This is a genomic window from Burkholderia sp. Bp8994 (genome assembly GCF_003853805.1).
Classification (GTDB): Bacteria; Pseudomonadota; Gammaproteobacteria; order Burkholderiales; family Burkholderiaceae; genus Burkholderia.
Genome location: NZ_QTQH01000024.1, coordinates 1 through 108,939 on the forward strand (window position 1 = coordinate 1; position 108,939 = coordinate 108,939).

General features: G+C 67.2%; 105 protein-coding genes, 2 tRNA genes and 1 pseudogene. 62 read left to right on the top strand and 46 right to left on the bottom strand.

Translation table 11 applies throughout. The annotated features are described in order from the left end of the window. Both DIE04_RS24440 and DIE04_RS24445 read right to left on the bottom strand, forming a co-directional pair. A pseudogene (locus DIE04_RS24440) lies at window positions 1-851 on the bottom strand (DNA translocase FtsK); the annotation flags it as partial. Between the two features lie 180 nt (window positions 852-1,031). Then, a complete protein-coding gene (locus tag DIE04_RS24445; RefSeq protein WP_124487195.1) occupies window positions 1,032-1,577 on the bottom strand; it encodes an META domain-containing protein in 546 nt (181 codons plus the stop codon). Window positions 1,578-1,814: 237 nt separating this feature from the next. Here DIE04_RS24445 and purT point away from each other — a divergent pair, with 237 nt between their 5' ends. The 4 genes from purT (at window position 1,815) to DIE04_RS24470 (ending at window position 5,691) form a co-directional block, all read left to right on the top strand. After that, window positions 1,815-3,029: a formate-dependent phosphoribosylglycinamide formyltransferase gene (gene purT, locus DIE04_RS24450; protein WP_044844728.1), complete on the top strand. Its 1,215-nt coding sequence runs from the start codon at window positions 1,815-1,817 to the stop codon at window positions 3,027-3,029. Window positions 3,030-3,047: 18 nt separating this feature from the next. Then, window positions 3,048-3,242, top strand: coding sequence for a DUF6726 family protein (locus tag DIE04_RS24455; RefSeq protein ID WP_044844727.1), 195 nt, complete (start codon window positions 3,048-3,050; stop codon window positions 3,240-3,242). Window positions 3,243-3,324: 82 nt separating this feature from the next. After that, window positions 3,325-3,708 carry an MliC family protein gene (locus DIE04_RS24460; RefSeq protein ID WP_124522465.1) on the top strand — a complete coding sequence of 128 codons (384 nt, stop codon included), beginning with the start codon at window positions 3,325-3,327 and terminating at the stop codon, window positions 3,706-3,708. Between the two features lie 432 nt (window positions 3,709-4,140). Then, on the top strand, window positions 4,141-5,691 hold the full coding sequence (locus DIE04_RS24470) for a DEAD/DEAH box helicase (protein WP_124487198.1): 1,551 nt from the start codon (window positions 4,141-4,143) through the stop codon (window positions 5,689-5,691). Window positions 5,692-5,973: 282 nt separating this feature from the next. Here the strand turns inward: DIE04_RS24470 and gluQRS are convergent, their stop codons facing one another. Both gluQRS and DIE04_RS24480 read right to left on the bottom strand, forming a co-directional pair. After that, window positions 5,974-6,867 (bottom strand): tRNA glutamyl-Q(34) synthetase GluQRS, encoded by an 894-nt coding sequence (gluQRS, locus tag DIE04_RS24475; protein ID WP_124487199.1) that lies wholly within the window; start codon window positions 6,865-6,867, stop codon window positions 5,974-5,976. A gap of 22 nt (window positions 6,868-6,889) precedes the next feature. Beyond that, window positions 6,890-7,744, bottom strand: a complete 855-nt coding sequence (locus DIE04_RS24480) for a sulfurtransferase (RefSeq protein ID WP_044844723.1) — start codon at window positions 7,742-7,744, stop codon at window positions 6,890-6,892. Window positions 7,745-7,966: 222 nt separating this feature from the next. Between DIE04_RS24480 and dnaE the strand changes: the two genes are divergently transcribed. The 3 genes from dnaE to DIE04_RS24495 all read left to right on the top strand — a co-directional run bounded on the left by dnaE (window position 7,967) and on the right by DIE04_RS24495 (window position 14,448). After that, on the top strand, window positions 7,967-11,497 hold the full coding sequence (gene dnaE / locus DIE04_RS24485) for a DNA polymerase III subunit alpha (protein WP_124487200.1): 3,531 nt from the start codon (window positions 7,967-7,969) through the stop codon (window positions 11,495-11,497). Window positions 11,498-11,820: 323 nt separating this feature from the next. Next, window positions 11,821-12,924, top strand: coding sequence for a glycosyltransferase family 9 protein (locus DIE04_RS24490; RefSeq protein WP_124522467.1), 1,104 nt, complete (start codon window positions 11,821-11,823; stop codon window positions 12,922-12,924). A gap of 345 nt (window positions 12,925-13,269) precedes the next feature. Next, complete coding sequence (locus tag DIE04_RS24495; protein WP_124522469.1) at window positions 13,270-14,448, top strand: glycosyltransferase family 9 protein; 1,179 nt, start codon at window positions 13,270-13,272, stop codon at window positions 14,446-14,448. 188 nt (window positions 14,449-14,636) lie between these two features. Here DIE04_RS24495 and DIE04_RS24500 read toward each other — a convergent pair whose 3' ends face one another. The 3 genes from DIE04_RS24500 to DIE04_RS24510 all read right to left on the bottom strand — a co-directional run bounded on the left by DIE04_RS24500 (window position 14,637) and on the right by DIE04_RS24510 (window position 17,793). Then, the gene (locus tag DIE04_RS24500; RefSeq protein ID WP_124487203.1) at window positions 14,637-15,917 is read right to left on the bottom strand and encodes an O-antigen ligase; all 1,281 of its coding nucleotides are present in this window, start codon (window positions 15,915-15,917) and stop codon (window positions 14,637-14,639) included. 134 nt (window positions 15,918-16,051) lie between these two features. Next, window positions 16,052-16,894: a glycosyltransferase family 2 protein gene (locus tag DIE04_RS24505; RefSeq protein WP_044844717.1), complete on the bottom strand. Its 843-nt coding sequence runs from the start codon at window positions 16,892-16,894 to the stop codon at window positions 16,052-16,054. Window positions 16,895-17,040: 146 nt separating this feature from the next. Then, window positions 17,041-17,793 (bottom strand): glycosyltransferase family 2 protein, encoded by a 753-nt coding sequence (locus DIE04_RS24510; protein WP_124487204.1) that lies wholly within the window; start codon window positions 17,791-17,793, stop codon window positions 17,041-17,043. Between the two features lie 223 nt (window positions 17,794-18,016). Here DIE04_RS24510 and msbA point away from each other — a divergent pair, with 223 nt between their 5' ends. Together msbA and DIE04_RS24520 are read left to right on the top strand one after the other, a co-directional pair. Then, a complete protein-coding gene (msbA, locus tag DIE04_RS24515) occupies window positions 18,017-19,768 on the top strand; it encodes a lipid A export permease/ATP-binding protein MsbA (protein WP_260426288.1) in 1,752 nt (583 codons plus the stop codon). Window positions 19,769-19,856: 88 nt separating this feature from the next. Continuing rightward, the gene (locus tag DIE04_RS24520) at window positions 19,857-20,249 is read left to right on the top strand and encodes an RcnB family protein (RefSeq protein WP_124487206.1); all 393 of its coding nucleotides are present in this window, start codon (window positions 19,857-19,859) and stop codon (window positions 20,247-20,249) included. Between the two features lie 67 nt (window positions 20,250-20,316). On the opposite strand, the gene DIE04_RS24525 is transcribed toward DIE04_RS24520, so the two are convergent. The 14 genes from DIE04_RS24525 to upp form a co-directional block, all read right to left on the bottom strand. After that, window positions 20,317-20,895 (bottom strand): aromatic acid exporter family protein, encoded by a 579-nt coding sequence (locus tag DIE04_RS24525; RefSeq protein ID WP_044844713.1) that lies wholly within the window; start codon window positions 20,893-20,895, stop codon window positions 20,317-20,319. A gap of 35 nt (window positions 20,896-20,930) precedes the next feature. After that, window positions 20,931-22,190 (bottom strand): MFS transporter, encoded by a 1,260-nt coding sequence (locus tag DIE04_RS24530; RefSeq protein WP_124487207.1) that lies wholly within the window; start codon window positions 22,188-22,190, stop codon window positions 20,931-20,933. Then, window positions 22,187-23,152: a PRC-barrel domain-containing protein gene (locus DIE04_RS24535; RefSeq protein WP_124487208.1), complete on the bottom strand. Its 966-nt coding sequence runs from the start codon at window positions 23,150-23,152 to the stop codon at window positions 22,187-22,189. Before DIE04_RS24535 ends, DIE04_RS24530 begins: the two co-directional genes overlap by 4 nt. 300 nt (window positions 23,153-23,452) lie before the next feature. Then, a complete protein-coding gene (locus DIE04_RS24540) occupies window positions 23,453-23,788 on the bottom strand; it encodes a YggL family protein (RefSeq protein WP_044844709.1) in 336 nt (111 codons plus the stop codon). Between the two features lie 348 nt (window positions 23,789-24,136). After that, a tRNA-Met gene (locus tag DIE04_RS24545) sits at window positions 24,137-24,213 on the bottom strand. Window positions 24,214-24,412: 199 nt separating this feature from the next. Continuing rightward, a complete protein-coding gene (gene rng, locus DIE04_RS24550) occupies window positions 24,413-25,882 on the bottom strand; it encodes a ribonuclease G (RefSeq protein ID WP_124487209.1) in 1,470 nt (489 codons plus the stop codon). Between the two features lie 8 nt (window positions 25,883-25,890). After that, a complete protein-coding gene (locus DIE04_RS24555) occupies window positions 25,891-26,523 on the bottom strand; it encodes a nucleoside triphosphate pyrophosphatase (RefSeq protein ID WP_124487210.1) in 633 nt (210 codons plus the stop codon). A 51-nt stretch (window positions 26,524-26,574) separates the two neighbouring features. Continuing rightward, window positions 26,575-27,045, bottom strand: a complete 471-nt coding sequence (gene rlmH / locus DIE04_RS24560) for a 23S rRNA (pseudouridine(1915)-N(3))-methyltransferase RlmH (protein WP_044844705.1) — start codon at window positions 27,043-27,045, stop codon at window positions 26,575-26,577. A gap of 19 nt (window positions 27,046-27,064) precedes the next feature. Then, on the bottom strand, window positions 27,065-27,511 hold the full coding sequence (gene rsfS, locus DIE04_RS24565; protein WP_044844704.1) for a ribosome silencing factor: 447 nt from the start codon (window positions 27,509-27,511) through the stop codon (window positions 27,065-27,067). Between the two features lie 4 nt (window positions 27,512-27,515). Next, window positions 27,516-28,223 (bottom strand): nicotinate-nucleotide adenylyltransferase, encoded by a 708-nt coding sequence (locus tag DIE04_RS24570; RefSeq protein WP_082088490.1) that lies wholly within the window; start codon window positions 28,221-28,223, stop codon window positions 27,516-27,518. A 41-nt stretch (window positions 28,224-28,264) separates the two neighbouring features. Continuing rightward, window positions 28,265-29,185, bottom strand: a complete 921-nt coding sequence (gene hemF, locus DIE04_RS24575; RefSeq protein WP_124487211.1) for an oxygen-dependent coproporphyrinogen oxidase — start codon at window positions 29,183-29,185, stop codon at window positions 28,265-28,267. Between the two features lie 118 nt (window positions 29,186-29,303). Beyond that, on the bottom strand, window positions 29,304-30,581 hold the full coding sequence (gene purD, locus DIE04_RS24580) for a phosphoribosylamine--glycine ligase (RefSeq protein ID WP_124487212.1): 1,278 nt from the start codon (window positions 30,579-30,581) through the stop codon (window positions 29,304-29,306). Between the two features lie 105 nt (window positions 30,582-30,686). Next, on the bottom strand, window positions 30,687-31,415 hold the full coding sequence (locus DIE04_RS24585; RefSeq protein WP_044844700.1) for a YebC/PmpR family DNA-binding transcriptional regulator: 729 nt from the start codon (window positions 31,413-31,415) through the stop codon (window positions 30,687-30,689). Window positions 31,416-31,633: 218 nt separating this feature from the next. Next, window positions 31,634-32,284 (bottom strand): uracil phosphoribosyltransferase, encoded by a 651-nt coding sequence (gene upp / locus DIE04_RS24590; RefSeq protein ID WP_006478229.1) that lies wholly within the window; start codon window positions 32,282-32,284, stop codon window positions 31,634-31,636. Between the two features lie 244 nt (window positions 32,285-32,528). On the opposite strand from upp, the gene DIE04_RS24595 reads away from it, so the two are divergent. Further along, a complete protein-coding gene (locus DIE04_RS24595) occupies window positions 32,529-33,308 on the top strand; it encodes an SDR family oxidoreductase (protein WP_044844699.1) in 780 nt (259 codons plus the stop codon). 55 nt (window positions 33,309-33,363) lie between these two features. Then, the gene (locus tag DIE04_RS24600) at window positions 33,364-33,756 is read left to right on the top strand and encodes a methylglyoxal synthase (protein ID WP_044844698.1); all 393 of its coding nucleotides are present in this window, start codon (window positions 33,364-33,366) and stop codon (window positions 33,754-33,756) included. Window positions 33,757-33,885: 129 nt separating this feature from the next. Here DIE04_RS24600 and DIE04_RS24605 read toward each other — a convergent pair whose 3' ends face one another. Then, on the bottom strand, window positions 33,886-34,353 hold the full coding sequence (locus DIE04_RS24605) for a T6SS effector amidase Tae4 family protein (RefSeq protein WP_044844697.1): 468 nt from the start codon (window positions 34,351-34,353) through the stop codon (window positions 33,886-33,888). A 15-nt stretch (window positions 34,354-34,368) separates the two neighbouring features. Continuing rightward, window positions 34,369-34,722 (bottom strand): Rap1a/Tai family immunity protein, encoded by a 354-nt coding sequence (locus tag DIE04_RS24610; protein ID WP_124487214.1) that lies wholly within the window; start codon window positions 34,720-34,722, stop codon window positions 34,369-34,371. 440 nt (window positions 34,723-35,162) lie between these two features. Here DIE04_RS24610 and DIE04_RS24615 point away from each other — a divergent pair, with 440 nt between their 5' ends. The 14 genes from DIE04_RS24615 (at window position 35,163) to DIE04_RS24680 (ending at window position 51,129) form a co-directional block, all read left to right on the top strand. Further along, on the top strand, window positions 35,163-36,137 hold the full coding sequence (locus tag DIE04_RS24615; RefSeq protein ID WP_124487215.1) for a quinone oxidoreductase: 975 nt from the start codon (window positions 35,163-35,165) through the stop codon (window positions 36,135-36,137). Between the two features lie 365 nt (window positions 36,138-36,502). Then, entirely contained in the window at window positions 36,503-36,595 is a 93-nt protein-coding gene (gene kdpF, locus DIE04_RS24620) for a K(+)-transporting ATPase subunit F (RefSeq protein WP_006752209.1), read from the top strand. Further along, complete coding sequence (gene kdpA / locus DIE04_RS24625; protein WP_124522471.1) at window positions 36,592-38,397, top strand: potassium-transporting ATPase subunit KdpA; 1,806 nt, start codon at window positions 36,592-36,594, stop codon at window positions 38,395-38,397. Before kdpF ends, kdpA begins: the two co-directional genes overlap by 4 nt. A 54-nt stretch (window positions 38,398-38,451) precedes the next feature. Next, the gene (kdpB, locus tag DIE04_RS24630; protein WP_124522472.1) at window positions 38,452-40,536 is read left to right on the top strand and encodes a potassium-transporting ATPase subunit KdpB; all 2,085 of its coding nucleotides are present in this window, start codon (window positions 38,452-38,454) and stop codon (window positions 40,534-40,536) included. 24 nt (window positions 40,537-40,560) lie between these two features. Next, a complete protein-coding gene (gene kdpC, locus DIE04_RS24635; RefSeq protein ID WP_124522474.1) occupies window positions 40,561-41,142 on the top strand; it encodes a potassium-transporting ATPase subunit KdpC in 582 nt (193 codons plus the stop codon). A gap of 162 nt (window positions 41,143-41,304) precedes the next feature. Next, on the top strand, window positions 41,305-44,148 hold the full coding sequence (locus tag DIE04_RS24640; RefSeq protein ID WP_124522476.1) for a sensor histidine kinase KdpD: 2,844 nt from the start codon (window positions 41,305-41,307) through the stop codon (window positions 44,146-44,148). Beyond that, entirely contained in the window at window positions 44,141-44,839 is a 699-nt protein-coding gene (gene kdpE / locus DIE04_RS24645) for a two-component system response regulator KdpE (RefSeq protein WP_040127870.1), read from the top strand. The genes DIE04_RS24640 and kdpE overlap by 8 nt, the downstream gene beginning before the upstream one ends. Window positions 44,840-44,996: 157 nt before the next feature. Next, the gene (locus DIE04_RS24650; RefSeq protein ID WP_124522478.1) at window positions 44,997-45,281 is read left to right on the top strand and encodes a DUF333 domain-containing protein; all 285 of its coding nucleotides are present in this window, start codon (window positions 44,997-44,999) and stop codon (window positions 45,279-45,281) included. Window positions 45,282-45,460: 179 nt separating this feature from the next. Continuing rightward, window positions 45,461-45,781 (top strand): quaternary ammonium compound efflux SMR transporter SugE, encoded by a 321-nt coding sequence (sugE, locus tag DIE04_RS24655; protein ID WP_044844689.1) that lies wholly within the window; start codon window positions 45,461-45,463, stop codon window positions 45,779-45,781. A 215-nt stretch (window positions 45,782-45,996) separates the two neighbouring features. Further along, window positions 45,997-46,614 carry a DUF4126 domain-containing protein gene (locus DIE04_RS24660; RefSeq protein WP_040144699.1) on the top strand — a complete coding sequence of 206 codons (618 nt, stop codon included), beginning with the start codon at window positions 45,997-45,999 and terminating at the stop codon, window positions 46,612-46,614. Window positions 46,615-46,721: 107 nt separating this feature from the next. After that, window positions 46,722-49,226, top strand: coding sequence for an ABC transporter permease (locus DIE04_RS24665; RefSeq protein ID WP_124522504.1), 2,505 nt, complete (start codon window positions 46,722-46,724; stop codon window positions 49,224-49,226). Window positions 49,227-49,268: 42 nt separating this feature from the next. Beyond that, window positions 49,269-49,679, top strand: coding sequence for a group II truncated hemoglobin (locus DIE04_RS24670; protein WP_044844686.1), 411 nt, complete (start codon window positions 49,269-49,271; stop codon window positions 49,677-49,679). Window positions 49,680-49,783: 104 nt separating this feature from the next. After that, window positions 49,784-50,515, top strand: coding sequence for an alanyl-tRNA editing protein (locus DIE04_RS24675; RefSeq protein ID WP_124487219.1), 732 nt, complete (start codon window positions 49,784-49,786; stop codon window positions 50,513-50,515). After that, window positions 50,512-51,129, top strand: a complete 618-nt coding sequence (locus DIE04_RS24680) for a DUF924 family protein (RefSeq protein ID WP_044844684.1) — start codon at window positions 50,512-50,514, stop codon at window positions 51,127-51,129. Before DIE04_RS24675 ends, DIE04_RS24680 begins: the two co-directional genes overlap by 4 nt. A 102-nt stretch (window positions 51,130-51,231) precedes the next feature. Here the strand turns inward: DIE04_RS24680 and DIE04_RS24685 are convergent, their stop codons facing one another. The 11 genes from DIE04_RS24685 to DIE04_RS24735 form a co-directional block, all read right to left on the bottom strand. After that, complete coding sequence (locus DIE04_RS24685; RefSeq protein ID WP_124487220.1) at window positions 51,232-53,127, bottom strand: glycosyl transferase; 1,896 nt, start codon at window positions 53,125-53,127, stop codon at window positions 51,232-51,234. Window positions 53,128-53,355: 228 nt separating this feature from the next. Continuing rightward, complete coding sequence (locus DIE04_RS24690; RefSeq protein WP_124522480.1) at window positions 53,356-54,117, bottom strand: SDR family oxidoreductase; 762 nt, start codon at window positions 54,115-54,117, stop codon at window positions 53,356-53,358. A gap of 22 nt (window positions 54,118-54,139) precedes the next feature. After that, complete coding sequence (locus DIE04_RS24695; RefSeq protein ID WP_044844682.1) at window positions 54,140-54,721, bottom strand: TIGR00730 family Rossman fold protein; 582 nt, start codon at window positions 54,719-54,721, stop codon at window positions 54,140-54,142. Next, entirely contained in the window at window positions 54,718-55,473 is a 756-nt protein-coding gene (locus DIE04_RS24700; protein ID WP_044844681.1) for a TetR/AcrR family transcriptional regulator, read from the bottom strand. Before DIE04_RS24700 ends, DIE04_RS24695 begins: the two co-directional genes overlap by 4 nt. 192 nt (window positions 55,474-55,665) lie before the next feature. Beyond that, window positions 55,666-56,202: a diacylglycerol kinase gene (locus DIE04_RS24705; protein WP_044844680.1), complete on the bottom strand. Its 537-nt coding sequence runs from the start codon at window positions 56,200-56,202 to the stop codon at window positions 55,666-55,668. Beyond that, window positions 56,199-57,233 (bottom strand): glycosyltransferase family 1 protein, encoded by a 1,035-nt coding sequence (locus DIE04_RS24710; protein ID WP_124573292.1) that lies wholly within the window; start codon window positions 57,231-57,233, stop codon window positions 56,199-56,201. Before DIE04_RS24710 ends, DIE04_RS24705 begins: the two co-directional genes overlap by 4 nt. Before the next feature lie 30 nt (window positions 57,234-57,263). Then, the gene (locus DIE04_RS24715) at window positions 57,264-58,202 is read right to left on the bottom strand and encodes a UDP-2,3-diacylglucosamine diphosphatase (RefSeq protein ID WP_124487222.1); all 939 of its coding nucleotides are present in this window, start codon (window positions 58,200-58,202) and stop codon (window positions 57,264-57,266) included. A 259-nt stretch (window positions 58,203-58,461) separates the two neighbouring features. Further along, window positions 58,462-58,974 (bottom strand): RDD family protein, encoded by a 513-nt coding sequence (locus DIE04_RS24720; RefSeq protein WP_124487223.1) that lies wholly within the window; start codon window positions 58,972-58,974, stop codon window positions 58,462-58,464. Window positions 58,975-58,980: 6 nt separating this feature from the next. Beyond that, window positions 58,981-59,742, bottom strand: coding sequence for a DUF3106 domain-containing protein (locus DIE04_RS24725; protein WP_124487224.1), 762 nt, complete (start codon window positions 59,740-59,742; stop codon window positions 58,981-58,983). Between the two features lie 30 nt (window positions 59,743-59,772). Next, window positions 59,773-60,198 carry a DUF3619 family protein gene (locus tag DIE04_RS24730; RefSeq protein WP_044844675.1) on the bottom strand — a complete coding sequence of 142 codons (426 nt, stop codon included), beginning with the start codon at window positions 60,196-60,198 and terminating at the stop codon, window positions 59,773-59,775. Next, a complete protein-coding gene (locus DIE04_RS24735; protein WP_040144687.1) occupies window positions 60,195-60,758 on the bottom strand; it encodes an RNA polymerase sigma factor in 564 nt (187 codons plus the stop codon). The genes DIE04_RS24730 and DIE04_RS24735 overlap by 4 nt, the downstream gene beginning before the upstream one ends. Before the next feature lie 352 nt (window positions 60,759-61,110). Here DIE04_RS24735 and DIE04_RS24740 point away from each other — a divergent pair, with 352 nt between their 5' ends. The 6 genes from DIE04_RS24740 to DIE04_RS24770 all read left to right on the top strand — a co-directional run bounded on the left by DIE04_RS24740 (window position 61,111) and on the right by DIE04_RS24770 (window position 68,128). After that, window positions 61,111-62,874: an acetolactate synthase 3 catalytic subunit gene (locus DIE04_RS24740; protein WP_044844674.1), complete on the top strand. Its 1,764-nt coding sequence runs from the start codon at window positions 61,111-61,113 to the stop codon at window positions 62,872-62,874. 112 nt (window positions 62,875-62,986) lie between these two features. Beyond that, window positions 62,987-63,478: an acetolactate synthase small subunit gene (gene ilvN / locus DIE04_RS24745; RefSeq protein ID WP_034207977.1), complete on the top strand. Its 492-nt coding sequence runs from the start codon at window positions 62,987-62,989 to the stop codon at window positions 63,476-63,478. Window positions 63,479-63,582: 104 nt separating this feature from the next. Beyond that, the gene (gene ilvC, locus DIE04_RS24750; RefSeq protein ID WP_044844673.1) at window positions 63,583-64,599 is read left to right on the top strand and encodes a ketol-acid reductoisomerase; all 1,017 of its coding nucleotides are present in this window, start codon (window positions 63,583-63,585) and stop codon (window positions 64,597-64,599) included. Between the two features lie 127 nt (window positions 64,600-64,726). Beyond that, a complete protein-coding gene (locus DIE04_RS24755) occupies window positions 64,727-65,371 on the top strand; it encodes a phosphatidylserine decarboxylase (protein WP_039370565.1) in 645 nt (214 codons plus the stop codon). A gap of 15 nt (window positions 65,372-65,386) precedes the next feature. After that, window positions 65,387-66,259 (top strand): CDP-diacylglycerol--serine O-phosphatidyltransferase, encoded by an 873-nt coding sequence (gene pssA / locus DIE04_RS24760; RefSeq protein WP_044844672.1) that lies wholly within the window; start codon window positions 65,387-65,389, stop codon window positions 66,257-66,259. A gap of 324 nt (window positions 66,260-66,583) precedes the next feature. Continuing rightward, window positions 66,584-68,128 carry a 2-isopropylmalate synthase gene (locus DIE04_RS24770; protein WP_044844671.1) on the top strand — a complete coding sequence of 515 codons (1,545 nt, stop codon included), beginning with the start codon at window positions 66,584-66,586 and terminating at the stop codon, window positions 68,126-68,128. A gap of 79 nt (window positions 68,129-68,207) precedes the next feature. Here DIE04_RS24770 and DIE04_RS24775 read toward each other — a convergent pair whose 3' ends face one another. The 3 genes from DIE04_RS24775 to DIE04_RS24785 form a co-directional block, all read right to left on the bottom strand. Then, a complete protein-coding gene (locus DIE04_RS24775) occupies window positions 68,208-69,758 on the bottom strand; it encodes a SulP family inorganic anion transporter (RefSeq protein WP_124522484.1) in 1,551 nt (516 codons plus the stop codon). Between the two features lie 36 nt (window positions 69,759-69,794). Continuing rightward, window positions 69,795-70,436 carry a carbonic anhydrase gene (locus tag DIE04_RS24780; protein WP_124522486.1) on the bottom strand — a complete coding sequence of 214 codons (642 nt, stop codon included), beginning with the start codon at window positions 70,434-70,436 and terminating at the stop codon, window positions 69,795-69,797. Between the two features lie 386 nt (window positions 70,437-70,822). Beyond that, window positions 70,823-71,335: a hypothetical protein gene (locus DIE04_RS24785; protein ID WP_124487226.1), complete on the bottom strand. Its 513-nt coding sequence runs from the start codon at window positions 71,333-71,335 to the stop codon at window positions 70,823-70,825. Window positions 71,336-71,525: 190 nt separating this feature from the next. Here DIE04_RS24785 and DIE04_RS24790 point away from each other — a divergent pair, with 190 nt between their 5' ends. The 28 genes from DIE04_RS24790 to DIE04_RS24930 all read left to right on the top strand — a co-directional run bounded on the left by DIE04_RS24790 (window position 71,526) and on the right by DIE04_RS24930 (window position 98,241). Then, entirely contained in the window at window positions 71,526-72,785 is a 1,260-nt protein-coding gene (locus DIE04_RS24790) for a branched-chain amino acid ABC transporter substrate-binding protein (RefSeq protein ID WP_124522506.1), read from the top strand. Between the two features lie 117 nt (window positions 72,786-72,902). Beyond that, window positions 72,903-73,172 carry a 30S ribosomal protein S15 gene (gene rpsO, locus DIE04_RS24795; protein WP_006398792.1) on the top strand — a complete coding sequence of 90 codons (270 nt, stop codon included), beginning with the start codon at window positions 72,903-72,905 and terminating at the stop codon, window positions 73,170-73,172. Between the two features lie 291 nt (window positions 73,173-73,463). Continuing rightward, a complete protein-coding gene (pnp, locus tag DIE04_RS24805) occupies window positions 73,464-75,611 on the top strand; it encodes a polyribonucleotide nucleotidyltransferase (protein ID WP_044844667.1) in 2,148 nt (715 codons plus the stop codon). A gap of 143 nt (window positions 75,612-75,754) precedes the next feature. Next, the gene (locus tag DIE04_RS24810; protein WP_044844666.1) at window positions 75,755-76,774 is read left to right on the top strand and encodes an NAD(P)H-quinone oxidoreductase; all 1,020 of its coding nucleotides are present in this window, start codon (window positions 75,755-75,757) and stop codon (window positions 76,772-76,774) included. Between the two features lie 140 nt (window positions 76,775-76,914). Next, window positions 76,915-77,670, top strand: a complete 756-nt coding sequence (gene tpiA, locus DIE04_RS24815; protein WP_124522488.1) for a triose-phosphate isomerase — start codon at window positions 76,915-76,917, stop codon at window positions 77,668-77,670. Window positions 77,671-77,742: 72 nt separating this feature from the next. Further along, entirely contained in the window at window positions 77,743-78,123 is a 381-nt protein-coding gene (secG, locus tag DIE04_RS24820; RefSeq protein ID WP_042977371.1) for a preprotein translocase subunit SecG, read from the top strand. Window positions 78,124-78,234: 111 nt separating this feature from the next. After that, window positions 78,235-78,319, top strand: a tRNA-Leu gene (locus DIE04_RS24825). A 154-nt stretch (window positions 78,320-78,473) separates the two neighbouring features. Next, window positions 78,474-78,833 carry an NADH-quinone oxidoreductase subunit A gene (locus DIE04_RS24830; protein WP_006398798.1) on the top strand — a complete coding sequence of 120 codons (360 nt, stop codon included), beginning with the start codon at window positions 78,474-78,476 and terminating at the stop codon, window positions 78,831-78,833. 62 nt (window positions 78,834-78,895) lie between these two features. Beyond that, window positions 78,896-79,375, top strand: a complete 480-nt coding sequence (locus DIE04_RS24835; RefSeq protein WP_006398799.1) for an NADH-quinone oxidoreductase subunit B family protein — start codon at window positions 78,896-78,898, stop codon at window positions 79,373-79,375. Window positions 79,376-79,396: 21 nt separating this feature from the next. Beyond that, window positions 79,397-79,999 carry an NADH-quinone oxidoreductase subunit C gene (locus DIE04_RS24840; RefSeq protein WP_044844664.1) on the top strand — a complete coding sequence of 201 codons (603 nt, stop codon included), beginning with the start codon at window positions 79,397-79,399 and terminating at the stop codon, window positions 79,997-79,999. Window positions 80,000-80,008: 9 nt separating this feature from the next. After that, a complete protein-coding gene (locus DIE04_RS24845; RefSeq protein WP_044844663.1) occupies window positions 80,009-81,262 on the top strand; it encodes an NADH-quinone oxidoreductase subunit D in 1,254 nt (417 codons plus the stop codon). A 180-nt stretch (window positions 81,263-81,442) separates the two neighbouring features. Beyond that, the gene (gene nuoE / locus DIE04_RS24850) at window positions 81,443-81,928 is read left to right on the top strand and encodes an NADH-quinone oxidoreductase subunit NuoE (RefSeq protein ID WP_006478266.1); all 486 of its coding nucleotides are present in this window, start codon (window positions 81,443-81,445) and stop codon (window positions 81,926-81,928) included. Beyond that, complete coding sequence (gene nuoF, locus DIE04_RS24855; protein WP_124523241.1) at window positions 81,925-83,235, top strand: NADH-quinone oxidoreductase subunit NuoF; 1,311 nt, start codon at window positions 81,925-81,927, stop codon at window positions 83,233-83,235. The genes nuoE and nuoF overlap by 4 nt, the downstream gene beginning before the upstream one ends. Before the next feature lie 84 nt (window positions 83,236-83,319). Then, a complete protein-coding gene (gene nuoG / locus DIE04_RS24860) occupies window positions 83,320-85,650 on the top strand; it encodes an NADH-quinone oxidoreductase subunit NuoG (RefSeq protein ID WP_124522492.1) in 2,331 nt (776 codons plus the stop codon). After that, window positions 85,651-86,718, top strand: coding sequence for an NADH-quinone oxidoreductase subunit NuoH (gene nuoH, locus DIE04_RS24865; RefSeq protein WP_044844661.1), 1,068 nt, complete (start codon window positions 85,651-85,653; stop codon window positions 86,716-86,718). It begins immediately after the preceding gene. 15 nt (window positions 86,719-86,733) lie between these two features. After that, a complete protein-coding gene (gene nuoI / locus DIE04_RS24870; RefSeq protein WP_011885529.1) occupies window positions 86,734-87,222 on the top strand; it encodes an NADH-quinone oxidoreductase subunit NuoI in 489 nt (162 codons plus the stop codon). 114 nt (window positions 87,223-87,336) lie between these two features. Then, the gene (locus DIE04_RS24875) at window positions 87,337-87,987 is read left to right on the top strand and encodes an NADH-quinone oxidoreductase subunit J (protein ID WP_044844660.1); all 651 of its coding nucleotides are present in this window, start codon (window positions 87,337-87,339) and stop codon (window positions 87,985-87,987) included. A gap of 18 nt (window positions 87,988-88,005) precedes the next feature. After that, on the top strand, window positions 88,006-88,311 hold the full coding sequence (gene nuoK, locus DIE04_RS24880; protein ID WP_004185739.1) for an NADH-quinone oxidoreductase subunit NuoK: 306 nt from the start codon (window positions 88,006-88,008) through the stop codon (window positions 88,309-88,311). 17 nt (window positions 88,312-88,328) lie between these two features. Continuing rightward, window positions 88,329-90,386 (top strand): NADH-quinone oxidoreductase subunit L, encoded by a 2,058-nt coding sequence (gene nuoL, locus DIE04_RS24885; RefSeq protein ID WP_124487230.1) that lies wholly within the window; start codon window positions 88,329-88,331, stop codon window positions 90,384-90,386. Window positions 90,387-90,404: 18 nt separating this feature from the next. Continuing rightward, window positions 90,405-91,895: an NADH-quinone oxidoreductase subunit M gene (locus tag DIE04_RS24890; RefSeq protein WP_044844658.1), complete on the top strand. Its 1,491-nt coding sequence runs from the start codon at window positions 90,405-90,407 to the stop codon at window positions 91,893-91,895. Between the two features lie 36 nt (window positions 91,896-91,931). Beyond that, window positions 91,932-93,386, top strand: a complete 1,455-nt coding sequence (gene nuoN, locus DIE04_RS24895; protein WP_185500423.1) for an NADH-quinone oxidoreductase subunit NuoN — start codon at window positions 91,932-91,934, stop codon at window positions 93,384-93,386. Then, a complete protein-coding gene (locus DIE04_RS24900; protein WP_044844656.1) occupies window positions 93,386-93,682 on the top strand; it encodes a DUF2818 family protein in 297 nt (98 codons plus the stop codon). The genes nuoN and DIE04_RS24900 overlap by 1 nt, the downstream gene beginning before the upstream one ends. 36 nt (window positions 93,683-93,718) lie before the next feature. Next, window positions 93,719-94,309, top strand: coding sequence for an NUDIX domain-containing protein (locus DIE04_RS24905; RefSeq protein WP_044844655.1), 591 nt, complete (start codon window positions 93,719-93,721; stop codon window positions 94,307-94,309). 136 nt (window positions 94,310-94,445) lie between these two features. Then, on the top strand, window positions 94,446-94,868 hold the full coding sequence (locus DIE04_RS24910) for a DUF1178 family protein (protein WP_006756910.1): 423 nt from the start codon (window positions 94,446-94,448) through the stop codon (window positions 94,866-94,868). Window positions 94,869-94,922: 54 nt separating this feature from the next. Next, on the top strand, window positions 94,923-96,119 hold the full coding sequence (locus DIE04_RS24915) for an acyl-CoA dehydrogenase family protein (protein ID WP_124522494.1): 1,197 nt from the start codon (window positions 94,923-94,925) through the stop codon (window positions 96,117-96,119). A 19-nt stretch (window positions 96,120-96,138) separates the two neighbouring features. Then, window positions 96,139-97,272, top strand: a complete 1,134-nt coding sequence (locus DIE04_RS24920; protein WP_124522496.1) for an acyl-CoA dehydrogenase family protein — start codon at window positions 96,139-96,141, stop codon at window positions 97,270-97,272. A 34-nt stretch (window positions 97,273-97,306) separates the two neighbouring features. Then, window positions 97,307-97,768 (top strand): MaoC family dehydratase, encoded by a 462-nt coding sequence (locus DIE04_RS24925; protein WP_044844653.1) that lies wholly within the window; start codon window positions 97,307-97,309, stop codon window positions 97,766-97,768. Then, complete coding sequence (locus DIE04_RS24930) at window positions 97,765-98,241, top strand: MaoC family dehydratase (protein ID WP_124487235.1); 477 nt, start codon at window positions 97,765-97,767, stop codon at window positions 98,239-98,241. The genes DIE04_RS24925 and DIE04_RS24930 overlap by 4 nt, the downstream gene beginning before the upstream one ends. 51 nt (window positions 98,242-98,292) lie before the next feature. Here DIE04_RS24930 and DIE04_RS24935 read toward each other — a convergent pair whose 3' ends face one another. Next, window positions 98,293-98,985, bottom strand: coding sequence for a glutathione binding-like protein (locus DIE04_RS24935; RefSeq protein WP_124522498.1), 693 nt, complete (start codon window positions 98,983-98,985; stop codon window positions 98,293-98,295). 174 nt (window positions 98,986-99,159) lie between these two features. Beyond that, window positions 99,160-99,951 carry an oxepin-CoA hydrolase, alternative type gene (locus DIE04_RS24940; RefSeq protein ID WP_124522500.1) on the bottom strand — a complete coding sequence of 264 codons (792 nt, stop codon included), beginning with the start codon at window positions 99,949-99,951 and terminating at the stop codon, window positions 99,160-99,162. A gap of 211 nt (window positions 99,952-100,162) precedes the next feature. Between DIE04_RS24940 and DIE04_RS24945 the strand changes: the two genes are divergently transcribed. Beyond that, a complete protein-coding gene (locus DIE04_RS24945) occupies window positions 100,163-100,819 on the top strand; it encodes a glutathione S-transferase (protein WP_124487238.1) in 657 nt (218 codons plus the stop codon). Window positions 100,820-100,868: 49 nt separating this feature from the next. On the opposite strand, the gene DIE04_RS24950 is transcribed toward DIE04_RS24945, so the two are convergent. Together DIE04_RS24950 and DIE04_RS24955 are read right to left on the bottom strand one after the other, a co-directional pair. Beyond that, window positions 100,869-102,041 (bottom strand): pyridoxal phosphate-dependent aminotransferase, encoded by a 1,173-nt coding sequence (locus DIE04_RS24950; RefSeq protein WP_124487239.1) that lies wholly within the window; start codon window positions 102,039-102,041, stop codon window positions 100,869-100,871. Window positions 102,042-102,074: 33 nt separating this feature from the next. Next, window positions 102,075-102,572, bottom strand: coding sequence for a putative toxin-antitoxin system toxin component, PIN family (locus DIE04_RS24955; protein ID WP_124487240.1), 498 nt, complete (start codon window positions 102,570-102,572; stop codon window positions 102,075-102,077). 57 nt (window positions 102,573-102,629) lie between these two features. Here DIE04_RS24955 and yaaA point away from each other — a divergent pair, with 57 nt between their 5' ends. Both yaaA and DIE04_RS24965 read left to right on the top strand, forming a co-directional pair. Further along, window positions 102,630-103,412 carry a peroxide stress protein YaaA gene (gene yaaA, locus DIE04_RS24960; RefSeq protein WP_059703381.1) on the top strand — a complete coding sequence of 261 codons (783 nt, stop codon included), beginning with the start codon at window positions 102,630-102,632 and terminating at the stop codon, window positions 103,410-103,412. An 88-nt stretch (window positions 103,413-103,500) separates the two neighbouring features. Then, window positions 103,501-104,655: a M14-type cytosolic carboxypeptidase gene (locus DIE04_RS24965; RefSeq protein WP_124487242.1), complete on the top strand. Its 1,155-nt coding sequence runs from the start codon at window positions 103,501-103,503 to the stop codon at window positions 104,653-104,655. Window positions 104,656-104,737: 82 nt separating this feature from the next. Here the strand turns inward: DIE04_RS24965 and DIE04_RS24970 are convergent, their stop codons facing one another. The 5 genes from DIE04_RS24970 to DIE04_RS29890 all read right to left on the bottom strand — a co-directional run. Continuing rightward, window positions 104,738-105,391, bottom strand: coding sequence for a BspC domain-containing protein (locus DIE04_RS24970; RefSeq protein WP_124522502.1), 654 nt, complete (start codon window positions 105,389-105,391; stop codon window positions 104,738-104,740). 136 nt (window positions 105,392-105,527) lie between these two features. Then, a complete protein-coding gene (locus DIE04_RS24975) occupies window positions 105,528-106,202 on the bottom strand; it encodes an energy-coupling factor ABC transporter permease (protein ID WP_044844644.1) in 675 nt (224 codons plus the stop codon). 75 nt (window positions 106,203-106,277) lie between these two features. Further along, window positions 106,278-107,114, bottom strand: a complete 837-nt coding sequence (locus tag DIE04_RS24980; RefSeq protein ID WP_044844643.1) for a response regulator transcription factor — start codon at window positions 107,112-107,114, stop codon at window positions 106,278-106,280. 209 nt (window positions 107,115-107,323) lie between these two features. Continuing rightward, entirely contained in the window at window positions 107,324-108,541 is a 1,218-nt protein-coding gene (locus DIE04_RS24985; protein ID WP_044844642.1) for a DUF2863 family protein, read from the bottom strand. 158 nt (window positions 108,542-108,699) lie between these two features. Further along, window positions 108,700-108,939, bottom strand: a 240-nt coding sequence (locus DIE04_RS29890) for a hypothetical protein (protein ID WP_185500422.1), incomplete at its 5' end; no start/stop codon positions are given.

Sequence of the window (108,939 nt, forward strand, 5' to 3'; positions counted from 1 at the left end):
GGGCGCGGCGTGACCGCGGTGCGCGGCGCGGCCGGTTGCTTCAGCGCGGCTGCGGCCGGTCGCGCGGCGGTCGGTTGCGGCCGAACGGGCTCGAACCCGGCCGGCAGCGGGGCCGGACTCGGGCGCGGCACCTGGCTGTTCGCGGCGGCGCGCGCGAGGCTGGCGGTGCTGCCGGTCGTCGGGGGCGGCATGGCGCTCGTCGCGCCCGGTGCGGGCGGCGGCGGCATGCGATTGGCCGACGTTGGCTTCAGCCAGCCCGTCGGCGCGACCGGCTCGGCGAGCGGACGCGGCGCGGGCTTGCTGCGCGGCTTCGGCCGCGCCTGCGGATCGGGCTTCCACAACGTCGGGCGCGAATACCGGCCGTTTTGCCGCGGCGCCATCGAGTTGACGGTATGGGCGGTGGTCGGCTGCACGATGTCGTCGTCGCGATGCAGCGCGCTGCGCGGCAGGTCGGCAACGCCGCGCACGTCGTCGTCGTCGACGTCGCGCGCGAGCTTGACGCCGAACGACGTGTCGACCCACGCGGCGAACTGCCGCCAGCCGATGCCGGTCAGCCACGGCAGGCCCGCGAAGAACAGCACGACCATCGCGACCGGCGTGCCGATCGGGCCGAGCACATGCGCGAAGCCGTTCGAGAACGCGTGGCCGAGCGCATTCGAGTCGGGGCCCGACAGCGGGCTCGTCAGCGCGCAGGTCGCGACGAACACGGCCGCGAAGCCGAGCCACAGGCGAATCGAGCCGCGGCCGGCGAGTCCGCCGCCGCCGGGCAGCATCGCCTGAACGAGACGCCAGATGAGAAGGAGGAACCAGACGGCGGAGATGCCGAACCAGCCGAAGACAACCGTGTGCATGCTTTGATGAAACAGGAAGAGGGCGGGGAGCGCGGTGCGCGACCCGCCGAGTTTAACCGGCCGACGAACAGGACTCTAAGGCAGTTTGAAGGCGTCGAAGCGCTTCCAGGCCGCGGGACGCATGCGTCCGGGATCCGCGCGCGGCGAAGGCGGCCGATCGGCCTTCGCCCGCGCGCTGCATCAGGGGCTCCGGCGCGTGAAGGTCAGCGTCGCGCCGGCTTCGGTCACGATCTGCAACTGCTGCGGCTCGCGCATCTGCACGCCGGTCTTCCCGATGTGCGCGAGCGCATCGAGGTACGCGTGCTCGAGCTGGCCGCCGAGCGTGTTCGTGCATGCCATGCGCGTGCCGGCGAGCGGCCCGAAGCTCAGCAGGCCGTTCTTCAGCGCATAGGTTCCCGTATAGCGGTTGCAGCCCGAAAAGCCGCTGGCGCGCCGGACGCCCGCTTCGGTGGACAGCGCGAGCTTGATCGGCTCGCCGTTGTCGCCGTGCGGAATCGTGCGCGGCGTGCCGTCGGCGTTCACCCAACTCGTGAGTTCCCAGCTCGTGTCGTCGAGCAGCTGGACGGCGGCGGGGTTGTACGGGTCGGGTGCGGGGGCGGCGGAATCGGGGTGGGTCGGCATCGCGCAGGCGGCGAGAAGCGTGGCAAGCGTCAACGCGCAGAGCGGCGCGCGCAGCGGGCGAAGCAGGCCGGTGCGTGCGCGTGCGGCGGCGGACAGGTGGGACATGAGCCTCGTTCCTCATCGGATTCTGATCAAGGCGTAAGAGTAACGCACCCGCCCCGCGCGAGGCGAGCCGACACTTCGCGCGTGAAAACGTTCGCAATCCGCCCGCGAGCCTCGCGCTGCGGGGGGCGATGCGACGAAACCGGCCGGACCGGCGCGGGTGCGCGTGAGGTGTGCGTCGGGTGTGCGTGTTAACATCGAAGCCGTTTTCGTCCTCCAACAGAACCAGCGGGAAATCACATGCAGATCGGTCAGCGGCTCGGTACGCCGCTCTCACCCTCGGCCACGCGCGTCATGCTGCTCGGCGCGGGCGAACTCGGCAAGGAAGTCATCATCGCGTTGCAGCGGCTCGGCGTCGAAGTCGTCGCGGTCGACCGCTATCCGGACGCACCGGGCCATCAGGTCGCGCATCGCGCGCACGTGATCGACATGACCGACGCCGCCGCGCTGCGCGCGGTCGTCGAGGCCGAGCGTCCGCACCTGATCGTGCCGGAGATCGAGGCGATCGCAACCGATGCGCTCGCGGCGATCGAGGCGGCCGGCCTGGCCGAGGTGATCCCGACCGCACGCGCGACGCAGCTCACGATGAACCGCGAAGGCATCCGCCGTCTCGCGGCCGAGGAACTCGGGCTGGCAACTTCGCCGTACGCGTTCGCCGATTCGTTCGACGCATTCAGCGCGGCCGTCGCGAAGATCGGCATGCCGTGCGTCGTGAAGCCGGTGATGTCGTCGTCGGGCAAGGGACAGTCGGTCGTGCGGACCGAGGCCGACGTGAAGCCCGCCTGGGACTACGCGATGGCGGGCGGCCGCGTGAACCACGGCCGCGTGATCGTCGAGGGTTTCGTCGATTTCGACTACGAGATCACGCAGCTGACCGTGCGCGCGATCGACCCCGCGACGCTCGAGACGCGCACCTACTTCTGCGAGCCGGTCGGGCACGTGCAGGTGGCGGGCGACTACGTCGAATCGTGGCAGCCGCAGCCGATGAGCGCCGTCGCGCTGGAAAAGTCGCGCGAGATCGCGCACAAGGTGACCGAGGCGCTCGGCGGGCGCGGGCTGTTCGGCGTCGAGCTGTTCGTGCGCGGCGACGAAGTCTGGTTCTCCGAGGTGAGCCCGCGGCCGCACGACACCGGCCTCGTCACGCTCGCGTCGCAGCGCCAGTCGGAGTTCGAACTGCACGCGCGCGCGATTCTCGGGCTGCCGGTCGATCCGGCGCTCGGCTCGCCGGCCGCGTCCGCGGTGATCTACGGCGGGCTCGACGAGCGCGGTATCGCGTTCGAGGGCGTGCGCGACGCGCTGGCCGTGCCGGGCGCCGACCTGCGCCTGTTCGGCAAACCGGAAAGCTTCGCGAAGCGGCGCATGGGCGTCGCGCTCGCGACCGGCGCGACCGTCGACGAAGCCCGCGAACGCGCGAAGCGCGCCGCGGCGGCCGTGCGGCCCGTGTCGGCACGCTGACCGGACCAGGAGAGCGCGATGGCGTCGACATGGCAGCGGATCGGACGGCTCGGCAAGCTGGGCGCCGCGCTGGCGCTGGTCGCGAGTCTCGCGGGGTGCGGCCTCGCGGCCGCGCCGTGCCGGGTCGCATCGGCCGGGCTGAAGATCGTGCCGCTCGTCGGCCACGTCGCGGCCGCGCCGACCGACGCGTGCGCCGACGTCATCGATCCCTGACGGGCGAACCCTCGATCCCTAACCAACGACAATCGCGCGTCCCGCGAGGGCGCGCTTCCACCCGTCTCGTGAGAGGAACTGCATGATTCGTCACACCCTTGCCGCGCTCGCGCTGGCCGGCACCGCCGTTTCCGTCGCGCAGGCCGCGCAACTGACCGTCGAGGAGATCGACGCCGATGCGCGCGTGCAGACCCTCTATCAGTGCGCGAACCAGAAACAGCCCGTACGCGTGTCGTACTGGCGCGCGGGCAACGGCCAGAGCTTCGCACTGGTGCCGGTCAACGGGCAGCAGCTGCTGTTCGTCGATACCGTTTCGGCGTCGGGCGCGCGTTACCAGGCCGGACGCTATACCTGGTGGACGAAGGGCAAGGAAGGGACGCTGCGCGACGAGATCGCCGACCAGAACGCGGCACCGCTGCTGAGCGACTGCGTGCAGGTCGAGAAGAAGAAAAAGAAGAAGGGTTGAACGCGGCGCGCGATCGGCTGCGCCGCGCGGGCGTGCCGGTTGCCGCGATCGGTGCGGGCAGCCGGGTTCGACCTCTGACCGGAAGGTGGCGCCGGCGGCGCCCGGGCTCGCCGGCCGCCGGCTGATTCCTCGCGGCAGATGCCCGAGATTCGACCCCGTATTTCCACCATCAGCCGATCGAGATAGCCCGATCGCACGACGCATCCGCCCCGCGCCGGCCTGCCGGCGCACGCCGCGAGCCGCCGCCGGGGCCGTTCGCGGCGTTGTCACGGACAGATTGCTGCGCAGTGCTACAATACGGCCCTTTCCGCCGGCATTCGCGCCGAACGGAGTCCGCACGGCCTGTGGCGCCCGATGTTCGAATTGAACCGGTCCCGAGCGCCAGAGCGGCGCCGCGCGGCGCGCCGCGGCTCCGTCTACTTCCGAAATGTGATGAGCGCAGGCCCGGCCGGCCTGACGCACGAAGTCCCCGCCGCGCCTTTTGAGCGAAACGCCACCATGTCCGATTCTGTCGCCAAGCCAGTCGACGCAACCTTCGATCAATTCGGCCTTGCCGCCGATATCCTGAAAGCCATTGCGGAGCAGGGCTATACGACGCCGACGCCGATCCAGGCGCAGGCCATTCCGGTCGTGCTCGCCGGCCGCGACGTCATGGGCGCCGCGCAAACGGGCACCGGCAAGACCGCGAGTTTCTCGCTGCCGATCCTCCAGCGCCTGCTGCCGCAGGCCAACACGAGCGCATCACCCGCGCGCCACCCGGTGCGCGCGCTGATCCTCACGCCGACCCGCGAACTCGCCGATCAGGTCGCCGCGAACGTGCATGCATACGGCAAGCACACGCCGTTGCGCAGCGCGGTCGTGTTCGGCGGCGTCGACATGAACCCGCAGATGGCCGAGTTGCGCCGCGGCGTCGAGATCCTGATCGCGACGCCGGGCCGCCTGCTCGACCACGTGCAGCAAAAGACAGCGAACCTCGGGCAGGTGCAGATGCTCGTGCTCGACGAGGCCGACCGGATGCTCGACATGGGCTTCCTGCCGGACCTGCAGCGCATCCTGAACCTGCTGCCGAAGGAACGCCAGACGCTGCTGTTCTCGGCCACCTTCTCGCCGGAAATCAAGAAGCTCGCGTCGACCTACCTGCGCAACCCGCAGACGATCGAGGTCGCGCGCAGCAACTCGACCAACGCGAACGTCACGCAGATCGTCTACGACGTCGCCGAAGGCGACAAGCAGGCCGCCGTCGTGCAGCTGCTGCGCGATCGCGGGCTCAAGCAGGTGATCGTGTTCTGCAACAGCAAGATCGGCGCGAGCCGGCTGGCCCGCAACCTCGAGCGCGACGGCGTGGTCGCGTCGGCGATCCACGGCGACAAGACGCAGATCGAGCGGATGCAGGCCCTCGACGCGTTCAAGCGCGGCGAGATCGAGGCGCTGGTCGCGACCGACGTGGCCGCGCGCGGCCTCGACATCGCCGAACTGCCGGCCGTGATCAACTTCGACCTGCCGTTCAACGCGGAAGACTACGTGCACCGGATCGGCCGCACGGGCCGCGCGGGTGCGACGGGCGATGCGCTGTCGCTGTGCAGCCCGAACGAGCGCAAGCAGCTCGCCGATATCGAAAAACTGATCAAGCGTCCGCTCGAGGTGCAGACGCTCGCGCTCGACAAGCCGGCGCGCCATCGTCACGACGATCGTGGCGGCGAGCGCGGGGGCGACCGTAGTGAGCGCGGTGATCGCGGCAGCCGTCGCGATCGCGACGAGCATCGCGGCGCGTCGGGGCGTCGTTCGGGCGGGTCCGAGCGCGGCCATCACCGTCGTCACGAGGCGCCGGTCGACGACTTCTTCCTGAAGCCGTACGAACCGTCGGCGCCGGCGAAGCAGCCGGAAGATACGAAGTCCGCGCAGCAGCCCGAGAAGAAGGGGCCGAAGCGTCAGGTCGCCGCGCTGCTGGGCGGCTTCGGGATGCCGCGCAAGCCGTCGGCGTAAGCAGGCGGTTCAGGCGGTCGGTGCGGCGCGCGAGCGCTGCCGCGGAAACGGGTGCATGCGATGAGCATGTGCCCGTTTTTCATTGGGCGAGACGATTCGTGAAGGAGCGGGCGGGATGGGCGGCGACTTGTCGCGTGGGGCGGGGGCAGCCTGCGGGACTACTCCGATGCCGTGTCGCCGGCGGGCGTTCCGTTCAGGCTGCCATCACGCTTGCATGCGACCGGACTCACCGCTGACGGACGCAGGAACACGGTCGACACGAACGGGTGTCCCGCGAGCGCCTCAACCGGCGCGTGGCCCGAAGCGACGCGCCCACGCGTCGGTCGCGGCCGCGTAGAACGCATCGAGCGTATCGATCGACGGATCGCCGTCGGCCCACAGGCCGAGATGCGCGGCGGCGGCGCGCAGCGCCGGCAGCGGATCGTCGCGCTCGAGCGCGATCGCGCCCGTCTGCTTGCTGAGCTTTTCGCCGTTCGCGTCGACGACGACGGGCACGTGCAGGTACGCCGGCGTCGGCACGCCGAGACAGCGCTGCAGGTAGATCTGGCGCGCGGTCGAGTCGAGCAGGTCGGCGCCGCGCACGACGTGCGTGATGCCCGCGTCGGCATCGTCGACCACGACCGCGAGCTGATACGCCCATTGGCCGTCGGCGCGCTTCAGCACGAAATCGCCGACCTCGGTCGCGAGGTTCTGCGCTTGCGTGTGCTGCCAGCGGTCGTCGAACGTGACGAGCGCCGCGTCGCCGTCCGGCACGCGCAGCCGCCACGCGCGGGCGGGCTTGCCGTGCAGGCCGGTGCGGCAGGTGCCCGGGTAGGCGAGCGTCGTGTGGCGCTCGTGCGCGGCACGCAGCGAATCGGCGATTTCCTTGCGCGTGCAGCCGCACGGATAGACGAGCCCCGCGGCGACGAGCCGTTCGAGCGCGGCCGCATAGTCGGCCTCGCGCGTGCTTTGCCACACGGGCGGCTCGTCGGGCGTCATGCCGAAATGCGCGAGCGTCGCGAGGATGTCGTCGGCGGCGCCGGGCACCGTGCGTGGGCCGTCGATGTCCTCGATGCGCACGAGCCATGCGCCACCGTGCGCGCGCGCGTCGAGCCAGCTCGCGAGCGCGCCGACCAGCGAGCCGAAATGCAGCGGGCCGGTGGGCGACGGCGCGAAGCGGCCGCGGTAGCCGTTCATCGGGACGCGGTGCGACGGGCGCTTACGCGGCGCTGGCTGCCTGCGCGCAGGCCGGGCACGACTTGCCGGGCACGTAGCTCGGCGCTTGCTGGGCTTCCGGCGTGACGACCGCGCGGCACGCGAAGCACGTGACGTTCTCGGTCGGCTGCAGTTGCGGGTTCAGCGCGGTGCGGTAGTCGAACACGAAGCAGTCGCCGTGATAGTGCGCGCCGCCGACTTCCTCGAAATACTTCAGGATCCCGCCCTCGAGCTGGTACACGTTCTCGATGCCGATTTCCTTCATGTGGATCGCCGCCTTCTCGCAGCGGATGCCGCCGGTGCAGAACGACACGACCGTCTTGCCCTCGAGATCGGCGCGGTTCGCGTCGATCACTTCCGGGAACTCGCTGAACTTGTCGATCCGGTAGTCGAGCGCGTCGTCGAACGTGCCGACGTCCACTTCGAACGCGTTGCGCGTGTCGAGCATCACGACCGGGCGGCCGGCGTCGTCGTGGCCGCGGTCGAGCCACGCCTTCAGCGTGTGCGCGTCGACCGACGGAGCGCGGCCGAGCTCCGGCTTGATCGCGGGCTTCTTCATCGTGATGATCTCGCGCTTCAGGCGCACGAGCATCCGGCGGAACGGCTGCGAGTCGGACAGGCTCTCCTTGAACTGCAGCGTCGCGAACTTGCCTTCGAACAGCGGATCGTGGCGGAGGTAGTCGATGAAAGCGTCGGTCGCGTCGCGCGGGCCGGCGATGAACAGGTTGATGCCTTCCGGCGCGAGCAGGATCGTGCCGCGCAGGCCGAGTTCGTTGCAGCGGGCGGTGACGAGCGGGCGCCATTGCTCGGTCGCGTCGAGCGACACGAAGTGGTAGGCGGCGAGGTTGACGATGGTCATGGTGGTCCGACGGGAAAACGGCCGCGGCCGTGCGGCGGGCGCACGGCGGCCCCGCAAAAAAGGGTGCGAAGCCGGGGCGGTGATTCGAAAACCCGTATTATCCCGCAAACTGCACGTCTGCCGGCACCCGGCCGTTCGGCCGGCGTCGCGCGCATCGGCCGAACGGCCGGGCGCGGGGATTTTTTGGGCAGCCTGCGCGGCGACGCGGCTACAATAACGCCCATGTCAGATCCCCGCTTCGTCCATCTTCGCGTTCACTCCGAATTCTCGATTGCCGACGGCATCGTGCGTCTCGACGACATCGTCAAGGCGGCGGCCGCAGACGGCCAGGGCGCGCTCGCCCTCACCGATCTCGGCAACGCGTTCGGCCTCGTCCGTTTCTACCAGGAAGCCCGCGGCAAGGGCATCAAGCCGATCGCCGGCTGCGACGTCTGGATCACCAATCCGGACGATCGCGACAAACCGTCGCGCCTGCTGCTGCTGGTGAAGGACAAGACCGGCTACCTGAACCTGTGCGAACTGCTGTCGAAGGCGTGGCTCACGAACCAGTACCGCGGCCGCGCGGAGCTCGACGCGAGCTGGCTCGACGGCGAGCTGTCGCAAGGGCTGCTCGCGCTTTCGGGCGCGCAGCAGGGCGATATCGGGCTCGCGTTCGCGGCCGGTAACGAGGAGGCCGCGCGCCGGCACGCCGAGCGCTGGGCGAAAGTGTTCCCGGGCGGCTTCTACATCGAGCTGCAGCGTTACGGCCAGCCGGGCGCCGAGGCGTACATCCAGCAGGCCGCGACGCTCGCCGCGTCGCTGAAGCTGCCGGTCGTCGCGACGCATCCGACGCAGTTCATGACCGACGACGATTTCACCGCGCACGAAGCGCGCGTGTGCATCTCGGAAGGCGACATGCTCGCGAATCCGCGGCGCCAGAAGCGCTTCACGACCGATCAGTACTTCCGCACGCAGGACGAGATGGTCGCGCTGTTCGCCGACCTGCCGTCGGCGGTCGCGAACACGGTCGAGATCGCGAAGCGCTGCAACCTGAAGCTCGAACTCGGCAAGCCGAAGCTGCCGCTGTTCCCGACGCCGGACGGCATGTCGCTCGACGACTACCTCGTCCAGCTGTCGAAGGAGGGGCTCGAGAAGCGCCTCGAACAGCTGTATCCGGATGCGACGGAGCGCGACGCGCAGCGCGACACGTACTACAAGCGGCTCGAATTCGAGTGCGGGACCATCACGAAGATGGGCTTCCCGGGCTACTTCCTGATCGTGGCCGACTTCATCAACTGGGCGAAGAACAACGGCGTGCCGGTCGGTCCGGGCCGCGGCTCGGGTGCCGGTTCGCTGGTCGCGTACGCGCTCGGCATTACCGATCTGGACCCGCTGCGCTACAACCTGCTGTTCGAGCGATTCCTGAATCCGGAACGCGTGTCGATGCCCGACTTCGACATCGACTTCTGCCAGCACGGCCGCGATCGCGTGATCCAGTACGTGAAGGAAAAATACGGCGCGGATGCCGTGTCGCAGATCGCCACCTTCGGCACGATGGCCGCGAAGGCGGCCGTGCGCGACATCGGCCGCGTGCTCGATCTCGGCTACATGTTCACCGACGGCGTCGCGAAGCTGATCCCGTTCAAGCCGGGCAAGCACGTGACCATCGCCGACGCGATGAAGGAAGAGCCGCAGCTGCAGGAGCGCTACGACCACGAGGACGAAGTGCACCAGCTGCTCGACCTCGCGCAGCGCGTCGAGGGCCTGACGCGTAACGTCGGGATGCACGCGGGCGGCGTGCTGATCGCGCCCGGCAAGCTGACCGATTTCTGCCCGCTGTACACGCAGGGCGACGACGGCGGCGTCGTCAGCCAGTACGACAAGGACGACGTCGAAGCCGTCGGCCTCGTGAAGTTCGACTTTCTGGGTCTCACGACGCTGACGATCCTCGACTGGGCCGAGCGCTACATTCGCCGCCTCGATGCGTCGAAGGCCGACTGGTCGCTCGCGCAGGTGCCGCTCGACGATCCGGCGTCGTTCCAGATCCTGAAGAAGGCCAACACGGTCGCCGTGTTCCAGCTGGAAAGCCGCGGGATGCAGGGCATGCTGAAGGATGCGCAGCCCGACCGCTTCGAGGACATCATCGCGCTCGTGTCGTTGTACCGTCCGGGCCCGATGGACCTGATCCCGAGCTTCTGCGCACGGAAGCACGGCCGCGAGAAGGTCGACTATCCGGATCCGCGCGTCGAACCCGTCCTGAAAGAGACCTACGGCATCATGGTCTATCAGGAGCAGGTGATGCAGATGGCGCAGATCATCGGCGGCTACTCGCTCGGCGGCGCCGACCTGTTGCGTCGCGCGATGGGCAAGAAGAAGCCCGAGGAGATGGCCAAGCACCGCGAGATCTTCGCCGAGGGTGCGGCGAAGAACGGCCTGACGCGCGAGAAGTCCGACGAGATCTTCGACTTGATGGAGAAGTTCGCGGGCTACGGCTTCAACAAGTCGCACGCGGCCGCCTATGCGCTGCTCGCGTATTACACCGCGTGGCTGAAGGCGCACCATCCGGCCGAATTCATGGCGGCCAACATGACGCTCGCGATGGACGACACCGACAAGGTGAAGATCCTGTACGACGACTGCGTCGTGAACAACCTCGCCGTGCTGCCGCCGGACATCAACGCATCGCATTACCGATTCGAGCCGGTCGCCGAAGCCGACGGCAAGCGCTCGCGCACGATCCGCTACGGTCTCGGCGCGGTGAAGGGCAGCGGCCAGAACGCGATCGAGGAGATCCTGCGCGCCCGCGACGAAAAGCCGTTCACCGACCTGTTCGACTTCTGCGAGCGGATCGACCGGCGCGTCGTCAACCGCCGCACGGTCGAGGCGCTGATCCGCGCCGGCGCGTTCGATTCGCTGAACGCGAACCGCGCGCAGCTGATTGCGTCGGTGCCGCTCGCGATGGAAGCGGCCGACCAGGCCGAAGCGAACGCGATGCAGGCCGGGCTGTTCGACATGGGCGCCGAGTCGCCGCACGCGCATGCGCTCGTCGACGAACCCGCGTGGGACGACAAGCGCCGCCTGCAGGAAGAGAAGGGCGCACTCGGCTTCTACCTGTCCGGCCACCTGTTCGACGCGTATCGCGACGAAGTGCGCCGGTTCGTGCGGCAGAAGGTCGGCGACCTGAAGGAAGGGCGCGACAAGCTCGTCGCGGGCATCATCGCATCGCTGCGCACGCAGATGACCCAGCGCGGCAAGATGCTGATCGCGCTGCTCGACGACGGCTCGGGCCAGTGCGAGATCACGATCTTCAACGAGCAGTTCGAGGCGAACAAGGCGCTGTTCAAGGAAGACGAACTGCTGATCGTGCAGGGGCAGGCGCGCAACGATGCGTTCACCGGCGGCATCCGCTTCACGGCCGACACGGTGATGGATCTCGAACGCGCGCGTAGCCGCTACGCGCAGGCGGTGCGGCTCACGATGAACGGCAATGCGGATGCGGCGGCGCTGCGCCGCGTGCTCGAGCCGCACGTGTCGAAGGACGATTCGGCCGCGCCCGCGGTCGAGGTACCCGCGCCGCGCGGCGGCGGGCGCGACGGCGGGCGTCGCCCGCAGGCGCCGCTGCCGAACGGGCTCGCGGTCCAGGTTCACTACAGCAACGCGCGCGCGCAAGGGGAAATGCGTCTCGGTGACGCGTGGCGCGTGAAGCCGAGCGACACGCTGCTCGCGGAGTTGCGCGCGACGTTCGACGGCAGCATCGTCGAAATCACTTACTGACGGTCCCCGCCGGACGGTCGTTGCCTGCGCGGCCCGTCGCATCGCCATCGTGCGGTGCGGCGGGCCGTTTTCATGTCGGCGGATGCTTGGGGCCGTCATCCGGACGCTATACAATCCGTCGCGCGACGCCGATACGGCGCCGGTTGCGGTCTGTCCGCCGGCCGGCGGCGACATCGCGCGCGCGAATCAGACGGGGACGGTTCCGCGCGGCACGCGATGCGTCGCGGTGCCGCGAGCGACCACGCGACGAAGCCGGCACGGTAAAGAACGCCAGGATGCCGGCTGGTGCGCGACGATAAAAAATCGACAGCATCACAACAACGATGGCCAACGGGAAACCGACGGGGCGGATCCTCGTGATCCGGATTGATTTTCTGGGCGACATGCTGTGCACGACCGCTTTTCTCGGCGCGCTGAAACAGCGCTGGTCGGGCAAGGAGCTGCACGTGGTCGCGAACCGCTACAACGCGGCCGCGCTGGCCGGCAACCCGGACGTGCACACGGTCCATACCTACGTGTACAGCCGTCAGTGCGAGCGCAACGACCGCCCCGGACGGATGCGCGCGTTCTTCGACCGGCTGCGGCTCGTGCGCCGGCTGCGCCGCCTGCGGTTCGACCTCGTGGTCGTGCCGAACGGCGGCATGCATCGCAGCAGCATCCGGTTCGCGCGGCAGCTCGGCGTGAAGGATTGCCGCTGGCACGATGCCGATTCCGAATTCGACGACCGCAAGCCCGACCATGTCGCGTCGCGGCCGATTTGCCATGAAGCGCTGTCGGGATTCCGGCTCGTGCCCGAACTCGGCCGCGCCGATCTCGACGGTCTCGTGCTGTCCGTCCACCCGGACCGTGCGCTGCAGGACACGTGGTATCGGCTGCTCGGGCCGCGCACGAAACCGCGCGTCGGGCTGTTCGTGTCGAACAAGGCGGCCGAGCGGCGCTGGCCGGCCGATCGATGGCGCGACCTCGGCCGACGGCTCGCACCGTTCGCCGACGTGATCGTGTTCCGCGATTCCGCCGTGTCGGCCGAGGCCGACGCCGACCGCGACGCGTGGCGGGACGTCAACGCCCGGCATGTCGCGCCGTCGTCGGTCGTCGAACTGGTGGCCGCCGCGAGCCTGCTCGACGCGATCGTGTCGGCCGACAGCGCCCCCGTGCATCTCGCGTCGGCGCTCGGCGTGCCGGTCGCCGCGCTGTTCGAGGACCGCCCCGAGAAATACCGGCGCTGGCATCCGCTCGGCGTGCCGCACATGATCCTGCGGGCCGGCGCGACGGTCGACGCGATCGGCATCGACGCGCTCGAGCGCGCGGTGCTTCATCTGTTGACGCAGGCCGGACAGCTCGACGACGCGATGGGGGGTGCGATGCCGCTCCCGGCCGCGACGCTCGCGGCACCCGCGGCACCCGCGGTCGGCGCGATCGTTTCGTAGCCCCCGGAAGGCCGGCGGCGCCTGCATTGCCGGCACCGCCATCGGACGCGCAAACGGGGCCACGCGGCGCGGCGGCGGCAGGCCCCGCCGTGCGTCGTTGCCTGCCGTGTTGCCAACCGCCGGCGACCGGCGACCGGCCACCACCCACCGCCCACCGCCCACCGCCCACCGCCCACCGCCCACCGCCCACCGCCAACCGCCAACCGCCAACCGCCAACCGCCAACCGCCAACCGCCAACCGCCAACCGCGGCACTTCGCCGACGCCCGCACCCGACGCCACGCCACCGGCCGCAAAATCCTGTACATTGCGAGCCTTGTCCAGCCAGCTAGACGGAACGATCGCCGTGGCCCTGTTTTCTTCCGCCCGCCCGCCCCGAACCATCCTCGTCGCAGCCCCGCGCCGTATCGGCGACGTGCTGCTGACGACGCCGCTCGTGCGTTCGCTGAAGGCGCGCTGGCCCGATGCGCAGATCGACATGCTGGTGTTTCGCGGCACCGAGGGCGTGCTGGAGCACAACCCCGACGTGCGGCGCGTGATCGTCGTCGCGCAGCGCGCGGGGTTCCGCGAGCGGCTGCGCGATGCGCTGTCGATGTGGCGCCGCTACGATCTCGCATGCGCGGCACTGAGCTCCGACCGGCCGCGCTTCTACAGCTGGTTCGCCGGCCGCAAGCGCGTCGGTCTCGTCGATCCGAACCGCGTCACGTGGCTGACTCGAATGATGCTGAACGGCATCGCGATCAATCATCACGAGTCCGCGCATACGGTCGTCAGCACGCTCGCGCTCGCGCCGGTGATCGGCATCGAGCCCGTATCCGAGGTGGTCGCGCCGGGCATCGGCGACGATCCCGCGCGGCGCGCGCGTTTCGACGCGTGGCTCGCCGAATCGCCGGCGATCCGCGACGGCAAGCCGCTCGTCGTGCTGCATCCGTATCCGATGTTCCGCTACAAGCAATGGCGGCTCGAGGGCTGGGTCGAGATGATCGAATGGCTGCGCGCGCAGGGGTTTGCGATCGCGCTGTCGGGTGGCCCGGCCGATCGCGAGCGCGAGTACGCGGAGCAGGTCGCGGCCGAGGCGGGCGGCGACGTGCTGAACCTGGTCGGCCGCCTCACGTTCGGCGAAAGCGCGGAGCTGGTGCGGCGCGCGCGGCTGTTCATCGGGCCCGATACGGGCGCGACGCACGTTGCGGCCGCGACGGGCACCGACACGATCGCGCTGTTCGGTCCGTCCGATCCGGTGCGCTGGGGGCCGTGGCCGCAGCACTGGCCGGCGACCGAGAACCCGTGGGCGCTGCGCGGCTCCGCGCGGCACGGCAACGTATGGCTGCTGCAGGGCGAGGGCGATTGCGTGCCGTGCCGGCACGAAGGCTGCGAGCGCCATGTCGACAGCCACAGCGACTGTCTCGTCAATCTCGGCACGCAGCGCGTGAAGGCGGCGGCCGCCGAGATGCTCGGACTGAATCCGCCGGGCGCCGCCGACGCGGTCGTCGACACGTCGCGACTGCACCGCGCGCGCCCGGCCTGACGCGCGAAAGCGGTACGTTTCCTGAGTCGAAAAGCGGGGAGTGGCGACGCGGCGCCGCCGCGCGGCCGTGCTTCCGACAAGCGGCACGCATGCGCCGCCACTGAAGCCACTGAAGCCGTAGTAGCCGTAGAAGCCGAACCGGCGGCAGGCGGCAACGCGCGCTGCCCGCCGGCCCGGCGGATGATGCGTTACGCGCTGCGCCGGATCGCCGACGTTTCGCGCGGCAGCGCTTCCGTGCGCGTGCCGCAGCCGAGCAGGATCCCGGCAAGCAGCACCAGCAGGTGACCTTCGGCGAAATCGAGCAGCAGCGAATTCGCAAGGCTGCCGATCGCGAAGATCGCGAGCCACCCGAGCAGCACATGCCGCGAGCGCGGGTCGAGCGCGCGGCTGCCGCGCGCGATCTGCACGATCAGGTTCACGAACAGCAATACGCCGAGCGTGCCGAGCTGCACGGCCATCAGCAGGTATTCGTTATGCGGATTCGACGTGAGCTGGCCTTCGGCAGCCGTCTTGCCGGCCGTGAGCTTCTCGAACTCGAACTCGAGGCCGCCGGCGCCGTAGCCGATCACCGGGCGCTGGCGATACAGCTCGAGCCCCTTCTTGTACCACTCGAGACGCAGCCCGGTCGACGTGACCGCATCGGTCTGCCGATACTGCTGCACTTCCGACACGACCTTCACGAGCCGGCCGTTGTGCACCGTGCACGCGGCGACGACGAGCGCGACGCCGGCCAGGACCAGCGCCCCGGCGGCGAGCCCCGCGCGCAGCGCCGACTGGCGGCGCAGCAGCAGCACGAAGCGCACCGCGACGACGAGGATCAGCAGCAGCGCGATGACCTGCCCGGTGCGTCCCTGCAGCATCACGAACACGTTGATCAGCGACCATGCGGCCACGGCGGCATACGCGGCACGCGACAGCGCGGTGCGGGCCGACAGCGCGAGGTCGGCCGCCTGGTAGAACAGCAGCGCGCCGAACATGCCGGCCGCGATGTGGTTCTTGAACACCCAGGCGCGCGACAGCGGCAGCTCGCTCGAATGCGCGGGCCCGATCGCGGTCAGCCCGAGATAGTTGGTGGTCGACAGCAGCAGGATCACGCACAGCGTGCCGAACCAGGCGCGCCGCACGATCGGCGCCCAGTTCGAATGGCGGAAGGCCAGCACGGCAAACGGCAGCAGCAACAGCTTGTCGTACTTGGCGACCCAGTTCCACGCCTTCGGGTGCGGCGCGACCGTATAGGTGACGCTCGCGGCCAGTGCCGCGAGGATCAGGAGCGCCGCGAGCGACGCCGGTTCGGCGACGAACGTGCGCAGGTCGCGCCAGAATTCGGGGGAGATGACGAGCGCGGCCGCGAACAGCCCGCAGAACACGTTGGTCAGCGCGGTCGAGACGGGCACCATGCAGAGCGCGACGACGGCGAAGGCGCGGGCGGCGGTCAGGCGCCGCGAGGCGGGAGCGGAAAACGAAAGCATCGGAACCTGTCGAATGGACGAATGCGGCATGCGGGCACCGTGCTGCGCGCCGCGCGTCCCGGCGGCACCGCGCGGGACGAAGCGCGCAGTATACGCGAAGCCGCGGGCGTTTCCGTGCCGTTTCCGGGGTCGGGTCAGCTGAACGCGCGCTTGATCCGCGAGCGCAGCAGCGCACGCTTGAGGCGCCCTTCGACGGCCGGCGTGTCGAGCGCGACACGCGCGCCGGCCGGCTCGCCGCGATGCAGGTAATAGCGGTCGAACGTGGCCTGCGTCATGCCCCATTTGTTGAGGAACTGGCGGCGGCCGTCGTTCTTGACGATCTTGCCGGTGCTCTTCTGCTGGAAGTGATAGACGAGGCTGTCGCCCACGCCGAGGAAGATCCGGCAGCCGGCGTCCCAGAATTTCATCGAGAAGTCGTTGTCGCTGCTCATCCCCGGCGACAGCTCGCTGCTGTAGCCGCCGATGCGGTTCCACCAGTCGCGGTGCACGAGCGTCGGCGGCCAGGTCGAGCCGAGCCAGTCCGCGCGCGCGAGCCGCGGCGTGGCCGCGACGAGGCCGGCCGCGTCGAACTGTTCGGCGTCGCGGCCGAAGTTGCTGACGACGACGCACGGGTTGCGCGTGTCGACCGGCTCGACCATCGTGCCGGACAGCATGAACAGGTCGGTCGGCATCTGCTCGATGCGCCGCACGAGCGCCGCGTCCCAGCCCGGGCAGCAGTACATGTCGTCGTTCATGTAGACGACGTAGTCGCGCGTCGCGCGGGCGGCGGCCAGGTTCACCGCGTGGCAGATGCCGATGTTGGCCGGCGACGCGGTGTGCTCGATGCCTTCGCTGCGCACCCAGTCGAGCGTGCCGTCCGCGCCGTCGTTCACGTGCACGATGATCTGGTGGTCGTACGCCGAATGACGGCGCAGGCTGTCGACGACGAGCTTGAGGTACGGCAGGTTGTTCCAGGTCGGGATGATGATGGAGAACATGGCGGTCGGATTCGGTGGTCGTCGTATCGGCGGCGCGCAGCGCTGCGCCGTGTGCTCGGGCGCGCATGGCGCGCGGGCAGCCCGGCATTGTAACGCCGGGCCGGCCGCATGCCGGCGGCGTCAGGGTGGCGGCAGGGCGGGCGCGGTCAGCGGGCCGCTTCGTGGCCGAGCTTCAGGAACCGGTAGTAGACGGTTTCCGCGTTGAACACGGCGATCATGAAGCCCGCGCGGCCGTCGAGAAACCCGCGCCGCAGCACGTAGGTCCGCACGAACGCCCATGCGCCGCGCGCGAGCGCCTTGCCGAAGCCGCCGCGCTGGCCGGCCGCGCGGCGCTGGCGCGCGCCGGCCGTCGAATACGCATCGAGCTTGCGCACGACGGTTTCGAAATCCTCGTATGAATAGTGCATCAGCTTGCCCGGCAGCCGCTGCGCAGGGGTGTCGAAGACGAGCCGCTCGTGCACCAGGTCGTCGGAGAAGCGGGCGGTGCCGCGCCGGAACAGGCGCGGCACCCAGTCCGGATACCAGCCGCTATGGCGGATCCACTGGCCGCAGAAGCTCGACAGCCGGTCGAGCGCGTAGACCTGCGCGGCCGGCGTGCGGATGGCCGCGCGGATCGACTGCGCGAGTTCCGGGCTGACTACCTCGTCGGTGTCGAGCGACAGGATCCAGTCGGTGTCGAGCGCGTCGAGCGCGCGGTTCTTCTGCGGGCCGAAGCCCGGCCAGTCGCGCTCGACGATCACGCGCGCGCCGTGCGCGCGGGCGATCTCGACCGTATCGTCGGTGCTGCCGCCGTCGATCACGACGACGTCGTCGGCGAAGGTCAGCGCGTCGAGGCACTGCGCGAGCCGCGCGGCCGCGTTGAGGGCGATGAGGGCGACGCCGAGGGTGGGTTCTGCCATGAAATCGTCGAAAAGGCGGAGAAAACGGTGAGCGGCAGTATACCCGCGCGCAGGCAGGAGGCCGCTTCGGCGACGGCCATGCCGGCGGGGGCGGTCCAGCTATAATGTTGGGCCTTTTTCGGCACCCGCCGGACGGGGCGAATTCCGGGCAGTCACGCCCCGGGCGCCGCGTCGCGGCTCAAGAAGGATTGCCTTGGAAACCCAGAACACTCTTCGCAAACCGATGGACGGCACCGGTACCTCGCCGCTCACGGTCCTCAAGCGCCTGTGGCCGTACATCCGGCCGCTCATCGGCATCGTGCTGCTCGCCGTGATGACGATGGGCGTCGTCGCGGCCACGGAAGCCGGGATCCCGGCGCTGCTCAAGCCGCTGCTCGACCACGGCTTCGGCTCGCACGGCAGCGACAGCGCGAAATGGTACGTGCCGATCGCGGTGATCGGCCTCGCGCTCGTGCGCGGCGTGTCGCAGTACACGTCGAATTACCTGCTCAACTACGTATCGAACCGCATCCTGCTGCAACTGCGGCTCGAGATGTTCCAGCGGATGCTCCACACCGGCGCGTCGTTCTTCCAGCGCGAGACCGCGAGCACGGTGATCAACGCGATCGTGTTCGAGGTCAACCAGATCCTGTCGGTGCTGACCGGCGTGATGGTCACGCTCGTGCGCGACTCGCTGACCGTGGTGTTCCTGCTCGGCTACCTGTTCTACCTGAACTGGCGGCTCACGCTGATCGTCGCGGTGATCCTGCCGGGCATCGGCTGGCTCGTCAGCAAGATCAACCGCCGCCTGCGCCGCCTGAACCGCGAGCACCAGACGCTGACCAACGAGCTGTCGTACATCGTCGAGGAGACGGTCGGCGGCTACAAGGTCGTCAAGGTGCACAACGGCGAAGCGTACGAGATGGACCGCTTCACGACGATGAGCAAGCGCCTGCGCGGCTACGCGATGCGCATGACGATCTCGGGCGGGCTCGCGCAGCCGCTGACGCAGTTCCTCGCGTCGATCGCGCTCGCGGTCGTGATCACGATCGCGGTCGTGCAGTCGACCAACGACCAGACGACGGTCGGCGGTTTCGTCGCGTTCGTCACGTCGATGCTGCTGGTGATTTCGCCGCTCAAGCACCTGATCGATGTCAACCAGCCGCTGCAGCGCGGGATGACGGCCGCCGAGCTGATCTTCGGGCTGATCGACGAGCCCGCCGAGCCGCAGGGCGGCGGCCGGGCGCTCGCGCACGCGCGCGGCGAGATCGAATTCCGCGACGTGTCGTTCGACTACGGCGCCTCCGAGCGGCCGACGCTCGACCGCATTTCGTTCAAGGTCGCGCCGGGCGAGATGATCGCGCTCGCGGGGCCGTCCGGCAGCGGCAAGACGACCCTCGTGAACCTGCTGCCGCGCTTCTTCGATCCGACTGGCGGCGCGATCCTGGTCGACGGCGTGCCGGTGGCCGACTACGACATCCACGCGCTGCGCGGCCAGATGGCGATGGTCAGCCAGGACGTCGTGCTGTTCAACGACACGATCGCCGCGAACGTCGCGTACGGGCAGACGCCCGACCGCGCACGCGTGCAGGCGGCGCTCGAGGCCGCGAACCTCGCCGACGCGGTCGCCGCGATGCCCGACGGGCTCGACACGCTGGTCGGCGGCAACGGGATGCGACTGTCGGGCGGTCAGCGGCAGCGGCTCGCGATCGCGCGCGCGATCTACAAGGACGCGCCGATCCTGATCCTCGACGAGGCGACTTCCGCGCTCGATTCGGAATCCGAGCGTCACGTGCAGGCCGCGCTCGAGCGGTTGATGGAAGGGCGCACGACGCTCGTGATCGCGCACCGGCTGTCGACGATCGAGCGCGCGGACCGGATCCTCGTGCTCGAAGCCGGCAAGATCGTCGAAGAGGGCAGCCACGAAGAACTTCTGCGCCACGGCGGGCTGTACGCGCACCTGCACCGGATCCAGTACCAGCAGCAGGCGGCGTGACACAAAGTCGGGTCGCACCCGTGTGCTAGTCTTGATCGGGCAAGTCCAGTTGTTTCCGGTTCGACGTGACAACACGGAGGGAAGGACGATGAGGAAGATGCACGGGATGATGCTGGCCGCGCTGGTTGCGGCGAGTTTCGCCGCGCCGGTCGCGATGGCGCAGGGGCACGGCAACGACGACAACCACGGTGACCACGGCAATCACGGCATGCACCGCGGCCACGGCCCGAAGCACATGCCGCCCGGCCAGGCGATGCATCGCGACGACGACGTACCGCCGCGCTGGGCCGACCAGCCGCGCCGCGACTGGCACAAGGGCGACCGGCTCCCGGACGAATTCCGCGATCGCCAGTACGTGGTCGACGACTGGCGCGGCTATCGGCTGAGCCCGCCGCCGCGCGGCTATCACTGGGTCGGCGTCGGCGGCGACTATCTGCTCGTGCAGATCGGCTCGGGCATCGTGCTGCGGGTCGGTCCGTAACACCGGCCACACCTGCCGCCGCTCATCGCTTCATCCGGTTGCCGGGGCGTGCGTCCCGGCAACCGCGTCACTTGTCCTGGTCCGACTTCGCCGCCCGGCGGAACCAGCGTCGCTCGATCCGCGACATTGCCCAGCACACCGCCAGCGCGCAAACGGTGCCGAGCGCGACTTCCCCGAGCCGCATCAGCGGAATGTCCCACAGCGGGCCGTTACCCGGAAACAGCAGCACGATCGTCGCGGTGACGCCGCCGAGACGCGCCGCGCTGCCGACGTTCAGGCACCAGCAGCCGACGATCGTGATCGCGACCGCGATCGCATAGGCGACGAGGCGATCGCCGCCGAGCGCGGCCCCCGCGAAGCCGACCACGCCGCCGATCATCGCGCCGATGAACTGGTCGCGCGACAGCGACATCGTGTCCGAATAGTTGTGCTGCGTGACGGCGATCGCGGTGATCGCCGCCCACACGGCCTGCTCGGTGTGCAACGCGCGGCCGATCGCGTATGCGAGGCACGCGCCGCACACGGCCTGCAGCGCCATCAGCGCGCCTTGCGTGAGGCGTTCGCCGAAAGTCAGCCCCTTGAACAGATCGAAGATCGACTGCTGGATCTGTTGGCGGGCTTCGTTGAGGGTCCTGATCGTATCCATCGTGTCGGCCAAGAAGCGGGGCGGCGGTGCGTGTGTCAGTGCGCCTGTTCGGACGAGGCGGCGGCCGGCGTGCCCTCGGGTGCGTCGCCGTTCTCGACGCGCGTTTCGGGCATCGCGAGCCAGACGAGCAGGACCGCGAGCGCGCCAGCAGCGGCGAGCCCGAAGAAGCTGATCGCATTGCCGAAGTGATCGGCGACATAGCCGGCCACGGCCGTGCTGAGCGTCGCGCCGATCCCGGCCGCGAGCCCGAACAGCCCGATGCACAGGTTGTAGCGGCCCTTGCCGCCCGCGACGTCGGCCGCGATCAGCGGCAGCATCACGCCGAACACGGCCGCGCTGATGCCGTCGAGCATCTGCACCGGCACGAGCAGGTACGGGCTGCTCACGCCGGCGAACAGCAGCGCGCGCACCGGCAGCGCGGAGAAGCCGAGCAGCAGGATCGGCCGGCGTCCCCAGCGTTGCGAGGAACGGCCGACCCACGGCGACAGCATCGCGACGATCGCCTGCGGCACGATGATGCACGCGGCGATCACGAGCTGCACGTTCTCGCCCATCCCGGCCGTCACTTCGCCGGCCGCGAGGTTGAGCATCGCCGCGTTCGACAGGTGGAACAGCACGACGCACGCCGCGAAGATCAGCATCCGGCGATCGCGCAGCAGTTCGAGCAGTGTCTCGCGGTGCTCGCCTTCGTCGTGATCGTCGGGTTTCGACGATTGCGGGATCACTTCGTGGGTCGGCTGGATCATCGCGAGCGCGAACAGCGCGGGCAACGCCAGCACGGCGGTCAGCCAGAACACCGCGCGCGCGGAGAAATACTCGCCGGTGAGCCCCATCAGGCCCGCCGCGACCGCGCTGCCGATCGACGCCCAGCGTGCGTTGCGGCCGAGCCGGTCGCCGAGATCGGCACGGCCGACCAGCGAGAACGAGATCGCGGCCATCGCCGGCACGAGCATGCAGCTCGCGAAGCCGTGGAACACCTCGGCCGCGATCACCGGCACGATCGTCGGGCTCGACGCGAGCAGCACCGCGGACAGGATGATGGCCGCGATCGCCCACGCGGCCGCGCCTTTCTTGTTCTTCAGCGCATCGACGGCCGCGCCGCCCGGCACCTGGCTGACCATCGCGCTGATCGTGCCGATCGACAGCACCATGCCGATCTCGCCCTGCGTCCACTTGTGCGACGCGAGGTAGGACGCGATGAACGGACCGAACCCGGTTTGAACGTTTGCAACGAAAAAGTTGAGCCAGTCGAGGGACCGCAGACTGCGCACGCTGACGGAATGCTTGATCGTCATCGGGTGGCACTCGCAGACGAAGCCGGCACCGGTGCCGGGGCAACGGGCGGGAAGACCGCGATGATCGGCTTGTCGGCCGCGTAGGGCGGCGACGCCTTGATCTGCGCATCGTTCAGGTCGAGCTGCGGATGCAGCGCCTTGTCGCGCGTGACGAAGCGCAGCGCGCCCCAGCTCGCGGCGATCGAGCGGCGGTCGGTGTTGACGAGCCCGCCGAGGTCGAGCACGACCGCCTGCGGCTGCGCGGCGCGGTCGATCAGCACGTCGACGATGCGGCCGATCTTCGTGCCGTTCGGGCGCTCGACATCGCTGTCGAGCATCGGCAGTCGCGTCGCGGGCGACGCCGCGGCCGAACCCGACAGCGGCACGGCCTTCGGCCGCGCGGCCGGAGGCAGGTCGCCCGACGGCACGTCGAGCACGATCGGCTCCTGTTTGCCGCCCGGCGTGAAGCGGAACACGTTCCACGGGAAGATGACCTTGCGGTCGCCGACACCCATGAAGCCCTGCAGGTTGACGATCATCTCGCGCGGCTTGCCGCTCGCGTCGGCCACCATGTCGACCGCGCGGCCGATCACCTTGCCGTTGCGGCGCGCGACCTCGCTGTCGAGCAGCGCATGGATCTGCGTGCGGTCGAGCGGGCGCGTCGCGACGATCGGGGCGGGCGGTGGTGGCGGAGGCGTCGGTGTTTCGGGGCGCTGCACGGGTTTCGGCCGCGTCACTTCGCGGTGCGGTTTCTTCGGTGCTTCCGGCGCTTCCGGCTGCGTCGGCGCCGGCACGGGCGGCATCGTCAGCGGTTCGCCGGCGGTTTCCTCGACGGGCTCGACGAGCGCTTCGCTGATCGGCGCGGGCGGATTCTGCGTCGGCAGCAGCCCGCAGCCGGACAGCAGCGCGGCGGCGAGAACGAGGAAGACCGTCGAGGACGGGAACGACATGCGGGATGCGGGAAACGGAAATCCGCCGCTCATTGACACTCACTCCATGGGTCGGGGGCCGGGCCCGGAGGCGCGCGGCTGGCGATGGATGGCGGGTGCGGGCGGCGCACCACGCGAGGTGAGAGTTTAACGTGTCTTCCTTTCAGGGCCGATTTCGATGGCTTGCTGGAGGCGGACTGTCGGGGAAAGGTAGGGATCGGCGGCCGTCGCGTCGCAGTCGGGCGACGGGGAAGGCCGGCGGATGAGGGGCGGCTCACACGGGTGCCGCCCCGGCCCGCCGCCGTCGTGGCGGGCAGGCGCGGGCGCTGCATGAAGCAGGGAGAAAACGGAGCGTCAGGCGTCCGGATACCACGCGTCGGTGAATTCGCTGACCCGGACGTCGGTCAGCTCCGGACGTGCGGCCAGCCACGCCCGCACGTTCTCGCGGTCGGCGTCGGTGGTCGTGCCGCGCGGCGCGCCGGAGATCACGTAGGCGCCGATCCCTTCGTCAGCGGAGGCGACGGTCAGCAGCCCGTTCGCTTCGACGAAATCGATGAATGCATCGATCAGCTGGCCACGTTCGAGGTCGGACAGCTCGTTGCGGTATTGCGCGGCCGCGTTGAACGCGAGTTCCTGGAACTCGGCGATGTGGAGTTTCTTGCGCTGGCGGCGGTTGTGGCGTTGGCTCATGGTGTGTGGTGAGTGAATGTGAGGTGGGAAAGGATAGCGCGGCGGCCGCTGCGGGCACTGTCCCGACGTGCCGCGCGGTCCGGCCGGTCGCGAAAGGGGCGAGCGTTGCGTCGTCGCGATATCGTGCTGTCGCGCGGCCGATCAGAAAACCATCGTTGAACAATCGATCGACTTGGCTTTCGCGGTGCGGCTCGGCCGGCGGCTGATTGCACGCGTGACCGAATGATACAGGGATGGCGAGCGTCTTCGGCTTTGCCAGGGCCGGCGGCTTCGAGTCGAGCGATACGAACCAGCGAATCGGCGAAATGCAAAAAGCCCGCTTGCTGTCGCAAAGCGGGCTTCGATGTTTGGTTGCGGGGATAGGATTTGAACCTATGACCTTCGGGTTATGAGCCCGACGAGCTGCCAGACTGCTCCACCCCGCGGCGCGAATTATAGTGACACTGCTGCGGTGCGTCAAATGCTCAGTGACCAAAGTTGAAATCAAGCGGCCGTGCTTCGCTCGCCAGCGGGCGCTTACGTTGCCCGAGCCCTCGAAGCTCGGCGTGCCAACTGATATTTGTGCTCGATGCCCGCGGCAAGGGTGGGGGCGATCTCCCGATTCGGAGATCGCCGCGCATGACCTTACATCAGCACGATATCGTACTGTTCCTGGCTCAGGTTCGACTCGACCTGCAGCGACACCGGCTTGCCGATGAAGTCGATCAGCATCGCGAGATGCTGCGACTCCTCGTCGAGGAACAGGTCGATCACCTGTTGCGCGGCGATCACGCGGAATTCGCGCGGATTGAACTGGCGCGACTCGCGCAGGATCTCGCGCAGGATGTCGTAGCACACCGTGCGCGACGTCTTCACCTGGCCCTTGCCCTGGCAGGTCGGGCACGGCTCGCATAGCACGTGCGCGAGCGATTCGCGCGTGCGCTTGCGCGTCATCTCGACGAGCCCGAGCTGCGAGAAGCCGTTGACCGTCACGCGCGTGCGGTCGCGCGACAGCGCCTTCTTCAACTCGGACAGCACCGCGTCGCGATGCTCGGCGTTCTCCATGTCGATGAAGTCGATGATGATGATCCCGCCGAGGTTGCGCAGCCGCAGCTGCCGCGCGATCGTATGCGCGGCCTCGAGGTTGGTCTTGAAGATCGTGTCGTCGAAGTTGCGCGCGCCGACGTAGCCGCCGGTGTTCACGTCGATCGTCGTCATCGCCTCGGTCTGGTCGATCATCAGGTAGCCGCCCGACTTCAGGTCGACGCGGCGCGACAGCGCGCGCTGGATCTCCGTCTCGATGTTGTACAGGTCGAACAGCGGCCGCTCGCCGGTGTAGTGATGCAGCTTCGGGCTCACCGCCGGCGTGAATTCGTTCGCGAATTCCGCGAGGCGCTGGTACGTCTCGCGCGAATCGACCTGGATGCGCGTCGTGTCGTCGTTCGCGAAATCGCGCAGCACGCGCTGCGCGAGATCGAGATCCTGGTACAGCAGGCTCGTCGCCGGCAGCCGCTGCGCCTGGGCCACGATGGTCGTCCAGGTCTTGCGCAGGTAGGCGACGTCGCCGGCCAGTTCGTCGGAGGTCGCGTCCTCGGCGATCGTGCGCACGATGTAGCCGCCTTTCTCGTCCGACGGGATCACGGCGGTCAGCCGCGCACGCACGGCCTCGCGCTCGGCCTCGCTCTCGATCTTCTGCGAGATGCCGATGTGCGGCTCCTGCGGCAGGTAGACGAGCGTGCGGCCCGCGATGCTGACCTGCGTCGACAGTCGGGCGCCCTTCGTGCCGATCGGATCCTTGATCACCTGGACCATCAGCGTCTGGCCTTCGAACACGGTCTTCTCGATCGGCTGGTGCGGCGCGCCCGACTGCGGCTCGCCCGCGAGGCGCGGATGCCAGATGTCGGCGACGTGCAGGAACGCCGCGCGCTCGAGACCGATGTCGATGAACGCCGACTGCATGCCGGGCAGCACGCGCACGACCTTGCCGAGGTAGATGTTGCCGACCCGCCCGCGCGACAGCGTGCGCTCGACGTGAAGCTCCTGCACCGCGCCTTGCTGGACGAGTGCGACCCGCGTTTCCTGCGGCGTGAGGTTGATCAGGATTTCTTCGTTCATGGTGCGATTCAGAAGGCGACGCGCGCGGTGCGCAGCAACGCGGCAGTCTCAAAAAGGGGCAGACCCATGATACCCGAATGGGAACCGTCGATTCGCTCGATGAATTCGGCCGCGCGTCCCTGGATCGCGTAGGCGCCCGCCTTGCCGAACGGTTCGCGGGTGTCGACGTAGCGCTCGAAGGCGTCGCGCGGCGCGGCCGAAAAGCGCACCGACGAGCGCGACAGCGCGGGCGGCAGCAGTTCGCCGTCGGCGCCGACCACCGCGACGGCGGTCAGCACCTCGTGTTCGCGGCCTGCGAGGCGTGTCAGCATCGCGAGCGCGTCGTCGGCATCGGCCGGCTTGCCGAGGATCGCGCCGTCGATGGTCACCGTGGTGTCCGCAACCAGCACCGGCGCGGCTGGCTTGCCGCTGGCGACGAGACGCGCCCGCGCGGCCTCCGCCTTCGCGACGGTCACGCGCTGCACGTACGCATCGGCGGCTTCGCCGGGCAGCTCGGCTTCGAGCGCCTCCGCGTCCTCGTCGGGGCGCGGCAGCAGCAATTCGAAGCGCACGCCGATCTGCTGCAGCAGCTCCTGGCGGCGCGGGCTTTGCGAAGCGAGGTAAAGGGTCGGGAAAAGGGCAGGGGGCGTGCTGGACGGCATGGTGTCGTTATCTCGTTGAGCGCGCGCGGCGCGCGTCCCGAGGACGGCACGTCATGCGCGATGGTAGGGGTGATTCTGCGTGATGCTCCACGCGCGGTAAAGCTGTTCGGCGAGCAGCACGCGCACCATCCCGTGCGGCAGCGTCATGCTCGAGATGCGCAGCAGCAGGTCGGCGCGCGCCTTGAGTTCCGGATCGAGCCCGTCGGCACCGCCGATCACGAACGCGACGTCACGGCCGTCCTGCTGCCAGCCGGGCAGCGCCTGCGCGAGCTGCATGGTGGTCCAGTCGCGGCCGCGCTCGTCGAGCGCGACGATGCGCGCGCCCTTCGGCAGCGCGGCCTCGATCTTCTGCCGCTCGGCCGCCATCACGCTTTCCGCGCTGCGGCCGCCCGAACGCAGTTCGGGCTTGATCTCGCGCAGTTCGATGCGCAGCTCGGGCGGCATCCGCTTCGTGTATTCGTCGAAGCCGGACGCGATCCAGCCGGGCATCTTGTGGCCGACCGCGAGGATGAAAAGCTTCATCGGGACGACTCGCTGCGGCTCAGCGGCGGCGGGCAGCCGTCTTGCGCGCCGGGCGTGCGGGCGCTTCTTCCTCGTCGTCCTCTTCTTCGCTGGCGGTAGCGAGACCGTTCGGACCCTTGCCGCCGCCGAGCTTCATCCGCACGGGCTTGTCGCCCCAGATTTCCTCGAGGTTGTAGTACTGGCGCAGCGCCGGTTGCAGGATGTGCACGATCGCGTCGCCGCAGTCGACCAGCACCCATTCGCCGGTGTCTTCGCCCTCGGAGCTGACGATGTCGCCGCCGGCTTCCTTGACCTTGTCGCGCACGCTCGACGCGAGCGCCTTGGTCTGGCGGTTCGACGTGCCCGACGCGACGATCACGCGGTCGAACAGTTCGGTCAGGTGGCTGGTGTTGAACACCTTGATGTCTTGCGCCTTGATGTCTTCGAGAGCGTCGACGATCACGCGCTGCAGTTTGCGGATATCCATGGAATCAGGAATGGTAGAGACGATGTTGAAGAATATAGGCCCAGACGGCGGCCGGCACATGCTCGGCCGACGCATCGGGCATTTGCGCGTGACGCGCGATGCATTCGCGCAGGTGTGCGCGGATGTCGGTTGCGGCGATATCGAACGCCAGCGTCGTGTCGATCAGCAGGTGGCCGGCCGGCGTCGCTTTCAGCACGTCGGCACCGGCCTGCCGCCGCGCGATTTCCTGCGCGACGTCCGGCGGCGCCGCGCCGAGGTCGAAGCCCGGGCGCGTCGACGCGCACACGTGCGCGTAGTCGAACAGCTTGCGCCAGTCGCGCCACGTGTCGAGCCGCACCAGCTGGTCGGCGCCGATCAGCAGCGCCAGCGACGCATCGGGGCCGATCCGCTCGCGCCAGCGTGCGAGCGTCTCGACCGTATAGGTCGGCCCCGCGTGCTCGATCTCGTCGGTCGCGACGGTGACCGTCACGCCGGGCAGCGACAGCGAGCCGGCAGCGGCGCGGGTCATCGCGAGCCGATGTTCGGCGGCCGACACGTCGCGCTTCTGGTACGGCTGCCCGGCGGGCAGCAGCGCGAGTTCGGTCAGGCCGAGCACGTCGGCGAACCGGCGCGCGAGCGCGAGGTGGCCGTCGTGGATCGGGTCGAACGTGCCGCCCAGCAGGCCGATACGACGTGACAGCGGCTGCGGGGCGGGGCGGGTGGTGGTGTCCAGAAAAACGTGTCCTGTTCTTGAGGCGGCGGGGCGCGGCGGGCTCAGACCCAGTCGCGCGGCACGAGGAACTCGCTCAGGCGCGCTTCCGGCGAGCCCGGCTCGGGCTGCCAGTCGTAACGCCAGTGCGCGACCGGCGGCATCGACATCAGGATCGACTCGGTCCGGCCGCCGCTTTGCAGCCCGAACAGCGTGCCGCGGTCGAACACGAGGTTGAATTCGACGTAGCGGCCGCGCCGGTAAGCCTGGAAGTCGCGTTCGCGCTCGCCGTACGGCAGCGCGACACGGCATTCGACGATCGGCAGGTACGCGTTCAGGAACGCGTCGCCGACGCTTTGCATCATCTCAAACGAGCGTTCGAATCCGGGCTCGGAGAAATCGTCGAAGAAGATCCCGCCGATGCCGCGCGTCTCGTTGCGGTGCTTCAGGAAGAAATACTCGTCGCACCACGTCTTGAAGCGCGGGTAGAGCTCGGCGCCGAACGGATCGAGCGCGTCCTTGCAGGTCTGGTGGAAATGCCGCGCGTCGTCCTCGAACGGATAAACCGGTGTCAGATCCATGCCGCCGCCGAACCAGAAGATCGGCGCCTCGCCGGGCTTCGTCGCGATCAGCATCCGCACGTTCATGTGCACGGTCGGGCAGTACGGGTTGCGCGGATGCAGCACGAGCGACACGCCGAGCGCCTCGAAGCCGCGGCCGGCCAGCTGCGGGCGCGCGGCGCTCGCCGACGGCGGCAGCGCATCGCCGGCGACGTCGGAAAAACCGATCCCCGCGCGCTCGAACACGCGGCCGCCTTCGAGAATCCGCGTGCAGCCGCCGCCGCGCAGGCGTTCCTCGGGCCCGCGCTGCCACGCGTCGGTCGCGAGCGGCGTGCCGTCGAGCGCGCCGAGCGCGTCGGCGATGCGTGTCTGCAGGCCCTGGAGATACGTGCGCACGCGCGCCACGTCGTAGGTCGAATCGGTCATGTCTGGACTGGCTGCCCCCGCGCGAAGCGGGGGCCGTAAAAAAGGCATCTGCCGGGCATTCTATCGAACCCCGGCAGAGGAGGCCGCCGTTTGCGACGGCAAAGCGGCGGTCAGGGTGTTACGTGCTCTTGCGATTCAGCGCGCGGAAGCCGATGTCGCGGCGGTACTGCATGCCTTCGAAATTGATCTGGTTGATCGTGTCGTACGCATGCTGCTGCGCTTCGCGCACCGAATCGGCGAGGCCGACCACGCACAGCACACGGCCGCCGGACGTCGTCAGCTTGTCGCCGTCGAGCGTCGTGCCCGCATGGAACGTCACGGCCTGCTCGGTCTCGGCCGGGATCCCGTTGATGCGGTCGCCCTTGCGCGGCGCGTCCGGATAGCCGTGCGCGGCCAGCACGACGCCGAGCGCGGTGCGGCGGTCCCAGTCGAGCTCGACCGTGTCGAGCGTGCCCGCGATCGCCTGTTCGACGACCTTCGAGAAATCGCTCTTCAGGCGGGCCATGATCGGCTGCGTCTCGGGGTCGCCCATCCGGCAGTTGAATTCCAGCGTGCGCGGATTGCCTTCCTTGTCGATCATCAGGCCCGCATACAGGAAGCCCGTGAAGCGGATGCCGTCCTTCTCCATCCCGCGCACCGTCGGCATGATGATTTCGCGCATCACGCGTGCGTGCATCTGCGGCGTGACGATCGGCGCGGGCGAGTAGGCGCCCATGCCGCCCGTGTTCGGGCCGCGGTCCTCGTCGAGCAGGCGTTTGTGGTCCTGGCTCGAAGCCAGCGCCAGCGCGTGCTTGCCGTCGACCATCACGATGAAGCTCGCTTCCTCGCCATCGAGGAATTCCTCGATCACGACGCGCGCGCCGGCGTCGCCCAGCTTGTTGCCCGACAGCATCATGTCGACCGCGGCATGCGCTTCTTCCAGCGTCATCGCGACGACGACGCCCTTGCCGGCCGCGAGGCCGTCGGCCTTCACGACGATCGGCGCGCCTTTCGCGTCGAGGTACGCGTGCGCGGCGGCCGCGTCGGAGAAGGTTTCGTAGTCGGCGGTCGGGATGCCGTGGCGCTTCATGAACGCCTTCGCGAAATCCTTCGAGCTTTCGAGTTGCGCGGCTTCGCGGGTCGGGCCGAATACCTTGAGGCCGCGCGCGCGGAACAGGTTGACGATGCCGGCCGCGAGCGGCGCTTCCGGCCCGACGAGCGTGAACGCGACGCCTTCGCTTTCCGCGAAATCGGCCAGCGCGTCGAGCGACGTGATGTCGACGTTCTTCAGACGCTCGTCCTGCGCCGTGCCGCCATTGCCGGGCGCGACGTAGACCATCTGGACGCGCGGCGACTGCGCGAGCTTCCACGCCAGTGCATGTTCGCGACCGCCGGAACCGACGACGAGTAGTTTCATGGGATTCCCCGCAGACTAGAAAACAGGGCGGCCGGCACGCTCAGGCGCGCCGGCCGCGAAATCGGTCGGGCCGCCGTCGCAACGCTGCGCACGGCGGCCGGCATCTCATTCCTCGACGATGACGGCGTTCGTATACACCTCCTGCACGTCGTCGAGGTTCTCGAGCGCGTCCAGGAGCTTCTGCATCTTCGCCGCATCGTCGCCGGTAAATTCGACTTCGTTCTGCGGCTTCATCGTCACTTCGGCGAGTTCGGCCTTGAAGCCCGCGGCTTCGAGCGCGTCCTTCACTGCCGAGAACGCCTGCCAGTCGCACAGCACTTCGATCGAGCCGTCGTCGTTCGTGCTGACGTCGTCCGCGCCGGCTTCGAGCGCCGCTTCCATCAGCGCGTCTTCCGACGTGCCGGGCGCGAACAGGAACTGGCCGACGTGATCGAACATGAACGCGACCGAACCGTCGGTGCCCATGTTGCCGCCGAACTTCGAGAATGCGTGACGGACTTCCGCGACCGTGCGGGTGCGGTTGTCGGTCAGCGTGTCGACGATGATCGCCGCGCCGCTGATGCCGTAGCCTTCATAACGGATTTCTTCGTAGTTCGCGCCGTCCGCGCCGCCGACGCCGCGGTCGATCGCGCGCTTGACGTTGTCCTTCGGCATGTTCGCGTCGGCCGCCTTGTCGACCGCGAGACGCAGGCGCGGGTTCGAACTCGCGTCGCCGCCGCCGAGGCGGGCCGCGACCTGGATTTCCTTGATCAGTCGGGTCCAGATCTTGCCGCGCTTCGCGTCGGCTGCTGCCTTCTTATGCTTGATGTTGGCCCATTTCGAATGACCAGCCATACCTTTCTCCGTGCCCGGGCGCGCTGCGCGGGCGATTGTGCCAATGTGTCGTTGAATCGGCGGCCGTCTGGGCGGGCATGAAGCCGCGGGGCCGCGCGTGTCGAGTGGAACGTGATTTTATCACGCGGCGACCGTCGCTTCGGGGCCGCCGCGCATGGCCGAACGGCCGGGCGGGCCGTTGCGGCGTGCCGGGCCGCGCGGCCCGGCGTCGTCGTATGTCAGTTCTTGGTGCCGAACAGGCGGTCGCCCGCGTCGCCCAGGCCCGGCACGATGTACGCATGCTCGTTCAGGTGCGAGTCGAGCGACGCGACGAACAGCTTCACGTCCGGGTGCGCGTCCTGGAACACCTGCACGCCCTCGGGCGCGGCGACCAGCGCGACGAACATGATGTTCGCGGCCGGCACGTTGCGGCGCTTGAGCACGTCGACCGCGTGCACGGCCGAATAGCCGGTCGCGACCATCGGGTCGCACAGGATGAAGATGCGATCCTCGAGATCGGGCAGGCGCACCAGGTATTCGACCGGGCGGTGATCTTCCGCGCGGTACACGCCGATGTGGCCGACGCGCGCGGACGGCACCAGGTCGAGCAGGCCGTCCGACATCCCGATGCCGGCGCGCAGCACGGGCACGATCGCGAGCTTCTTGCCCGCGATCACCGGCGCGTCGACCGCCACCAGCGGGGTTTCGACCCGCTTGGTCGTGATCGGCAGGTTGCGGGTGATCTCGTAGCCCATCAGCAGCGTGATCTCGCGCAGCAGTTCGCGGAACGTGCGCGTCGACGTGTCCTTGTCGCGCATGTGGGTCAGCTTGTGCTGGATCAGCGGGTGATCGGTGATGAAGAGATTCGGGAAACGGCTGTCCTGTTTCATGACGGGGTGCCTTGGCGGCAAAAGGGGATCGGGGGCGGCGCCGGCGCCAGGCCGGCCGCCGCTCATGGCCGCAATTTTACCAAGGCGCGCCACGTGATCCGGATATTATCGACGTCTCACGACAATCCGCGCGCCGTGTTCGCCCGCTCGCCTGCGTTCGCGACCGTTCGCCCGCCCGGCGAACCGGCCTGCGACCCGTCGGCGACCGGCCCGTCCGGCGCGCGTCGCCATAAAGGAATCGACGATGGATCTCGGCATCGCAGGAAAGACCGCGCTCGTGTGCGCGGCGAGCAAGGGGCTCGGGCGCGGCTGCGCGGAAGCGCTGGCCGCCGAGGGCGTGAACCTCGTGATCGTCGCGCGCACGCGCGACACGCTGGAGGAAACCGCGGAGGAGATCCGCGCCGGGTCGAACGTGTCGATCACCGCCGTCGCCTGCGACATCACGACGCCCGACGGCCGCGCGGCCGCGCTCGCCGCGTGCCCGCAGCCGGACATTCTCGTGACGAATGCCGGCGGGCCGCCGCCCGGCGATTTCCGCGATTTCTCGCACGACGACTGGATCCGCGCGCTCGAGTCGAACATGCTGACGCCGATCGAGCTGATCCGCGCGACCGTCGACGGGATGATCGGCCGCGGCTTCGGCCGGATCGTCAACATCACGAGCTCGGCCGTGAAGGCGCCGATCGACGTGCTCGCGCTGTCGAACGGCGCGCGCTCGGGGTTGACCGGCTTCGTCGCGGGGCTGTCGCGCAAGGTCGCGGGGCAGGGCGTGACGATCAACAACCTGCTGCCCGGGCTGTTCGACACCGACCGGATCGCGACGACGCTCGCCGCGTCGGCGAAGGCGCAGGGCGTGAGCGTCGACGAGATGCGCGCGCGGCGCGCGAAGGAAATCCCGGCCGGGCGCCTCGGCACGCGCGCCGAATTCGGCGCGGCGTGTGCGTTCCTCTGCAGCGTGCATGCCGGCTATATCACCGGGCAGAACTGGCTGCTCGACGGCGGCGCGTATCCGGGCACGTTCTGACGCGCGCACCGCCGTTCACACATACGACAACAATCGACCCACGAAGGAAACGGAGATGAGCAAACCCCGCATCGCACTGATTGCGCACGACGCGAAGAAGGACGAGATCGTCGCGCTCGCGGGCCAGTACCGCGCGACGCTCGCGCAATGCCGGCTGGTCGCGACGGGCACGACGGGCGGCCGCATCGCCGCCGCGCACGGGCTCGAGGTCGAGCGCAAGCTGTCGGGGCCGCAAGGCGGCGACCTGCAGATCGGTGCTGAGCTGGCCGAAGGCCGCGTCGACATCGTCGTGTTCCTGCGCGACCCGATGACCGCGCAGCCGCACGACCCGGACATCACCGCGCTGGTGCGCGCATGCGACGTGCACGACGTGCCGGTCGCGACGAATGTCGCGACCGCGCGGATGTTGCTCGACGATCTGGCGCGCAACATGCAGGACGTTTGCTAGGCGTTCGGCACGCGTGAGTGTGCGTGCTTGCCGCCATCTGTCGTGTGGATGACATGTGACGGATGGCGGTGAGCGTTGATAGCGCCGAAACAGGCGCGGATTGCGATGCCCGAGATCGCGGCCGGTCGCTCATCGTAACGACCAGAACCACACGGTTGATGCAGCCCAGTAGCAATCCGAACTGCAGAGGGCGCGGGCGCCATCGATCAGGTCGATGTGTCCGCCGCGGCCGTTCATGTATCCGGGGATGTTCCAGAAGGCCACGACGCCCTTTCTGGCGGCAATGCCGGTCGTCGCATCGTCTCGCCGGAACACTTCAGCCTTGCCGAAATAGGCCGGCTCCGCCAGCATGTTGGCCAGCCTCGCCTGGCCGGCTTCAATTCGCCGTCCACGGTGCGGCCCCTTCTGAATGACGAGGCCGCCGCGCAATGTCATTCCGCTCTTGACGAGTGCCAGGCTGATCCGAATGGCGCACGTATTTGCATACGCCGGATTGGCGACCAGGTCTTGCCAGCCGAGCTCCTCGTATAGCGCTTCCCTGGATACCGTCCTGTTGTCCGGATAGTGGCTGTTCAGTAATGAGAAGTGTGGTTTCAAGCAGATCGTCCCCGATCAACGGCACGGATATTTCTGCTGCAGGATGCGGGTGATCAGGCCTGCTGCGTTTGTGCGCAGCGCATCGTTCGGCAGTTTTCGAAGACCGCCGATCACTTCCGAATCGATCTCTCCGGATTTGAGGCGCCCGTTGTCGCACCAGTCCTTGCCTTCGGTCATGTCGGCCACGCCGGCCAGATAACCGGTCATGACGTGGCGCTCGGCGTCGGCGTACGGATTGTTGTCCGTACGGCTGATGCCGTTGAGCAGCCGCGCACCGTCGACGCGTGGGAGCGCGGCTCCGTTCACGATGCCGATACCTGCCGACAACGATGCGAAAACAAATGCATGGCGGATGAAAAGGGCGTTCATGGCATGGGGTTCGTGAATTCGGCGCAAAGCAAAATAGCACGCTCACCGTCCCGGGAATCTCCATGGACCGCATGATTTCGCGGGGGACCGCACGGTGCAATGGGTGGCGACGCTTTGCCATCGCTGAATGGACAGCCATTCGTCCGACCCGAAGATGATTCCTTGAACGTGGCGAAATGTTACACGTGGGGCACGCGCCGCACCGAGACGAGCGCAAGGTCGCGACGGATCGGATGGCGCACCATCCGCCGGAATGCACGTCACGTGCCGATCGTCTTTCGCGAAGACCCTACGGTCGTGAAGGGATTGCCGCGGCGTGCAGCACGAGCGCGCGCGACGCGCGAAAATCACGCGCAGTGTCCCGCGTCTGCCCGCCTCGCCATTCGGGGGCAGCGACGTATTTGCCGAACCGAATTTCCAGACAAGCGAGGAGCGAAACGATGCCGAAAGCAATCCGATACGACCAGGCAGGCGGCCCGGACGTGATGAAGTGGGTCGACGTCGAGGTCAGCGAGCCGCAGGCGGGCCAGGTCCGCGTCAAGCAGCATGCGGTCGGGCTCAACTATATCGACGTGTATTTCCGCACCGGCCTCTATCCGCAGCCGTTGCCCGCCGGGCTCGGGATGGAGGCGGCCGGCGAGGTGACGGCGGTCGGCGATGACGTGACCGCGTTCAAGCCCGGCGACCGCGTCGCCTATGTGTGGTCGTCGCCCGGCGCGTACGCGCAGGAGCGCGTGCTGCCCGCCGACCGCCTCGTCAAGCTGCCGGACGGCATCAGCTACGACGCAGCGGCGTCGGTGATGCTGCAGGGCCTGACCGCACACTACCTGCTGCGCCGCACGTATCCGGTCAAGGCCGGCGACACGATCCTGATCCATGCCGCGGCGGGCGGCGTCGGCCTGCTGGTCTGCCAGTGGGCGAAGGCGCTCGGCGCAACGGTGATCGGCACGGTCGGCTCCGACGAGAAGGCCGAACTCGCGAAAGCGCACGGCTGCGACCACCCGATCGTCTACACGCGCGAGAATTTCACGCAGCGCGTGAGGGCGATCACGAACGATGCGCTCGTGCCGGTCGTCTACGATTCGATCGGCAAGGACACCTACATCGGTTCGCTCGACTGCCTCGCGCCGCTCGGGCTGTTCGTCAGCTTCGGCAACGCGTCGGGCCCGCTGCCGCCGATCGACTCGAAGGAGCTCTCGTCGCGCGGTTCGCTGTTCTTCACGCGGCCGACGCTGTTCTCGTACATCGCGAAGCGCGCCGATCTCGAAGCCGCGGCCGCCGAGCTGTTCGACGTGATCCTGTCGGGCAAGGTGAAGACGAGCATCAACCAGCGCTATCCGCTCGCGGAAGTCGGCCGCGCGCATGCCGACCTCGAGTCGCGCAAGACGACCGGCTCGACGATCCTAATTCCCTGACGTATCCCTTCGCGCCGGCACCACGCCGGCGCGCACCCTGGCGGGCGGCGACGGTCGCCGTCGGTCCAGTCTTTGTCTCGACCGACGTTCGGTCCGCTGTTCCGCCCGCTGTCCCGCCGCTGTTCCGCCCGCCGTCCCCCGCCGTCCGCCGCCGCACGCGTTTACGCGTTTTTTATGCCGGCCCGATGACCTTTGACCCGTCCTTTACGCGCGTTCCCATAAGGTTCTAGTCGTCCGATTTCGACGACGGAGAACACAAAAATGGATGGGGTTTTCATCGGCGCACTGGTGCTGTTCACAGCGCTGATCCTCGGTTTGCTTGCCGGTTGCGAGACGCTCGCGCAATACGGCCGCGGGGGGCGCGCATGACCTGGATGCTTTGGCTGGCGGGTGCCTCGACGGCCCTGCTGTTCGCGTATCTCGTCTTTGCGCTGCTGCGCGCGGAGGACATCGAATGAACGCGAACAACCTGTTGCAGACGCTGCTGTTCATCGTCGTGCTGCTTGCGGCGGCCGTGCCGGTCGCGCGCTACCTGACGGCCGTGATGGACGGCAGCTCGCGCGTCGTGCGCGTGTTCGGACCGCTCGAGCGCGTGCTGTACCGCATCGCCGGCGTCGACGCCGGCACCGAGATGACCTGGAAGCGCTACGCGGTCGCCACGATCGCATTCAACGCGCTCGGCGCGCTGTTTCTCTACGGCCTGCTGCGCCTGCAGGGTTTCCTTCCCGGCAATCCGCAGCAGTTCGGCGCGATGACGACTGACGGCGCATTCAACACGGCCGTCAGCTTCGTCACCAACACGAACTGGCAGGACTACACGCCCGAGCAGACCGTCAGCTACCTGACGCAGATGCTCGGCCTGACGGTGCAGAACTTCCTGTCGGCCGCGACCGGCATCGTCGTCGTGATCGCGCTGATCCGCGGCTTTGCGCGTCACACCGCGCAGACGATCGGCAACTTCTGGGTCGACCTCACGCGCGTGACGCTGTACGTGCTCGTGCCGATGGCGGCGCTCGTCGCCGCGCTGTTGATGAGCCAGGGCGTGATCCAGAACATGAAGTCCTACCAGGACGTGCCGGTGCTGCAGACGAGCACCTATGCTGCGCCGAAGCTCGACGCGCAGGGCAACCCGGTGAAGGACGACAAGGGTAACGCGGTCACGGTGCCGACGCAGCTGACGAAGCAGACACTCGCGATGGGCCCGGTCGCGTCGCAGGAAGCGATCAAGATGCTCGGCACCAACGGTGGCGGCTTCTTCAACGCGAACTCCGCGCATCCGTACGAGAACCCGACGCCGTTCGCCAACTTCGTTCAGATCTTCGCGATCCTGATCATTCCAGCGGCGCTGTGCCTCGTGTTCGGCCGGATGATCGGCGACCGCCGGCAGGGCATCGCGGTGCTCGCGGCGATGACGGTCGCGTTTGCGGTCGCGATCGGCGTCGAGGTGAGCGCCGAGCAGGCCGGCAACCCGGCGCTCGCCGCGCTGCACGTCGACCAGTCGACGAGCGCGCTGCAGCCGGGCGGCAACATGGAAGGCAAGGAAACGCGCTTCGGCATTGCGCAGACCGGCATCTTCACGGTCGCGACGACGGCCGCGTCGTGCGGCGCGGTCGACACGATGCACGATTCGCTGACGCCGCTCGGCGGTCTCGTGCCGATGCTGCTGATGCAGCTCGGCGAGGTGATCTACGGCGGTGTCGGGTCCGGTCTCTACGGGATGCTGGTGTTCGCGCTGCTCGCGGTGTTCGTCGCGGGCCTGATGATCGGCCGCACGCCGGAATACGTCGGCAAGAAGATCGAGTCGTACGAGATGAAGATGGTGTCGATCGTCGTGCTGCTCACGCCGCTGCTCGTCTTGGTCGGCACGTCGATCGCGGTGCTGGCCGACGCGGGCCGTGCCGGCATCGCGAACCCGGGCCCGCACGGCTTCTCGGAAATCCTGTACGCGTTCAGCTCGGCCGCGAACAACAACGGCAGCGCGTTCGCGGGCCTGACGGTCGGCACGCCGTTCTACAACTGGATGACCGCGATCGCGATGTGGTTCGGCCGCTTCGGCACGATCGTGCCGGTGCTGGCGATCGCCGGCTCGCTCGCCGCGAAGAAGCGCATCGCGGTGACGAGCGGCACGCTGCCGACCCACGGCCCGCTGTTCGTCGTGCTGCTGCTCGGCACCGTGATGCTGGTGGGCGCGCTGACCTACGTGCCGGCGCTCGCGCTCGGCCCGGGCGTCGAGCATCTGATGATGTGGCTGGGCGCATGACGCACGAGCGCATGGCGACACCTTGCAAAGACTGAAGAGATTGAAGAGATCGCAATGACTCAACATTCCGCAACACGGTCCATGTTCGATCCGGCGCTGCTGCGCCCGGCGATCGTGGATTCGTTCAAGAAACTCACGCCGCGCACGCAGTTCCGCAACCCGGTGATGTTCTGCGTGTACGTCGGCAGCATCCTGACCACGATCCTGTGGATCGCGGCGCTCGCCGGCCAGGCCGAGGCGCCGGCGGGCTTCATCCTCGCGATCGCGCTGTGGCTGTGGTTCACCGTGCTGTTCGCGAACTTCGCCGAAGCGCTCGCCGAAGGGCGCTCGAAGGCGCAGGCCGCGTCGCTGCGCAGCGCGAAGAAGGACGTGATGGCGAAGAAGCTCAACGAGCCGCATCCGAAGTCGCCGATCCGCATCACGACCGCGTCGGACTTGCGTAAAGGCGACGTCGTGCTGGTCGAGGCCGGCGACGTGATCCCGGCCGACGGCGAAGTCGTCGACGGCGTCGCGTCGGTCGACGAATCGGCGATCACCGGCGAATCCGCGCCGGTGATCCGCGAATCGGGCGGCGACTTCTCGTCGGTGACCGGCGGCACGCGCGTGCTGTCCGACTGGATCGTCGTGACGGTCACCGCGAACCCCGGCGAGGCGTTCCTCGACCGGATGATCGCGATGGTCGAGGGCGCGAAGCGCAAGAAGACGCCGAACGAGGTCGCGCTGACGATCCTGCTCGTCGCGCTGACGATCGTGATGCTGCTCGCGACCGCGACGCTGCTGCCGTTCTCGATGTTCTCGGTCGACGCGATGAAGGCCGGCCACGTGGTGACGATCACCGCGCTCGTCGCGCTGCTGGTGTGCCTGATCCCGACGACGATCGGCGGGCTGCTGTCGGCGATCGGCGTGGCCGGGATGAGCCGGATGATGCAGGCGAACGTGATCGCGACGTCGGGCCGCGCGGTGGAAGCGGCCGGCGACGTCGACGTGCTGCTGCTCGACAAGACCGGCACGATCACGCTCGGCAACCGCCAGGCGTCGATGTTCGTGCCCGCGCCGGGCGTGAGCGAGGAGGCGCTGGCCGATGCCGCGCAGCTGTCGTCGCTCGCCGACGAGACGCCGGAAGGCCGCAGCATCGTCGTGCTCGCGAAGGAACGCTTCAACATCCGCCAGCGCGACATGGCGCAGCTGCATGCGACCTTCCTCGGCTTCTCCGCGCAGACGCGGATGAGCGGCGTCGATCTCCCGGGTCGCGAGATCCGCAAGGGTGCGGCCGATGCGATCCGCCGCTACGTCGAGACGCACGGCAGCCGCTTCCCGGATGAAGTGCGCCGCGCGGTCGACGACGTCGCGCGCCGCGGCAGCACGCCGCTCGTCGTGGCCGACCTGCACGACGGCGTGGCGCGCGTGCTCGGCGTGATCGAGCTGAAGGACATCGTGAAGGGCGGTATCAAGGAGCGCTTCGCGGAACTGCGCAAGATGGGCATCAAGACCGTGATGGTGACGGGCGACAACCGGCTGACGGCCGCGGCGATCGCGGCGGAAGCGGGCGTCGACGACTTCCTCGCGGAAGCGACGCCGGAAACCAAGCTCGCGACGATCCGCGAGCACCAGGCGGCGGGGCGCCTCGTCGCGATGACGGGCGACGGCACCAACGACGCGCCGGCGCTCGCGCAGGCCGACGTGGCGGTGGCGATGAACACCGGCACGCAGGCGGCGAAGGAAGCCGGCAACATGGTCGACCTCGATTCGAACCCGACGAAGCTGATCGAGATCGTCGAAATCGGCAAGCAGATGCTGATGACGCGCGGGTCGCTGACGACGTTCTCGATCGCGAACGACATCGCGAAGTACTTCGCGATCATCCCGGCCGCGTTCGTGACGACGTACCCGCAACTGCGCGTGCTCGACATCATGCATTTGACGTCGCCGGCCTCCGCGATCCTGTCCGCGGTGATCTTCAACGCGCTGATCATCGTCGCGCTGATCCCGCTCGCGCTGAAGGGCGTCACCTACCGGCCGCTCGGCGCCGCGTCGCTGCTGCGCCGCAACCTGCTGGTGTACGGTCTCGGCGGCGTGCTGCTGCCGTTCCCGTTCATCAAGCTGATCGACATGACGCTCGCCGCGCTCGGCTGGGCCTGATGCGCCGCATTTGAAGGAACCCTCATGAAAACGTTGATTCGCCCGCTCGTCGTGATCTTTGTCGTCCTGACCGCCGTGACGGGGCTCGCCTATCCGGCCGTGATGACCGTGTTCGGCCAGGCCGTGTTTCCGTCGCAGGCGAACGGCAGCCTGATCGAGCAGGGCGGCCGCGCGGTCGGCTCCGCGCTGATCGGCCAGCAGTTCGACGCGCCGAAGTATTTCTGGGGCCGCCTGTCGGCCACGTCGCCGATGCCGTACAACGCGACCGGCTCCGGCGGCTCGAACCTCGGCCCGCTGAACCCGTCGCTCGCCGACCAGGTGAAGGCGCGCATCGCCGCGCTGCGCGACGCCGGCACCGACATGTCGAAGCCCGTGCCGGTCGACCTCGTGACGGCGTCGGCGAGCGGCCTCGATCCGGAGATCACGCCGGCCGCCGCCGCGTACCAGGTCGAGCGCGTCGCGAAGGCGCGCAACCTGACGGCCGACGCGGTCGCGCAGCTCGTCGCCGCGAACACGGCGGGCCGCCAGTTCGGCGTGCTCGGCGAGGCGCGCGTGAACGTGCTGAAGCTGAACCTCGCGCTCGACGCGGCGCAGGCCGCGCACTGAACGCGCGGCCGGGCTCCCGGCGCGGCAACCGGCGTGCGGCGCGGCCCGATCCGCGCCGCACGCGCTTGTCCGACGGCGCATGCGCCGTCTTTGCCTTTTGCGGCGATTTGGAACCACAATGACAGTACTCGTTCGCCATCCCGCGTTTCGCCTTCCTGACGCATGAACCGCCCCGATCCCGACCAACTCCTCGACAAGCTGCAGCGCGACGAAGAAAAGCAGCGGCGCGGCCAGCTGAAGATCTTCTTCGGCGCGTCCGCCGGCGTCGGCAAGACCTATGCGATGCTGCAGGCCGCGCGCCAGCGGCTGCAGGACGGCGTCGACGTCGTCGTCGGCATCGTCGAGACCCACGGCCGCGGCGAAACCGCCGCACTGCTCGACGGCCTCGACGTGCTGCCGCTCGCGCGCATCGAGTATCGCGGCCGCACGCTCGCCGAATTCGATCTCGACGGCGCGCTCGCGCGCGCGCCGCAGCTGATCCTCGTCGACGAACTCGCGCATTCGAACGTGCAGGGCGCACGGCACCTGAAGCGCTGGCAGGACGTCTACGAACTGCTCGACGCGGGCATCGACGTCTATACGACGGTCAACGTCCAGCATCTCGAAAGCCTGAACGACGTGGTCGGCGCGATTACCGGCATCCGCGTGTGGGAGACCGTGCCCGACCGCGTGTTCGACGCGGCCGACGAAGTCACGCTGGTCGACCTGCCGGCCGAGGAGCTGCTCGAGCGGATGCGCGACGGCAAGGTCTATCTCGCGCAGCAGGCCGAGCGCGCGGTGCGCAACTTCTTCCGCAAGGGCAACCTGATCGCGCTGCGCGAGCTGGCGCTGCGGCGCACGGCCGATCGCGTCGACGCGCAGATGCGCGAGTACCGCGCCGACCGTTCGATCCAGCGCATCTGGCAGGCGCGCGAGCGGCTGCTCGTGTGCGTCGGGCCGGGCCCCGAGGCGCCGACGCTCGTGCGCGCGGCCGCGCGGCTCGCGGCGAGCCTGAAGGCCGACTGGATCGCCGTGTACGTCGAGACGCCGCGGCTGCAGCGGCTGCCCGATGCGCGGCGGCAGCGCACGCTCGACGCGTTGAAACTCGCGGCCGAGCTCGGCGCGGAGACGGCCACGCTCGCGGGCGACGACGCGGTTGCCGCGCTGATCGGCTATGCGAAGGTGCGCAACGTGTCGAAGCTCGTCGCGGGCGGCTCGCCGAAGGTCGGGCTCGCGCGCCGCTTCGCGCGGCCGTTCGGCGAACAGCTCGCCGAACGCGCGGGCGACGTCGACCTGATGCTGATCCGCGCGTCGGCGAGCGACGAGGTGCGCGCGGCGCCGCTCGACGCGCGCGCACGCGACTGGCGCGACGCGTTCGCGCAATTCGGGTTGCGGCGTTCGCCGCCGCGCCACTACCTGTACGCCGCCGCGATCTGCGCGGCGATCACCGGTGTCGCGAGCGTCGTGTCCGAGCGGCTCGACCTCACGAACCTCGTGATGCTGTACCTGCTCGGCGTCGTGTTCTCGGCCGTGCGGCTCGGGCGCGGCCCGGGCGTGCTGCAGTCGTTCTTGTCGGTCGCCGCGTTCGATTTCTTCTTCGTGCCGCCGCGCATGTCGTTCTCGGTCAGCGACACGCAGTACCTGCTGACCTTCTTCGGGATGCTGCTGACGTCGCTCGTGATCAGCCACCTGACGTCGACGCTGACGCGCCAGGCGAGCATCGCGCAGCGCCGCGAGCGCCGCACCGGCGCGATCTACGCGATGGCGCGCGAGCTCGGCGCGGCGCTGACGACCGAGCAGATCGTCGAGATCGGCAGCCGCCACGTGGGCGAGGTGTTCCGCGCGCGCGTCGCGTTCCTGCTGCCCGACAGCGCGGACCAGGTGCGGCAGAAGATCGAGGAACCCGACGCGGCCGTCACGCTGACGGGCGCGGATCTCGACAGCGACGTCGGCCAGTGGGTGTACGACCAGCAGAAGCCGGCCGGCCGCGGCACCGACACGCTGCCCGCCGCCGCCGCGCTGTACCTGCCGCTGAAGGCGCCGATGCGCACGCGCGGCGTGCTCGCGGTCGCGTCGCGCGAGCCGCGCGAACTCGAGGTGCCCGAGCAGCAGCGGATGCTCGACGCGTTCGCCGCGCAGATCGCGCTTGCGCTCGAACGCGTGCACTACGTCGAGATCGCGCGCGACGCGCTCGTCAACATGGAATCCGAGCGGCTGCGCAACTCGCTGCTGTCGGCGATCTCGCATGACCTGCGCACGCCGCTCACGACGATCGTCGGCTTTTCGTCGATGCTCGCGAACGGTCGCGCGGCCGCGCAGGACGGCGACGCCGCGGCGGCCGAACGCTTCGCGCAGCGCGAGGGCGAGCTGGTCGACGCGATCCACGACGAGGCGCTGCGGATGACGGGCATCGTCACCAACCTGCTCGACATGGCGCGGCTGCAGGCCGGCAGCCTGCAGCTCAAGCGCCAGTGGTCGCTGCTCGAGGAAACCGTCGGCGCCGCGCTCGCCGCGTGCAAGCGCGTGCTCGCGCGGCATCCGGCGCGCGTGTCGCTGCCGGCCGACCTGCCGCTCCTGCAGATGGACGCGGTGCTGATGGAGCGGCTGTTCACCAACCTGTTCGAGAACGCGGCGAAATACACACCGGCCGACGCGCCGATCGACATCGGCGCCGAACGCGTGACCGACGACGGCCAGCCCTTCGTGCGCGTGCACGTCGACGATCACGGCCCGGGCCTGCCGGCCGGGATGGAAACGCGGATCTTCGACAAGTTCACGCGCGGCGAGAAGGAATCGGCGACGCCGGGCATCGGGCTCGGCCTCGCGATCTGCCGCGCGATCGTCGAGGCGCATGGCGGTAGAATCGGCGCGCTCAACCGTATCGCGCCCGACGGCCGCGTGACGGGCGCGCGCTTCTGGTTCACGCTGCCGGTCGACACGCCGCCGGCCGTGCCTGCCGTACCCGACGACGAAATCGACGTGCCCGGCGCGTCGTCTCCCTCCGAGCCATTGCCAGACCATGAGTGAACCGAGCCTGACCGTCGTCCTGATCGAGGACGAAAAACAGATCCGCCGCTTCGTGCGCGCCGCGCTCGAAGAGGAGGACATCGCCGTGTTCGAGGCGGAGACGGGCAAGCAGGGATTGATCGACGCGGCGACCCGCAAGCCCGATCTCGTGATCGTCGACCTCGGCCTGCCCGACACCGACGGCCTCGACGTGATCCGCGAGCTGCGCGGCTGGTCCGAGGTGCCGGTGATCGTGCTGTCCGCGCGCACCCAGGAAGAGGAGAAGGTCGCCGCGCTCGATGCCGGCGCCGACGACTACCTGACCAAGCCGTTCGGCGTGTCCGAGCTGCGCGCGCGGATCCGCGCGCAACTGCGCCGGCGCAACCAGGGCGGCGCGAACGAGTCGCCGAAGGTGAGCTTCGGCACGGTGAGCGTCGATCTCGCGCTGCGCCAAGTGTGGCGCGACGGCGAGATCGTGCACCTGACGCCGCTCGAGTACCGGCTGCTCGCGACGCTCGTGCGGCACGCGGGGCGCGTGCTCACGCATCGCCAGCTGCTGCGCGACGTGTGGGGGCCGTCGCACGTCGAGAGCCATCACTATCTGCGCATCTACATGGCGCACCTGCGCCAGAAGCTCGAGCGCGATCCCGCGCAGCCCGAGCATATCGTCACCGAAACGGGAGTCGGCTACCGGCTCGTCGGCGCTGCGTGACGTCCGCGGCGTGCCGCGCGAAGCGGCCGGAATGCAAGGCCGCACGCCGGTGAAGTTGCATCGGCGCGACATTGCCGCCGCATGCGCCGGCCGCGCACACCGGCCACGGATTCCCCGCTATGCTGACCGTTCCGCGAACGAAATCGAGGAGCGTGCAATGTCCGTCCGTCTGGTCGTCATCTGTGCGCTGGCGCTCGCTGCGCCCGGCGCGTTTGCCCAGCCGCTGCCGCCCGGGCAGCAGCCTTCGGCGCCGCAACAGGCGCTCGCCAATCCCGCGTCGGTCAACTGCGCGAAGCTCGGCGGCCGCCACGTGATCCGCAACCTGTCGAGCGGGCAGGTCGGCATGTGCGTGTTCAAGGACGGCCGGGTGTGCGACGAATGGGCGCTGTACCGCGACGACCGCTGCGTGGGCGGCGGCGGCGCCAAACGCGTGTCGAACTGAGACCGGGCGCGGCCGGGCGGCGGCGCGCGGGCCATGCGTCGCAGCGATCCCCCCGTTCGCCCCCGGCCGGCGCATCCGGCATGCCCGTAAGCGTCTTGTTATACTCGGCGCCGCCCGGGGACGACCCCGGGCCATTCGCTTCAACGGGGACGGCCCCATCCGATCCGGAGTACGTCGAGATGGCGTGGGTATGGTTGTTGATCGCCGGTTTGCTGGAAGTGGCCTGGGCGGCCGGCATGAAATCGTCCGAGGGTTTCACGAAGCTCGGACCGTCGGTGGTGACGATCGTGGCGGCGCTCGCCAGCTTCGGGCTGCTCGCGGTCGCGATGCGCCAGTTGCCGCTCGGCACCGCGTATGCGGTATGGACGGGCATCGGCGCGGTCGGCGCGTTCGTGTTCGGGATCGTGATGATGGGCGAGGCGCTCACCGCCGCCCGCGTCGCGAGCGCGTCGCTGATCGTGCTCGGGCTGATCGGCCTGAAGCTGTCGTCGGCTGCGTGACGCCGCCGCGCCGGCCGGCGCCCGCCCCCGGCCGTGACGCACTGCGGAATTGCGGCGGCCCGCCTGCCAGCCTGTCTATAATGGAACGCATTCGGGCCTGAATGCCGCTGCGCCGTTCCCGGCAGGCGGCACCGGTTGCCACGCGCCGCGCGGCCGGTCATACCGACTCGATCCGATCAATCGGCAAAGCGCACGAAAAGTGCAAGGAGAGGGCCATGATCGAAGCCATTTCGCTCGGCGCGGGGCTCGCGTGGGCGAGCGGGCTGCGCCTTTACCTGACGGTGCTGATCGCCGGCGTGCTCGCGCGGGTCGGCTGGCTCCATCTGCCCGACACGCTGGCGGTCCTGACGTCGCCGTGGGTCATCGGCGCCGCCGCCGTGCTCGCCGTCACCGAATTCCTTGCCGACAAGATTCCCGCGTTCGATTCGCTGTGGGACGCGGTCCACACCTTCATCCGCATTCCGGCCGGCGCGGTGCTGGCCGCCGGTGCGCTCGGCCATGCCGACCCGACCGTGCTCGCGGTCGCCGGGCTGGCCGGCGGCTCGCTCGCCGGTGCCGCGCACGTCGCGAAGGCCGGCACGCGCGCGCTGATCAACCTGTCTCCCGAGCCGATCTCGAACTGGGTCGCATCGTCCACCGAAGACGGCCTCGTGTTCGGCGGCCTCGCACTCGCGTTCTTCGTTCCGCTTGCGTTCCTCGTGCTGCTCGCGGCGTTCATCGCGGCATCGGCCTGGGCGCTGCCGCGTCTGTGGCGCGGCGTGTCGGGCGGCTTCCGCGGGATGGCGAACCACATGGTGTCGCGGCTCAACTCGATCGGGGGCAAGCGCGATTGAAGGCGCCGTCAACCGCCGAGCGGCAGCGTCCTGACCCTTCGCCGGCCGGGCGGCCCGGCCATGCCGGCCGCTTCGGCTGGCACGACCTGATCCGCCAGGCCGCACGGATGACCGCACGCGACTGGCGTGCCGGCGAACTGACGCTGCTGGTGCTCGCGCTGGTGCTCGCGGTCGCCGCGCTGACGAGCGTCGGTTTCCTCGCCGACCGGTTGCGCCAGGGGCTTGAGCGCGACGCGCGCCAGATGCTCGGCGCCGATTTCGTCGTGCGTGCCGACCATCCCGTCGATCCGTCGTTCGATCGCGAGGCGCGCGCACTCGGCCTGCGCACCGCGACGACCGCGATCTTCCCGAGCATGATCGCGTCGGCCGCCGGCCGGCAGGCGAGCGACGCGGCGCCCGCGCGCCTCGCGGCCGTGAAGGCCGTGTCGCCCGGCTATCCGCTGCGCGGCGCGGTCGAGATCGTGCCGGCCGGCGCCGCCGCCGCGCACAAGGCGGCCGCGATTCCCGCGCCCGGCACCGTGTGGGCCGATCCCGCGCTGCTCGATGCATTGGATCTGAAGGTCGGGGATACCGTGCGTGTCGGGTTGCGCACGTTCACGGTCGCCGCGTCGATCTCCCGCGAACTCGATCGCGGCTTCTCGTTCGTCAATTTCTCGCCGCGGCTGATGATGCGCGCGGACGAGCTTGCCGCGACCGGGCTCACCGGCTACGGCAGCCGCGTCACGTACCGGCTGCTGGTCGCCGGCGACCCGGCGGCCGTCGCGCGCTTCGAGGCCTATGCGCACGGGCGCGTCGACGGCGGCAAGCTGCGCGGCGTCGGTCTCGAATCGCTGCAGGAAGGCCAGCCGCAAGTGCGCCAGACGCTCGATCGTGCGCGCCATTTCCTGACGCTCGTCGCGCTCCTGACCGCATTGCTCGCGGCGGTCGCGATCGCGATGGCCGCCCAGCGCTACATGCGGCGCCATCTGGACGGCTGCGCGACGATGCGCTGCCTCGGCGTGAGCCGGCGCACGCTCGGCGCGCTGTTCGCGCTCGAATTCGCCGGCCTCGGCATCGTCTCGGGTGTCGCCGGCGCGGCGCTCGGCTACGGCGGCCACTGGGCGCTCCTGGCGGCGCTCGGCGGCCTGATCGACGTCGCGCTGCCGCCGCCGACGCTGTGGCCCGCGCTCGTCGGCATCGGCACCGCGCTCGTGCTGCTGCTCGGCTTCGCGTTGCCGCCGCTCGCGCCGCTCACGCGCGTGCCGCCGGTGCGCGTGCTGCGGCGCGACTGGGGCGACGCGTCGCGCACCGCGTGGGCCGCGTATGCGCTCGGCGTCGTGCTGTTCGCGGGGCTGCTGATCGTCGCGGCGGGCAACCTGAAGCTCGGGCTGATCGTCACGGGCGGGTTCGCCGGTGCCCTGGTCGGGTTCTCGCTGATCGCGCGGCTCGTGCTGTACGCGGCGGCGCGCGCGGTGCGCGATGCGCGCGTGGCGGCGGGCATCGGCTGGCGCTATGCGCTCGCGTCGCTGCACCGGCGCGGCACGGCGAGCGCGCTGCAGATCACCGCGCTCGCGCTGGGCCTGATGTGCCTGCTGCTGATCGCGATCACGCGCAACGATCTCGTCGCCGGTTGGCGGCAGTCGATGCCGCCCGATGCACCGAACCAGTTCCTGATCGACATCCAGCCCGACCAGCGCGACGACGTCGCGGCGTGGCTCGCCGCGCACGGCGTGCGCGATGCGGTGCCCGCGCCGACGGTGCGCGGCCGGCTCGTCGCGATCAACGGCAAGCCGGTGAACCCGCAAGCGTATCCGTCCGACGAGGCGCGCCGGCTCGTCGATCGCGAGTTCAACCTGTCGTATACGACCGAGCTGCCGCCCGACAACCGGATCGTCGCAGGCGACTGGTTCGGCAATTCGGCCAGCCCGCAGATCTCGATCGAGGCCGGGCTGGCGCAGACGCTGAACGTGAAGCCTGGCGACACGCTGCGCTTCGACGTGACGGGGCTGACGGTCGATGCGCCGATCACCAGCGTGCGCAAGCTCGACTGGGGCACGTTCCGCGTCAACTTCTTCGTGCTGATGCCGCCTCCGGTGCTGAAGGATTTCCCGGCCGTCTACCTGACGAGCTTCCACCAGCCGGCCGAGCAGGCGGCGCTGCTCGATCCGCTGATCGCGCGCTACCCGAACCTGACCGCGATCGACATCGCGCCGATCCTCGCGCAGCTGCAACGGATGATGCTGCAGGTGGTCGGCGCGGTGCAGTTCCTGTTTGCGTTCACGCTCGCGGCGGGCGTGCTGGTGCTGTACACGGCGCTGGCCGGCTCGCGCGACGAGCGCGTGCGCGAGGCCGCGCTGCTGCGCGCGCTCGGCGCGTCGCGCGCGCAGGTCAATGCGGTGCAGCGCGCGGAATTCATCGTCGTCGGCGCGCTGGCCGGCGCACTGGCTGCGGCGGGGGCGATCGCGGTCGGCTGGGTGCTCGCGTCGCGCGTGTTCGAGTTCCGGCTCGCCGTCGATCCGTGGCTCGTGCCGGCCGGCATCGCGGCCGGCGTCGCGTGCGCCGGTGCGGCCGGCTGGCTGAGCCTGCATAATGTGTTGCGGCGCCCGGCGCTGCAGTCGCTGCGCGACGCTTGAGCGTCGCCGGCGGCCCCGACTATCCCGTTTCCGATTATCCGTATGACCGATGTGAATGATGAAGCGCCGTCGCAGCCGACGGCGTTCGAGCTCGTGGGCGGCGAAGCCCGCGTGCGCGAGATGGTGGACCGTTTTTACGACCTGATGGACCTCGAGCCCGAGTTCGCGGAGATTCGCGCGCTGCATCCGGCGTCGCTCGACGGCTCGCGCGACAAGCTGTTCTGGTTCCTGTGCGGCTGGCTCGGCGGCCCCGATCACTACATCAGCCGGTTCGGCCATCCGCGGCTGCGCGCCCGGCACCTGCCGTTCCCGATCGCGTCGGTCGAGCGCGATCAGTGGCTGCGCTGCATGGCGTGGGCGATGGAGGACGTCGGGTTGCCCGAGCCGCTGCGCGAACGGCTCATGCATTCGTTCTACGACACGGCCGACTGGATGCGCAACCGGCCCGGTTGATCGACCGGTACGCCGCTGTCCGGACGCTGGGCGAACTGCGTCTGGGCGGCCGGCGCGGTGCGGCGCGACACTGGTCGTTTCCCCATCGATACGAGGTTCGCCCGATGATGACCCAGGCCCTGTTTCGCGACGATGCCTATCTGACGCAGTGCGAGGCCGTCGTCGCGGCCGTCGGCGAAGACGGCATCCGGCTCGACCGCACCGTGTTCTATCCGCTCGGCGGCGGGCAGGCCGGCGACAGCGGCACGCTGACGCTGCCCGACGGCAGCACGATCGCGATCGTCGACACGCGCAAGGCGAAGTTCGAAGGCGCAACGCCCGACGATGCCGTGCACGTGCCCGAGGCGGGCCAGGAAGCGCGCGTCGCGGCGCTCGCACCCGGCGCGCGCGTGGTCGCGGACATCGACTGGCTGCGCCGCTACCGGCGCATGCGATTGCATACGGCCGCCCACCTGATGTGCGCGGTGCTGCCTTACCCGGTCGACGGCTGCAGCGTGACGGCCGACTACGTGCGGCTCGATTTCGCGACGTCGGACACGATCGACCGCGTCGACGTCGAGCGCCGTCTCGCGGAACTGGTCCACGGCGCGCATGCGGTCACGACCGAATGGATCACCGACGCGGAGATGGCCGAGCGCCCCGAACTCGTGCGCACGATGAGCGTGAAGCCGCCGCTGGGGCTGGGCCGCGTACGGCTGCTGCGCATCGAAGGTGTCGATCTGCAGCCGTGCGGCGGCACGCATGTGCGCAATACGTCGGAAATCGGCGACCTGCGGGTCGCCAGACTTGAAAAGAAGAGTGCGCGGACACGGCGCCTCGTGCTGGAGTTTGCATGACGATCGACAACCTGACGGACAGCGCCGCGGCGCTCGATCCGCAAGCGCGCGAGATTCTCGATTTCTGGTTCGGCGAACCGGATTCGGCGGCGTTCGGCCATGCGCGCAAGGTGTGGTTCAACGGCGGCGCGGCGTTCGACGACGTGCTTCGTACGCGCTACGGTGCGTTGCTCGACGCCGCGTGCGACGGCGCGTGCGATCACTGGGCCGACACGCCGCTCGGCGCGCTCGCGCTGATCGTGGTCCTCGACCAGTTCTCGCGCAACATTCACCGCGGCACGCCGCGCGCGTTCGCCGCCGATCCGAGAGCGCTGGCGCTCGCGCGGCGCGTCGTCGCGGCCGGGTGGGACGCGCAGTTGCCGAGCGGCCATCACCGCGCGTTTGCGTACCTGCCGTTCGAACATGACGAGTCGGACGCGAGCCAGCGCGAGGCCGTGCGCCTGTGCGCTGGCATTCGCGGCGAGGCCGGGTGTGCGAGCTATCACGACTTCGCGTTGCGTCATGCGGCCGTGATCGGGCGTTTCGGCCGTTTTCCGCACCGGAACGCGATTCTCGGCCGTGCATCGACCGATGCGGAGGCGGCATTCCTGCGCGAGCCCGGCTCGTCGTTTTGACGGGCGGGGGGGCGGGATGGCGGGCATGAAGCCGCGCTCGCGCGCCGCTTGCGCTGGTCTTCCGGACATGACGACGGCGCCGTTTTGCGGCGCCGCCTTGCATTACTTCGTTTCGTGCGCTTCGGGCGTGCGCACGTAGACGCGCAGCAGCTCCTCGTCGTCGCCCGGGCGGGCGCCGGTCCAGAACAGTTTCCATTCGCTGCCCGGTGCCGGATCGACGGCCCGCACGCCCTGGACGATCATCCACGTGCAGCGCGTCGTCTTCGCGTCGTCGATCGGCGTGTGCTGGATACCGGAGAAGTAGTACATCATCGGCGCTTCCGATTCGCCGAGCCCGTGCAGGCTCGCCATGCAGTCGCCGTCGCTCCACTCGAGCGCGAGATGCGCGTTCAGGTCGTCGAACACCGACCGGTAGCTCTTCGCGACGTCGAGCCACGGCAGCAGCAGCGTATAAACGAGACCCCACGCGACCAGCGCGCCGGCGCCCCACGACAGCGCGCCGCGCCACAGGCCGGTCGTGCGCAGCTTCGGCAGCAGCGACAGCCAGCCGACCGTCAGCGCGAGCGCACCGATCACGAGCCCGGGCACGATCGGCATGGTCCAGTCGAGCGGCAGCCAGCGGCCGAGTACCGCGAGGTTCGCACGCGATGCACCGGGATCGGCCATGACCGCCCAGATCATCCACGCGAGCGCGACGACGGTGCCGAACAGCAGGCGGCTCAGGTAGTCCCATGCGAGGTGCAGCCCGCGCGGCAGGCGGTCGATCGCCTGCGCGGCGACCAGCGCGAGCGGCGCGAAGAACGGCAGGATGTAGAGCTGGCGCGAGGTCGCGGACACTTGCAGCACCGCGAGGCCGATCCCGGCGAACAGCACGGGCAGCGCGATGCGCGGCGTGCGCCAGTCGCGCCATGCGCCTCGCGCCAGCGCGGCGATCGCGAGCGGCGCGACCGGGAAGCCGAGCAGCAGGAACGCACGCAGGATGAAGAACGGCTTGTCGTTTTCCGCGCCGAGTTCCGGCACCGAGAAACCGAAGAAGCGGCCGACGTTGTTGTCCCAGAACCACGTCATGAACAGCGTCTCGGAACGCAGGAACAGCGCGGTTGGCCAGATGAGCGCGAACGGTGCGAACACCAGCGCGGCGACGCCGAGCGAGCGTGCGAACGCGCGCGTACGGCAGGCGGGGTAGAGCACCAGCGCGCCCGTGAGCGTGGCCGCGAACACGAGCGGCACGAACAGCCCCTTCGCCATCAGCGCGATGCCGACGCCCGCGCCGAAGAGCGGCGCGGCCCAGCGGCCGGACGGCCGCACCGGCAGCCCGTGCCGCATCTGCCGCGCCTGCGCGACGTGCCGCATCACGAGCTCGAGCAGGCCGCAGAAGCCCATTGCGGTGCCGGCGAACAGCGCGACGTCCGTCATCATGTCGTGCACGTGCTTGATCACGACGAGCGTGCCCGCGCTCAGCACGACGGGGCCGATCACGCGCAGGTCGAGCCAGCTGTCGGCCCGGCCGGCACTGCGGGCCGCGCGAGCGATGAAGCCGAACGCGAGCGCCGCGAACAGCGCGCTCGCGAGCCGTGCCGCGTCGTGCAGCGGCATTACCCGCTGCAGCAGCCACGCGAGGCTCGTCGCGACCCATGCGTAGAGCGGCGGCTTTTCCATGAACGGCTGGCCGGCGCTGGTCGGCACGACGAAGTCGCCCGTCTCGAGCATGTGCTGGATGATGCCGAACGTATAGGTTTCGTCCTGCTTCCACGGATCGTGGCCGAGCACCCCCGGCAGCGTATACGCGCACACCAGCGCGGCAACCAGCAGCCAGACGCGCCAGCCGAGCCGGAGGACGCGATCGCGGGTGGCGTTCGGTGCGGCGGCGCCGGCCACGGCAGGCGTGCCGGCGCCATCGAGTGTCGCGCTGAGGTTGGGATCGGCGGCTGAGCGTGCGTGCGCGGCCGAAGCGGGCACGGCCGTGCGTCGCCGGCCGGGCGCTGCGGTTCCTGGCATGGAAAAGATCTCGGTCGGGTCAAGCCGGTCCGGCGACATGGGCCGGGACCAATAAGGGTCGCATCGAGGCGAAATGACAGCCGGATGACCGGCCGTTTTTGGCTTGGCGCTAGTAGAACACGGAACCGTTACGGATGTTTACTGAAACAGCCGCGATATTGTGGAGATTTGTGGTGTCGTGACCACGGACGGCCCCGGTCGGCCGTTTTTCCGCCTTTTGGGGCGGGATTACCGGCCGCCGCCGACGTCGAGCAGGGCGCCCGTCGTGTAAGACGCCGCGTCGCCGAGCAGCCAGACGATCGCTTCCGCGATCTCCTGCGCTTCGCCGGCGCGGCCGAGCGGCGTCTGCGCGCCGAGGCGTGCCGCGCGGCCCGGCTGGCCGCCGCTCGCGTGGATTTCCGTCTCGATCAGGCCGGGGCGCACCGCGTTGACGCGTACGCCGTGCGGGCCGAGTTCCTTCGCGAGGCCGATCGTCAGCGAATCGACCGCGCCCTTCGAGCCCGCGTAGTCGACGTACTCGTTCGGCGAGCCGAGCCGGGACGCGATCGACGACACGTTGACGATCGCGCCGCCGCGCCCGCCGCGATCGGTGGACAGCCGGCGCGCGGCTTCGCGCGCGCACAGGTAGGCGCCGAGCACGTTGGTGTCGAACATCCGCCGCAGCCGTTCGACCGGCATGTCGGCGAGCGGCAGCGACGGCGCGACGATCCCCGCATTGTTGACGAGCGCGTCGAGGCGACCGAACGCGGTCGCGACCGTATCGAACATCGCGATGACGTCCGCTTCGTTCGCGACGTCGCCGGCGACGACGCATGCGCGGGCGCCGGCGTCGCGAACGGCTTGCGCGGTCAGTTCGGCGGCCGCCGCGTCGCGCGCGTAGTTGATGCCGACGTCCCAGCCGCGCCCGGCCGCGAGCACGGCGGTCGCGCGGCCGATGCCGCGGCTCGCGCCGGTGATGAGGACGGCCTTGCGCTCGGACGGTGCGGGCATCGCGTGCGGCTCCTGATGAACGTTACTTGGCCGCGTCGGTTGCCCACTTGTCCTGGGCGAGCGGCTGGTAGCGGCGCAGCTGTTCGATCAGCGCGACCGGTTCGGCGTCGATGCACAGTGCGTCGAAGTAGGCCGGGCGCATGAAGCCTTCGTCGACCGTATGGCGCAGCAGCGCGATCAACGGATCGTAGAACGAATCGATGTTGTACAGCGCGACGGGCTTGCGGTGATAACCGAGCTGCGCCCACGTATAGACCTCGAAGAATTCCTCGAGCGTGCCGGCGCCGCCGGGCATCGCGACGAACGCGTCGGACAGGTCGGCCATCATCTTCTTGCGGTGGTGCATGTCGGGTACGACGTGCAGCTCGGACAGCCCGGTATGGCCGACTTCCTTGTCGACGAGCAACTCGGGGATCACGCCGACCGCACGGCCGCCGGCCGCCATCACTTCATCGGCGATCACGCCCATCAAACCGACGCGGCCGCCGCCGTAGACGAGCGTGAGGCCCGCATCGACGAGCGCGCGGCCGAATGCGCGCGCGGCGTCCGCATAGACGGGCCGCACGCCGGACGACGAGCCGCAGTAAACACAGACTGCCTTCATTGTTTCGTATCCTTCGCGGCGGGCTTGGCGGCGACCGGGCTGCCCGCGGGGCGCGGCGAACCGTCGCGCGGCGGCAGGTAGTCGGTGAACTGGCGCTTGGGCAGCTTGCCGGAGACGAGATCGTCGAACAGCTGGCGCGAACGGCCGCGCAGGTACGGGGCCATGATCGAGATCACGTGCATGCTCACCTGGTGCAGCTCTTCGCGGATCGCGTCCTGGTCGTTGTACTTGCGCGGATGCATCACGTACTGATACGACAGCCAGTACGTCGAGATCACCGCCATGTTGGTGGCGATGACTTCGATCTCGGCGGGCGTCGCGACCATTTCGGCGTCGGACACGAGCAGTTCGCACATCTCGTGCGCGAAGCGCACCTTGTGGCTGATGATCTGCTTGAAGTGCGTCTCGAGCGTGCGGTTGCGCGCGAGCAGGTCGTTGAGGTCGCGATACAGGAACCGGTAGGTCCACATGAAATCGGCCATGTACTGCAGGTACGACCAGGTCTCGTCGATCGTCGGACGGTGATCTTCGGGGAAGCGTAGCCGCCGTTCGATCTGCTGCTCGAACTGCGCGAAGATGCTGTTGATGATGTCGTCCTTGTTGCGGAAATGGTAGTACAGGTTGCCTGGACTGATTTCCATTTCCTCGGCGATCGTCGTGGTCGTGACGTTCGGCTCGCCGATCTCGTTGAAGAGTTTCAACGACAACTCGAGAATCCGTTCGCGGGTGCGGCGGGGAGGTTTCGCTTCCATGTCGTCCGGCCCTGTGTGTGCCGGACTGGCGGGCGCTGCAATCGATGCTGCGGGATTCGTCCGGCGCGGGTTGCTGTTCTAAGTCTGGCGGACGATTATAAACCGCGGTTTCCTTGCATCGGGCGCATTTCGTGAGCGCGATGCGTTCCGCGCATGGTGCGCCGCCGCACGCGGGCGGCGGCGCGGGGGTTGCTAGAAGCCGAGCCAGCGGGCGATCACCGGCCCGAGCACGAAGCCCCACGTCGTCACGCACGCGAACAGCGCGACCGTGACCGCCGCGCTGCCGAGATCCTTCGCGCGCTTCGACAATTCGTGGCGCTCGAGCGAGATGCGGTCGATCGCGGCCTCGACGCTCGAGTTCAGCAGCTCGACGATCAGCACGAGCAGCACCGACGCGATCAGCAGCGCGCGCGATGCGGCGGGGACCGGTGAGAACGCACCGATCGGCAGCATCAGCGCGGCGAGCGTGAGCTCCTGGCGAAACGCGCTCTCCTCGCGGATCGCGACGCGAAACCCGTTCAGCGAATGCTTGAGCGCGTACCACGCGCGCGTGATGCCGCGGTGGCGCTTGTACGGGTTCGGCGGCAGCGGCGCCAGGCGATCGTCGGGGCCGAGCGGTTCGTGCGGGTGCACGTCCGCGTCGGCGTGCGGCTCTTCTTCGTCGAACGGACGATGCAGTGGCGCCGTGATGGCAGGGGACGGGGTCTTGTCGTTCAGGTCTCGTTTCAAACGGCGGCACCTTCGGCGGGCGAGTACGCAGTCTTCGGCAGCGGCTTCAGATGCGACGCGAACTGCTCGGACGCCGCGCGCCACGAGAAGCGTTCGGCCCACGCGCGGGCCGTATCGCGTTCGATCTTCAGCGCCTCCAGGCAGGCTTCCTGCAGGTCTTCGTGCATCGCGCCGGCATCGCCCCCGCCGAGCACGTCGATCGGGCCCGTGACGGGGTAGGCGGCGACCGGCGTGCCGCACGCGAGCGCCTCCAGCAGCACGAGGCCGAACGTGTCGGTGCGACTCGGGAACACGAACACGTCGGCCGCAGCATACACCTTGGCGAGCTCGGCTTGCGACAGTACGCCAAGATAGTTCGCTTCCGGGTAGCGCGACTTCAGCTCGGCGAGCGCCGGACCTTCGCCCGCGACCCACTTCGAGCCGGGCAGGTCGAGGCGCAGGAACGCCTCGACGTTCTTCTCGATCGCGACGCGGCCCACGTACAGGAAGATCGGCCGGGCGGTGTTGAGCACCTTCGACTCCATCGGCCGGAAGATGTCGAGATCGACGCCGCGCGTCCACAGCACGACGTTCGTGAAGCCGAACTTCTCGAGGTCCTGCTTCACGACCGGGGTCGGCGCCATCACCGCGAGCGACGGCCCGTGGAACCAGTGCAGGAACTTGTAGGTCGCCGACAGCGGAATCCCGAAGCGCGCCTGCACGTATTCCGGAAAGCGCGTGTGATACGCGGTCGTGTACGGCAGCTTGCGCGCGCGTGCATAGCGTCGCGCGGCGAGGCCGAGCGGGCCTTCGGTCGCGATGTGCAGCGCGTCGGGTGCGAACGCATCGATCCGCGCGCGCAGCTTGCGGTACGGCAGGATCGACAGGCGGATCTCGGGATAGGTCGGGCAGGGCACCGTGCGGAATTCCAGCGGCGTCAGCATTTCGACCCGGTGGCCGAGCGCGGTGAGTTCGCGGGTGGTGCTCTTCAGCGTGCGCACGACGCCGTTGACCTGCGGTTCCCACGCGTCGGTGACGATCATGATCTTCATCGCGGCATGTGTCCTGTAAGTGGAGTTGTGTCAGGCAGTGGCCTTGGCCTTGCGCGACGGGGCAACGGACGGCGCGGTGCGCATCGCCGTCCAGTAGACGACCTTCAGTTCGCCTTCCATCGTCTCGACGAGCGCGGACAGGCTCTCGACCCAGTCGCCGTCGTTGCAGTACAGCACGCCGTCGATGTCGCGGATCTCCGCCTTGTGGATGTGCCCGCACACGACGCCGTCGCAGCCGCGGCGGCGCGCCTCGTCGGTCATCACGGTCTCGAACTGCGAGATGAAGTTCACCGCGTTCTTCACCTGGTGCTTCAGGTACTGTGACAGCGACCAGTACTGGAACCCGAGCCGGCTGCGGATCCGGTTGAACCAGCGGTTCAGCACGAGGATCAGCGTGTAGAGCGTGTCGCCGAGATACGCGAGCCATTTCGCGTGCTGGATCACGCCGTCGAACAGGTCGCCGTGCACGATCCACAAACGTTTGCCGGCGAGCGTCGTGTGGAACGCCTCGCCGCGCACCTGGATGTCGCCGAATGCGAGGTCGCAGAACTGCCGCGCGCCTTCGTCGTGGTTGCCCGGGATGTAGACGACCTGCGTGCCCTTGCGCGCCTTGCGCAGCACCTTCTGCACGACATCGTTGTGCGCCTGCGGCCAGTACCAGCCCTTCTTCAGCTGCCAGCCGTCGATGATGTCGCCGACGAGGTACAGGTATTCCGAATCGTTGTGGCGCAGGAAATCGAGCAGGTACGGCGCCTGGCAGCCGCTCGAGCCGAGATGGATGTCGGACAGCCAGATCGTGCGGTAGCGATGCGTGGACGGCTCGGGGTCGTCGCGCTGCGTGACGTGTGCGGCCGCCGGTTCGTGCGGCGAAAGGGCATCGGTTGCGGCCGAGCCGGACAGGAAGGCGGTGACGGCGCGGGCGCCGAGCGGTTGACGGAACAGGGAGGTCGCGGACGTTTTCTGGCCCATGCATGACTCGCGCCGGTTGACATTACCGGCATTGCGCCATGCGGGCGTGACCATGCCGTGACAGTCACGAGACGTTCTTATTACTGTCGTCGCGGCGTGTTTAGCAGTGAATGTGGCGGTGTTGCGTAATCTGCCGAACCGACTGGCCTGCGGTTACCGTGCATGCCTCGCGGGGCGGGCGTGTGGGCGGTTTCGAGTGGTTTTGTCTGATGAATGCGCGGATGCGCGGAGCCGTCCCGCGATCACGCGAACCGCGCGGTCAGCGCGGAATCGCGACGACGCGCGTGCGGGCGATGCGGTCGTGCGGAAACTGGCGATCGCTATGCAGGCGGGCGGCGCCGGCCCAGACGACGATCCATGCGGCGGCGAGCGCGAGCGTGACGGGCACCGACAGGCCGAGGAGCGGATGCAGTGCGAGCGGCGGCAGGAACCACAGCCAGCCGAGCGCGTAGCGGACGAGCGCGTGGCCGGCGTTCAGCGGCCGGCCGCTCGACGATTCGAGCCGCAGCCGCCAGGTCTTCATCGGCAGCGTCTGGCCGCCATGGGTCCAGAACCAGACGAAGTACGCGCCGACGACGAGTGCGATCCACGCGGCGAGCAGGTTGTGATGGACGAGGCCGTTGCGCTGCTGCGTCGCGAGGCTGAAGGCGAGGGCGGCGAAGAATACGACGCCGAACAGCAGCACGGCTTCGTACAGCATCGCCGCGAGGCGCCGCCGCACGGACGGCGCGGCGGCGACGGCCGGGGCCTCGGTTGCGGGGGCGCTTGCCACGGCGGGTCAGGAACCCTTGAACATCGACGGCGCGTCGGCCGGCGACACGGGCGTGACGGTCGCGGGTGCGGGGGCGGTGCCGGACGTGGCCGATGCGGTCACCGGCGGCGCGCCGGCGCCGACCGATGCGGGCGCCGGTGCCGCAACAGGGTTGCTCGCCGGATGTTCGTGCGAATTGACGAGGCGGCGCACGTCGCGGTCGGCGACGGTCGGCGGCGCGCTGACGACGCTCGGCCGGCGCCGGCGCTCGGTCGCGGCGAGGCGCTGCTTCTGTTCTTCGGGCAGTTGCTGGTAGGCCTTCCATGCGCGCTCGCGCGCCTGCGCGGAAAGCTCCTTCGCGCTCTGGTAATTCTCGCGCGCGACGCGGCGCTGCTCGGGCGTCATCCGCGCCCACTCGGACATCCTGTCCTGCAGGTGCTTCTGCTCATCGGGCGTCAATTTCGCGAAACGGGACGCGATCTTCAGCCATTTGCGCTTGCGCGCATCGCTGAAGCCATCCCACTGATCGGCGAACGGCGCGAGTGCCGCGCGTTGCGCGGGCGTCAGGCGCGCCCACGAGAGCGGGCCGTTGGCGGCCGGCAGCGGCAGGGGCAGCGGGGCGAGTTCGGTGGTCAGGCCGGCCGCGGCCGAGGTCGGCGCGGGCGCGCTGCTGGCCGCGGCGGAGACCGTCGCGGGGGGCGGGTTGAATCGGGAATAGGTGGCGACGTAGGAAATGGCGATCGCGATCACGCATCCGAAAAATACGGCCAGGCCGCGTTTCTGACTCACCCGTGCGATCCCCTCGTTATTGTCTGTTTGTTAGCGTGTGTGCGAAAGATACGCGTTGAACCCGTGATCGAGATACGCGTTGAGCGGCAGGTCGTCGCTGAGCATCGCCGCGTCGATGTCGGCGAGTTCGGCGGTGCGCTGCATGTCTTCCCAGTACGCGATGCCGACGAGCCCCGCGAGCAGCAGCGCGAGCGGCCACGCGCGCAGCAGGCGGCGCGCGAACGACGTCTGCGGACGGCTCGCGGGCGGCGTGCCGTATGCGGCGGCGGCACCGGCGAAGGCGGGCACGAACACCGGCGCGGTGGCGGCTTCCGGCTTCTTGCGCGCGAGCGCGGCCCGGCGCGCGACGGCCAGACGATCGGTGGTCGCGGCAGGCAGCGCCGCGGCACGTTCGTCCAGTGCGCGGCGGACCTTCAGCGCGAATTCGTGTTCTCGATTTACGGGAGCGGAGCTCATAGCGTGATTCCTTTGGCCTTGAGCGCTTGCGCCAGGGCATGGGTGGCTCGCGAGCAGTGCGTCTTGACGCTGCCTTCGGAGCACCCCATTGCGGCGGCAGTCTCGGCGACATCCATATCTTCCCAATAACGCATCAGGAACGCTTCCCGTTGACGCGTCGGAAGTTTCTGGATTTCTTCGTCGATCAGGGCCAGAACCTGCTCCCGCTCGAGGCGGTGCTCGGTGCTCTCGACACCTGCATTGTCGTCCGCTGACTCGAGCGTTTCCAGCGGATCGAAGTCCTCGTCGTCCGTATTGTTGAGCGACGAGAACAGCGTGACCCAGGTGTTGCGGACCTTCTGCCGGCGGAACCAGTCGTGGATCGCGTTCTGCAGGATCCGCTGGAACAGCAGCGGCAGTTCGGCCGCCGGCCGGTCGCCGTATTTCTCCGCCAGCTTGATCATCGCGTCCTGCACGATGTCGAGCGACGCATCGTCGTCACGCACGGCGTACGCAGCCTGCTTGAACGCGCGCCTTTCGACGCCCGCCAGAAAGTCGGCGAGTTCCTTGTCTGATGCCATTCCGTAAAGGTATGCGCTGCGGACTGCGGCGTGTGAAAGGTCGAAAAATTTCGTAAAACCCGCGGATGCTAACAAATTTTCGCGCGACTTGGCACCGGTTGCGGCTCGCCCCGTTGCATGCGAGCCGCGTCCGCGGCCCGCCGGGCGGGGCGCATGATGCGCTGCGGGATATTTTGCTTGACGACCCAATCATGACCCGCTATCGTCAGTGATTCGCAACATGAAGTGATGGTCTCATTTGAGGCTGGCCCAAGAAGCCCGCCCTTCAAACTGGACGCGCCGCTTGAACCCGAGCCACAAGCCCGGCAGAGAGCACCCGATCAATTTTTTGCCGAAAATTCGAAAGGTCAAAATGAACATGCCCAGCGCGGAATTCTCCACGTCGGAACCCCTTTCCCCTCCCGATAGCGACTCCATCGGCGCCACCGTGCTCATGAAGGCACTGGCCGACGAAAACGTCGAATTCATCTGGGGCTACCCCGGCGGCTCGGTACTCTACATCTACGACGAGCTTTACAAGCAGGACAAGATTCAGCACGTGCTGGTGCGCCACGAACAGGCGGCCGTGCACGCAGCCGATGCGTATGCGCGTTCCACCGGCAATGTCGGCGTCTGTCTCGTGACGTCCGGCCCCGGTGTCACCAATGCGGTGACCGGCATCGCGACGGCCTACATGGATTCGATCCCGATGGTCGTGATCAGCGGCCAGGTGCCGACTGCCGCGATCGGCCAGGACGCGTTCCAGGAATGCGATACGGTCGGCATCACGCGTCCGTGCGTGAAGCACAACTTCCTCGTGAAGGACGTGCGCGACCTCGCGGAAACCGTCAAGAAGGCGTTCTACATCGCCCGCACCGGCCGTCCGGGCCCGGTGCTGATCGACATCCCGAAGGACATCTCGAAGACGCCGTGCCAGTACGAGCCGGTCAAGAGCGTGTCGCTGCGCTCGTACAACCCCGTCACGAAGGGCCATTCGGGCCAGATCCGCAAGGCCGTGTCGCTGCTGCTGTCGGCGAAGCGTCCCTATATCTACACGGGCGGCGGCATCATCCTCGCCGATGCGGCACGCGAACTGAACCAATTCGCCGACCTGCTCGGCTACCCGGTCACGAACACGCTGATGGGCCTCGGCGGCTATCGCGCGTCGGACAAGAAATTCCTCGGCATGCTCGGCATGCACGGCACCTACGAAGCGAACATGGCGATGCAGCACTGTGACGTGCTGATCGCGATCGGCGCGCGCTTCGACGACCGCGTGATCGGCGACCCGGCGCACTTCGCGTCGCGTCCGCGCAAGATCATCCACATCGACATCGACCCGTCGTCGATCTCGAAGCGCGTGAAGGTCGACATCCCGATCGTCGGCGACGTGAAGGAAGTGCTGAAGGAACTGATCGAGCAGTTGCAGACGGCCGAGCACGGCCCCGACACCGACGCGCTCGCGCAATGGTGGAAGGACATCGAAAGCTGGCGCGCGAAAGACTGCCTGAAGTTCGACCGCGACAGCGAGATCATCAAGCCGCAGTACGTGGTCGAGAAGGCGTGGGAGCTGACGGACGGCAACGCGTTCGTGTGCTCGGACGTCGGCCAGCACCAGATGTGGGCCGCGCAGTTCTACCGTTTCAACAAGCCGCGTCGCTGGATCAACTCCGGCGGCCTCGGCACGATGGGCTTCGGCCTGCCGGCAGCGATGGGCGTCAAGATGGCGCACCCGGACGACGACGTGCTGTGCATCACGGGCGAAGGCTCGATCCAGATGTGCATCCAGGAACTGTCGACCTGCCTGCAGTACGACACGCCCGTGAAGATCATTTCGCTGAACAACCGCTATCTGGGCATGGTCCGCCAGTGGCAGCAGATCGAATACAGCAAGCGCTATTCGCATTCGTACATGGATGCGCTGCCCGATTTCGTGAAGCTCGCCGAAGCGTACGGCCATGTCGGCATGCGGATCGAAAAGACCTCGGATGTGGAGCCGGCGCTGAAGGAAGCGCTGCGCCTGAAGGACCGCACCGTGTTTCTCGACTTCCAGACCGATCCGACCGAAAACGTCTGGCCGATGGTACAGGCCGGCAAGGGCATCACCGAGATGCTGCTCGGATCGGAAGATCTGTAACGGCGCGACGCGCGTCCAGGCCGGGAGCGGCCGCCTTCACGAAGGGCGGTGCGGCACCGGGCGGCGCGCGGCGCGAGTGAATCGACACGGACACATTCTGGAAGAAGCGAACATGAGACACATCATTTCCGTCCTGCTGGAAAACGAACCGGGCGCGCTGTCGCGCGTGGTCGGTCTGTTTTCCGCACGCGGCTACAACATCGAAACCTTGACGGTGGCGCCGACCGAAGACCAATCGCTGTCGCGGCTCACCATCGTTTCCATTGGCTCCGACGACGTGATCGAACAGATCACGAAGCATCTGAACCGCCTGATCGAGGTGGTGAAAGTGGTGGACCTGACCGACGGTGCACACATCGAACGCGAGCTGATGCTGATCAAGGTACGTGCAGTGGGCAAGGAGCGCGAAGAAATGAAGCGGATGTCGGACATTTTCCGCGGCCGCATCATCGACGTGACCGAAAAGACCTACACGATCGAATTGACGGGCGCGAGCGACAAGCTCGACGCATTCATCCAGGGGCTGGACGCCACCGCGATCCTAGAGACCGTGCGTACCGGCAGCTCCGGCATCGGACGCGGCGAGCGCATCCTGAAGGTGTGATGCCGAAATTGCCAAAGAGGCACGCCGGGTGCGCCGTCATGTCCCGGCCCGCAGTACTCCATCTGAACGAATTGTTGAATTTTTGAATTAGCGAAGGAACCATCATGAACGTTTTCTACGACAAAGACGCTGACCTCTCCCTCATCAAGGGCAAGCAAGTCACGATCATCGGCTACGGCTCGCAAGGCCATGCACACGCACTGAACCTGAAGGACAGCGGCGTGAACGTGACGGTCGGCCTTCGCAAGGACGGCGCGTCGTGGAGCAAGGCTGAAAACGCAGGCCTCGCGGTCAAGGAAGTCGCGGAAGCGGTGAAGGGCGCGGACGTCGTCATGATGCTGCTGCCGGACGAGCAGATCGCCGACGTGTACGCGAAGGAAGTGCACGCGAACATCAAGCAGGGCGCGGCGCTGGCATTCGCGCACGGCTTCAACGTCCACTACGGCCAGGTGATCCCGCGCGCCGACCTCGACGTGATCATGATCGCGCCGAAGGCTCCGGGCCACACCGTGCGCGGCACGTACTCGCAAGGTGGCGGCGTGCCGCACCTGATCGCGGTTGCGCAGAACAAGTCGGGCGCGGCACGCGACATCGCGCTGTCGTACGCGGCAGCGAACGGCGGCGGCCGTGCCGGCATCATCGAGACGAACTTCCGTGAAGAGACCGAAACCGACCTGTTCGGCGAGCAGGCCGTGCTGTGCGGCGGTACCGTCGAGCTGATCAAGGCAGGTTTCGAGACGCTGGTCGAAGCCGGCTACGCGCCGGAAATGGCGTACTTCGAGTGCCTGCACGAACTGAAGCTGATCGTCGACCTGATCTACGAAGGCGGCATCGCGAACATGAACTACTCGATCTCGAACAACGCCGAGTACGGCGAGTACGTGACGGGCCCGCGCGTCGTCACGGAAGAGACGAAGAAGGCGATGAAGCAGTGCCTGACCGACATCCAGACGGGCGAGTACGCCAAGAGCTTCATCCTCGAGAACAAGGCAGGCGCCCCGACGCTGCAGTCGCGCCGCCGCCTGACGGCCGAGCACCAGATCGAGCAGGTCGGTGCGAAGCTGCGCGCGATGATGCCGTGGATCGCGAAGAACAAGCTCGTCGACCAGACGAAGAACTAAGCACCGCGTGCTGCTCCGGCCCTTCGAGTGGAGGGTCGGTTTCAAAAAGCCGTCCGAAGGCAGCAGTGCCCCGGGCGGCTTTTGCTATCCTACGGGCTTTGCAATTCACCGAACACCGAACGAACCCATGAACTATCCTCATCCGATCATCGCGCGCGAAGGCTGGCCGTTCATCGCGATTGCAGCCGTCATCGCGTTGTTGATCCACGCCGTCGGGGGCTTCGGCTTCGCATGGCCGTTCTGGCTGCTGCTCGTCTTCGTCGTCCAGTTCTTCCGCGATCCGCAGCGCCCGATCCCGGCGCAGCCGAATGCGGTGCTGTGCCCGGCCGACGGCCGCATCGTCGCGGTCGAGACCACGCAGGATCCGTACGCGAACCGCGAAGCGCTGAAGATCAGCGTGTTCATGAATGTCTTCAACGTTCACTCGCAGCGTTCGCCGGTCGACGGCGCGATCTCCAAGGTCGAGTACTTCCCGGGCGCGTTCCTGAACGCGGCGATCGACAAGGCGTCGACCGAGAACGAGCGCAATGCGGTCGTGATCCAGACGGCGAGCGGCAAGACCGTCACCGCCGTGCAGATCGCCGGCCTCGTCGCCCGCCGGATCCTCTGCTACGTGCGCGCCGGCGAGCCGCTGTCGCGCGGCCAGCGCTACGGTTTCATCCGCTTCGGTTCGCGCGTCGACGTGTATCTGCCGCTCGGCAGCCGCGCGAAGGTGTCGATCGGCGAGAAGGTCTACGCGTCGTCGACGATCCTCGCCGAGCTCGAACAGTAAGCGGCGGGGCGCACGATGGCCGCATTCAAACCGCGTCGGCCGCGTAACGGCTCCGGCCAGACGCCACGTCCGTTCCGCCGCAACAAGGGAATGGCGCCCGATCCCGCGCCGCTCGAGAGCCGCCGCGCCGCGCGCCAGCGGTTCCTGAAGACGCGTGGCATCTATCTGCTGCCGAACGCATTCACGACCGCCGCGCTGTTCTGCGGCTTCTTTGCGGTCGTGCAGGCGATGAACGTGCGCTTCGAGATCGCCGCGATCGCGATCTTCGTCGCGATGGTGCTCGACGGGATGGACGGGCGCGTCGCGCGCATGACGCATACGCAAAGCGCGTTCGGCGAACAGTTCGACAGCCTGTCGGACATGGTGTCGTTCGGCGTCGCGCCCGCGCTCGTGATGTACGAGTGGGTGCTGAAGGATCTCGGCCGCTGGGGCTGGCTCGCCGCGTTCGTCTATTGCTCGGGCGCCGCGCTGCGTCTCGCGCGCTTCAACACGAACATCGGCAGCGTCGACAAGCGCTTCTTCCAGGGGCTGCCGAGCCCGGCCGCCGCCGCGCTGATCGCCGGCTTCGTCTGGCTCGCGACCGACAATCGCGTGCCGATGAAGCTCGGCTGGCTGCCCTGGGTCGCGTTTGCACTGACGATCTATGCGGGCGTGACGATGGTGTCGAACGCGCCGTTCTACAGCGGCAAGGCGCTCGACGTGCGGCACCGCGTGCCGTTCGCGGCGATCCTGCTGGTCGTCGTCGCGTTCGTGCTCGTGTCGTCCGATCCGCCGCTGATGCTGTTCTGCCTGTTCGTGCTGTACGGGCTGTCCGGCTACGTGTTCTGGGCCTACATGGCCGTGCGCGGACGGGCGAATCCCGCGCGCTCGTCGCAACGCGACCACTGACGCGCAACCTGTCCGGAAGCGGCGGCCTCGGAGGTGATTCCGGGCCGCCGTTTTCATTTGCCCCTTTTTCGTGCGTCGGAGCCCGGTATCCCGGGTGCCGTCCGATTGCGCACCCGGCGGAATGTCGCTATAGTCTTCGGCATGACTGCATTTCCCCGCCTCTCCCTCCTTCTAGCCGGTGCGCCGCTACGCGCGCTAGCTTTGGCGCGCCTGCCGCGCTGACCGTTCTCGCCCTCCGTCAAGCCTCGTCTGTTGTTGAGCGTCGCCAGCGGTGGCGCGATCTCATTACGTTCGATTCCCGTATAAAGAGCCCTGGAGCCCCCCATGACAGACAAGCTGATCATTTTCGATACGACGTTGCGTGACGGTGAACAATCGCCCGGCGCGTCGATGACGAAGGAAGAGAAAATCCGCATCGCGAAGCATCTCGAGCGGATGAAGGTCGACGTGATCGAGGCCGGTTTCGCGGCCAGCTCGAACGGCGACTTCGACGCGATCCACACGATCGCCGGTCTCGTGAAGGACAGCACGATCTGCTCGCTGGCGCGCGCCAACGACAAGGACATCCAGCGTGCGGCCGACGCGCTGAAGCCGGCCAACAGCTCGCGGATCCACACGTTCATCGCGACGTCGCCGCTGCACATGGAAAAGAAGCTGCGCATGACGCCGGACCAGGTGTTCGAGCAGGCGCGCCTCGCGGTGCGCTTCGCGCGCAAGTTCACCGACAACGTCGAATTCTCGCCGGAAGACGGCAGCCGTTCGGATCTCGACTTCCTGTGCCGCGTGCTGGAAGCGGTGATCGCCGAGGGGGCGACGACGATCAACATCGCCGACACGGTCGGCTACGGCGTGCCGGAGCTCTACGGCAACCTCGTGAAGACGCTGCGCGAACGCATTCCGAACTCGGACAAGGCGATCTTCTCCGTGCATTGCCACAACGATCTCGGGATGGCGGTGGCCAACTCGCTCGCCGGCGTGAAGATCGGCGGCGCGCGCCAGGTCGAGTGCACGATCAACGGTCTCGGCGAGCGCGCGGGCAACACGTCGCTCGAGGAAATCGTGATGGCCGTGAAGACCCGCAAGGACTACTTCGGCCTCGACGTCGGCATCGACACGACGCAGATCGTGCCGACCTCGAAGCTCGTGTCGCAGATCACCGGTTTCGTCGTGCAGCCGAACAAGGCGGTGGTCGGCGCCAACGCGTTCGCGCACGCGTCGGGCATCCACCAGGACGGCGTGCTGAAGGCGCGCGACACCTACGAAATCATGCGCGCGGAAGACGTGGGCTGGACCGCGAACAAGATCGTGCTCGGCAAGCTGTCGGGCCGCAACGCGTTCAAGCAGCGCCTGCAGGAGCTCGGCGTGTCGCTCGACAGCGAAGCCGAACTGAACGCCGCGTTCATGCGCTTCAAGGACCTCGCCGACCGCAAGGCCGAGATCTTCGACGAAGACATCATCGCGATCGTCTCGGAAGAATCGGCGCTCGCGCACGAGCAGGAGCACTTCAAGTTCGTGTCGCTGTCGCAGCGTTCGGAGACGGGCGAGCAGCCGCAGGCGAAGATCGTGTTCGCGGTCGAAGGCAAGGAAGTGACCGGCGAGGCACGCGGCAACGGGCCGGTCGACGCGACGTTCAATGCGATCGAGGGTGAAGTCGGCAGCGGTTCCGAACTGCTGCTGTACTCGGTGAACGCGATCACGACCGGCACGCAGGCGCAGGGCGAAGTGACGGTCCGGCTGTCGAAGAGCGGGCGGATCGTCAACGGTGTCGGCACCGATCCGGACATCGTCGCCGCGTCCGCGAAGGCGTACATCTCGGCGCTGAACAAGCTGCATTCGAAGGACGACAAGGTCAACCCGCAGCGCGCGTAAGCGCTGCGCGTCGAGCGCCCGAAGCACACGAAACGCCCCGAGCGGCCTCGCGCCGCGCGGGGCGTTTTTCATGCGCCGCTCATTCGGCGGCCGGCGCGCGGAACGACCAGCGGCGCGCGGCCGGGCGGGGCGCCGGGCTGCGGCGGCGGAATTCGACCGCGATCCCGCGCCGCGGCGCATCGGCGATGAACGCGTCGAGCAGTTCGAGCACGTCGTGGTCGATGTAGTCGGCGCGCGTCGCGTCGATGATCACGGCCGCGCGGTCCGGAATGTGCCGCAGGTGATGCTTGACCTGCACCTTGCCGAGGAACGACACGTCCTTGCGGAACGACAGCAGGAAGTGGTCGTCGTGCTGCGCGAGCGTGACGGGGCTCTTCAGGTTCGCCACCGCGACCGCCAGCACGCTGCAGGCGAGGCCGAGCGCGATGCCGAACAGCAGGTCGACCGCCAGCACGCCCGCGATCGTCGCGGCGAACGGCACGAACGCGGCCGGGCCCTGCTTCAGCACCGAGCGGAACAGCGCCGGTTTGGCGAGCTTGAAGCCGGTGTGGATCAGTATCGCCGCGAGGCTCGCGAGCGGGATCAGGTTGATCAGCCCGGTGAGCGCGAACACGCTGGCGAGCAGCAGGATCCCGTGCACGATCGCCGACATCCGGCTTTGGGCACCCGCGTTCACGTTGACCGAACTGCGCACGATCACCGACGTGATCGGCAGCCCGCCGACCGCGCCCGCGACGAGATTGCCGACGCCCTGGGCCTTGAGTTCGCGGTCCGGCTGGGTCGGCCGGCGCTTCGGATCGATCTGTTCTACCGCCTCCAGGCTCAGCAGCGTCTCGAGGCTCGCGACGACCGCGAGCGTGATCGCGACGCGCCACACGTCCGGATTGACGAGTTGCGCGAAGTTCGGGCCGAGCTCGGCATGCTTCAGCGATGCCGCGAGCGCCGCGAACGATTCGAGCTCCGGCAGCGTGACGCGATGCGCGGCGCCCGGCGCGACCGACGGTGCAACGACGCCGAGCACCAGCGTCGCGCCGATGCCGAACACGACGACCGCGAGCGGCGCAGGCACCGCGCGTACCCAGCCGAAGCGCTTGAGCGCGGGCGTGTCCCACGCGACCAGCAGCGCGAGCGAGATGAGCGCGATGGCCGTTGCGGCCCAGGCGGTCGGCAGGCCGGGCCACGATGCAAACGATTGCGCGGCCGGCCCGCCGATGCCGAATGCGAACGGAATCTGCTTCACGACCAGCAGCAGGCCGATCGCCGCGAGCATGCCCTTGATGACGGGCGACGGTACGTACGCGGCGAAGCGGCCGGCGCGCAGCATGCCGAAGCCGAACTGCAGCACGCCGGACAGCAGCACAGCGAGCAGGAACGCGGAAAAGCTGCCGAGTTGCGCGATCCCTTCGACGACGATCACGACGAGGCCGGCGGCCGGCCCGCTGACCGACAGTGACGAGCCGCTCAACAGCGCGACGATGATCCCGCCGACGATGCCGGACACGAGCCCGGCGAACGGCTCGACGCCGGACGCATTGGCGATGCCGAGACATAACGGCAGCGCGACGAGGAACACGACGATGCCGGCGACGATGTCGCGCGGCAGGGTGGACAGGCGGTCGTTCAGTTTCATGGTTGGGGTGATTTCATTGGCGTAGGGAGGGGCGGATCAGCCGAGAGCGGCGGCCATGGCGGCATGCTCCGGTTCGGCTTCGGCCGGCGCTGTCGTGTAGCCGGAATCGAGTTCCTTCAGGCGGCCGTCGGCAAGCGAAAAGATCCAGCCGTGCACGAGCGGCGGCCGCTGCCGGCCATGCACGATCGGCGAAGCGCGCAGCAGCCGCACCTGTTCGAGCACGTTAAGTTCCGCCAGGCGGTCGGCGGCGGCCGTGTCGTCGAGTCCGTCGAGCGTGTCGCGATGGCGCCGTGCAAGCGCGCACAGCGGCGCGATGCGGCGCGCGACGTGCGGCAGGTCGGCCGGCGGCGGCAGCAGCGACGCGCGCACCCCGCCGCATCCGTAGTGGCCGCACACGATCACGTGGTCGACTTCGAGCACGCGCACAGCGTACTCGAGCACGCTCGCGGAATTGTCGTCGTCGGGATGGAACAGGTTCGCGATGTTGCGATGGACGAACAGCTCGCCGGGCACGCAGTGCGTGATGGTTTCGGCTGGCACCCGGCTGTCGGCGCAGCCGATCCACAGCACGCGCGGATTCTGGCCGCGCGCGAGTGCGTCGAAGAAACCGGGCGTGTGCTCGTGCGTCTCGCGGGCCCAGGCGATGTTGGCAACCAGCATGCTCTTGGGGCGATTCATGAGGACTCCTTTCTGATAAGGACAAACAAATACCGGACGAAGTGGAGCAATAGGATGCTTTCTAAATTGAAAGGTTCAATTTCATCCGATATTAGGGGTATGCCCTAACATCCGGTGCCAATGATACAAATTGTTTCAACTCGATCTGGCGAGGTGCACCGAATGCACCAATGCAACGCATGACATGTATCGTACATGCCTGTTTCCTCCTGGCGGCCGCGTGGCGCGGGGCTCATCGCGATGCTTTGGGCGCATATTCGATCGGAAAGGATTGCTGCTTCAATTCGAAATTAATCGAATATGACGGAAAAAATGAAATGGCCATTCACGCAGCAATTCGTGAATGGCCATTGTGAAAATTTCGCGTAAATGCGCAATCGATCCGATCAGAACAGATTGCGGCGGTCGGGATCGTGCAGCGGGTCCGGTGTTTTCTGCGTGGTGCGCAGGATGCCCTGCGGGTCGAAGTAGAAGCTGTACATCATGTACCAGACGTTGTCTTCGAGATAGCGGTAGGTCCATACCTCGCGCTTCATCAGCGGGAAGTAGGACGTCTCGACCGGGCGGCCGAAATTGACGAGCACGTCGGTCTTGGTCCACTTGCCGATATCCGCGCGATAGAACTCGCTCGGCTGCAGCACCTGGCGCACGTTGACGATCCGGTGGGCCGCGTCGACGTCGGCCGCGATGGTGATCTCGCCCATCGGCTGGGTCGGCCACATCAGGCGCTTGCCGCCGCCGGGCAGGTCGTAGATCTCGCGCGGCGGGCCCATGCGCGCGACGATCGCCGACTCGTCCTGGCCGGCCTGGTATTGCTGCCACGGTTGCGCACAGCCGGCGAGCAGCGCCGCCGCACAGGCGACCAGCACCGGCAGGCGCGCGGGAATGCGAATGCGCATGGGATCCTCCAGAACGCTCTAACCGTTCAGTTGTATCACGGACGGCGCGCGCCGGCGCATCGTGCCGAAAAAATCGGTGCGGATCGCCGGCCGGGTGTCGTCGGGCTATCGTTGCGCGCCGGGCTTGCGGCCGGCGCCGTCCGCGTCCTATGATCCGCGCTTCTCGGACGGGTTGAAGGGCAGGGAGCCGATGCAGCTGTGGAAACGGTACGCGCTCGCATGGAGCGCCGGGTGGATGCTGGCGTCGTCCGCGTTCGCGGCAGGCGAGCCGGTGCGGATCGCGCTGATCGAAGGGATGTCGGGCCCGTTCGCGAACGCGGGCGCGGCCGTCGAGCGCAACCTGCGCTTCGGCGTCGAGCGGGTCAACGCGGCGGGCGGCGTGAAGCTGCGTGACGGCGCGCACCCGCTCGAACTCGTCGTGCTCGACAGCAAGGGCAGCCCGGAGGAGGCGTTGGTGCAGCTGCGCGCGGCGGCGGACCGGCACATCGGTTTCGTCGCGCAGGGCAACAGCTCGGCGGTCGCGGCCGCGCTCGTCGCGGCGCTCGACAAGCTGAACGCGCGCAATCCGGACAGCCGGATGCTGTTCCTCAACTATTCGGCCGACGATCCGGCGCTGACCGGTGCGCGCTGCAGCTTCTGGCATTTCCGCTTCGACGCGCACGCGGGGATGCGGATGGCCGCGCTGGCGGACGTGATGGCGCGCGACCGCCCGCTGCGCAAGGTCTACCTGCTGAACCAGGACTACAGCTTCGGCCACGACGTCAGCGCGCTGGCGCGGCAGGCGCTGGCCGAGCGGCGCCCCGACGTGACGATCGCCGGCGACGAATTCCACCCGATCGGCCGCATCAAGGATTTCTCGCCCTATATCGCGAAGATCCGCGCAAGCGGCGCGGACGCCGTCGTGACCGGCAACTGGGGCAACGACCTCACGCTGCTCGTGAAGGCGGCGCGCGAGCAGGGGCTGAACGCGAAGTTCTATACGTTCTATGGCAACAGCCTCGGCGCACCGGCCGCGCTCGGCGATGCGGGCGTCGGCCGGGTGGTCGCCGTCGCGGACTGGCATCCGAACGCGGGCGGCGCGCAATCGGACGCGTTCTACCGCGCGTTCCGGACCCGTTTTCCCGCTGCCCCGGACGACTATCCGGTGCGACGGATGAGCCTGATGATCGAGATGCTCGCGGCGGCGATGAATCGCGCCGGCTCGTCCGACCCCGTCGCAGTGGCGCGCGCGCTCGAAGGGCTGTCGCTCGACGACGGCTTCCACGCGTCGTCGATGCGCGCGCAGGATCACCAGTTGATCCAGCCCCTTTATGTGATGGAAATGGACAAGGCCGGCACGCCGGGCGTGCGCTTCGACAACGAGGGCTCGGGATACGGTTTCCGGACCGTCCTCGCGGTGCCCGCGCAGCGCACGCAGATGCCGTCGACCTGCTCGATGACGCGCCCGTGACAGGAGGCGATGGAACGGCGTGCAGTTGTGCTACAATGCCCGCCGGTTGTAAGTCACGGCACGGCCATTCTTCCGTGTCCGCCTGTTAGTTAGCCAGTAGGAAACAAAGGAAATCTCATGTCTGTTGCAGATATCAAGAAGTCGGAAGTCGTTGCTCAGTTCGCCCGCGGTACCAACGACACGGGTTCGCCCGAAGTCCAGGTCGCACTGCTGACCGCACGTATCGTCGAACTGACGGGTCACTTCAAGACCCACGCGAAGGATCACCACAGCCGCCGCGGCCTGCTGCGCATGGTGAGCCGCCGCCGCAAGCTGCTCGACTACCTCAAGGGCAAGGATGCCGACCGTTACCGCGCGCTGATCGAGAAGCTGGGTCTGCGTAAGTAATCGAGGCGATTGCCGCCAGCAAGATGCCTGTGTCAGTCCGCTGATGCAGGCATTTTGTTTTTGCGCGGTGCGTAGCGTCACGCGCACCGCAGGTCGTCCGGCACGTGGGTGCCGGGCTGCCGGAACGGCTGATACCGGGGTCGGGATTTGTGTCATTCCAGCGCGCCGCTCGTCGAGCGGCGTGCTGGAATGGCATAAAAAACACACCTTGCTCCGGGTGATTCGGTCGGGACGCCGCCGCGCGGGATGGCCCGCACGGCGAATGAAATGAATGAATTCAAAGGAGCAACCATGTCCATGTTCAACAAGGTCGTGAAGGAATTCCAGTGGGGCCAGCACAAGGTGCGCCTCGAAACCGGTGAAGTCGCCCGCCAGGCGAGCGGTGCCGTGATCGTCGACGTGGAAGACACCGTCGTGCTGGCCACCGTCGTCGGCGCGAAGTCGGCGAAGCCGGGTCAGGACTTCTTCCCGCTGACCGTCGACTACCTCGAGAAGACCTACTCGGCCGGCAAGATCCCGGGCGGCTTCTTCCGTCGCGAAGGCCGTCCGTCGGAACACGAGACGCTGACGTCGCGCCTGATCGACCGTCCGCTGCGCCCGCTGTTCCCGGAAGGCTTCTACAACGAAGTCCAGGTCGTGATCCACGTGCTGTCCGTGAACCCGGAAATCCCGGCGGACATCCCCGCGCTGATCGGCGCATCGGCCGCGCTCGCCGTGTCGGGCCTGCCGTTCAACGGTCCGGTCGGTGCCGCGCGCGTCGCGTACATCGACAACGCCTACGTGCTGAACCCGACGCGTGACCAGATCAAGGCATCGAGCCTCGACCTCGTCGTCGCCGGTACGGAGCGTGCGGTGCTGATGGTCGAATCGGAAGCCGACCAGCTGCCGGAAGACGTGATGCTGGGCGCGGTCGTGTTCGGCCACGAGCAGATGCAGACGGCGATCGACGCGATCCACGAACTCGTGCGCGAAGGCGGCAAGCCCGAGTGGGACTGGCAGCCGGCACCGAAGAATGAAGCGCTGATCGCGCGCGTGACGGAACTGGCGCACGGCGACCTGCTCGCCGCTTACCAGCTGCGCGACAAGCAAGCGCGTTCGACGAAGCTGAAGGAAGTCTACGCGGCAACCTCGGCGAAGCTCGAGGAAGACGCGCTGGCGGCCGGCACGGTCGCGGCCGACAAGGCGACCGTCGGCAATATCCTGTTCGACATCGAAGCGAAGATCGTCCGTTCGCAGATCCTGAACGGCGAGCCGCGCATCGACGGTCGCGACACGCGCACCGTGCGTCCGATCGAGATCCGCACCGGCGTGCTGCCGCGCACCCACGGTTCGGCGCTGTTCACGCGTGGCGAAACGCAGGCGCTCGTCGTCGCGACGCTCGGCACGAAGGGTGACGAGCAGATCATCGACGCGCTCGAAGGCGAATACCGCGAGCGCTTCATGCTCCACTACAACATGCCCCCGTTCGCGACCGGCGAAACGGGCCGCGTCGGCTCGCCGAAGCGTCGTGAAATCGGCCACGGCCGTCTCGCGAAGCGCGCGCTGGTCAAGTGCCTGCCGAGCGCCGACGAATTCGGCTACTCGATCCGCGTCGTGTCGGAAATCACCGAATCGAACGGTTCGTCGTCGATGGCATCGGTGTGCGGCGGCTGCCTCGCGCTGATGGACGCCGGCGTGCCGATGAAGGCGCACGTCGCGGGCATCGCGATGGGCCTGATCCTCGAGGGCAACAAGTTCGCGGTGCTGACCGACATCCTCGGCGACGAAGATCACCTCGGCGACATGGACTTCAAGGTGGCCGGCACGGAGCAAGGCGTGACGGCGCTGCAGATGGACATCAAGATCCAGGGCATCACGAAGGAAATCATGCAGGTCGCGCTCGCGCAGGCGAAGGAAGGCCGCATGCACATCCTCGGCAAGATGACCTCGGCGGTCTCGGGTGCGAACACGCAACTGTCGGAATTCGCGCCGCGCATGATCACGATCAAGATCAACCCGGAAAAGATCCGCGACGTGATCGGCAAGGGCGGTTCGGTGATCCGCGCGCTGACCGAAGAAACCGGCACGACCATCGACATCTCCGATGACGGCGTCGTGACGATCGCGAGCACGAACAGCGAAGGCATGGCCGAAGCGAAGAAGCGCATCGAGCAAATCACGGCTGAAATCGAAGTCGGCCAGGTGTACGAAGGCACGGTGCTCAAGCTGCTCGATTTCGGCGCGATCGTGAACCTGCTGCCGGGCAAGGACGGCCTGCTGCACATCTCGGAAATCGTCAACGAGCGCGTGAAGGACATCAACGACTACCTGAAGGAAGGCCAGCAGGTAAAGGTCAAGGTGATCCAGACGGACGAGAAGGGTCGCGTGCGTCTGTCGGCGAAGGCGCTGCTGAACGAAGCAGCGGCGGCGTCGCATTCGGATACGCCGCCGCAGCAGTAAGCGGACAGGCGTGAGAACGGCCGGCAGTGCGAAAGCGTGCCGGCCGTTTTTTCTGTAGCATCGTTGTGCGGCGCAGCAGCGCCGGCGAGGCGCCCGTGCCGCGCACGGGTGCGCCACCCGATTCCGATCCTGGAGCGACCACCATGCAAGCCATCGAAATCACCGAATTCGGCGCCCCCGACGTGCTGAAGCTCGCGGAGCGTCCGCGCCCCGAACCGAAGCGCGGCGAAGTGCTGATCAAGGTGGCGGCTTCCGGCGTGAACCGGCCCGACGTATTCCAGCGCAAGGGCGCGTATGCGCCGCCGCCGGGGGCATCGGATCTGCCGGGCCTCGAGGTCGCGGGCGAGATCGTCGGCGGCGACCTGTCTGATGCGGCGCTGAACCCGTTCGGCCTGAAGCTGGGCGATCGCGTCTGCGCGCTGCTCGCGGGCGGCGGCTACGCCGAGTACGCGGTCGCGCCGCTGCCGCAATGCCTGCCGGTTCCCGATGGGCTGACCGACATCGAAGCCGCATCGCTGCCTGAAACGTTCTTCACGGTGTGGAGCAACGTGTTCGACCGCGCGCTGCTCGGCGCGGGCGAGGGCGGCGAGCAGGAAACGCTGCTCGTGCAAGGCGGCTCGAGCGGGATCGGCGTGACGGCGATCCAGATCGCGCACGCGCTCGGCTATCGCGTGTTCGCGACGGCCGGGAATGCCGACAAATGCCGGGCATGCGAGGCGCTCGGCGCCGAACGTGCAATCAACTACAAGACCGAGGACTTCGTCGAGGTCGTCAAGTCGCTGACGCACGATCGTGGCGTCGATGTGATCCTCGACATGGTCGCAGGCTCGTACGTGCCGCGCGAACTGTCCGCGCTCGCGGATGGCGGCCGCCTCGTGCTGATCGCGCTGCTCGGCGGGGCGAAGGCCGAGGTCAACCTGAACGAGATCCTGCGCCGCCGGCTGACGGTTACGGGCTCGACACTGCGTCCGCGTCCGGTCGAATTCAAGGCGCGCATCGCCGCACAGCTGAAGGCGCGCGTCTGGCCGCTGCTCGCGGACGGCCGCATCAAGCCCGTGATCTACCGCGTGCTGCCGGCCGGCGAGGCCGCGCAGGCGCATGCGCTGATGGAAAGCGGCGAGCACATCGGCAAGATCGTGCTCGATTGGGGTACGACCACCTAACGGCCGTGCGGCCGGACTTGACATGTGCGGTTTGACCGGTTCAAGCCGCGCGCAGTAAAATCGCGGGTTTGCTTCGCCAGATCCAACCTGACGGCCGGTTTCCGGTGCGTTAATGACAAGATAGTGACGAGACAGACACGATGTCGAAACAACGAACGAAGCGAGTGATCGGCAACTGGAAGATGCACGGCCGGCTGGCCGGCAACCAGGCATTGCTGAACGAAGTGGTGCAGGGCGCAGGCGCGGTGGCGGCCGAGACGTCGATCGGCGTGTGCGTGCCGTTCCCGTATCTCGCGCAGGTTCAGGCGCAGCTCGCCGGCGGCCGTGTCGCGTTCGGCGCGCAGGACGTGTCCGCGCACGAGCAGGGCGCGTTCACCGGTGAAGTGGCGGCCGCGATGGTGGCGGAGTTCGGCGCGCAGTATGCGATCGTCGGTCACTCGGAGCGCCGCGCGTATCACGGCGAGCGAAGCGAAACCGTCGCTGCGAAGACGCAGCGCGCGCTCGCGGCAGGCCTCACGCCCGTCGTGTGCGTCGGTGAAACGCTCGACGAGCGCGAAGCGGGTGCGACCGAGCAGGTGGTCGGTGCGCAGCTCGACGCCGTGCTGGCCGTGCTGACGGCCGACGAGGCGGCGCGCATCGTCGTCGCGTACGAGCCGGTCTGGGCGATCGGCACGGGCAAGAGCGCGACGTCGGCGCAGGCGCAGGACGTACACGCATTCCTGCGTGCGCGTCTCGCGGCAAAGGGGGCGGCGGACGTATCGGTGCTGTACGGCGGCAGCGTGAAGCCGGACAACGCGGAAGAGCTGTTCGCGCAGCCGGACATCGACGGCGGCCTGATCGGCGGCGCGTCGCTGAAGGCGGAAGATTTCCTGGCGATCTGCCGGGCTGCGCGTTGAGCGGTCCGGGGTCGAATTGAACCATGATGGCGGCCGGTCGGTCCGGTCGCCTGATCCAATCGGGTGGGTGTGATGCTGTTATTCAAGACGCTGATTATTGTCGTGCAGGTACTGTCTGCGCTGGGTGTGATCGGGCTGGTGCTGCTCCAGCACGGCAAGGGTGCCGACATGGGCGCTGCATTCGGCAGCGGCGCGTCGGGGAGCCTGTTCGGGGCGACAGGCTCCGCGAACTTTCTTTCGCGCACGACGGGCATTCTCGCGACGATCTTTTTCGTCGCGACGCTCGCACTGACGTATCTCGGTTCGTACAAGTCGACGCCGTCGGCCGGCGTGCTCGGCACGGCAGCGACCGCGCCGGCATCGGCACCTGCAGCATCGGCACCGGCAGTCGCGGCGTCCGCCGCGGTGGCGGGGTCGGCCGCAAGCGCGCCGGGCCAGGACGTCCCGAAATAAAAAGTTAAATTTTTTGCGGTTGTGCGTTGAACAAATCTGGAACTCGGGTTAGAATTTAATTCTTGAAGCGATTCGCGGGAAACGAGCAGTACAACCCGAGTTGCATGCAGTGCCGACGTGGTGAAATTGGTAGACACGCTATCTTGAGGGGGTAGTGGCGAAAGCTGTGCGAGTTCGAGTCTCGCCGTCGGCACCAAAGTTACTCAATGCCAGCCGCTTCTAGTGGCTGGCATTTTTCATTTGTGGGGTGTGCCTTGCGATTGTCTTGTGATTGCACGCACTCCGAAATGATTCCTTCCGCCGGAAGTGGTATTCTCCGGACGCTCAGAACCAACCGATAGAGGATTGCCTTGAACCTCGCAGCCTATTACCCCGTCTTGTTGTTCCTCCTCGTGGGCACTGGTTTAGGTATAGCGCTGGTCAGCATCGGCAAGCTCCTTGGTCCCAACAAGCCGGACGTCGAGAAGAACGCACCGTACGAGTGCGGCTTCGAAGCCTTTGAAGACGCCCGGATGAAATTCGACGTCCGGTACTACCTCGTCGCCATCCTGTTCATCATCTTCGATCTCGAAACCGCATTCCTGTTTCCGTGGGGCGTCGCGCTCCGGGACATCGGCTGGCCGGGTTTCATCGCAATGATGATTTTTCTGCTCGAATTCCTGCTGGGCTTTGCCTATATCTGGAAGAAAGGCGGCCTCGACTGGGAGTGATGGGTTAATCGCCGGTTTGCATGGGCGGCCACGCTGGGCCGCTCGTCTGGAGTGGAAAGCAAATGAGTATCGAAGGGGTCTTGAAGGAAGGGTTTGTCACCACGACGGCTGACAAGCTGATCAACTGGACGCGTACCGGCTCGCTGTGGCCGATGACGTTCGGGCTCGCGTGTTGCGCCGTCGAGATGATGCATGCGGGCGCGGCCCGTTACGACCTGGACCGGTTCGGGGTCGTGTTCCGTCCGAGCCCGCGTCAGTCGGACGTGATGATCGTCGCCGGCACGCTGTGCAACAAGATGGCGCCCGCGCTGCGCCGCGTGTACGACCAGATGGCCGAGCCGCGCTGGGTGATCTCGATGGGGTCGTGCGCGAACGGTGGTGGCTACTACCACTACTCGTACTCGGTGGTCCGCGGTTGCGACCGGATCGTGCCGGTCGACGTCTACGTGCCGGGCTGTCCGCCCACGGCCGAGGCGCTGGTCTACGGCGTGATCCAGCTTCAGGCGAAGATCCGCCGCACCAACACCATCGCCCGTCAATAAAGCCCCGAGCGTCCCCTCAATATGGCAAGCAAAATCGAGACCCTCAAGGCCAACCTCGAAGCCGCGCTCGGCGCGCGCGTGGTGAGCCTCACCGAAGCGATCGGTGAACTGACGCTCGTCGTGAAGGCGAGCGATTACCTCGAAGTCGCAAAGACGCTGCGCGACGATCCGAAGCTCCGTTTCGAGCAGCTGATCGACCTGTGCGGCATCGACTATCAAACGTACGGCGACGGCGCCTACGACGGCCCGCGTTTCGCGGCCGTGTCGCAGCTGCTGTCGGTCACGAACAACTGGCGCCTGCGCCTGCGCGTGTTCGCGCCGGACGACGATCTGCCGATCGTGGCGTCGCTCGTCGACATCTGGACCTCCGCAAACTGGTACGAGCGCGAAGCGTTCGACCTGTACGGCCTCGTGTTCGAGGGTCACCCCGACCTGCGCCGCATCCTCACCGACTACGGCTTCATCGGCCATCCGTTCCGCAAGGACTTCCCGGTGTCGGGCTATGTCGAAATGCGTTACGACCCGGAAGAGAAGCGGGTCGTCTACCAGCCGGTGACGATCGAGCCGCGCGAAATCACGCCGCGCGTGATCCGCGAGGATCGCTATGGCGGTCTGAAACATTAAGGGGGCGTCATGGCAGAAATCAAGAACTACACCCTCAACTTCGGCCCGCAGCACCCGGCAGCGCACGGCGTGCTGCGCCTGGTGCTCGAGCTCGACGGCGAAGTCATCCAGCGTGCCGATCCGCACATCGGCCTGCTGCACCGCGCGACCGAAAAGCTCGCGGAAAGCAAGACCTTCATCCAGTCCGTGCCGTACATGGACCGTCTCGACTACGTGTCGATGATGGTCAACGAGCATGGCTACGTGCTCGCGATCGAGCGCCTGCTCGGCATCGACGTGCCGGAGCGCGCGCAGTACATCCGCGTGCTGTTCGACGAGATCACCCGCGTGCTGAACCACCTGATGTGGATCGGCGCGCACGCACTCGACGTCGGCGCGATGGCCGTGTTCCTGTACGCATTCCGCGAGCGCGAAGACCTGATGGACGTGTACGAAGCGGTGTCCGGTGCCCGGATGCACGCGGCGTACTACCGTCCGGGCGGCGTCTATCGCGACCTGCCTGACGCAATGCCGCAATACAAGGCGTCGAAGATTCGCAACGAGAAGGCGCTCGCGAAGATGAACGAAGCGCGCAGCGGCTCGGTGCTCGACTTCATCGACGACTTCTTCACGCGCTTCCCGAAGTGCGTCGACGAATACGAAACGCTGCTGACCGACAACCGGATCTGGAAGCAGCGTCTGGTCGGGATCGGCGTCGTCAGCCCGGAGCGTGCGCTGCAGATGGGCCTGACGGGCCCGATGCTGCGCGGCTCGGGCATCGCCTGGGACCTGCGCAAGAAGCAGCCGTACGAAGTGTACGACCGCATGGATTTCGACGTGCCGGTCGGCGTGAACGGCGATTGCTACGACCGCTATCTGGTGCGCGTGGAAGAAATGCGCCAGTCGGTCCGTATCGCGAAACAGTGTATTGAGTGGCTCCGCAAGAATCCGGGCCCGGTGATGACCGACAATCACAAGGTTGCGCCGCCGTCGCGCGTCGGCATGAAGACCAACATGGAAGACTTGATTCACCACTTCAAGCTCTTCACCGAAGGTTTTCACGTGCCGGAAGGCGAGGCGTACGCGGCAGTCGAGCATCCGAAGGGCGAGTTCGGCATCTACCTCGTGTCGGACGGTGCCAACAAGCCGTATCGCCTCAAGATCCGCGCACCGGGCTTCGCGCACCTCGCGTCGCTCGACGAAATGGCGCGCGGTCACATGATTGCCGACGCCGTCACGATCATCGGTACGCAGGACATCGTGTTCGGCGAAATCGATCGCTAATGGTTGCGCCGCTTGCGCGAGCGGGCGGCGAGCGGTCAGTCACACGCGAAGTCACATGCGGTATGCGCCGAGCCGGCGCGGCTTCGCAAGCTGTCAACAGTGAGCGCCAGGTCTGCCGTCCATGCACAGCAGTGCGGCAGGTTGTTCGTTCGGTAGGAATTGAAAGAGTCGTGTCTGAAAATGATCTCAGCTGAAGGCCTGAAGGAAATCGATCGAGCGTTGACGAAGTATCCCGCCGATCAGAAACAGTCCGCCGTGATGTCGGCGTTGGCCGTCGCTCAGGAAGAGCACGGCTGGCTGTCGCCCGAACTGATGCAGTTCGTCGCGGACTATCTCGGCATGCCGGCCGTCGCCGTGCAGGAAGTCGCGACGTTCTACACGATGTACGAGCTCAAACCGGTCGGCAAGCACAAGATCACGCTCTGCACGAACCTGCCGTGCCAGCTTGGCCCGCACGGCGGCGCGGAAGCGACGGCCGACTACCTGAAACAGAAGCTGGGCATCGGCTTCGGCGAGACCACGCCCGACGGCAAGTTCACGCTGAAGGAAGGCGAATGCATGGGCTCGTGCGGCGATGCGCCGGTGCTGCTGGTGAACAATCACAGAATGTGCAGCTTCATGAGCCGCGAGAAGATCGACCAGCTGCTTGAGGAGCTCTCGAAATGACGTCCCTCCACGACCGTCACATCAAACCGCTGATCCTCGCTGGTCTGAACGGCGAGAACTGGCATCTCGAAGACTACGTTGCGCGCGGCGGCTACAAGCAGCTGCGCCGCATTCTCGAAGAAAAGATTCCGCCGGAGCAGGTGATTGCCGACGTGAAGGCGTCGGGCCTGCGTGGCCGTGGCGGTGCGGGCTTCCCGACCGGCCTGAAGTGGAGCTTCATGCCGCGCCAGTTCCCGGGACAGAAGTACCTCGTCTGCAACTCGGACGAAGGCGAGCCGGGCACGTTCAAGGATCGCGACATCCTGCGCTGGAACCCGCATGCGCTGATCGAAGGCATGGCCATCGGCGCGTACGCGATGGGCATCACCGTCGGCTACAACTACATTCACGGCGAAATCTTCGAAGTGTATCGACGCTTCGAGGCCGCGCTCGATGAGGCGCGCGCCGCGGGTTTCCTCGGCGACAACATCATGGGCTCGGAATTCTCGTTCCAGCTGCACGCGCACCACGGTTACGGCGCGTACATCTGCGGCGAGGAAACGGCGCTGCTCGAGTCGCTCGAAGGCAAGAAGGGCCAGCCGCGCTTCAAGCCGCCGTTCCCGGCGAGCTTCGGCGTGTACGGCAAGCCGACCACGATCAACAACACCGAGACGTTTGCCGCGGTGCCGTTCCTGCTGTCCATCGGGCCGCAGAATTACCTCGAGATCGGCAAGCCGAACAACGGCGGCACGAAGATTTTCTCGGTGTCGGGCGACGTCGAGCGTCCGGGCAACTATGAAGTGCCGCTCGGCACGCCGTTCGCGACGCTGATGGAACTCGCCGGCGGGATGCGCGGCGGCCGCAAGATCAAGGCCGTGATTCCGGGCGGCTCGTCGGCGCCGGTGATCCCGGGCGACATCATGATGCAGACCGATCTCGATTACGACTCGATCGCGAAGGCGGGCTCGATGCTCGGCTCCGGCGCGGTGATCGTGATGGACGAGACGCGCTGCATGGTGCGTTCGCTGCTGCGCCTGTCGTACTTCTACTACGAGGAATCGTGCGGCCAGTGCACGCCGTGCCGTGAAGGCACCGGCTGGCTGTATCGCGTCGTGAATCGTATCGAGCACGGCGAAGGCCGCCAGGAAGATTTGGACCTGCTGAACTCGGTTGCCGAGAACATCATGGGCCGCACGATCTGCGCGCTCGGCGATGCGGCGGCGATGCCGGTTCGCGGGATGCTCAAGCATTACTGGGACGAATTCGCGTACCACGTCGAGCACAAGCACTGCATGGTCGGCGGCCACGCGCACGTGGCGGCAGCCTGAAGCGAAGCACCGGTTGCGGAATTTGAGCGCACGGTCGGGCGAAGGCGCGAACGGGCGGAAATAGGTTAAGGACCATTCACCATCATGGTTGAACTTGAAATAGACGGCAAGAAGGTCGAGGTGCCCGAAGGCAGCATGGTGATCCAGGCTGCGCACAAGGCGGATACGTACATTCCTCACTTCTGCTATCACAAGAAACTGTCGGTCGCGGCCAACTGCCGGATGTGTCTCGTCGAAGTCGAGAAGATGCCGAAGGCCGTGCCTGCCTGCGCGACGCCCGTGTCGGCCGGCATGATCGTGCACACGCAGTCCGACAAGGCCGTGAAGGCGCAGCAGTCGGTGATGGAATTCCTCCTCATCAACCATCCGCTCGACTGCCCGATCTGCGATCAGGGCGGCGAATGCCAGCTGCAGGATCTGGCGGTCGGCTACGGCAAGTCGTCGTCGCGCTACTCGGAAGAGAAGCGCGTGGTGTTCCACAAGAACGTGGGCCCGCTGATCTCGATGGAAGAAATGTCGCGCTGCATCCACTGCACGCGCTGCGTCCGCTTCGGCCAGGAAATCGCCGGCGTGATGGAGCTCGGCATGCTGGGCCGCGGCGAGCACTCGGAAATCACGACGTTCGTCGGCAAGACGGTCGACTCCGAACTGTCGGGCAACATGATCGACCTGTGCCCGGTCGGCGCGCTGACCAGCAAGCCGTTCCGCTACAGCGCCCGTACGTGGGAACTGTCGCGCCGCAAGTCGGTGAGCCCGCACGATTCCGTCGGCGCGAACCTCGTCGTGCAGGTGAAGAACAACCGCGTGATGCGCGTGCTGCCGTTCGAGAACGAAGCGATCAACGAATGCTGGATTTCGGACAAGGATCGTTTCTCGTATGAAGGCCTGAACAGCGAAGAGCGCCTGACGAAGCCGATGCTGAAGCAGGGCGGCCAGTGGATCGAAACCGACTGGCAGACCGCGCTCGAATACGTCGCGAAGGGCCTGAAGGGCATCGCCGCGGATCACGGCGCGACTGCGCTGGCGATGCTCGCGAGCGCGCACAGCACCGCTGAAGAGCTGTTCCTCGTGAAGCAGCTCGCCAACGAACTGAAGACGCCGAACGTCGACTTCCGTCTGCGTCAGCAGGATTTCTCGGCGCCGGTCCAGGGCGCACCGTGGCTCGGCATGCCGATCGCCGACCTGTCGAACGTGGATGCCGCGTTCGTCGTCGGTTCGTTCCTGCGCCGTGACCACCCGCTGTTCGCCGCACGCCTGCGCCAGGCCGCGAAGAACGGCGCGAAGCTGCACTTCCTGCACGCGACCGCCGACGACTCGCTGATCCCGACCGCGAAGCGCATCGTCGCCGCGCCGTCGGCATGGCTCGACGAACTGGCCGGCGTGGCCGCAGCCGTCGCGCAACTGCGCGGCATCGCGCTGCCGGACGCGCTCGCGGGCGTCGCCGCATCGCCGGCTGCGCAAGCGGTCGCCCAGTCGCTCGCGAACGGCGAGCGCCGCGCGGTGCTGCTCGGCAACGCAGCCGTGCGTCATCCGCAATTCGCGAAGCTGCACGCCGTCGCACAGTGGATCGCCGACAACACCGGCGCCACGTTCGGCTTCCTGACGGAAGCGGCGAACACGGTCGGCGCGCACGTCGTCGGCGCACTGCCGGGCGAAGGCGGCCTGAACGCACGCGAAGCGTTCGCGCAGCCGCGCAAGGGTTACGTGCTGCTGAACGTCGAACCGGAATTCGACACGGTCGATCCGGCGCAGGCGCTTGCCGCGCTGAACCAGGCCGAGATGGTCGTCGTGATGTCGCCGTTCAAGCACGGCCTCGATTACGCCGACGTGCTGCTGCCGATCGCGCCGTTCACGGAAACGGCCGGTACGTACGTGAACGCGGAAGGCTCGGTGCAGAGCTTCAACGGCGTCGTACGCCCGCTCGGCGACACGCGTCCGGCGTGGAAGGTGCTGCGCGTGCTCGGCAGCCTGCTCGGCCTGCCGAACTTCGAATACGAAACGGCCGAAGAAGTGCGTCTCGCGGCGCTCGGCGACGCAGGCGTCGCGAACCGTCTGTCGAATCAGGCGTCGGCCGCACCGGCCCGCGTCGCGGCAACTGCCGCGAACGGCGGCTTCGAGCGCCTCGCCGACGTGCCGATCTATCATGCCGACGCACTCGTGCGCCGCGCAGGTGCGCTGCACCTGACGGCCGCCGCGAAGGTAGCGAACGCCGCAGCCCTGCCGGCCGCGCTGTTCGACAAGCTGGGCTTGAAGGAAGGCGACGCGGTGCGCGTGCGCCAGGGCGAGCGTGCGGTGCAGTTGCCGGCCGTGCGCGACGCGAATCTTGCGGAGACGGTCGTTCGCGTGTCGGCGGCAACGCCTGCCGGCGCAGCGCTCGGCAGCCTGTCCGGTGAACTGGTGGTGGAGAAGGCGTAAATGAGCTTGTTCGATACGATCAACGCGGGCGGCGCCCAGGTTCTCGGCGTCGCGTGGCCGACGGTGTGGGCAATCGTGCGCATCCTCGTCGTCTCCGTCGTCATCCTGCTGTGCGTCGCGTACCTGATTCTGTGGGAACGCAAGCTGATCGGCTGGATGCACGTGCGTCTCGGCCCGAACCGCGTCGGCCCCGCCGGCCTGTTGCAGCCGATCGCCGACGTGCTGAAGCTGCTGCTGAAGGAAGTGATTCAGCCGAGCGCCGCCAGCCGCTGGCTGTACCTGATCGCACCGGTCATGACCGTCGTGCCGGCGTTCGCCGTGTGGGCGGTGATCCCGTTCCAGGCCGAAGCCGTGCTCGCGAACGTGAACGCGGGCCTGCTGTACGCGATGGCGATCTCGTCGATCGGCGTGTACGCGGTGATTCTCGCCGGCTGGGCATCGAACTCGAAGTACGCGTTCCTCGGCGCGATGCGCGCCGCGGCGCAGATGGTCTCGTACGAAATCTCGATGGGCTTCGCGCTGGTGCTCGTGCTGATGACGGCCGGCAGCCTGAACCTGTCGGAAATCGTCGGCTCGCAGCAGCACGGCTTCTTCGCCGGCCACGGCGTGAACTTCCTGTCGTGGAACTGGCTGCCGCTGCTGCCGGCGTTCGTCGTCTACTTCGTGTCCGGCATCGCCGAAACGAACCGTCACCCGTTCGACGTGGTGGAAGGGGAGTCGGAGATCGTCGCGGGTCACATGATCGATTACTCGGGCATGGCGTTCGCGCTGTTCTTCCTCGCCGAGTACATCAACATGATCGTGATCTCGGCACTGGCCTCGACGCTGTTCCTCGGCGGCTGGGACGCACCGTTCGAATTCCTGTCGTTCATTCCGGGCATCTTCTGGCTGGTGCTGAAGGTATTCGCGCTGCTGTCGGTGTTCATCTGGGTGCGCGCGACGTTCCCGCGCTACCGTTACGACCAGATCATGCGTCTGGGCTGGAAGGTGTTCCTGCCCGTCACGGTGATCTGGGTGGTCGTGGTCGGCTTCTGGATGATGTCGCCGCTCAACATCTGGGTGAAGTAAAGATCGGACGAAATCATGACGGCAATCCAACACTTCTTTAAGACCTTCTTCCTGACGGAGCTGCTGAAGGGGCTCGCGCTGACCGGTCGTTACACGTTCCGGCGCAAGTTCACCGTGCAGTTCCCGGAAGAGAAGACCCCGATTTCGCCGCGGTTCCGCGGGCTGCATGCGCTGCGCCGCTACGAAAACGGTGAAGAGCGCTGCATCGCGTGCAAGCTCTGCGAGGCCGTGTGCCCCGCGATGGCGATCACGATCGAATCGGAAACGCGTGCGGACAACACGCGCCGCACGACGCGCTACGACATCGACCTGACGAAGTGCATCTTCTGCGGTTTCTGCGAAGAAAGCTGCCCGGTCGATTCGATCGTCGAGACGCAGATTCTCGAATATCACGGCGAAAAGCGCGGCGACCTGTATTTCACGAAGGAAATGCTGCTCGCGGTGGGCGATCGCTACGAGAAGGACATCGCTGCGGCGAAGGCCGCCGACGCGCCGTATCGTTGATTGTGTTTGCAGTGCCGGCCCGGCATGAACGGGCCGAGCCGCCGCGACGGGTGCGGCACGCGAGAGCGTCCCGCAAGCCGCGCCTGACTATGGCCTAACGATGAACCGGTAATCATGGAATTCACGACCGTACTGTTCTACATCTTCGCGCTGCTCCTGGTGGTATCAGGGCTGAAGGTGATCACTTCGCGCAACCCGGTGGCGTCTGCGCTTTTCCTTGTGCTGGCGTTCTTCAACGCCGCCGCGATCTGGATGCTGCTGGAAGCGGAGTTCCTCGCGATCCTGCTGGTGCTGGTGTACGTGGGCGCCGTGATGGTGCTGTTCCTGTTCGTCGTGATGATGCTGGACATCAACATCGATTACCTGCGCCGCGACTTCAAGCGCTTCGTGCCGATGGCGACCGTCGTCGGCGCGATCATCGTGGTCGAGACCGCGCTGATCCTGTGGCGCGGCTACGGCGACACGCACACCGTGCACGCGATGGCGACGGGCGCGATGGCCGACTGGTCGAACACGCGTCTGATCGGCAAGGTGATCTACACCGACTACATCTTCGCGTTTGAAATCGCCGGCCTGGTGCTGCTGGTCGCGATCATTGCCGCGATCGGGCTGACCGAGCGCAAGGGCAAGGACAGCAAGCGCCAGCGTGTGTCGGATCAGGTCAAGGTGCGCCGCGACGACCGCGTGCGCCTCGTGAAGATGGAAGCGGACAAGCCGCAGCCGGAAACGGCGCAGAGCGAAGCCGGTACGAGCACCAACGGCTAAGCGGAGGAAAGGAAAACCATGCTGACTCTTGCTCATTACCTCGTGCTCGGCGCGATCCTCTTTGCGATCGCGATCGTCGGGATCTTCCTGAACCGCCGCAACATCATCATCATCCTGATGGCGATCGAGCTGATGCTGCTGGCGGTGAACACCAACTTCGTCGCGTTCTCGCACTACCTCGGCGACGTGCACGGCCAGATCTTCGTGTTCTTCGTGCTGACCGTCGCCGCAGCGGAAGCCGCGATCGGTCTCGCGATTCTGGTGACCCTGTTCCGTAAGCTCGACACGATCAATGTCGAGGATCTCGATCAGCTCAAAGGTTAATTTCAGGCAACGCTGTTATGTCAACGACACTCAATGAAAACCTGCTGCTGGCGATTCCGCTCGCTCCGCTGGCCGGCTCGCTGATTGCGGGGCTGTTCGGGAACGCAGTCGGGCGCAAGGGCGCACACCGGATCACGATCCTCGGCGTGATGATCGCGTTCCTCCTGTCGGCGAAAGTCTTCGCCGACGTCGTGATGGGCGGCGCGAGCTTCAACGCGACCGTCTACGAATGGATGCGGGTCGGCTCGCTGAAGCTCGAAGTCGGCTTCCTCGTCGATTCGATGACGGCGATGATGATGGTCGTCGTGACCTTCGTGTCGCTGATGGTGCACGTCTACACGATCGGCTACATGCAGGAAGAGGACGGCTACCAGCGCTTCTTCTCGTACATCTCGCTGTTCACGTTCTCGATGCTGATGCTCGTGATGAGCAACAACTTCCTGCAGCTGTTCTTCGGCTGGGAAGCGGTGGGTCTGGTGTCGTACCTGCTGATCGGCTTCTACTTCACGCGTGAGAGCGCGATCTACGCGAACATGAAGGCGTTCCTCGTGAACCGCGTGGGCGACTTCGGCTTCCTGCTCGGCATCGGCCTGCTGCTCGCGTTCGCGGGTTCGATGAACTACGGCGAAGTGTTCGCGAAGCGTGCCGAGCTCGCCAGCCTGCACTTCCCGGGCACCGACTGGGGCCTGCTGACCGTCGCCTGTATCTGCCTGTTCATCGGCGCGATGGGTAAATCGGCACAGTTCCCGCTGCACGTGTGGCTGCCCGACTCGATGGAAGGCCCGACCCCGATCTCCGCACTGATTCACGCGGCGACGATGGTGACCGCCGGCATCTTCATGGTGTCGCGCATGTCGCCGCTGTTCGAACTGTCGGATACCGCGCTGTCGTTCATCACGGTGATCGGCGCGATCACGGCGCTGTTCATGGGTTTCCTCGGCATCATCCAGAACGACATCAAGCGCGTGGTCGCGTATTCGACGCTGTCGCAGCTCGGCTACATGACCGTCGCGCTCGGCGTATCCGCGTACCCGGTCGCGCTGTTCCACCTGATGACGCACGCGTTCTTCAAGGCGCTGCTGTTCCTTGGCGCGGGCTCGGTGATCATCGGCATGCACCACGACCAGGACATCCGCAACATGGGCGGCCTGCGCAAGTACATGCCGATCACGTGGATCACGTCGCTGATCGGCTCGCTCGCACTGATCGGAACGCCGTTCTTCTCGGGCTTCTACTCGAAGGATTCGATCATCGAGGCCGTGAAGGAATCGCATCTCGCGGGTTCGGGCTTCGCGTACTTCGCAGTGGTCGCAAGCGTGTTCGTGACGGCGCTGTACTCGTTCCGCATGTACTTCCTCGTGTTCCACGGCGAAGAGCGCTTCCGCAACCCGAAGCATCCTGAATCGCCGATGGGCATGGCGGCCGCGCACGGCCACGACGATCACGGCCACGGCCACGGTCACGACGACCACGCGCACGAACCGCACGAGACCCCGTGGGTCGTGTGGCTGCCGCTCGTGCTGCTCGCGATTCCGTCGGTCATCATCGGTGCGATCGCGATCGGCCCGATGCTGTACGGCAGCTTCTTCGAACATGGCGTGGCATTCGACAAGGTGATCTTCATCGGCGAAAACCACCCGGGCCTCGAAGAGCTGGGCAAGGAATTCCACGGCTGGGCCGCAATGGGCCTGCACTCGCTGACGACGCTGCCGTTGTGGCTCGCGATTGCCGGCGTCGTGGTCGCGTGGTTCCTGTACCTGAAGCGTCCTGAGCTGCCTGCCGTGATCCGCCGCGCGTTCGGCCCGATCTACACGCTGCTCGACAACAAGTACTACATGGACAAGATCAACGAAGTGGTGTTCGCCCGTGGTTCGGTGGCGATCGGCCGCGGCCTGTGGAAGGAAGGCGACGTCGTCGTGATCGACGGCCTCGTCAACGGCAGCGCCAAGTTCATCGGCTGGTTCGCCGGCGTGATCCGCTTCCTCCAATCCGGTTACATCTATCACTACGCGTTCGCCATGATCATCGGCATGCTGGGGCTCCTGACCCTGTTTGTAACGCTCGGCGGCAAATAAGGCGAGGGGACAAGAACAATGCACGCTTTTCCGATTCTCAGTACCGCGATCTGGTTGCCGATCGTTTTCGGCCTCCTGGTACTCGCGGTAGGTAACGACAAAAATCCGGGGACGGCCCGCTGGGTCGCGCTGATCGGCTCGCTGCTCGGTCTCGCGGTCACGGTCCCGCTGATCACGGGCTTCGACTCGAGCACGGCTGCGCTGCAGTTCGTCGAGCAGTCGACCTGGATCGAACGCTTCAAGATCTCGTACCACCTCGGCGTCGACGGCATCTCGATGTGGTTCGTCGTGCTGACCGCGCTGATCACGGTGATCGTCGTGATCGCCGCGTGGGAAGTGATCACCGAGAACGTCGCGCAGTACCTCGCGGCCTTCCTGATCCTGTCCGGGATCATGATCGGCGTGTTCTCGGCGGCTGACGGCCTGCTGTTCTACGTGTTCTTCGAGGCGACCCTGATCCCGATGTACATCATCATCGGCGTGTGGGGCGGCCCGAACCGCGTGTACGCGGCGTTCAAGTTCTTCCTGTACACGCTGGCCGGCTCGCTGCTGATGCTGGTCGCGCTGATCTACCTGTACACGCAGACGCATTCGTTCGACCTCGCGACGTGGCAGGGCGCCAAGATCGCGATGACGCCGCAGATCCTGCTGTTCATCGCCTTCTTCCTCGCGTTCGCGGTGAAGGTGCCGATGTGGCCGGTGCACACCTGGCTGCCGGACGCGCACGTGGAAGCGCCGACGGGCGGCTCGGTCGTGCTGGCGGCGATCATGCTGAAGCTCGGCGCATACGGTTTTCTGCGCTTCTCGCTGCCGATCACGCCTGACGCAAGCCACTTCCTGGCACCGGTCGTGATCACGCTGTCGCTGATCGCGGTGATCTACATCGGTCTCGTCGCGATGGTGCAGGCCGACATGAAGAAGCTGGTCGCGTATTCGTCGATCGCGCACATGGGCTTCGTCACGCTCGGCTTCTTCATCTTCAACCAGCTTGGCGTCGAAGGCGCGATCGTCCAGATGATCTCGCACGGCTTCGTGTCGGGCGCGATGTTCCTGTGCATCGGCGTGCTGTACGACCGCGTGCACTCGCGTCAGATCGCCGATTACGGCGGCGTCGTGAACGTGATGCCGAAGTTCGCGGCATTCGCGATGCTGTTCTCGATGGCCAACTGCGGCCTGCCGGGCACCTCGGGTTTCGTCGGCGAGTTCATGGTGATTCTCGCGGCCGTCCAGTACAACTTCTGGATCGCATTCGGCGCGGCATTCACGCTGATCCTCGGCGCGGCCTACACGCTGTGGATGTACAAGCGCGTGTACTTCGGCGCGGTCGCGAACGATCACGTTGCCAAGCTGAAAGACATCGGCCGTCGCGAATTCGTGATGCTGGCGGTGCTCGCCGCGTTCACGATGCTGATGGGCCTGTATCCGAAGCCTTTCACCGACGTGATGCACGTTTCCGTGGAAAACCTCCTCTCCCAAGTCGCGCAGTCGAAGCTGCCGCTGGCCCAGTAATCGCGAGCGGAGGAACTCAAGATCATGAACGCTCCTATGAATGTCCTGTTGCCTGACGCGCTGGTGATGGTCGCCATCGTCGTCGCATGGCTGAACGACACCTTTACCGGTGCCGCTGGCCGCCGCCTGACCTATCTGATCGCGGTGGTTTCGTCGGTCGTCGCCGGCGTGTGGTTCGCGGTGCAGGCGCTCGACCCGCAGCCGTACTACTTCTTCTCGCGGATGGTCGTCGTCGACTCGTTCGCGAGCATGATGAAGGCCGTCGTGTCGATCGGCTTCGCGGTCTCGCTCGTCTATTCGCGCAAGTACCTCGAAGACCGCGACATGTTCCGCGGCGACGTGTTCCTGCTGGGCATGTTCTCGCTGCTCGGTCAGCTGGTGATGGTGTCGGGCAACAACTTCCTGACGTTGTACCTCGGCCTCGAACTGATGTCGCTGTCGCTGTACGCGGTCATCGCGCTGCGCCGCGATGCCGCGCAGTCGAGCGAAGCCGCGATGAAGTACTACGTGCTGGGCGCGCTCGCGTCGGGCTTCGTGCTGTACGGCATCTCGATGCTCTACGGCGCGACCGGCTCGCTCGAGCTGGGCGAGGTGTACAAGGCGGTCGGCGGCAACACCGACGCGGCCGTGCTGATGTTCGGCGTGATCTTCATCGTCGCCGGTATCGCGTTCAAGCTCGGCGCCGTGCCGTTCCACATGTGGGTGCCGGACGTCTACCAGGGCGCACCGACCGCGATGACGCTGTTCGTCGGCGGCGGCCCGAAGGTTGCCGCGTTCGCGTGGGGCCTGCGTTTCCTGGTGATGGGCCTGCTGCCGCTCGCACAGAACTGGCAGACCGCGCTCGTGATCCTCGCCGCGCTGTCGCTGATCGTCGGTAACATCACCGGTATCGTCCAGCGCAACATCAAGCGGATGCTCGCGTATTCGGCGATCTCGAACATGGGCTTCGTGCTGCTCGGCCTGCTCGCCGGCATCGTGAAGGGCGACGCGGCCGCACCGGCGAACGCATACAGCTCGGCGATGTTCTACGCGATCGTCTACCTGATCACGACGCTCGGCTCGTTCGGCGTGGTGATGCTGCTCGCACGCCGCGATTTCGAAGCGGAAACGATCGACGACTTCAAGGGCCTCAACAAGCGCAGCCCGGTGTTCGCGTTCGTGATGATGGTCATGATGTTCTCGCTGGCAGGTATCCCGCCGACCGTCGGCTTCTACGCGAAGCTCGCGGTGCTCGAGGCGACCGTCAATGCGGGGCTCACGTGGCTGGCCGTGCTGGCCGTGATCACGTCGCTGTTCGGCGCGTTCTACTACCTGCGCATCGTCAAGCTGATGTACTTCGATGCACCGCAGGATACGACTCCGGTCACCGGCGATTTCTGCAAGCGCACGATCCTCGTGCTGAACGGCCTCGCGGTCGTCGTGCTCGGCCTGATCCCGAGCCCGCTGCTGACGGCCTGCCTGCAGGCGATTCGTCACACGCTGCCGCTGTAATGTCGGCAGCCGGCTGGTTCATCGTGCTGTTGGCGCTCGTTTGCGCCAACCTGCCGTTCCTGAACCAACGCCTCTTCGCCGTCGTGCCGATCGGTGCGACGAAGAAGAACGCGTGGGTTCGGATCGGCGAGCTGATCGTGCTGTATTTCGTCGTCGGCGCGCTCGGCTTCTGGCTCGAGTCGCGCGCCGGCAACCGCTTCGAACAGGGCTGGCAGTTTTACGCGATCACGTTCAGTCTCTTTGTCGTGTTCGCGTTCCCCGGCTTCACGTTCCAGTATCTCGTCAAACGACGCTGACGGCTTCGGCCGTCGCGCTCATTCTTGGAGCCGCCGATGGCCGAACTACCCAATCACGACGCCGCGCTGACCGAAACCTGCCTCGAGAGCGAGGCGATTTTCGAAGGCTCGTTCCTCAAGCTGAAGCGCGATACCGTCCGTCTGCCGGACGGCAAGCAGGCCACGCGCGAATACGTCCAGCACCCGGGCGCGGTGATGGTGATCCCGCTGTTCGACGACGGCCGCGTGCTGATGGAAAGCCAGTACCGCTATCCGATCGGCAAGGTCATGGCCGAATTCCCGGCCGGCAAGCTGGATCCGAACGAAGGCGCGCTCGCCTGCGCGGTGCGCGAACTGCGCGAGGAAACCGGCTACACGGCACGCGAATACGTGTTCCTGGCCCGTATTCACCCGATCATTTCCTATTCGACCGAATTCATCGACCTGTATCTCGCGCGCGGCCTGACTGCCGGCGAGCGCAAGCTCGACGAAGGCGAATTCCTCGAAACCTTCACGGCGACGCTGCCCGACCTGCAGGAGTGGGTGCGCACGGGCCAGATCACCGACGTGAAGACGATCATCGGCACGATGTGGCTCGACAAGGTGCTGTCCGGCGCCTGGCCGCTGGGTCCGGTCGAGCAGCCCTGACGACGCGTCAGCGGCGGGTGGGGCGCCGCGTTACAATTGGGTGACGCGGTTGCTGGCCGGCCGCGCGATCCTGGTTTAGCACGATCGTTCACAAAAGCGCGTTTTGCGCTACACTCGTCACACGCCCTGATTCAGCATGAAGGTCCTCGATTTACAGTGCCCGCACGGCCATCGGTTCGAAGGCTGGTTCGCTTCCGCCGATGAGTTCGAAGCGCAGTTGTCCCGCAAGCTGGTCGAATGTCCGGTATGCGGGACGACCGAGATCAACCGGATGCCGTCGGCGCCTCGCCTGAACCTGTCGGGCGCGACGCAGGCACAGCCGGCCGATCCGCGTGCGCTGCAGGCGCAGGTGATGCGCGCGCTGCGCGAGGTGCTGGAGAAGACCGAGAACGTGGGCGAGCGCTTCGCCGAGGAAGCGCGGCGCATCCATTACAACGAGGCGCCGGCACGCAGCATTCGTGGCGTCACGACGCCGGAGGATGCGCAATCCTTGGCCGAAGAAGGCATCGACGTGATGCCGCTGCCGATTCCTGCCGCGCTGAAAGAACCGCTGCAATGACGTATGCAGTGTGTCCTTGGCGGCCCGGACGGCCGCGGCCAGGAGACACTGCGCATGGATCTGGATTATTCCCCCGCCGACGACGCGTTCCGCGTGGACGTCCGCGCCTGGCTCGAGGCCAATCTGCCTCACGCACTGCGCGCCAAGGTACTCGATCACAAACGACTCGACCGCGAGGATTTCGCGAGCTGGCACCGGATTCTCGGCCAGCGCGGCTGGTCCGCGCCCGCATGGCCGGCCGAATACGGCGGCCCGGACTGGAACGCGACGCAGCGGCACATCTGGGATGAGGAGTGCGCACGCATCGGCGCGCCGACCGTACTGCCGTTCGGCGTGTCGATGGTCGCGCCGGTGCTGATGAAATACGGCAGCGAAGCGCAGAAGCGCCATTATCTGCCGCGCATTCTCGACGGCACCGACTGGTGGTGCCAGGGCTACTCGGAGCCGGGCTCCGGATCGGATCTCGCATCGCTGCGCACGCGCGCCGAACGCCACGGCGATCACTACGTCGTCAACGGCCAGAAGACCTGGACGACACTCGGCCAGTACGCGGACATGATGTTCTGTCTCGTGCGCACCGATCCGGCGGCGAAGAAGCAGGAGGGCATCTCGTTCCTGCTGATCGACATGAAGACACCCGGCATCACCGTGCGTCCGATCATCACGCTCGACGAGGATCACGAAGTCAACGAGGTGTTCTTCGAGGACGTGAAGGTGCCCGTCGAGAATCTCGTCGGCGATGAAAACCGCGGCTGGACCTACGCGAAATACCTGTTGGGCCACGAGCGCACCGGCATTGCACGCGTCGGCGCGTCGAAGCGCGAGCTCGCATTCCTGAAGCGCGTGGCGTCGAACCAGCGCAAGAACGGCAAGCCGTTGCTCGCCGATCCCGTGTTTGCCGCGAAGATCGCGGCGCTCGAGGTCGAGCTGATGGCGCTCGAGGTGACGGTGCTGCGCGTCGTGAGCCGCGAGACGAGCGGCAAGGGGCCGGGCCCCGAGGCATCGATGCTGAAGATCAAGGGCACCGAGGTGCAGCAGGCGCTCACCGAGCTGATGTTCGAGGCGATCGGGCCGCTCGCCGCGCCATTCGATGTCCCGTTCCTCGAGGGCGAGCGCGAACACAGCAGCGCGGGCGACGACGATGCGGCGCCGCTCGCCGCGTACTACTTCAATTACCGGAAGACTTCGATCTACGGTGGTTCGAACGAGATTCAGAAGAACATCATCGCGCAGATGATCCTGGGGCTGTGATCAGGGAACGGAGACAACCATGGATTTCAGCTTTACCGACGAGCAGCAACAGTTCGCCGACGCGCTGCGCCGTTATCTCGGCGAGCAATACGGTTTCGACGCGCGCCAGGCCATCGTGCGCAGCGAGGCGGGCGTGTCGGATGCACAATGGAGCGCATTCGCGGAGCTGGGCCTGACCGCGCTGCCCGTGCCCGACGCACATGGCGGATTCGGCGGCGGCCCGGTCGACATGCTGGTCGCGATGCAGGAGCTCGGCCGAGCACTCGTGGTCGAGCCGTACTGGGCGACCGCGGTCGGTATCGAGGCGCTGCGCATCGCCGGGTCCGGCACGGGCGACGATGCCGCGCTGCTGGAAGCGGTCGCACAAGGGCAGAAGCGCGTTGCCGTTGCATTCCACGAACCGCGGGCGCGCTACGACCTGTACGAACTCGAAACGCATGCGCGCGAGCATGGCGGCACGTCCCGGCTGACCGGCATCAAGTCGATCGTTCAGCACGGCGCACAGGCCCATGTGTGGATCGTGCCCGCGCGCGTCGACGGCGGCGGAATCGGCCTGTTCGTCGTCGATCGCGATGCCGCGGGCGTGCAGCTCGTCGACTACCGGACGATCGACGGCCAGCGCGCCGCGACGATCGAGTTCAAGGAAACGCCCGCACGGCAGTTGACGGGCGGCGCACGCGATGCGGCCGCACTCGAGCAGATTGCCGATTACGCGACCTTCCTGCTCTGCGCGGAAGCGGTCGGCGCACTCGACGAACTGAACCGCGCGACGGTCGAATACACGAAGACGCGCGAACAGTTCGGCGTGCCGATCGCGCGCTTCCAGGCGCTGCAGCACCGGATGGTCGACATGCTGATTCACGCCGAGCAGGCGCGTTCGCTGACCTACCTGGCCGCCGTGCGTTACGCGGGCGGCGACGCCGACGCGCGGCGCAAGGCGGTGTCGGCCGCGAAGGCGCGGGTCGGCGCGGCCGCGCGCTTCGTCGGCCAGCAGGCCGTGCAACTGCACGGCGGCATGGGCGTGACCAACGAGGTCGCCGCCGCACACCTGTTCAAGCGGCTGTCGATCATCGAGACGACCCTCGGCGACACCGATCATCACCTTGCGCGCATCGCGGCCCTGCCGGATTTCGCGCAGACCGACGCGGCATGACGGCGACGCGCGAGCGCGCTACAGGAGATAGACAGTGGGTATCAGTTACGAAGATCTGGAAGTCGGCAGTACGACCGAAATCGGCCGCTATACGTTCGAACCGGACGACATCAAGGCGTTCGCGCAACGCTACGATCCGCAGCCGTTCCACCTCGACGAGGAAGCCGGCAAGGCCTCGCCGTTCGGTGGACTGGTCGCGAGCGGCTGGCATACGTGTTCGGTGTTCATGAGCCTGCTCATCAAGAAGCTCGGGCCGGATTCGACCAGCATGGGCTCGCCCGGCATCGATTCGATCCGCTGGCTCAAGCCCGTGCGTGCCGGCGACACGATCACGATGTACCAGAAGGTCCACGACAAGCGCGTGTCGGCGAGCAAGCCCGATCGCGGCATCGTGTCGACGGAGTGGATCGGCCTCAACGGTGCCGGCGACACGGTGATCACCGTGCATACCAAGGTGATCTTCGGGCTGCGCCATCCGCAAGGAGCGGGTGCATGACGGACGTGACATTGCCGCTGATCGCGTCGACGCAAGCGCTGCTCGAGCGGGTCGGCGCGGAACCGCTCGCGAGCGGCTGGGTCGAGATCGACCAGCGCCGGGTCGACGGGTTCGCCGACGCGACCGGCGATCACCAGTGGATTCACGTCGATCCCGAGCGTGCGCGGCGCGAGTCGCCGTTCGGCGGCCCGATCGCGCACGGCTTCCTGACGCTGTCGCTGATTCCCGCGCTGATGACCGATGCGATGCGCTTCGAGCAGAAGATGGGCGTGAACTACGGACTGAACCGCGTGCGGTTCCTGAAGCCGGTGCCGGTCGGCGCGCGCGTGCGCGCGCTGTTCGCGGTGAAGGAGGCCGCGCAGGCCGCGCGGGGCGGCGTGCAGGTGACGTGGTCGGTGTCGATGCAGGTCGAGCGTCCGGATGCGCCGTTGCTCGTTTGTTCGGCGGAATTCATTACGCTGCACTACTTCTGATGCGCGCGGCGGCAGCGACGGATGCCGCTGCGTCGCAGGGCGCGCGGTGCTTCAGTGCTTCGCGTATTGCGTCGCGCCGAACAGCATCTCGCGTGCCTTGTCGTCCTGCAGCGGCTTGCGCAGCGACGCGAGTACTTCGACGCCGCGCTGCACGGCGGCACGCGCGGCAATGGCTTCATGCCAGCGCTTCACGTTCGGCAGTTCGTCGAGCACGATGCCCTGGTTTTGCCACGAACGCGTCCACGGGAACGTCGCAATGTCCGCGATCGTGTACGTGTCGCCCGCGAGATAGGCGGATTCGCCGAGGCGCTTTTCCATCACGTTGTACAGGCGCTTCGCTTCGTTCGTGTAGCGATTGACCGCGTACGCGATCTTCTCCGGCGCATACAGCCGGAAGTGATGCGCCTGGCCGAGCATCGGGCCGACGCCGCCCATCTGGAACATCAGCCATTCGAGCGTCGCGTAGCGTGCGGCTGGCTCGGTCGGCAGGAACTTGCCGGTCTTTTCCGCCAGGTAAATGAGGATCGCGCCGGATTCGAACAGCGAGATCGGCTTGCCGCCGGGGCCGTCCGCGTCGACGATCGCGGGGATCTTGTTGTTCGGGCTGATCTTCAGGAATTCGGGCTCGAACTGGTCGCCCGCACCGATATCGACCGGATGCGCACGATACGCGAGGCCTGTTTCCTCGAGCATGATGTGTACCTTGTGGCCGTTCGGGGTCGCCCAGCTGTAGACGTCGATCATCGTCAACTCCTTTATTGCATGCGCGAAAACGGCGCCGACAGGGCGCCGCGACAGGCGGTCATTAGAGCATGGATCGATGCGGGCTGCAGGCGACGGCAACGTGCGGCCACGCGCCTGCGCGCGCGTGTCGCCGAGGCGGCGGAACCGGCGTTCGAGCGGTGGCCGCGCGCCGGATCAGCGCTTGTAGCGCGGCTGGCGTTTCTCGAGAAATGCGGTAATGCCTTCGAACGCGTCCGCGTGATGCAGTGACGCGACGAAGTGATCGCGCTCGGTGCCGAGGTGCGCATCGAGCGGCTGCGCGGTCGCATCGTCGAGCAATGACTTGATGCGTGTCAGCGCGTTCGGCGAGATGCCGGCAAGCGAGTCGGCCCACGCGAGCGCGTCGGACAGCGCGGCACCGGGCGCGGCGAGCCGGTTGACGACGCCGAGCGCATGCAGGCGTTCGGCCGCGACAGGCTTGCCCTCGAACAGGATTTCGGCGGCGAGCGCACGCGGCAGCGCACGTGCGAGGAACCACGAGCCGCCGCCGTCGGGCGTGAGGCCGACGCGTGCGTACGACATCACGAACTTCGCATCGTGCGCGGCAACGATCAGGTCGCACGCGAGCGCGAGCGAGAAGCCCGCGCCGGCCGCGGCGCCTTCGACGGCCGCGATCACGGGCTTCGTCGTTGCGCGCAGCGCCGTGATCCACGCGCCGAGCTGATCGATGCTGTCGGCCTGGTAGGACGGATCCTTCGAGCGGTTGTCGAGCAGCCGGTTCAGGTTGCCACCCGCGCAAAAGAAGCGATCGGCCCCCGTGAGCACGACCGCGCGAATCGCGGGATCGCGCTCGGCGGTGGCGAGCGCTTCGACGCCGGCCGCATACATGTCGGGATGCAGCGCGTTGCGCGCGCCGGGATTGGACAGCGTGAGGACGAGCGTCGATTCGCTTTCGGGCGGACGCGAGGCCAGCAGTTCAGCACTCATGCGAGTGTGTCTCCATCGAATGGCGGGGTTGCGGCGCCGCATGTTGCGCGGGCTTGCGCGCCTACCCGTGAGGGTGATGCCGCAGCGGATGTATCGTTGTCTTGACGGACGCGAAACTGCTTTAGACTAGCACGAACGTGCTTTTCAGCGCGACGCATCCCGATGCGGCCGGCATCACTGCGGCCGCGCCTCAGCAACGAAGGAGACTCCGATGCTACAGCTGTGCGGTATTCCGTTGTCCAACTATTACAACAAGGTGAAGTTCGTCCTGCTCGAGCATGGCATCCCGTTCGAGGAATCGGCATGCGGTCTGCCGATCAACGATCCGGCACTGCTTGCCGATTCGCCGCTCGGCAAGATTCCGTTCCTGAAGACGGAAGAGGGCGCGCTGTTCGAGTCGCAGGTGATCATCGAGTATCTGGCCGCGCGTTTTCCCGACAAGGCCATTTTCCCGGCCGGGCCGTTCGCGGCCGCGAAGGTGCGCGAACTCGTCGAGACGCTCGAGCTGTATCTCGAATGGACCGCGCGCGAGGTCTATACGGAAGCGTTTTTCGGCGGCAAGGTCAGCGACGGGATGAAGGCGCACGTCGAGAAGCGCCTGCCGCGCGCGATCGATGCGTTCAAGCGGATGACGCAGTTCTCGCCGTACGTGCTCGGTGACACGTTCAGTCTTGCGGACATTGCCGCAGCGATCCACCTGCCGGTGATCGGGATGGCGACGAAGGCCGTCTTCGGCCGCGATTTCCTGCTCGACGCCGGCATCGACTGGAAGGCGCACGCTAAGCTGGTCGGCGAGCGGCCGGCCGCGCAGCGCGTGGCGGCCGATCGCAAGGCCTACGTCGAGGCGGCGAGCGCCGCGCGTTCGTAAGCGCGGTGCGGGCGCGATGTCGTGCCGCGCCCGGCTGCCGAGGCAAGCCTTACAGGCGCGCGAGCCGTTCGAGTGCGGATGCGAGCGTGCCTTCCTGCTTTGCAAAGCAGAAGCGCACGACGCCCGACTCGTGCGGCTCGTGGTAGAACGCCGACACCGGAATCGCCGCCACGCCGATTTCCGATGTGAGCCACTTCGAGAATTCCGCTTCGGGCAGATCGCTGATCGCCGAATAGTCGACGCACTGGAAGTACGTGCCGGTGCACGGCAGCAGCTTGAAGCGCGTGCGCTCGAGGCCGGCGCGGAAGAAGTCGCGCTTCTTCTGGTAGAAGCCGGCCAGCGTCAGGTACGGTGCCGGATCGCGCAGGTAGTCGGCGAGCCCGATCTGCATCGGCGTGTTCACCGTGAACACGTTGAACTGATGGACCTTGCGGAACTCCGCGGTCAGCGCGGCAGGCGCCGCGACGTAGCCGACCTTCCAGCCCGTCACGTGGTAGGTCTTCCCGAAGCTCGACACGATGAAGCTGCGCGCGGCCAGGTCCGGGTAGCGCGCGACGCTCTCGTGCCGCGCGCCGTCGTAGACCATGTGTTCGTACACTTCGTCCGACAGGATCAGCACGTTGGTGCCGCGCACGATCTCCTCGAGCCTGCGCATGTCGGCCTCGCGCCACACGGTGCCGGTCGGGTTGTGCGGCGTGTTGATCATGATCATCCGCGTCTTCGGCGTGATCGCGGCGGCCAGGCGATCGAACGGGATCGCATAGTCGGGCGCTTCCAGCGTGACGAACACGGGTTTGCCGCCGGCCAGTTCGATCGAAGGCAGATAGCTGTCGTAGGTCGGTTCGACGACGATCACTTCGTCGCCGGGATGCACCGCGCACAGGATCGCCGTCAGCAGGGCCTGCGTCGCGCCGGCCGTGACCGTGATCTCGGTGGCCGGATCGTAGCGGCGGCCGTAGACCTGCGCGATCTTGTCGGCGATCGCATCGCGCAACGGCGCGACGCCGGCCATCGGCGGATACTGGTTGTGACCGTTGCGCATCGCGGCCGCGACCGCGTCGACGATGCGCGGGTCGCAGTCGAAATCCGGGAAGCCCTGGCCGAGGTTCACGGCGCCTTTCTCGGCGGCGAGCGCGCTCATCACCGTGAAGATCGTCGTGCCGACGTTCGGCAGGCGCGAGGGGAAAACGGGAGTCGTAGGCATGTCGGTAGGAGCGTTCATCGATACGGTCGCAAGCGGGTGGCGCCGGGCTCGTCAGGCCGGCGTGGTGGTGGGGGCCGACGCGGCATCGAGCGCGCAGGCTTCGGTAAATGGCGCGGGCTGCGCGATCCGGAAGCCGAAGTCGCGTGCGGTGCGCTTCGCGAGCTTGAGCAGCGCACGGTCCTTCGACACGAGCCAGTCGGCCTGCGCGGCGCGCGCGAGCTCGAGAAACTTCTGATCGTCGCGGTCCTTGCACTTCGGCAGCGGCGGCGCGTCGGCGTCGACGGGCGGCGGCTCGACGAGGCGCGTCAGGCGGGCGACGGTCGCGAGCGCTTCGGCCTTGTCGATCGCGCGCGCCTGGAACTGCGGATAGTCGAGCACGAGCTCGAGTTCGTTCAGGCAGCGGCCGTCGATCACGGCGGCCAGCGTGCCGCGTTCGAGCGCAGCCCGGATCGGGCGGGTGGCCGGGTCGTCGAATACGAGTATGTCGATCCAGACGTTCGAGTCGAGCACGACGCGATGTGCGGCATGCGGGGCGAGGGAGCGGGTCATTCGTTACAATCGGTGGTTTTCGTCTGACCGCAAGGCACGGCGTGCCAGCGAGCCTCTATGATAATCGTTCTCTCCCCAGCCAAATCCCTCGACTACGATACGCCCGCCCACGTCCCGTCTTACACGAAGCCTGCATTCGTCGACGATGCGTCGGAACTGATCGACGGCCTGCGCAAGCTGTCGCCGCAGGATATCTCGACGCTGATGGACATCTCCGATCCGCTCGCGCGGCTGAACTTCCAGCGCTACGCGGACTGGTCGCCGACCTTCACGACGGCCAATGCGAAGCAGGCGGTGCTCGCGTTCAACGGCGACGTGTACGAAGGGTTCGATGCCAAATCGCTGTCGGCCGCCGATCTCGACTATGCGCAGCAGCATGTGCGCGTGCTGTCGGGCCTGTACGGGCTGCTGCGCCCGCTCGACCTGCTGCAGCCGTACCGGCTCGAGATGGGCACGCGTTTCGCGAACGCGCGCGGCAAGGATCTGTATGCGTTCTGGGGCGACCGCATCACGCGGGCACTGAACGAGCAGCTCGAGACGCGCAGCGGCGCGGCACGTGTGCTGGTCAACTGCGCGTCGACCGAGTACTTCAAGTCGGTCAAGCCGAAACTGCTGGCCGCGCCGATCGTCACGCCGGTGTTCGAGGACTGGAAGGGCGGCCGCTACAAGATCATCAGCTTCCATGCGAAACGCGCCCGTGGCCTGATGGCGCGCTATATCGTCGAGAACCGCATCTCCGAGCCGGCCGCGCTGAAGGATTTCGCGGTGGAAGACTACGCGTTCGATGCCGCTGCGTCGAACGATTCGACTTACGTATATCGCCGGCGAATCGGCGAGTGACCGAGCCGGCCGTTCACGAGACGGCCGGTGCATGCATGAGGCCGGACACGTGGCAGACCGCCCGCTCCGGTCGCAATTGGAGAGACAGATGACCCTTTCGATCACCAGCAATTTCGACGCAGGCGCCGTCGACGTCGTGTCGTGCGATAGCCCGGACGCGATCCGGCTGCGCATACGTGGCGACAACCGCTCGGAATTCGCGCAATGGTTCTACTTTCGCCTGACGGGCGCGCGCGGCGAGCGGTGCGTGATGTCGTTCGAGAATGCAGCCGAATGCGCGTATCCGTCGGGATGGCGCAACTACAGTGCAGTCGCGAGCTACGACCGGGTCGACTGGTTCCGCGTGCCGACGACATTCGACGGCAAGACGATGACCATCGACCATGCGCCCGAGTTCGACAGCATCTACTACGCGTATTTCGAGCCGTACTCGGAAGAGCGCCATGCGGCGTTCCTCGGCGCGGTTCAGCAATTGCCGCAGGCGAGCGTCGTCGAACTCGGCCGCACGGTCGAAGGCCGTCCGATGTCGCTGCTGACGCTCGGTACGCCGGAAGTCGACGGGGCACCGAAGAAGAAGGTATGGATCATCGCGCGCCAGCACCCGGGCGAGACGATGGCCGAGTGGTTCGTCGAAGGGCTCGTCAAGCGGCTGGCCGGATGGGGCGACTGGGCGGGCGATCCGGTGGCGCGCAAGCTGTACGACCGCGCGACGTTCTACATCGTCCCGAACATGAATCCGGACGGCAGCGTGCACGGCAACTTGCGCACCAACGCGGCGGGTGCGAACCTGAATCGCGAGTGGATGGAGCCCGATGCCGAGCGCAGCCCCGAAGTGCTGGCCGTGCGCGATGCGATCCATGCGATCGGCTGCGACATGTTCTTCGACATTCACGGCGACGAAGATCTGCCGTACGTGTTCGTTGCGGGTTCGGAGATGCTGCCGAGCTTTACCGAGCAGCAGGGCAGGGAGCAGACCGCGTTCATCGAAGCGTTCAAGGTCGCAAGCCCGGATTTCCAGACCGAGCACGGCTATGCGGCGAGCAAGTACAAGGAAGACGCGCTCAAGCTCGCGTCGAAGTACATCGGCCATCAGTTCGGCTGCCTGTCGCTGACGCTCGAGATGCCGTTCAAGGACAACGCGAACTTGCCCGACGAGCGGGTCGGCTGGAATGGCGAACGGAGCGCGGCGCTTGGCGCTGCAATGCTGGCGGCAATCCTGGTGCACGTCGAGACGTTCGCGTAAGCGCATCGTCGTCGATATGAAAAAGCCGGCGCATCGCATGATGTGCCGGCTTTTTGGCTTCTGTCGTTGCCGCTCCGCCGTATCAGGACTTCTTCGCGGTTTTCTTCTTCACGACATTCTTCTGGCCGCTGGATTTTTTCGTTGCGACGGCTTTCTTGCCGGTGCGGCCGGATGCCTTGGCCTTCACCTTGCCGCGGTGTGACTTGCCGTTGAACTTCTTCGTCGACGACGACGGACGCTCGACGCGCGGCTTCAGCGGCGGCACGGGATCGTTCCAGCTGAACGCAAGCATTTGCTGACCGACGTAGCCGCAGCGGAATTTCAGCGGTGTCGGGTCGCTGCCGTCGCTGTGGACGCCGAGGCCATCCACGGTAACGATGTTGTCGACCTTCACGCGCTGCTTGCCCTGATCGAACGAATCGTTCCACGGCGTGATCGTCGCCTTGCCGTTTTCGAACGCGTTCGGCGCGAAGTCGACGCGATCGAAGGCCGACGACGTGCTGGCGATGAAGCTGCCGTGCGCCGCACAATCGGCGACGATCGGATCGGCGTGCATCTCGTTGACGAATTTGTTGATCAGTTCGGAGCGCTGGTCGAGGAGGTCGGCGAATACCGGTGCCGGAAGCGCAAGCGACAGGCCCGCGACACAGGCCGCCAGCTTGCCGAGCGCCCGGAAAATCCGGAGCGAGGCAGGTGAGCTGTCCATCTGGTTATTGGTGAGGAGCAAATGAGGCATCGGGCACGTATAGATGCCCGATGAAGATCAGGAGTTCAATCTTAGCGTAAAAAAGTTGTGCGGCAGTAGGCGTTGCACTCTCCCGCGCTGCGCAAACGGATCGCCGCGCGCACCGCTCGCATCGGGGCCGGCGCGTTCAGGCGCGCGGGCCGCCGAGGCGATAGCGCCGAACGTCGAACGTCGTGACCCACGCCGGACGATAGACAGCGATGAGCGCGGTGGCCATGCCGGTGAACCACGCTTCGCCGAGCGCGAGCAGCGCGGTGTTCAGCAGATAGCCGGCGGGAATCACGACGGGCACGCCGTCCGCGAGCGCGAGCTGGACACCGGCCGCGGCCGCGGCGACCGAGACGATCGCGATGGCCGGTGACAGGAACCCCTGGCCGATGATGAACGATGCGAGGTTGTGCGGGAGCCACGCGATCGCGGCGCGTTGCAGCAACGCGGACACGGCGACCGGTAGCGCGCCGTAGATCAGATAGGTGAGACCGATGCCTTGCCACGGCGCATCGAAGACGATCGCGGCGACGGCCGTGACGGCACCCATCGCGATCAGCGCAAGCGTCCAGTCGAACAGCGTGACGAGCAGCGTCGCGCCGAGCAGGTGCATGACGATGCCATCTTCGAGCCACGCATTCGAGGCCCACAGCACCGTGATCGCAGTGACGAGCGCGAGCCACACGTGCTGGAGCGTTGCGTCCTGCAGCCGGACGAAGGGACGATTCCAGAGCGCGAGCACGAGCAGCGCCACGGCGGCGATCCAGCCACCGATGCCAACCCAGAGCGGAAGCGGTGTGAAAAGAAAACCCATGGGTCCATATTACTCGTTGAGCATCAAAGGTGGGAATCCGCACATGTCGACCGTCGCAATATCGAGACTGTCCGATCAGCGGTCGCGCCGAAACCGCGCCCGCGGTTCGGCCGCGAGCGGCAGGTCGCGAGTGCTGGTGTCCGCGGCAGGCAGCGGGTATGGACGGTCGTTCCGTTGCTTGCGCAGGGGGACCGGGCCGCGTTCGCCGATGACGGGCTTGCTTGCACGATCGCGGTTCGCCAGCAGCACCTCGAGATGGGGCGACAGCCAGCCGTTGTAGATCGCGACTGCGGCAGCGCGGTTTGCCGCGCCCAGCTGCTGGAAGATGCTGGCGAGGTGGATCTTCACGGTGCCTTCGCTGATGCCGAGCGTGCGGGCGATCATCTTGTTGGTGCTGCCCATATGGACGAAGCGCATGATCTGCGCCTGTCTAGGCGACAGGAGGCTGCTTGGCGGGCGGCGCGGCAGCGATCCGGCGAGCGTCTGGAAATGGGCATCGTGACGCGCCGCGGCGGCGGAAGGCAGCAGGCTGAGCGCGATCGGCGGGATGTAATGGCCGCCCAGCAGAACCATTTCGAGCGCCCGCACGATCAGGTGCGGCCGTGTGGAGTGCGGGATCACGCCCGCGACGCCGTAGTTGTAGAAGCGCTGGATGGCCTCCGGCGTGGATTCGTCGATCAGCACCGCGGCGGGCGTCGGCGAGCAGGCGCTGCAGAGCGCCTGGAGTTCGCTGTGCCGCCCGACGTCCAGCCAGTCGATGGCAACGAGGTCGAAACGCTGGGTGCGCAGCAGCCGGCGCGCCTGGAAACCATCGGGTGCATCGTTGATGCGGGCGTGACGGTCGATCTGCCGCAGCAGGGCTTTCAGTCCGTCACGCCGTTCGGCGTCTGAGTTAAGCACCAGGAACCGCATATTCAACCTCCGTAAGGTGAGTCATTGAGCTGCCGTCGGCATGGGGTGGCTCCGATAATGACAAAAACCTTACACGATGTCTGCTTGGCTGAAAGGATTAGGAAAAGTCTGAAATTTCGCGTGAGGGAAATGCGGACGAAAAAAAAGCCGCTCCGGCAGGAACCGGGAGCGGCTTCGTTGGGCAGGCTCAGCGGGCCTGCCTTGCACGATCAGTGAAAGTGCGGCTGGGCGGGCGATGCGTCTTCCGGCATTTCCGCGTGGACGATCTCGCCGAGCGGATCCGCATAGAGCGGCACGCCGCAGTCGTCGCAGTACTCGGGCTCGAAGCGGCCTGCGTGCCGGCGGACGTCGGTTACGCCGCATTCCTTCAACAGACTCACGATCTCCTCGAGCGGCCCTTCGATCGGGGCTTCGCCTTCCAGCGTCGCGCTGTCGATCGACACGTCGCCGTTCTCGCGACCGTACAGCGGCCACACGACGCCATAGATCACGTCGTTGCTGGCACGTCGCGTGAAGCCGACGCGATACTCGTCGATCCGGCGCTCGCCGAAGCCCGCGACCACCGCGCGCAGCTCTTGCGGTGCCGCACCAAGTGTGTCGAAAAGATAACGGATGGCCGTTCGGACCGTGTGCGGACGGATGCGCTCGTCCGCATCGCGGCAGGCCGAGTAGTACGCGTCCGGAAGCAGGCATTCGAACTCGCAGCCGGGCAGGGCAGCCGACAGGTTCGGGCCGCCCTGGGCAGTCCATTGCTCGAGACACTGGCCGCGTTCGATCCGGTTGCCGTGTTCTTCCTCCTGCCAGCGAAACAGCGGTGCGCCGGCCGGCGCGGCGACGACGGCGAGCAGGAAGCGTGGGTCGGCCAGGATCGGTGAGGTTTCGGGCAGGTCGCCGAAGCTGAGCTTGGCTGCGTGCTGGCCGAGCGCCGCGTGTGCGAGCTGCTGGGCGAGCCGATAGGTCTCGACGTGGTGACGCGGCAACTGGTCGATGCTGTACAGGAACGGGGCCAGCCCGACGAGCGTGCCGGTGGCGAGCACGTGCGCCTGCAGGTGCGTGCGCAGTGCGTCGGCGACGTCGCCTTTCAGCGGGCCCGACGGAATCATGTAGCGCGTCCAGGCGAGAACGGGAACGGCGACCAGCAGCGCATCGTACGGCTGGCCGTCGTGTTCGATCACCATCGATTCGCTATGCGTCTCGGCCATGTCGGCGAGCGCGCCATAGGCGTCGGGATGGTTCTGCTGCAGATGGTCGAGTGCTGCGTCGAGCGTGGTCTGGTTGCCGTTGCGAACAATCTTGGCAAGCAGCGCATCGAGCTTCGCTTCCCAGAAGCGATCCTCGATGCGACTGCCCGAGGCGAAGAGCGCAAGCGACAGGCCGACCAGTTTGTCGGCGTCGGGGGGGAGGCGTTTGGCGATTCGCTGGCGCATATTAAATACGTATAGAAAGAGGCGAAGAACCTCACATTCTAGTCCGTTCTTTGCGCCATAAGCGGTCTCGTGCTCCGGCATGGCCGGAAGGCCGAATCGGCGGGGATGAAAGAAAAATCCATCGAACCCCTTGCGCGATTGCCGGCGGGTGCTTAGAATCACGCCTCTTTCGCGCTAACGGAAACGCAGCGCGGGGGAAGAAGGGAAGCGGTGCTGTCGGGCGGGTCGTAGCGGCCTCGGCGGTGCAGGAAGTTGACCCCCAGTCGTCGCAACGAAGCAGTTAAAAAGTTGTTGACGAACTGAAAAAGACGGTTCATAATCTCGCTTCTCTGCTGCTGAAAACGCAGCGCTGCTGAGAAAGCCTCCGGGTCCTCGCAGAAATGCTCTTTAAAAATTAA

Bases quoted from the DNA above. Each gene is read 5' to 3' on its own strand.
- DIE04_RS24445 (WP_124487195.1), bottom strand. From the start codon at position 1,577: ATGTCCCACCTGTCCGCCGCCGCACGCGCACGCACCGGCCTGCTTCGC.
- purT (WP_044844728.1), top strand. From the start codon at position 1,815: ATGCAGATCGGTCAGCGGCTCGGTACGCCGCTCTCACCCTCGGCCACG.
- DIE04_RS24455 (WP_044844727.1), top strand. From the start codon at position 3,048: ATGGCGTCGACATGGCAGCGGATCGGACGGCTCGGCAAGCTGGGCGCC.
- DIE04_RS24460 (WP_124522465.1), top strand. From the start codon at position 3,325: ATGATTCGTCACACCCTTGCCGCGCTCGCGCTGGCCGGCACCGCCGTT.
- DIE04_RS24470 (WP_124487198.1), top strand. From the start codon at position 4,141: ATGAGCGCAGGCCCGGCCGGCCTGACGCACGAAGTCCCCGCCGCGCCT.
- gluQRS (WP_124487199.1), bottom strand. From the start codon at position 6,867: ATGAACGGCTACCGCGGCCGCTTCGCGCCGTCGCCCACCGGCCCGCTG.
- DIE04_RS24480 (WP_044844723.1), bottom strand. From the start codon at position 7,744: ATGACCATCGTCAACCTCGCCGCCTACCACTTCGTGTCGCTCGACGCG.
- dnaE (WP_124487200.1), top strand. From the start codon at position 7,967: ATGTCAGATCCCCGCTTCGTCCATCTTCGCGTTCACTCCGAATTCTCG.
- DIE04_RS24490 (WP_124522467.1), top strand. From the start codon at position 11,821: ATGGCCAACGGGAAACCGACGGGGCGGATCCTCGTGATCCGGATTGAT.
- DIE04_RS24500 (WP_124487203.1), bottom strand. From the start codon at position 15,917: ATGCTTTCGTTTTCCGCTCCCGCCTCGCGGCGCCTGACCGCCGCCCGC.
- DIE04_RS24505 (WP_044844717.1), bottom strand. From the start codon at position 16,894: ATGTTCTCCATCATCATCCCGACCTGGAACAACCTGCCGTACCTCAAG.
- DIE04_RS24510 (WP_124487204.1), bottom strand. From the start codon at position 17,793: ATGGCAGAACCCACCCTCGGCGTCGCCCTCATCGCCCTCAACGCGGCC.
- msbA (WP_260426288.1), top strand. From the start codon at position 18,017: ATGGACGGCACCGGTACCTCGCCGCTCACGGTCCTCAAGCGCCTGTGG.
- DIE04_RS24520 (WP_124487206.1), top strand. From the start codon at position 19,857: ATGAGGAAGATGCACGGGATGATGCTGGCCGCGCTGGTTGCGGCGAGT.
- DIE04_RS24525 (WP_044844713.1), bottom strand. From the start codon at position 20,895: ATGGATACGATCAGGACCCTCAACGAAGCCCGCCAACAGATCCAGCAG.
- DIE04_RS24530 (WP_124487207.1), bottom strand. From the start codon at position 22,190: ATGACGATCAAGCATTCCGTCAGCGTGCGCAGTCTGCGGTCCCTCGAC.
- DIE04_RS24535 (WP_124487208.1), bottom strand. From the start codon at position 23,152: ATGAGCGGCGGATTTCCGTTTCCCGCATCCCGCATGTCGTTCCCGTCC.
- DIE04_RS24540 (WP_044844709.1), bottom strand. From the start codon at position 23,788: ATGAGCCAACGCCACAACCGCCGCCAGCGCAAGAAACTCCACATCGCC.
- rng (WP_124487209.1), bottom strand. From the start codon at position 25,882: ATGAACGAAGAAATCCTGATCAACCTCACGCCGCAGGAAACGCGGGTC.
- DIE04_RS24555 (WP_124487210.1), bottom strand. From the start codon at position 26,523: ATGCCGTCCAGCACGCCCCCTGCCCTTTTCCCGACCCTTTACCTCGCT.
- rlmH (WP_044844705.1), bottom strand. From the start codon at position 27,045: ATGAAGCTTTTCATCCTCGCGGTCGGCCACAAGATGCCCGGCTGGATC.
- rsfS (WP_044844704.1), bottom strand. From the start codon at position 27,511: ATGGATATCCGCAAACTGCAGCGCGTGATCGTCGACGCTCTCGAAGAC.
- hemF (WP_124487211.1), bottom strand. From the start codon at position 29,185: ATGACCGATTCGACCTACGACGTGGCGCGCGTGCGCACGTATCTCCAG.
- purD (WP_124487212.1), bottom strand. From the start codon at position 30,581: ATGAAACTACTCGTCGTCGGTTCCGGCGGTCGCGAACATGCACTGGCG.
- DIE04_RS24585 (WP_044844700.1), bottom strand. From the start codon at position 31,415: ATGGCTGGTCATTCGAAATGGGCCAACATCAAGCATAAGAAGGCAGCA.
- upp (WP_006478229.1), bottom strand. From the start codon at position 32,284: ATGAAACAGGACAGCCGTTTCCCGAATCTCTTCATCACCGATCACCCG.
- DIE04_RS24595 (WP_044844699.1), top strand. From the start codon at position 32,529: ATGGATCTCGGCATCGCAGGAAAGACCGCGCTCGTGTGCGCGGCGAGC.
- DIE04_RS24600 (WP_044844698.1), top strand. From the start codon at position 33,364: ATGAGCAAACCCCGCATCGCACTGATTGCGCACGACGCGAAGAAGGAC.
- DIE04_RS24610 (WP_124487214.1), bottom strand. From the start codon at position 34,722: ATGAACGCCCTTTTCATCCGCCATGCATTTGTTTTCGCATCGTTGTCG.
- DIE04_RS24615 (WP_124487215.1), top strand. From the start codon at position 35,163: ATGCCGAAAGCAATCCGATACGACCAGGCAGGCGGCCCGGACGTGATG.
- kdpF (WP_006752209.1), top strand. From the start codon at position 36,503: ATGACCTGGATGCTTTGGCTGGCGGGTGCCTCGACGGCCCTGCTGTTC.
- kdpA (WP_124522471.1), top strand. From the start codon at position 36,592: ATGAACGCGAACAACCTGTTGCAGACGCTGCTGTTCATCGTCGTGCTG.
- kdpB (WP_124522472.1), top strand. From the start codon at position 38,452: ATGACTCAACATTCCGCAACACGGTCCATGTTCGATCCGGCGCTGCTG.
- kdpC (WP_124522474.1), top strand. From the start codon at position 40,561: ATGAAAACGTTGATTCGCCCGCTCGTCGTGATCTTTGTCGTCCTGACC.
- DIE04_RS24640 (WP_124522476.1), top strand. From the start codon at position 41,305: ATGAACCGCCCCGATCCCGACCAACTCCTCGACAAGCTGCAGCGCGAC.
- kdpE (WP_040127870.1), top strand. From the start codon at position 44,141: ATGAGTGAACCGAGCCTGACCGTCGTCCTGATCGAGGACGAAAAACAG.
- DIE04_RS24650 (WP_124522478.1), top strand. From the start codon at position 44,997: ATGTCCGTCCGTCTGGTCGTCATCTGTGCGCTGGCGCTCGCTGCGCCC.
- sugE (WP_044844689.1), top strand. From the start codon at position 45,461: ATGGCGTGGGTATGGTTGTTGATCGCCGGTTTGCTGGAAGTGGCCTGG.
- DIE04_RS24660 (WP_040144699.1), top strand. From the start codon at position 45,997: ATGATCGAAGCCATTTCGCTCGGCGCGGGGCTCGCGTGGGCGAGCGGG.
- DIE04_RS24665 (WP_124522504.1), top strand. From the start codon at position 46,722: ATGACCGCACGCGACTGGCGTGCCGGCGAACTGACGCTGCTGGTGCTC.
- DIE04_RS24670 (WP_044844686.1), top strand. From the start codon at position 49,269: ATGACCGATGTGAATGATGAAGCGCCGTCGCAGCCGACGGCGTTCGAG.
- DIE04_RS24675 (WP_124487219.1), top strand. From the start codon at position 49,784: ATGATGACCCAGGCCCTGTTTCGCGACGATGCCTATCTGACGCAGTGC.
- DIE04_RS24680 (WP_044844684.1), top strand. From the start codon at position 50,512: ATGACGATCGACAACCTGACGGACAGCGCCGCGGCGCTCGATCCGCAA.
- DIE04_RS24685 (WP_124487220.1), bottom strand. From the start codon at position 53,127: ATGCCAGGAACCGCAGCGCCCGGCCGGCGACGCACGGCCGTGCCCGCT.
- DIE04_RS24690 (WP_124522480.1), bottom strand. From the start codon at position 54,117: ATGCCCGCACCGTCCGAGCGCAAGGCCGTCCTCATCACCGGCGCGAGC.
- DIE04_RS24695 (WP_044844682.1), bottom strand. From the start codon at position 54,721: ATGAAGGCAGTCTGTGTTTACTGCGGCTCGTCGTCCGGCGTGCGGCCC.
- DIE04_RS24700 (WP_044844681.1), bottom strand. From the start codon at position 55,473: ATGGAAGCGAAACCTCCCCGCCGCACCCGCGAACGGATTCTCGAGTTG.
- DIE04_RS24710 (WP_124573292.1), bottom strand. From the start codon at position 57,233: ATGAAGATCATGATCGTCACCGACGCGTGGGAACCGCAGGTCAACGGC.
- DIE04_RS24715 (WP_124487222.1), bottom strand. From the start codon at position 58,202: ATGGGCCAGAAAACGTCCGCGACCTCCCTGTTCCGTCAACCGCTCGGC.
- DIE04_RS24730 (WP_044844675.1), bottom strand. From the start codon at position 60,198: ATGAGCTCCGCTCCCGTAAATCGAGAACACGAATTCGCGCTGAAGGTC.
- DIE04_RS24735 (WP_040144687.1), bottom strand. From the start codon at position 60,758: ATGGCATCAGACAAGGAACTCGCCGACTTTCTGGCGGGCGTCGAAAGG.
- DIE04_RS24740 (WP_044844674.1), top strand. From the start codon at position 61,111: ATGAACATGCCCAGCGCGGAATTCTCCACGTCGGAACCCCTTTCCCCT.
- ilvN (WP_034207977.1), top strand. From the start codon at position 62,987: ATGAGACACATCATTTCCGTCCTGCTGGAAAACGAACCGGGCGCGCTG.
- ilvC (WP_044844673.1), top strand. From the start codon at position 63,583: ATGAACGTTTTCTACGACAAAGACGCTGACCTCTCCCTCATCAAGGGC.
- DIE04_RS24755 (WP_039370565.1), top strand. From the start codon at position 64,727: ATGAACTATCCTCATCCGATCATCGCGCGCGAAGGCTGGCCGTTCATC.
- pssA (WP_044844672.1), top strand. From the start codon at position 65,387: ATGGCCGCATTCAAACCGCGTCGGCCGCGTAACGGCTCCGGCCAGACG.
- DIE04_RS24770 (WP_044844671.1), top strand. From the start codon at position 66,584: ATGACAGACAAGCTGATCATTTTCGATACGACGTTGCGTGACGGTGAA.
- DIE04_RS24775 (WP_124522484.1), bottom strand. From the start codon at position 69,758: ATGAAACTGAACGACCGCCTGTCCACCCTGCCGCGCGACATCGTCGCC.
- DIE04_RS24780 (WP_124522486.1), bottom strand. From the start codon at position 70,436: ATGAATCGCCCCAAGAGCATGCTGGTTGCCAACATCGCCTGGGCCCGC.
- DIE04_RS24785 (WP_124487226.1), bottom strand. From the start codon at position 71,335: ATGCGCATTCGCATTCCCGCGCGCCTGCCGGTGCTGGTCGCCTGTGCG.
- DIE04_RS24790 (WP_124522506.1), top strand. From the start codon at position 71,526: ATGCAGCTGTGGAAACGGTACGCGCTCGCATGGAGCGCCGGGTGGATG.
- rpsO (WP_006398792.1), top strand. From the start codon at position 72,903: ATGTCTGTTGCAGATATCAAGAAGTCGGAAGTCGTTGCTCAGTTCGCC.
- pnp (WP_044844667.1), top strand. From the start codon at position 73,464: ATGTCCATGTTCAACAAGGTCGTGAAGGAATTCCAGTGGGGCCAGCAC.
- DIE04_RS24810 (WP_044844666.1), top strand. From the start codon at position 75,755: ATGCAAGCCATCGAAATCACCGAATTCGGCGCCCCCGACGTGCTGAAG.
- tpiA (WP_124522488.1), top strand. From the start codon at position 76,915: ATGTCGAAACAACGAACGAAGCGAGTGATCGGCAACTGGAAGATGCAC.
- secG (WP_042977371.1), top strand. From the start codon at position 77,743: ATGCTGTTATTCAAGACGCTGATTATTGTCGTGCAGGTACTGTCTGCG.
- DIE04_RS24835 (WP_006398799.1), top strand. From the start codon at position 78,896: ATGAGTATCGAAGGGGTCTTGAAGGAAGGGTTTGTCACCACGACGGCT.
- DIE04_RS24840 (WP_044844664.1), top strand. From the start codon at position 79,397: ATGGCAAGCAAAATCGAGACCCTCAAGGCCAACCTCGAAGCCGCGCTC.
- DIE04_RS24845 (WP_044844663.1), top strand. From the start codon at position 80,009: ATGGCAGAAATCAAGAACTACACCCTCAACTTCGGCCCGCAGCACCCG.
- nuoE (WP_006478266.1), top strand. From the start codon at position 81,443: ATGATCTCAGCTGAAGGCCTGAAGGAAATCGATCGAGCGTTGACGAAG.
- nuoF (WP_124523241.1), top strand. From the start codon at position 81,925: ATGACGTCCCTCCACGACCGTCACATCAAACCGCTGATCCTCGCTGGT.
- nuoG (WP_124522492.1), top strand. From the start codon at position 83,320: ATGGTTGAACTTGAAATAGACGGCAAGAAGGTCGAGGTGCCCGAAGGC.
- nuoH (WP_044844661.1), top strand. From the start codon at position 85,651: ATGAGCTTGTTCGATACGATCAACGCGGGCGGCGCCCAGGTTCTCGGC.
- nuoI (WP_011885529.1), top strand. From the start codon at position 86,734: ATGACGGCAATCCAACACTTCTTTAAGACCTTCTTCCTGACGGAGCTG.
- DIE04_RS24875 (WP_044844660.1), top strand. From the start codon at position 87,337: ATGGAATTCACGACCGTACTGTTCTACATCTTCGCGCTGCTCCTGGTG.
- nuoK (WP_004185739.1), top strand. From the start codon at position 88,006: ATGCTGACTCTTGCTCATTACCTCGTGCTCGGCGCGATCCTCTTTGCG.
- nuoL (WP_124487230.1), top strand. From the start codon at position 88,329: ATGTCAACGACACTCAATGAAAACCTGCTGCTGGCGATTCCGCTCGCT.
- DIE04_RS24890 (WP_044844658.1), top strand. From the start codon at position 90,405: ATGCACGCTTTTCCGATTCTCAGTACCGCGATCTGGTTGCCGATCGTT.
- nuoN (WP_185500423.1), top strand. From the start codon at position 91,932: ATGAATGTCCTGTTGCCTGACGCGCTGGTGATGGTCGCCATCGTCGTC.
- DIE04_RS24900 (WP_044844656.1), top strand. From the start codon at position 93,386: ATGTCGGCAGCCGGCTGGTTCATCGTGCTGTTGGCGCTCGTTTGCGCC.
- DIE04_RS24905 (WP_044844655.1), top strand. From the start codon at position 93,719: ATGGCCGAACTACCCAATCACGACGCCGCGCTGACCGAAACCTGCCTC.
- DIE04_RS24910 (WP_006756910.1), top strand. From the start codon at position 94,446: ATGAAGGTCCTCGATTTACAGTGCCCGCACGGCCATCGGTTCGAAGGC.
- DIE04_RS24915 (WP_124522494.1), top strand. From the start codon at position 94,923: ATGGATCTGGATTATTCCCCCGCCGACGACGCGTTCCGCGTGGACGTC.
- DIE04_RS24920 (WP_124522496.1), top strand. From the start codon at position 96,139: ATGGATTTCAGCTTTACCGACGAGCAGCAACAGTTCGCCGACGCGCTG.
- DIE04_RS24930 (WP_124487235.1), top strand. From the start codon at position 97,765: ATGACGGACGTGACATTGCCGCTGATCGCGTCGACGCAAGCGCTGCTC.
- DIE04_RS24935 (WP_124522498.1), bottom strand. From the start codon at position 98,985: ATGATCGACGTCTACAGCTGGGCGACCCCGAACGGCCACAAGGTACAC.
- DIE04_RS24940 (WP_124522500.1), bottom strand. From the start codon at position 99,951: ATGAGTGCTGAACTGCTGGCCTCGCGTCCGCCCGAAAGCGAATCGACG.
- DIE04_RS24945 (WP_124487238.1), top strand. From the start codon at position 100,163: ATGCTACAGCTGTGCGGTATTCCGTTGTCCAACTATTACAACAAGGTG.
- DIE04_RS24950 (WP_124487239.1), bottom strand. From the start codon at position 102,041: ATGAACGCTCCTACCGACATGCCTACGACTCCCGTTTTCCCCTCGCGC.
- DIE04_RS24955 (WP_124487240.1), bottom strand. From the start codon at position 102,572: ATGACCCGCTCCCTCGCCCCGCATGCCGCACATCGCGTCGTGCTCGAC.
- yaaA (WP_059703381.1), top strand. From the start codon at position 102,630: ATGATAATCGTTCTCTCCCCAGCCAAATCCCTCGACTACGATACGCCC.
- DIE04_RS24965 (WP_124487242.1), top strand. From the start codon at position 103,501: ATGACCCTTTCGATCACCAGCAATTTCGACGCAGGCGCCGTCGACGTC.
- DIE04_RS24970 (WP_124522502.1), bottom strand. From the start codon at position 105,391: ATGCCTCATTTGCTCCTCACCAATAACCAGATGGACAGCTCACCTGCC.
- DIE04_RS24975 (WP_044844644.1), bottom strand. From the start codon at position 106,202: ATGGGTTTTCTTTTCACACCGCTTCCGCTCTGGGTTGGCATCGGTGGC.
- DIE04_RS24980 (WP_044844643.1), bottom strand. From the start codon at position 107,114: ATGCGGTTCCTGGTGCTTAACTCAGACGCCGAACGGCGTGACGGACTG.
- DIE04_RS24985 (WP_044844642.1), bottom strand. From the start codon at position 108,541: ATGCGCCAGCGAATCGCCAAACGCCTCCCCCCCGACGCCGACAAACTG.